This window comes from Maribacter caenipelagi, from assembly GCF_004364175.1.
Lineage (GTDB): Bacteria > Bacteroidota > Bacteroidia > Flavobacteriales > Flavobacteriaceae > Maribacter > Maribacter caenipelagi.
This window is the reverse complement of the sequence record NZ_SNZW01000015.1, coordinates 365,010-476,687: the sequence shown is the minus strand read 5'-3', so window position 1 is coordinate 476,687 and position 111,678 is coordinate 365,010. Positions and strand designations below refer to the sequence as shown.

The following is a 111,678-nucleotide window of genomic DNA, read 5'->3' as shown; positions in this document are numbered from 1 at the left end:
ACTATTACAGGATTGGCTTTTGATGGAGCTGTATTGACTATATCGGAAGGTGGAAATACGGACCAGACGATTAATATAAGTTCATTGGATACCGATACGCAGTATACCGCTGGTACAGGATTGAACCTTGTAGGTACGGAGTTCAGTGCCGATCCAAGTTTGGCGACCGACACGGAGTTGTCGGATGCTATCACGGCAAGCGAGGCATTGGATCTTGATAAGGTTATCGGTAACGAATCGGTGACTGGATTGACTTTCGATGGCGGAACTTCTATATTAACGCTTACACAAGATGGCGCTGCAAACGAAACGGTGAATTTAGGGGCGTTGGATACCGATACGCAGTATACCGCTGGTACAGGATTGAACCTTGTAGGTACGGAGTTCAGTGCCGATCCAAGTTTGGCGACCGACACGGAGTTGTCGGATGCTATCACGGCAAGCGAGGCATTGGATCTAGATAAGGTTATCGGTAACGAAACTATTACAGGATTGGCTTTTGATGGAGCTGTATTGACTATATCGGAAGGTGGAAATACGGACCAGACGATTAATATAAGTTCATTGGATACCGACGACCAAACATTAAGTCTTTCAGGAAATCAATTGAGTATATCGGAAGGAAATAGTGTAACTATTCCTAGTGCAAACGGTGCTGAAACTATTTTAGAAGCTGCGCCAGACACAGATATTAGTGTAAGTGGTACAGGTACATCAGCTGATCCATATTTAATTGCCAATACAAGACCTGATATTTTCTATCCGCCTTCTATAGAAGTTGATGTGGCAACAACAGGTACAGGTAGAACAATTGATTTACATGCAGAGTATCTAGCTCAATATGGTACACCAGCCGTAGTAAGCGCAGGAGCACCTGCTGCTATACCAACATATGCAAATACTGAATTGTATTATTATGTCACGTATTTTGATCCTGCGGTTTTTGCTAATGTAAGTGTTGATGCTGTTGGTGTTATGACGTATGATGTAATAGCGACACCAACAGACTATAATACATTGATAAATGTTGTTTTTGTAGCTCAATAAAAAGCTAATTGAAGAATAGATCCCAAATCGATTTGAAAAAAACTCATATATACAAAACCATATTTCTCAGTATCGTTACCACGATACTGGGCGTATTGGTATCCAATGCCCAGTTCTTACTACAGGCACCTACGGATAGTGATCAAAATAACTTTCGTTGGTATGAAGCTTCAGACACGGCAACCGTACTCGGTACCGATTCTTTTTATGAAGTAACCCAACCAGGTATTTACTTTGCAACCTACGATGGTACCTTATGTGGTTCTAATGCAACAGGTTATTTTATTGTAACAGATTGTAATAATCCAGATAATGAAGTAACTATGGATATTACTTCTAATGTACCAAGTACAGCATCGGTAAGTTGGAGTCCGCCATTAACAGGGGATCAATTAAGTCCCATGGTAATTGCTACCGATGCTGTCGTAAGATATACCGCCCTGGTGAACAAAGCGGGTAACACGTTTAGTCTGCCAAATTTCACGGTGGTGTGTTTGCCTGAAGCTGCAGATTTAGAAGATGATCTGGTAACAACAGACGAAGAAGTACCGGTAATTATAGACATTTATGGAAATGATGCCGATTTACCAGATGTCGGAGCCTTAACAACAACTGACCCGGCAAATGGCTCGGTAACAATTGATGATGGTGGTACACCAAACAATCCGATGGATGATATCGTAACCTATACTCCAGATGTAGATTTTAACGGTACAGATACTTTCGATTATACGATTTGTAATGCCTACGGAGATTGTAGTACGGCAAACGTAACTATAGAAGTATTACCAATTTTAGATACTAATGATGATTCTATTGCACTAGATATCAATGCAATCACAGCAATAGATACATGGCAATTAAATGATAACGATTTACCTACAGATGGTACGTTTAGCGTAACGCAACCAACCAATGGCTCGGTTACTGTTGATGATAATGGTACACCAAATGATCCATCCGATGATATTCCAACATACTTCCCGAATAATAATTATTTAGGAACAGATACTTTTGATTATACGGTGTGTGATACAGTAGGTAATTGTAGCACATCGACCATAACAATTCTTATTAATCCGTTAGGTGTTGATATGGATAGTGATGATGATGGCATCGTTGATAGTTTTGAAGATTTGAACTTAGATGGCGATAATGACCCGTCTACCGACCCAACAGATTCTGATGGTGACGGCTTCCCAGATTATTTGGATATCGATGCTGACGGCGATGGTATACCAGATAATGTTGAAGCTCAGGCTACGGCAGATTACATTCCGCCTTCAGGGATCGACGCAAATACCAACGGGTTAGATGATGCGTATGAAGCTAATGGTTTAACTGGATTGTTCCCTGTTGATACTGACGGAGATAACCTGCCTGATTATTTAGATGAGGATAGTGATAACGACAATGTACTAGATGCTATTGAAGCTCATGACTTTGATCATGATGGTATTGCAGATGTTGTTATGATCGGTTCTGATAAAGATAATGACGGATTGGATGATGGCTATGAAGGTGCAATATCAGTTGATATTGACGTCAATGATGAAATTGATGATCCTTACGCTCAACTTCCAAACACCGATAGTGATGAGGAATCTGATTACAGGGATACCGATGATGACGATGATGGTATAGAAACTCGTGATGAAGACGTCAACCTTAATGGAGATTACGTTGATGATGATTCTGACGACGATGGTATACCAAACTATTTAGATTCAGATTTAGGTCAGCTAGAAGAAGAAATAGAAGTTTTCAACGTTATTACACCTAACGGCGATGGCATTCATGATGTTCTAAGAATAGACGGCTTACAGAATTACCCTAACAATACAATGAAAATCTATAACAGATGGGGTGTAGCGGTGTATATGACAAAAGCATATGATACCGAAGGCAATGTCTTTGATGGAACATCTGAAGGTAGGGTAACCGTTGACATGGACAGTAAATTACCAGTAGGTACATATTTCTATATTCTAGATTATGAATTACCGAACGGAGAAACAGAAACCCTGTCTGGTTACATATATATAAATAGATAATAAGAATGTTGAAAACATATATAACCATACTTAAAAAGAATTTTCTAAAACGAGCTGTCGCAGTAGTGGTAGTTTGTTTTGGAGTATTTTCTTATGGGCAGCAAGATGCCCAGTATACGCAGTACATGTATAACACCATAAGTGTAAACCCTGCATACGCGGGTTCTAGAGGGCATATTAGCATAGGTGCTTTGCATCGTTCTCAATGGGTAGGTTTAGATGGTGCGCCAACTACGCAAACTATTAATGTGCATTCACCTATTGGATATAGAGGTGTAGGCTTAGGCTTGTCGATAGTTAATGATGAGATAGGACCAACTTCAGAAACTAATTTCGATATTGATTTTTCTTATACTGTTTATACTTCAACTGAAGGTAGGTTAAGTTTTGGATTAAAAGCAAGTGCTAACTTATTGGATGTTAGGTTCTCAGAATTAAACCAGTATACAACTGATCCAACCTTACAACAAGATATCGATAATAGACTTTCTCCTAATATTGGGGCTGGAGTATATTATCATACCCAAAGATTCTATGCGGGTTTGTCTGTACCTCGTTTTTTAGAAACATCGCATTTTCAAGAAACCAACCTTTCTACGGCTAAAGAACAAATGAACCTTTATTTGATAACTGGTTATGTTTGGGATCTGAATGAGTCTGTAAAATTTAAACCGGCATTACTGACTAAGGTGGTGCAAGGGGCACCGTTACAAGTAGATTTATCGGCAAATTTTATGTTAAACGAAAAGTTTATTTTAGGAGCAGCCTACAGATGGGATGCTGCATTTAGTGGTATGGCAGGTTTCAATGTGTCTAATAAATTTTTGATTGGTTTAGCGTATGATAAGGAAACTACAGACCTTGGCAATACAGCTTTCAATGATGGATCATTCGAAATAATATTCAGATACGATTTCATTATGACCAAGAACAACCTAAAATCCCCTCGTTTCTTCTAGATTTTTCTTTTTATATATTCATCATTACGTATAATACCTAAAACGCCTTATTTTTACGTAATGAAGGAAGAACAGGTAATTCTCGTAAACGAAAATAACGAGCAAATAGGCACTATGGCCAAAATGGAAGCCCATGAAAAGGCAGTTTTACATAGAGCATTTTCAGTATTTATTACAAATGACAACGGTGAGATTATGCTGCAACAACGAGCGGCATCTAAATATCATTCTCCGTTATTATGGACGAATACATGTTGTAGTCATCAACGTGTAGGTGAGACTAATACTGAGGCTGGTAAACGTAGACTTCAAGAAGAAATGGGGTTTCAGGCAGAATTAAAAGAATTATTTTCCTTCATTTATAAAGCTCCTTTCGATAATGGTTTAACCGAACATGAACTAGATCATGTAATGATAGGTAGTTTTAATGCAGAACCAAACATAAATCTAGATGAAGTAGAGGCGTGGAAATGGATGTCTCCTGAAGCTATAAAAGAAGATATTTCTAATAATCCGAAGGAATACACGGCTTGGTTTAAGATTATCTTTGATAAGTTTTACGAACATCTATTTAAAATGCCAGCGAAATAATGAAAGTAAAAGTAAGTAGAAAAGCACATTTTAATGCCGCTCACCGTTTATATAGAAAAGATTGGGACGACAGTAAAAACACCGAAATTTTCGGTAAGTGTAACAATCCAAATTTCCACGGACACAATTATGAGTTAGTTGTAAGTGTCACAGGAGAGATAGATGCTGAAACTGGTTTTGTTATGGATATGAAGGTTTTAAAAGATCTGATCAAAGTAGAGATTGAAGACTATTTAGACCATAAGAATTTAAATATTGAAGTAGCAGAGTTTAAAACTTTAAACCCAACAGCAGAAAATATTTCGGTAATCATTTGGCAAAAGTTGAGACCTCATATTCAAAAATCACACGATTTAGAAGTGGTGCTATATGAAACGCCAAGAAATTTTGTGACGTTCTCTGGATAATTCAAGCATTAAAATGTAAGAAAAATCCTTATTATACGTTATTAGTCTAATTTAATTGACCAACAAATAAGATATACAATGATCCATCCTCTGAAATTTAGACCAATTTTAAAAGAAAGACTTTGGGGCGGTACAAAGCTTAAAGAAGTTTTTGGCAAACCTATAGAAAGTGATATTACTGGCGAAAGTTGGGAGTTGTCTACGGTTAAAGGTGATATTTCTGTTGTTGCCAATGGTAGCTTAGAAGGTAAGTCACTTCAAGACCTTATAGACTCGAATGCAGAAGAGCTTTTGGGAAAAAGTGTTGTAGAGCGCTTCGGAAAAGAATTTCCTATCCTTATAAAGTTTATTGACGCTAAACAAGATTTGTCCATTCAATTGCACCCAAATGATGCCTTGGCGAAAGAGCGACATGATTCATTTGGTAAGACTGAGATGTGGTATATTATGGATGCAGATCCTAAAGCAGAATTAATTGTTGGCTTTAACAAAGATGTTACCAAAGAAGAATACGCTGAAAGTATTGATAATGATACCTTGCTTGATCTTCTTAATTATGAGCAAGTTAAAGAAGGAGATACTTTCTTCATTAATACAGGTAAAATACATGCAATTGGGGCAGGGGTAATGTTGGCAGAAATTCAGCAAACATCTGATGTAACGTATCGCGTTTTCGATTTCAATAGAAAAGACAAAGAAGGTAACCTTCGTGAATTACATACAGACCTAGCGCTTGATGCTGTAGATTATGAGAAGAAAGATGATTTCATAGTTTCTTATGATAAGGCTAAGAATGAAGTAAATACGATGGTAGATTGTCCGTATTTCAAAACCAACTTCATTGAGTTGACCGAAAATTTAGATTTGGACACTACACAAAGAGATTCTTTTACCATATTTATGTGTGTTGGTGGTGAGGCTAAGATCAGTACTGCTGTAGGCGAAGTTTCAATAAAAAGTGGAGAAACAGCGTTATTACCAGCTTCAACACAGAAGATTTCTTTACAATCTTCCGGTGCTAAACTATTAGAAGTTACTATTTAAGGTCTAATTAACTGTATGGCAGTTCAAAAATTGTATTTTTGCAAAAAAATAATTAGAGATGGCAAGTATTAAAAATTTAAAGAAAGATATTAATAATGTTCTTGGTGACATTATAGAAGGTGTTTATATAGTTGAGGCTACTAATGGTACTACGCATTCAAAAGAAGGTTCTGCAATTATAGATGAGGCAATTTCATCTTTTGATGAGTTGGTTGCTAAAATCAACCAAAATGATGTTGAGAACAAGAAAGCACATTTCAAAGAAGTAAGAAAAGATTTGGAAACTAAAGCAACTAAATTGGTCGATGACCTTAACAAGTTGGTATAGTTTACCTCTTCCTTAAAATAAAAAAGCATCCTAAATTATTAGGATGCTTTTTTATTTGTAATAAGTTGATTTGTTCTATTTAATTCTTTTTCAAAAGTTCAGCCAATTCTTTACCATATTTCGATTCAGCTACCTCTGGTGTTAGCACTTGGTAAATAGAATCTAAGTATTTGACATTGGCATCAGGTATTTCCTTTAATGCGATGTATGGCGCTATAAACGACGATTTGTTATTTAGCGCAAAGTTGATCGCGAACGCATAACCTCTTTGAGTATTTCTATTGCTGATATTCGCTAATGAATCTATACTAAGTTTGCTTAATTCGCCATTTGGTTGGGCGGCATTCATCATAATCTCAACATTTCTTTTGTTGATACCGCTCATGGTCTGCTTATATTCTTTAAGTTTTTCATTAGATTCAGAGCCTGTAATTTTTGCAGTAGTATCAAACGTATTCCAATCGCTATTGATAGTAATAGTCCCTGGTTCGGCAAAAAAAGTAATACGGTCATTAATATCGTTATTATCTTTTTTATCTAGGTATAGGTAAAAAATCTCTGGACTCATTAATTTTGTAGTAAAAGAGAAATTACCATCTCCGTTTATAGCAACCGAATCAACAGTAACAAGAACAGAATCAGGTACGTGTTGTAAATACAGCGTGCCTTTTTTAAGCCCTTTTATTTTACCGTTCACAATCATAGTTTCTTTTGGGTTGTCGCCACATGAACCTAATGCCAGTATTGCAACAATAACAAATAATATTTTCTTCATTCTTTTTATTTAGGGGGCAAATATCTATAAAATTTGATAATAAAGGACGCCAACTTTTATTTTGTTAGTAAATATGAATGTCTATAGGGTTGAGGCGACCTCCATCAAATAAGCACAAAGTAAGGCGCCACCGGTACCTACAACATAGCCTAAAACAGCTAATAGTACCCCGACAGATGTCAATGACGGGTGAAACTCTGCGGCAACCACAGGAGCGGAAGCGGCACCACCAACATTCGCCTGACTACCTACTGCTAAAAAGAAATAGGGAGCCTTAATGAGTTTTGCAACCAATATCATTAATCCGGCATGAATGGCAATCCAAATGAAGCCAACAGCAATCAATCCTGGGTTTTCAAGTACTTTATTTAAATCCATTTTCATACCAATAGTTGCTACTAAAATATAAATGAACATTCCGCCAATTTTACTGGCGCCTGCACCTTCGTAATTTTTTGCTTTAGTAAATGAAAGCGCTATTCCTAAGCCGGTGGCGATAACCACCATCCAAAAGAAAGCAGAGCCTAAGAACGAAAGAAAACTTTTTTGGTCATTTACTGAATCAAATGTAGTGGTAAGAAACGAACTGATATGATCTCCGAAAAAATGCGCTATACCAACTGCAGAAAAGGCTAACGATAGCGTGATCATATAATCATTTAAGGTAGGTACACGAGTGATTTTCTCGGTAAACTCCGTCACTTTTATTTTTAAAGTTTCAATAGCAGAAGTATCCGCCTTTAACCATTTATCAATCTGTTTGGTTTTACCAACACCTAAAAGAACAATTGCCATCCATACATTGGCAACAACGATATCGATCAATACCATTCCGCCATATTTTTCAGGATTGTATTGAAAAATTTCTAACATGGCAGCTTGGTTGGCACCGCCACCGATCCAACTACCTGCGATAGTAGATAACCCCCTCCAAATAGCATCAAAATCATTACCGCCAACAGTGTCGGGAGAAAATATAGAAACGATAAGAATAGCAATCGGTCCGCCAATAATAATACCGGCGCTACCGGTCAAAAACATAATAATTGCTTTAGACCCTAAATTGGAAATTGCCTTTATATCAATGCTTAACGTCATAAGAACAAGCGCTGCAGGTAGTAAATACCTACTTGCCATAAAATATAAATTTGAAATCTCATCAGAAACGATACCTGTACTGGTTAATATCGCTGGTAACAGATAACACATAAGCACTGCTGGTACGATGGAGTAGAATTTACTCCAAAAACCGGTTTTTAAACTTGATGTGTAAAAGATGAAACCTAAACAAAGAGCCAATAGCCCAAAGACTACGGTGTCATTTGTAATTAAAGGTTGTGCAAAAAGATATGGCATAAATAGTTTGGTACGTTGCTAGTTTCAAATATAGTTAATAAACCAAGTTATTGGCTATATAATGGGCTACACCGTCTGCTGTATTTTCTAATGTAATGAATTTTGAAATTGCTTTTACTTCGTCTCTTGCATTAGCAACGGCTACACCATAGCCAACATTTTCAAGCATTTCAATATCATTATAATTATCGCCAAAGGCAATGATATCTGCTAAAGAGTCATGTTCTGCCATTAGTAGTTTTATCGCCGAAAGTTTTGAAACCGATTTTGGGGCAATTTCGATAAGCGTATCATTAGAACGGTATAGATTAAGAGCTTCACCGAGTTTTTCTTGAAGAATTGGCATCAATGTATCGGCGCTGCTCTTGGTACACATCAGCATAATTTTGTGTGCGCCTACATTTCGTTGTTCCCAATCATCTAATGTGCTTTGGGTATCTTGGAAAGTAGGTATAGATTTCGTGTATTTAGTCTCTTTCTCTACACGTAAAGAGGTTTTTGGCGCATACCATTCATTATTATAATATAATCCTAAATCTACTTCTAGTTCAGCACACAACTCATAAATTGTTTTTAAAATAGTTGTTGGAATAAAAACCGAATTAAGTTCTTTGTTGCCTGATAAAACCAACGCCCCATTATAACAAATTATTGGCTGGTCTGTAATACCTAGGTCTTCTTGTATATACCGCATACCGCTGGGCATTCTTGCAGAGACAAGTATGATTCTGGTATCATTTTTTATTTTACGTATTTGCTCGATAGCATTTGTAGAAACATCACTTTTTGTAGAAAGTAAGGTGCCGTCTAAATCTGAACACAAAATTTTATACTTCATATTAGATATTTAACCAGTAGGTAAGTTTAAGATTGATGGATCGATATTTTGGTTCGAAAGAGTTGACAAAGTAATTATCGTTATAAACAATGAATAAATCAGACAAAGGAGCAAAACGCCATTGTAGTCTAGAATTGAAACCTAAATTGTCTCTTTGATTACTATACTGTACCAGCGTTGACCAAAAAATAGATTTACTAAAGGTAACATCTATTTTAGGACTAATAAGCCATATATCGGTGCTAGAGTAAGGTTCTGGTAGCGATATTTTATCATAGTTCATTGCTAGCGACAAAAATACCTTTGGCTGAAACCTTAAGAACAGCTCTGCCTCAAGTGAGAACCTGTCACCATTAAAAAAGCTTCCTATGGTAGGTTCTATAGAATAGGCAAACCTTTTTCTACTATCAGATTGATATTCTAAAGAAACAAAGTTATAATGATAGCCTACTTCATTGGGTAGGGGTATAGCATCATCTAAATTGGTTGGGTCAAACTCATCAAAAAGATAGGTGTAGGTATGCGTATACGACACATTAATTTCTGATTGATCGTTAAATTTCGACTCCCAAGAACCATTTAAATCATAATCTGTATGAAGAAAATCGTTTTCGGGACTCCACGTCATAATAGGAAAGAACTGAAAACTATGACTTTGTAAGGCGCTATCTTCTGGCCAGAAAACACGCTCTATCATCGTTGCCGATTTAAAAATATCTGTTCTACGAATAAAGCCAAGGTCAGACCTAAAATCTTCACCTATATAAACCATATCTTCAAAAAAGTTCCAGTTTCTTGAATTATACTGCATGAATGCACCCGATGAAAGATTTGCTTTTCCTGTATTATGGGCAAAAGATTTATGCAAATAGAATTTACCGTTCCAAACATTGTTATCAGAAATAAGGTTGTAGTCTATACCTGCGACCCTATTATAGCGGTCTTCGGGATCTTGAAATTCATAATCTTCAAAAGTTTGTCTATTAATAAAGAACATACCAATATTAGATCGCCCGAAAACATTTTGTTGCAAGGCTAACATGGTATTATTATTCGAGGCTATGTTTTCATCTAAATCTTCTGCCGTCTGTAAGTTTAGAAAGCCTAATCTAAGTCCCTTGGTAACTTTACCGCTTAAACGCACGCCGCCAATTATTTTATTTTCGATGGAATTGTCAGCAGTATCTTTGGCAATACCTATTCGTCTAGAGAAAAACGGATTAGCATCTCGACCACCACCAAAACTGCCGAATAAATCGCTATTATCAATAAAAAATTGTCTCTTTTCAGGTAGTGAAACTTCAAAACGTGTTAGGTTGGTTACCTGATTATCAACTTCAACTTGAGAGAAATCTGGGTTTACCGTAACATCTAAATTCATACTATTACCGATAGCTATTTTAGCATCGCCACCTACATTAACTTTGGTATTTGACTCATTCAGTTCAAAGTCTTCTTGAGAGCCCATATTTACATAAGGGATGATAGTTAGGGGAGTATTGTATTTACCGAGCGGTTTTTCAAAAATCATATCACCCATAAAGGTGAGTCCGTATATATTCTGATTTTGCGGAATATTCATCCAAGTACTATTCTCGTTAGATTGAGTATCGAATCTGTAACTGTTGAAACGCCATTTGGTTACCCCTTCCTTAAATTTGAACGCGGTCAAGGGGATGACCATTTCTGCAGTGTAGTAGCCATCATAAATTTTAGAATCTCCACGCCACTTTACATCCCATGAAATGGTAAAACCGTTTAAATTAAGTCCGCCACCTGAAACCAGACCTTCACGACGAACACCATAAGGATTTATACCAAAAAGAAAGGCATTGTTACCGTCATTGAACGTATCGAAAAGTAGGGTTATATTATCGCTGTTACCAGCTCTAAAATCTCGTTTTAAAGATTGAATTGAATAGTCTTTACCAGCAGTATATACCGTAATACCCACATAAAGATTGTCGCTGTCATACATCATCTTTATATCGGTCTGTTTTTTTGACTGAACCGTATCTAAGGGGAAATATTGCCAAAACTCCTTTGCCTTGTCCGCAGTTTTCCAACTTAGCTCGTCTAAAATTCCATCAGGGGTTATTTTATCATTAGTTTCTTTTACTACAAATGATTTGTCTGAGATTTGCGCTTGTAAAGAATAGCAAAAAAGTATAAGTACGAGGGTACCTAAATATTTGGTCATTTTGGTCTTAGTTTGGTAGATGACCAAATTTAAGATTTTGTTTTGTTAAAAAAATGCCAAACTCATTTAGGTTTATTTGATTTGGGTTCTCTTTTTGCCTCTTTTAAGGCTTTCATCAAAATCCACTCTATTTGCCCATTGGTACTACGAAACTCATCTGCAGCCCATTTTTCAATAGCCTGTAGCATTTCTTCGTTGACACGTAGTGCAAAAGGTTTTTTCTTACTCATTTAATAACAAAAATATGAATTGTACCCCTAGTCTAATGATTTAAGGTGCCAGTATTTACAATAGGTGAAACATCTTTATCTGAACAAAGAACGACCATTAGGTTGCTGACCATGGCAGATTTTCTCTCATCGTCTAAAGCCACCAAGTTCTTTTTGCTCAACTCTTCTAAAGCCATTTCAACCATGCTTACGGCACCTTCGACTATTTTATGTCTTGCAGCGACAATGGCTGTCGCTTGTTGTCTTCGTAGCATGGCATTTGCTATTTCTTGTGCATATGCCAAATACCCAATTCGCGCTTCCAATACTTCTATACCTGCCATAGAAAGGCGCTCTTGCAGTTCTTTCTCAAGCGCTTCACTTACTTCATTGACACTGGATCTTAGTGTAATATCTTCGTCTAGCCCTTCATCTGCAAAATTATCATATGGGTACATGCTTGCTAGTTTACGAACGGCAGCATCGGTCTGTACACGAACAAAGTTTTGATAATCATCAACATCGAAAGCGGCTTTGTAGGTGTTTGTAACGCGCCAAACAAGTATGGTACTGATCATAACAGGGTTACCTAGCTTGTCGTTAACTTTTAATCGTTCGCTATCAAAATTACTAGCTCTTAATGAAATTCTCTTTTTGGTATATAAAGGATTCGCCCAAAACAAGCCATTCTCTTTAATTGTACCTACATACTTGCCAAATAGAAGTAAAACTCTTGAGCTATTCGGATTCACCAGTACAAAACCCGCACACATAAATAATGCGGTAAAAATCATAAAGGCACCAACATAGATTCTAAGAAGTGCAATACCCCCAACTAACAGTACTAAGGCAACAAAAAGCATTATATAACCATTCTGTGCTTTGTGAATTTTCTCTACTTTCATAATATATGATATTAAAATGATATCATAAATATATCAAAATAATTGATATAAATTATGATTTGCTCAAAAATTATTTAAAAAATCGATTATCCGTTAAACTTTTTGTTCTTCTTTTTATTCGGATTTTTAAAAAGACGTTTAAAGAATCCGTCACGTTTTACGGGGTCGCAATTCAATGCTTTTAGCACAGAAGCAGAAGGTTTTGGAAAATTAGTTTTGGTATGGGTATTAAAATCTTTGTCTTTGTTCAACTCTTGCATCCATAGTCCGAAAAGGGGTAGAGCGGCATTTGCACCTTGCCCAATACTTGTATTACTGAATCCGATTTCATGTTGGTCAAGTCCCACCCAAGTAATATGTACCAATTTCGGGGTCAGGGCTACAAACCAAGCATCCTTATTGTTTTGGGTAGTACCTGTTTTACCGGCAATGTCATTTTTTAGTCCGTAAGTATTTCGAAGTCTCGCAGCCGTTCCGGAATTGACCGTAGATTTCATCATTTCGATCATTATTTGACTGGTTTCTTTTGAAAAAGCGGCTTTTTCGTTTAGTTCGGACTTAAATTCAGTCAAAACGGAGTCTTTATGGTTAGCGATGCTTTTAATCAAATTCGGTTTAATATGCTTGCCATTATTTACATAACTGGTATATGCTTGAGCTAAATCGATAATTTTAATTTCACCCGTACCTAGAGCAATCGAAGCTTCATTGGGTAATTTATCTTCAATACCCATGCTTTTTGCCATAGTTAAAACATTGTCAATGCCGGCTTGCTCCAACACTTTTACAGCTATGGTATTAATAGAATTGCTCAGGCCTTCCTCCATAGAATAGTTGAGGTAAGCTTCATCTTTATTGCCGGAATTTGAGGGAGACCAGCCTTTTAGATTATCGTATTCAATTTCTTCGGCAGAGAAATAGGTGCATGGCGATACACCTTGTTCTACGGCAGTTGTGTAAACAATGGGTTTGAATGTAGAGCCTACTTGACGTTTACTTTGAGAGATATGGTCATACTTGTACTGCTCAAAATTAATGCCACCGATCCATACCAAAATATCTCCGTTAGTAGGGTCTACAGCCAGAGAACCGGTATTCAAGAATTTGGTGTAATGCTGAATACTATCCATAGTACTCGCAGTAGTTTCTTCATCTGCTTGCCACGATTTGAAAGTTCTTTTTTGTTTGTCTTTAGATAAGCTATCTATAATTTGCGCATGCGATAAGCCCGAATTCTGTAGTCTTTTATAGGTAGGTGTGCGCTTGGCTATTTTTTCTATCAACTTTTTGTCTGTTAACCACGGTGCATTCGATCCATAACTTTTTTCAAAACTATTTTGCAGTTTGGTCATGTGTACTACCATGGCTTCTTCAGCTAATTTTTGCATTTTATAGTTTAGGGTAGTGTAAATTTTTAATCCTGATGTATAGATGTTATAATCCGTATCATCATTTTGCTCGGCAATCCAACGTGTCATTTCTTTACGAACCTCTTCTCTGAAGTAGGGTGCTATTCCCGCATTGTAATCGAATTCTTTATAGTCTAGATTAAGACCTTCTTGAGAATACTGCGCCACCTGTTCTTCTGTTATAAAATCGTTATTATACATAGCACGAAGCACAAGATTACGTCTGCCCAAACTTTTGTCGGGAAATATTCTAGGGTTGTAGCCATAAGTAGCTTTTAGCATACCCACTAAAGTAGCGGCTTGGGTAGCAGTTATATCTTTAGTTCTGGAATTGAAAAATTTTAGCGCGGCACTTTCAATACCAAAAGTATTATCGCCAAAGGAAACCGTATTTAAATAGTTAGTTAGAATTTCATCTTTAGTAAAAATCTTTTCAAGCCTTTTGGCGATGATCATTTCTTTCACCTTATCTACTACTATATTGGTTTTGTTTCGCTCTTTTCTTGGATACAGGTTTTTAGCCAACTGTTGGGTAAGGGTACTGCCGCCACCAGAAGAATTATCGCCTAATAGTACGGTTTTAAAACCTACTCTAACCAAACTTCTGATGTCGACACCAGAGTGCTCATAAAAACGCTCATCTTCAATGGCAACTAATGCATGTATCAAATGTTCTGGAAAATCTTGAAAGGTAACAGGTTGTCTATCGTACAAATAATATTTACCAATCAATACACTATCTGCGGTAAAAACCTCAGATGCCATTTGATATTGAAAATTTGAAAGTTCTTTTTTAGAAGGAATTTTTCCCCACAAACCAATATTAACACTAACAATGAATAGAATGAACAGGGCAAAAAGACCCAGAATACCTAAGCCGATTATTTTGCGGATACTTAATTTTCGTTTAGATGATTTTCTCGTCTTCTTCTTCATACCTGCAAGTTCAGATATAAATTTAATCTTACCAAGTTTTAACAATGCCTTAAAATTTGATGTACTATTTTTGGGCAAAATTTTAGTGATGAAAAATTATATTATTTTACTTTTTTTGGTATCGAATTTCACTTTTGCAAATGATATGTATTGGTCAAAAACCGGACATAGGGTAGTTGGTGAAGTTGCGGAACAGCATTTAAGTAAAAAGGCAAAACGTGCTATTGAAGATATATTGGAGGGGGAGAGTTTGGCTGCCGTTGCCAATTTTGGAGATGAAATAAAATCTGATCGGGCTTACCGCAAATTCAGTGCTTGGCATTACGTGAATATTCCTTTTGGAAAAACCTACGCAGAAATAGAGAAGAATGAATATGGCGATTTGGTACAAGGGGTAAATACATGTTTAGAAATTATAAAAGACGAAAACAGCAGTAAAGAAGATAAAGCCTTCTATTTAAAGTTTTTGGTTCATTTAATTGGAGATTTGCACCAGCCTATGCATGTGGGCAGAGCAGAAGATAAAGGAGGTAATGATATACAATTACAATGGTTTGGTAACGGAACCAACTTACACAGGGTTTGGGATTCTAATATGATCAATGAAAACGGAATGAGTTTTACAGAACTAGCTACCGAATACCCTGAAATGTCTAAAGCGCAAATTAAATTTCTACAAAGCGGTAGTTTGCTTGACTGGGTAGAAGAATCTCATTTATTGGCAGAAAAAATTTATGCATCGGTAGAACCTGGCGAAAAACTAAGTTACCGATACAGTTATGACTGGTGGGATACTGCTGCCAATCAACTACAAAAAGGTGGAGTACGCCTTGCTGCAGTATTGAACGAGGCATTCAAATAATTATCGTTTAGATATTTTATTACCAGTAATATTTCGTTGTCTAGAACATCTAAATCGGTCCATTTCATCGGATCTCAATTTAGCATGTTTTGTGGCGCGACCTTGAACACGTTTACGCCACATTCTAAAACTACTTGGTTTCATTTCGCGACGCATGACTTCGATAGTCTCTTGTTCGCTAATACCAAATTGAAAAGTAATGGCTTCAAATGGCGTTCGGTCTTCCCATGCCATTTCAATAATACGGTCTAATTCTCTTTCTGTAAATTCTTTAATCATAGCGGTATAAAGATAATACATGATAATAAATAGTGAAGAACACGTATCCGTTTTTTTATAACTCAAAACAAATAGAGCGATAAAAGAAAGCTTCAAGAGGGTTAAAGAATAAACATCCGGAAGCTTTAAAATTTCGAAACTATATATAAGGTATACTGCTTACACCAAAATATTTTTTAATTCATTTCTATAATCAGATGGATTTTGACCGGTAAATGCTTTGAACGATTTATTGAAGTGAGAGAAGTTATTGAATCCGCATTCAAAGCAAACCTCTGTAATACTCATTGGTTTTTCTGCCAAAAGTTTAGAGGCATGAACTAAACGATATTCGTTAACGAACTGTATGTACGTTTTATTGGTAATCTTTTTAAAGTACCTACAGAAAGATGGTATGGTCATACTCACCATAGAAGATATCTCTTCTAGCGTCAGTTCTTCTCTAAAATTATTTTTAACATGATTGAATACAATATTAATACGGTCATTATCTTTCACATCGGTAGTAAAAGAAAAGCCTTCTGCATTCAATAATCGCATATCTTCTGAATTTCCTAATTCATTCAATATATTAAGAATGGAAAGTAGTCTTTGAAAATCGGTCTGATATTCTAAAACCTCCATTTTGTCTCCTATTTTTCTTTTGGTCTTACCAGAAAAGGCAATTCCGCCACTAGCGCTATTGAACAAGCTCGCTATTTTCTTCATTTCAGGAAGGTTAAAAAAATCTGGTCCCAAGAAATCTAACTTCATTTGAACAACCGTTTCGCTGGTATTACCGGTAAGGGCGTCGGTAAACCCGCAATGAGGTAGATTGCTACCTATTAATATAAGGTCACCGTTGGTGTAATATGATACATGGCTACCAATTTGTCTTTTACCAGATCCACCGTTTACATATACCAACTCAAGTTCTGGGTGGTAATGCCAAAGATTATTTTTATTCAGACGATGTTCATCAAACTTCTGATACGTAAAAGAATGACCGAAATCTGGCTTTATAGCTTCAAATGTAGGTTTTTGCTTTACCATGTTATTTTGGGTTTATACTATAAAATTAAACATCCTGTTTTGTATGTTCTTTGCAAAATTAACTAAAATATGTGGAATTTTAACCAAAGGGTAAGAATTGTTATGTGAAGTGGTTAAAATAGCACATAAATAGGGAAAATATGATGTAGTGAGCGCTTTATAACCGCTGTATGTTTGTAGTGTAAATTATCATTAACCCTTAAATAATTTATATTATGAAAAACCTAGTAAAATTCACAACAGTTGTTGCCTTTATGTTAGCTACAGTAGCAGGCATGGCAAGAGAGCCAAAATTAAACCTATTATCTGCAGGTAAAGCCAAGAGTGTGGTTTTAACTATGGATGCATCTATTAACGGTGTACAGGTTAAGTTAATGGATTCTGATTTAAATGTTATTTATTCAGAAAAAATGACCGAAGGTCAGTTTAGCAAGAAATTAAACCTTAAAGATTTGACGGATGGAGTTTACTTCTTATCTGCCGATGATAATATGACAGCATATTCATATACTATCGTTTTAGCTAACGATAATGTGAAAATCGTAGAATCTGATGAAGATATCAAGCCTTTCTTTAGAAAGGCCGATAATATGATCTACATGAACTATTTAAATTTAGATAAATCAGATTTATCTATCAAGATTTACGATACAGAAAGTAGAACAGTATTTACACAAGAAGTAGCAGATGAAATGATTGTTGAGAAAGCATTCAATTTCACAGATGCTTTCCCAGGTACTTACACGGTAACCGTGAAGTCTGCAGGTAAAACATATACTGAAGAGTTTGTTGTTAATTAAGTTGATTTAAGTTGATTTTAAGAAGGGGACGGGAGCGTCCCCTTTTTTATTTTCTATACTTTCAAGTACATAAAAGCCCAATACATCAAAGCAAATTGTATAGGTAATCTCAATAATAACAACCATTTCGGGAAACCTGCACTTGCTTTTTCGCTAGACAACATGTAAAAGTGTACCAATAAGAATACCGCGAGCATAGCAATAATACCATAAACGGCTATAGCTCTTGTGGGTTCAAAAAACAACCCGATACCCAACGCAATTTCTGCCAGTCCACTTAATAAAACTAGCGTTTTATGAAAAGGTAAATATCTTGGCATAATTCGTAAGTATACTTTAGGTTTGATAAAATGCATAATGCCTGCAAGTATGTAAATTGCACCCATTAGGTATAAATGCCAAGTATTTGTCATAGGTATTTTTTTATGTAGTTAAGCTTTTGTGTTCGTGTTGATCCAATTCATGATTTGTTCTTCAAGAAGCGCTAATGGCACACAACCAAGTTCAAGTACTTTTTCGTGAAAAACTTTAATATCAAAATCGTCACCTAGGTTCGCTTTAGCTTTAGCACGAAGTTCCATTATTTTTAACTGACCAATTTTGTATGATAATGCCTGACCTGGGTTTGCCATATATCTTTCAATTTCTGCAGTAATACTAGCTTCAGATTCTGCTTCATTGTCTAAAGAGTACTGAATAGCTTTCTCTCTAGACCATCCTTTTGAATGCAAACCAGTGTCTACGACCAAACGCACGGCACGATGCATTTCGGCACCCAACATACCAAAATACTGGTATGGATCTGTATATAGACCTAGTTCTTTACCTAGAGATTCGGTATATAATGCCCAACCCTCTCCATACGCACTGTACCATAACGATTTTCTGAATTCAGGTAACTTTTCATTTTCTTGGGTAAGTGAAATTTGAAAATGGTGACCAGGTATTGCCTCATGTAAAAATAAATCTTCATCAGAATATGTGTTGTATGAAGTTACATCTGGTATAGGAACATAAAAAATACCAGGTCTGGTACCGTCTAAAGAGCCAGGGTTATATTCTGCACTTGCAGATGCTTCTCTAAAAGCCTCTGTTCGTCTAACCTCGAAAGGAGTTTTTGGCTGTTTACTGAATAATGCATTTACCTTAGGCATCATTTTTTTATGAATGGCGTTAAAATTATCAACTACTTGCTGAGGTTCGGTAAATGGCATTAATTCTTTTTTATTGCGCACTTCGGTAAAGAACTCTTTTAAATTACCGTTAAAACCGACCTGTTTTTTTACAGCTTCCATTTCAGCACTAATTCTAGCCACTTCTTTTAATCCTATTTCGTGTATTTCTGCAGCTGTCATATTTGTTGTAGTATACAATTTGATTTGGTGGGCGTAGTAGGCATCACCATTTGGTATGCCTTGAATTCCGCTAGATGCTCTACCTGCATTTAAATATTCGGTAGCCATAAAATCATGTAGTTCTTTATATGCCGGAATTATTTTATAGTTGATGACATCTGTATAAACTTTGGTCAACCTTAATTTATCGGAGTCTGAAAAATTTGCAGGGAAGTTTTTAATAGGAGAATAGAACAGATTGTCTGCAAGTTCGGTATTAGCAACACTAGCCAATTGAGGTAATACTTTTTGGATAAGCGATTTAGGTAAAACATTTTTAGTCTTTATACCTGCTTGCATTTTAGATTTCGCAGAATGTAACCAAACTTCATAATCTTCTAAACGCTTACTCCAATTCATATAATCATCAGTAGTTTTAAAAGGTTGTGCACTTGTGCCGCCAGCTAATTGCCCCATCATTAAATTCATCGACCACATTTGATCTATTGGCGTATACTGTTCAAAAGCTAGTCCCTCTAAATTTACTTCACATTCCCATTTTAAAATAGCTTTAGACATGAGCTCACTTTCTGAAAGTTGTGCATTGTCAAATTTCTCTGCTTTTTCTAAATAGTTTTGGTAGTAGTTGACCACTTCTTTCTTGTAACTGTCAGAAAGAAAATTTGGTAAGGTGTCGTTATATTTAACGTTACCTTGAAAAGTAGCTGCTAACGGATTCAATTTTAATCCGTCATCATAATAATGCGCCAATAGGGTCATGAAACCAATATTGTGAATAGTTGGGTTCGTTGAAACTTCTGCATTCGTCGTTAGTTGAGCTTGAGTATCTAGCCCAGTAGTTAGGGCAAGTAGTATGATTAGTTTTTTCATTGAATTGAGTGTTATAATTATGATAGGTATTTCATGAATCTGTCCTTTTTGTATTGTGGTACAGCTTCGTTTGTCATGAACAGTTCAAGCAAATCTTTAGATTTTTCTTTTGCGAACATCAATTCATAAAATTGTTGAGAGGTAAATGTATTTTCAGATTGCTCGACTAGTAACATTTCATCACCGGCAGCTACAAGACCTTCTTCTAGTATTTTTACGTAGGTACCTGGGTGATTATGGGCAATAAATTCTTTAAGTATTTTTTGGGTTCCAAAACGGATGCCCAGTTTATAACAAGGTTCACGTGGTTGAGAGATTTGAACGAGCGCTTTACCCAGTTTATAAATATCGCCTACACGTATTTTAGACTCATCAAGACCTTCTACAGTTAGGTTTTCACCGAACATGCCCCAATCCCATTCTAAATTTGGGTAAAGATTCTTCCAGTGATCATAATAGTCAGCAGAGAAAAGATAGCATGCTTTGTTGGTGCCACCATGGTGAACACGGTCGATTACAGTATCATTTTTAACGTCATTTTTAGCCAGAAATAAACTTATAGAAGTAGGGTATTTGTAGATGCCGGTTTGCTCTGTGGCACCGTTCCATTCAAAAGTTACTGCGTCTCCTATGTTTGTTGAAATCACCTTCATGTGGTGAAGATAAAAAAAGCACTAGTATTTATAATAAAAGGTTTATCTAAAGTTGACCAAACTATTATTAAATTGGTTGAAAACAGCTTGTGTAAATGATTAACTATAGGTTTTTATACTTCATATTTGCTAATTTCTAAATATAGTAATTAGAGTATTTGTATTAATTGGTTGTCAAAGTGTCTTTTGATATGTTAATATTCTGTGCATTTGATGGTTCTCTGTTTTCTGGAAAGTACCAGAAGGGAATGGTTACTAAAATTTTCTCAATGGTTTTAGATTCCCGATCATATTCATCCTTTTTGCCAGGACCTTTTATGACTAACATATGTTTACCTTCATTCAAGTTTTTGATATTTAAGTAAGTTTCAAAACCCAGCCTTTCTTTGGCATTCGAGCTAATTATAAAATCACTTGGATATTTGTTAGAATCAATTTCGATAATATAAGTTGAATTAATTGTCTCGAGATAATCTTTTAGATTAATTGAATCTTTAATACTGTAAGAATTAATTTCTCCAGCATTAAAGTTAATTGTTATAGACGATTGAAACCCTCTTTTATCAATCTTGGGTTTAAGTGATTTGTTTTTATCGAATAAAAAGTCTTCTATATCTCTATTATATAAAAGAAAAAGCGGAAGATATTTGGTGTTAATTATTTTTGACGGGATTGATGCTATATCTATAAACATATCTTTTTCAGTTGAAAGATTATCATAGTGAGCTCTAAATATTTGAAATTCTGAAGAATCATTTTTTAAACTTAAATAATTGGAGCTTTTATACTCTATTGATGCAATAAAAACAATAAGAATATATATTGGTAATAGAATATAACTTATACGTTTTCCTAATTTATTATCTAAAAAATTATAAGTTAAAGGGCGGTATAGAAAAGATAGGGTCAGTTTACTGAATATCCAATAAATAGGAAAATAAATTTTTGAAGTCCATTTTTTCCTTTTTAAAAACCCCTGACTTAAAAAATCAATAAAAATAATTAATGCGGAGATTAGAAATATACATGTGAGTATTACCGCAATTATTTCCATGATTTCTTTTGGAATAAATGTTAATAATCGCAATGATTCGTCTAAAACAACTAACGAAAACATTACACCAAAAAAACCAATTACATAAAATATCATTAAAAATGATATTGCAAAAATGATACTACAATATGTTTCTAGATTAGCAATATATTGGTCAAATGAACCAACTTTTTTCTTTAAATAAGAACTGAATTTTTCGGAATAATTTAGATTTGAATAATCTATATCACCGGAAACATATCTAAGACCTATAGCTCCAATCCATAAACCTCTAAGTAAGACATGGAATAGTAGATTGAAAATAAATATTTGACAACAAATTAGGGCAATAGCCCAAAGCGCACCTAATTCTAGTATTCCTGTTACTGCACTTGTTGCACTTTTTAATTCTATGAACTCATAGGAGGCAAATAACGCATAAATAGCGAACCCCGAAATAATCAATTCTAACTGCCAACTTTCTTGTTGTAACTTATCTAACCATTTTTTAAACTTCGGCGAATCGTATTCCATCAATTATTTCTTTGTTTGAAAGATAACAACATTTAACAAAAAAGCCACTACAAAAAATGTAGTGGCTTTTTCAAAATTATAAGAAATGTAAATTACTTTACCATCGCGTAGCTACGTTTAATGAACTCGGTTAAAGCTTTACCTTTAAGTAAACCTTTAGATAACTTCGCCAAGTCAAGTGACTGATTGATCAATCGCTCTTTTTTCTTTGCTGTCTTTGTATTCAGAAACTCGCTAACCAATGGGTGATTTGTGTTTACAATCAAGTTGTACATGTCTGGCATAGAACCCATACCAAACATACCACCGCCACCGCCGGTCTGTTGCATTTCTTTCATACGACGCATAAACTCAGGCTCCGTGATTGTGAATGGAGAAGAATCGCTATCCATAGCTTCTAATTGAACTGTAAAGCTTTTATCAGTAATAGCTTCTTCCAATTCTTTCTTCAAGGTCTCTTTTTCTTCTTCAGATAATTTAGAGATTTGAGTTTCTTCTTTCTGAATCAATTTGTCAATATGATCGGCATCTACACGAGCAAAAGAAATATTCTCTTTAGAACTTTCTAGCTTTTGCATTAGGTGACCAATAATAGGTGAGTCTAATAACAGAACTTCATACCCTTTAGCCTTTGCAGTTTCAATATAACTGTGCTGTGCTTCTTTGTCAGATGCGTATAGAATTACTGTTTTACCATCTTTATCTGTCTGGGCACTTTTTATTTTCTCCTGTAATTCTTCGAAAGTAAAGTAAGAACCATCTACTGTTGGGTAAAGTGCAAACTTGTCTGCCTTATCAAAGAACTTATCTTCAGAAAGCATTCCGTATTCAATAACGATTTTAATATCGTTCCATTTAGCTTCAAACTCGGCACGATCATTTTTGAACAAGGAGTTCATTTTATCTGCAACCTTTCTAGTAATGTAAGATGATATTTTCTTTACGGCACCATCTGCTTGTAAATACGAACGAGAAACATTTAAAGGTATATCTGGAGAATCGATAACACCACGTAACATGGTCAAGAATTCTGGTACAATACCTTCAACGTTATCGGTTACGAATACCTGATTTTGGTATAGCTGAATTCTATCTTTCTGCTGATTTAAATCGTTAGACAGTTTTGGAAAATATAGAATACCGGTAAGGTTAAAAGGATAATCTACATTTAAATGAATATGGAATAAAGGCTCTTCAAACTGCATTGGGTAAAGCTCTCTGTAAAAACTTTTATAGTCTTCTGGCTTTAAATCTGCAGGTTGCTTTGTCCACGCCGGGTTAGGATTGTTAACGATATTGTCAACCTCTTTCGTCGGTGCAGGATCTTCTTCCTTTGCTCCTTCGGGTTTTGGTAAAGTTTCAGTCCTCATTCCGAATTTGATTGGAATGGGCATAAACTTGTTATACTTACTAAGTAAGCTATCTATTTTACCATCTTCTAAAAACTCGGTAGAATCATCTGCTATATGAAGAATAATTTCTGTACCACGCGTTTCTTTTTCAGCAGGTTCCATAATAAACTCTGGCGAACCGTCACAAGACCATTGTACGGCAGGTTCGTCTTTATAACTCTTAGTAATGATCTCTACTTTATGGGCAACCATAAAGGCAGAATAGAATCCAAGTCCGAAATGACCTATAATTCCTGAATCTTTTGCAGAGTCTTCATATTTGTTCAAGAACTCTTCAGCACCAGAGAATGCTACCTCATTAATATATTTCTTTACTTCTTCTTCTGTCATACCTAGACCTTGGTCAATGATATGCAGTTTTTTTCCTTCTTTATCAACTTTAACCTCAATAATTGGGTTACCATATTCAACTTTAGCCTCGCCAATTGTGGTCAAGTGCTTCATTTTTAAAGTTGCATCTGTTGCATTCGAAATCAACTCTCTTAGAAAAATTTCGTGATCACTGTATAAGAACTTCTTGATCAGTGGAAAAATGTTGTCTACGGACACATTAATTTTACCTGTTGCCATTTTTATATTTTTTATGCCACAGTTAGCGCGGCCATTGTTAATAATGATTGTTCGTTGCTATTGGTCAAAAAAAATACCACAATAGCTTATTGTGACAAACTGACAGTTTACTGCCTTTAAAAGTTTAACATATATTTTTGTTTATGAATTATTGTAAAAAGTTAAACATAATGTATATTTGTAATGTGATTATGAAAAAGTGCTATGAAAAAGAATTTTAAGCATAATCACATGTTGATTATTTATTGGTTAGGTTGTTTTGAAAACGTGCTATTTTTTAATAGCACGTTTTTGCTAAATAAAAGCTAATGTTTCTTCAAAACTTCTAACTATTAAATCTGCATCGTACCTTATATAAAAATAATTCGATATGCCTGCAAAAGCTAAAAAAGTAACAAAAGAGACGATTATAACAATGTTTATGGACTACGTTTTAGAAAACGAGAAGTTACCTAAAACAGTGTATAAGTTTTGTAAAGTAAATGCTATTGAAGAATCAGATTTTTATCTTCACTTTGGATCAATAGATGCCATCAAGAAAGGTATTTGGAACACATTTTACACAAACACAGTTAGTGTGATAGAGAAGAATAAAGAGTATCAAGATTTTACCAACAGAGAAAAGATGCTTACGTTTTTCTATACCTTCTTTGAAGTATTGACATTGAATAGAAGTTATATTCTATTTATAATGGATAGTGCTTCTGGTCCGTTTAAAAATATGGAGCAGTTAAAAGGGCTTAGAAAAAACATTAAAGATTTTTCTAAGGGCTTGATTGCAGATGGTAATGCAGGCAAGAACTTAAAAATCACAAAACATAATCCGCAATTGTTTTCAGAAGGGGCTTGGTTACAGACCATGTTTTTAATGAATTTTTGGAAATCGGATGATTCTGCCGCATTTGAGAAAACAGATGTTGCTATTGAAAAATCTGTAAACACCATTTTCGATGTGTTCGATAACACACCACTAGAGAATATTCTAGACTTCGGGAAATTTCTGTACAAAGAAACCTTTGCCTAATTTAACCCATACGATTTGAAAACACTTGATAAAATACCTACCGGAAAAATAGAGCGTGCAAGCAAGCTGGTGAAAACCGGAGCGAAGATTGGTGGTAATTATGCCAAGTATTTAGGCAAAAAAATCATAAATCCGGACACGACTAAAGACGAATTGAACAAAGATAATGCCGCAGATATATATGACGGACTAAAATCGTTGAAGGGTAGTGCGCTTAAGGTTGCACAGATGTTGAGCATGGAGAAAAATTTACTGCCTAATGCGTATGTTGAAAAGTTTTCTTTGTCACAATTTTCAGTTCCGCCGTTATCGGCTCCATTAGTTAGAAAAACATTTAAAACATATTTAGATAAATACCCAGAAGAGGTTTTTGATACATTCGATAAAGATTCTATAAATGCCGCTAGTATAGGGCAAGTACATAAAGCAACCAAGGACGGTAAAAATTTAGCTGTAAAAATTCAGTACCCAGGTGTAGCACAAAGTATAAGTAGCGATTTGGCAATTGTGAAGCCTATTGCTATACGTATGTTCAATCTTCAAGGGAAAGATTCAGATAAATATTTTAAGGAAGTTGAAAATAAGCTGGTCGAAGAGACTGATTATGTTTTAGAAGTAGCACAAAGTAACGAGATAACTGAAGCATGTTCGGTAATACCGAATATCAATTTTCCAAGGTACTATACTGAGCTATCAAGTTCGCGTATTATAACGATGGATTGGATGACCGGTAAACACTTGAGTGAATTTGCAAAAACTAATTTTTCTCAAGCTACTGGAAATAAATTGGGTCAGGCTTTATGGGATTTTTATATGTTTCAAATTCATTGCTTACGAAAAGTACACGCCGATCCACACCCAGGCAATTTCTTGGTTAATGATAGCGATGAGCTTATTGCCATTGATTTTGGTTGCATTAAAGCAGTGCCAGATTCTTTCTACGTACCGTATTTTGAATTGGCAAGACCAGAGGTGATTTCAAATGATGAGAAGTTTACCGAAAAGCTATACGAGCTTGAAATACTGATGCCAAACGATACACCAGAAGAACTATTATTTTTTAAATCGATATTTCATCAATTGTTAAGTTTATTCACATCACCCTTTCATAAAGATGATTTTGATTTTGGCGATGAGGTGTTCTGGGGTAAAATTGCAGCATTAGGAGAGCAATTTTCTTCTGATAAGCAAATAAGAAAAATGAACGGTAATAGAGGTTCAAAACACTTTTTGTATATGAATCGTACATTTTTTGGTCTTTACAATCTACTACATGATTTAAAGGCCAATATTAAGGTAAATGATTACAGAAAATATTTGAGCTAATAATTTTACACTCACTTTTAATTGTAGATGATTGTTATATTTTCAAATAAAATTCTTAATAGTTGTTTATATTGCAACACTAATTCTACCTGATCTTTATCAGGATTAAAATATTACTATGTATAATTCAAAAATAATTGGCTTAGGTCATTATGTACCTGAAAACGTAGTGACAAATGATGATTTGTCAAAGGTGATGGATACAAACGACGCTTGGATTCAAGAGCGTACAGGCATTAAAGAAAGAAGACATGTAGTTAAGGGTGATGGAGACACCACCACAACTATGGGTGTAAAAGCCGCAAAAATTGCAATTGAAAGAGCGGGTATCGATAAAGACGATATTGATTTTATCGTTTTTGCTACATTGAGTCCCGATTATTATTTCCCAGGTCCTGGTGTATTGGTTCAAAGAGATTTAGGTATTAAAACAGTTGGTGCGTTAGACGTACGTAATCAATGTTCTGGTTTTGTATATGCTATCTCAATAGCAGATCAATATATAAAAACAGGAATGTATAAAAATGTACTTGTTATAGGTTCAGAACTTCACTCTCATGGGTTAGATATGACTACAAGAGGAAGGGGAGTTTCTGTAATATTCGGTGATGGTGCCGGTGCGGCAGTATTAACTAGGGAAGAAGATACTACAAAAGGTATATTATCTACGCATTTACATTCAGAAGGTCAGCATGCAGAAGAACTTTCTTTAATTGCACCTGGTATGGGTAATAGATGGGTTACCGATATCATTGAAGATAACGATCCTAATGACGAATCTTACTATCCGCACATGAATGGTCAATTTGTATTTAAAAATGCAGTTGTTCGTTTCAGTGAGGTAATCGTAGAAGGTTTAGAGAAAAATAAATTAAATGCGACCGATATTGATTTATTGGTTCCGCATCAAGCCAACTTGAGAATATCTCAATTTATTCAAAAGAAATTCCAGTTAAGTGATGACCAGGTTTTCAATAACATTATGAAATATGGTAACACTACCGCTGCATCTATTCCTATCGCTCTTACAGAGGCATGGGAAGAAGGTAAGGTAAAAAGTGGAGACGTAGTAGTTTTAGCTGCATTTGGTAGTGGTTTTACCTGGGGCAGTGTCATTATAAGATGGTAAAAATAAAGCACCCATAGTTTTGGCTATGGGTGCTATATAGTTTTACTCAATAAGAAAAAACCAACCAATCTTCTTTATTAAATATCCCTATATAAAGTAATAGACGCAATTAAGGTGCGATTGTTACTTGTGATAGGTAATTATTTCATTTTCAATATGTTTTAAAGTAAATAGGTAGTTTAGAAAAGCTTTGAAAAGAAGAAACCCGAACATTCCAAATTGAATTGGAAGCCGGGCTTCATATGCTGATAGGCTATACTAAACACTAACCATTAACTATAAACATATAGCGTTACCAACAATATTTTTATACTCAAAGAGTATTTAACTTTACTAATAGACGAAATATTGCCCGATTAGTTACGGTTAATATAATTTTTAACATTATTTTATCATGAAAAAGACCCTAGTGTTCGGAGCCTCCTTAAAACCAAATCGATATAGCAATTTAGCGATACATAGACTGGTTGATTCGGGGGTAGAAACCTTAGCTTATGGATTAAGAGAAGGTGAGGTTTCTGGAGTCAATATCAGCAATAATTTAGACAAAATTAGTGATATTCATACAATTACCCTATATATAAATCCAAAAAGACAAGAAGAATATTACAATACCATAATTTCTTTAGCGCCAGAAAGAGTAATTTTTAATCCTGGCACAGAAAATTTGGAGTTCTATAAACTACTGAAAAATAGCGATATAGAGGTGGATATTGCATGTACCTTGGTGCTTTTGGGCACTGGTCAATATTAAGTAATATTGGTAAAGTTAGTGGTTATCTTTTTTTTGCGAATGAGCCATAATCCTACAAAGGTTAGCAGACCATTCAACGGTAAAAGTTCATAACCGAATACGTAACCACCGAAATAGTCACTTGGCAGCTTCGCTAAAAAGAGAATTATCGACACACAAATGAGGGCAACGATCCATACATATTTGTCTTTTACTTGATGTTTAGTGAAAATTCCAAAAGAGAATAATCCTAATAATGGACCGTAGGTATAAGAGGCTACGGTTAGTAAACCGTCAATTACATTTTTATCCAGTATATATTTAAAAGAGATAACCACGAGAATTAACAGAACGCTCATGCCTACATGGGTAATTCTACGTATTCTTTTTGCTACATTTTCCGATTTCTTCTCTGTATTAAGAAAATCGACGCAAAATGATGTTGTTAACGAGGTAAGTGCACTGTCTGCGCTACTGTAAGCTGCGGCAATTAAACCGAGCATAAATGTAACTGCGACCGTTATCCCCAACCCACTGTTGAGTGCAATTTCGGGGAATAATAGATCAGACTTCGGCGAGCCGTCCATAAGTGGTAATGTAATGTTATGCGCGTCTGCATAAATAAATAACAGAGCGCCAAGTAGCATAAAAACAAAAGTAACTGCGACCAGTACAATACTAAAACTGACCATATTCTTTTGGGCTTCACCCAAATTTCTACATGTTAGGTTTTTCTGCATCATATCTTGGTCTAGTCCGGTCATGCATATGGTAATAAACATTCCGCCTAAAAACGATTTTACCAAATGGTTTTTTGAAGAAAGGTCATCTGTAAAAAATGTTTTACTGTATTGTCCTAGTTCGGCTGAGTTCAAGAATTCAATGAATGTCCAGTCCATTTTATCCAATATAAAATAAATAGATAGTCCAACAGATACCAACATAAATAGCGTCTGCAAGGTATCGGTCCAAACAATAGTTTTTATTCCGCCTTTAAAAGTATAGATCCAAATAAGTAAGATGGATAGAATTACGGTAATTTCAAAAGGAACGTTCCAAGCATCAAAAACAAATTGTTGCAGAACAATAGCTACTAGAAATAAACGGAATGCAGCACCAAGAACTCTAGAGATGAAAAATGAAATAGCACCTACTTTATAACTTACAAAGCCAAATCGATCATCTAAATACTGATAAATAGAGGTAACATTTTGTTTGTAGTAAATAGGAAGTAGCACAAATGCCGTAACCATGTATCCTAAAAAGTACCCAAAAACAACTTGCATATAGCTGAACTGAGAAGCATCTACCCAACCTGGTACAGAAATGAAGGTTACTCCAGATAAAGAGGCACCTACCATACCAAATGCAACCAAATACCATGGCGACTGTTTACCTGCCTTAAAAAAATCTTCGTTAGAGTCGTTTTTGCCGGTGAAATATGAAATAATCAATAGCAAAACAAAGTAGCCAGAAATTAAAAGTAAAATATGGGAGGCGTTCATGGTTTAAAATTTGCGGCAAAGTACAAAAAAACTTAAATGCCGTTTGGCAAATAGATGAGATACCTAGGTTTGAAAAATCTGCACAAGGGTCTTATTCGCTGAAATAAAATTTAATTCAATTCGTCTGCTCTAATTATGTTTTGTTAAATTTTATGAAAACTATACGATTGGCATTTCAAGTTTAATCGTAAATTTATACCCATATTAGCCTATGGATTTTTCTTCGAAATTATTAGAAAACGCAGTGTATGAAGTTTCGCAATTACCAGGTATAGGTAAGCGAACTGCATTACGTTTGGTATTGCATTTATTAAAGCAACCAGAACAACGTACAGAAAATCTTTCTACGTCTTTGGTAGATTTAAGAGGTAAAATACAGTTTTGTGAAAATTGCCATAATATTTCAGATACTACAAAGTGCGAAATATGTGCCAACCCTAAAAGAGATAGTTCATTAGTTTGTGTTGTTGAAGATATTAGAGATGTCATGGCAATTGAGAATACAGGTCAATTTAGGGGAAAGTATCATGTGCTTGGCGGTAAAATATCACCTATGGAAGGTATTGGTCCTCAGAATTTGAAAATAGGAACCTTGGTAGATAAAGTGAGAAAAGGCGTAATAAAGGAGTTGATTTTTGCGTTGAGTTCTACCATGGAAGGTGATACTACCAATTTTTATATCTTCAGACAGATAGAAGGGTTGGATATTAAAACCTCTACAATAGCAAGAGGAATTGCCGTTGGTGATGAATTGGAATATGCAGATGAGGTCACTTTAGGAAGAAGTATTTTGAATAGAGTACCGTTTGAAGGCTCTTTGAGGCAAGATTAGTTCTTGAATTTCATGTAAATGTCAATAAAAAGGTATTTATTTTATTATTTTTGCAAAAAATATAAACAAAACAAGCTTTAAATTATCGATATGTCAAAATTTGAATTGAAACTACCACGTATGGGAGAGAGTGTTGCAGAAGCAACATTAACGTCATGGCTAAAAGAGGTAGGTGATACGATTGAAATGGACGAAGCCATTTTTGAAATTGCTACAGATAAGGTTGATAGTGAAGTACCAAGTGAGGTCGATGGTGTTTTAATTGAAAAATGCTTTGAGGTAGATGATATTGTCAAAGTAGGGCAAACAGTCGCAATTATTCAAGTTGGTGGTGATGCAGATGTGAGTGATGTTACGAACACGGTTAGTGAATTAGAAGAACCAGAACCGGTTCTAGAAGAAATGGTTGCTGCGGCAGAATCAGCTGTGGTTCATGCTAGAGCAGAAATTTCCACGGCTCAGTTAAATGGAGATTCTGATCGATTCTATTCACCATTGGTTAAAAACATAGCAAAAGAAGAAGGTATTTCTTTTGATGTGCTTGAAACGATATCAGGTACCGGAAAAGATGGTAGGGTTACTAAAGATGATATTTTAAGCTACGTTAAAAATGGAGGTAGTAAGTCTGCTCAGCAAGTTGCTGCCTCAGATAGAGTTGCAGTTCAAGATAAGGTAGAAGCACCACAACCAGTTGCGGCTCCAGTAAAAGTATCTGCGCCAGAACCTACGGTAGCTGTTAATTCGGCACCGCCAGTTTCAAAAGCAAATACACCAGCACCTGAAAAACCTAAAATGCAGGTTTCTCGTGGTGATGAGGTGATACCAATGACGAGAATGGGCAAGCTTATTGCAAAGCACATGAACGATAGTATTTCGACATCTGCACATGTTCAAAGTTTTATAGAAGTTGATGTAACCAATATTGTTACTTGGCGTAATAAGATAAAAGATGCATTCTTTAAAAGTGAAGGTGAGAAATTTACGTTCACACCAATTTTTATGGAGGCAGTTGCCAAGGCGTTGAAGAAATATCCGATGATGAATATTTCTGTAGATGGCGATACCGTTATTAAAAAGAAAAATATCAATATAGGTATGGCTGCTGCATTACCAGACGGTAATCTAATAGTTCCTGTTATAAAGAATGCAGATCAGTTGAACCTTACAGGTATTGCTAAGGTTGTAAATGACTTGGCAAATCGTTCTAGAAACAATGCTTTAAAACCAGATGAGGTACAAGGTGGTACATATACGGTAACGAATGTCGGTACTTTCGGTAGTGTATTTGGAACCCCAATAATCAATCAGCCACAAGTAGGTATTTTAGCCCTTGGTGCAATTAGAAAGATTCCTTCGGTAATAGAAACACCAGAAGGTGATGTGATCGCTATTCGTAGTAAAATGTACTTATCGCATAGTTATGACCATAGGGTTGTAAATGGTGCTTTAGGTAGTATGTTCGCTAAAGCTGTTGCAGACTATCTAGAAGGTTGGGATGTTAACAGAGAAGTGTAGATATTAAAAAATAGAAATAAAAACACCCCTTTATATAATTTGTATAAAGGGGTGTTTTTTTTGAAATGATAATTTAAATTGAAATTCTTAGGTCCATTTGTAATGGTAGTTGTTTGATTTTATTAAGATTTCTACCTTGTAATAAAATTAATCGCGAGTAACTTTATGTGTCTTATAAACGAAAGGGTATCTTTGTTAAAACTAGAACACGTATGGAATTAAAGCTTACCAGACCTATTTGCTTCTTTGATTTAGAGACAACTGGGATCAATGTAGCAAAAGATCGTATTGTAGAAATAGCGATATTAAAAGTTTACCCTAACGGTAATAAAGAGAGTAAAACATGGTTGGTTAATCCTGAAATGATAATACCTGAAGAGGTAATTGCCGTTCATGGTATTACTAATGAGAAGGTTGCCAACGAACCAACTTTTAAAGAACTTTCAAAAGAAATTTATAAGATTATAAAGGATAGCGATTTAGGCGGATTCAATTCTGATCGCTTCGACATTCCCTTATTGGCAGAAGAACTATTGCGTGCAGGTATTGATTTTGATATGAAAAATACGGTATCTGTAGATGTGCAGACTATTTTTCACAAGATGGAAAAAAGAACTCTAGAAGCAGCTTATAAATTCTATTGCGATAAAGATCTTTTAGACGCACATAGTGCGGCGGCAGATACCAATGCAACCTACGAAGTGTTGCTTTCTCAATTAGATAGGTACCCTGATCTTGAAAATAATATTAAAAAACTTTCTGAATTTTCAAGAAGAAAGCAATCGGTAGATTTTGCGGGCTTTATAGCTATGGATGAGGAAGGAGAAGAAGTTTTCTCTTTTGGTAAGCATAAAGGTAAAAAAGTACATGCTGTTTTAGAAAATGAACCTGGGTATTTCGGATGGATGCTAAATGCCGATTTTCCGCTGTACACAAAAAAGATTCTTACTCAAATTAAACTGAGCAAACTCAATAATAAATTAAGTTAAAAATGCGTGTTTGTTTAGTAGTATTTCTTTCGCTAGTGGGTGTAGGTCATGCTCAAGAAGTTCTGGTCGAAGGTCATGTGTATGATGAAAAAACAAAAAGAGCTGTGCCATATGCCAACATTAGTTTTCTAAAAACCCTTAAAGGAACATCAAGTGATGAAGAAGGGTATTTTTATATAGATGTACCTGAATCTTATTTAGAACGCGACGTGCATATTTCGGCATTAGGCTTTAAAGACACTATAATGTCTGCCAGGGTTATTTCTGAAAAGAAGAAAATATATATGAAAGAAGAAACCTTTGAGCTTGAAGAAGTGGTGGTTTCTCAAAGTTTGGGAGATTCTCAGGTATTGAACCCTGTTAGTTCGTATAGTATTAAAAGCGGATTCTCCTCAGCGGAAACCCCTTGGGTATTGGCATTGTATTTTCCTAATATAGGAGCAGCTAAAAAATATATAGAAAAAATAACCATTCATGTACAACAGAATAGCAAGTTTAAAAGAGCTTCGTCAAAATTTAGACTTCGGTTATATGATGTGGATTATAAAACTAAAAAACCGAACCATGATTTAATGCGTAAGAGCATTGTTTTGGAGAGTTCTAAGAACGAAGATTATGTATCTATAGATCTTTCAAGTATGGGCATTAGAATGCCTGACGAAGGTGTGTATATTGGGTTAGAGTGGATATTTTTACCTTATAATTGGTATACGAATACCTTCAGGCATGCTATTACAAATAAGAAAGTGGTAGAAGATCGTTTTGCACCCACTTTTGCCGCCGTATATCAAAAGAATCAAAATTTTAAAACCATGGTTTATGGTATGGGCGAGTGGAATGATTTTGCAATAAAAGCACCAGGTAACAATGAAAACTTAATACCTGCCATCAGTTTAAAATTATCTAAGAAAAAATAAGTCCGGATGAAAATTATATGCATAGGTAGAAATTATACAGCACATATTGATGAACTGAAGAATGAGAGACCGGAAGAACCGGTGGTTTTTATAAAACCAGATTCATCTGTTTTGCCTAAACAGCAAGATTTTTATATTCCAGAATTTACGGATAATGTGCATTATGAGGTTGAGGTCTTGGTGAAAATTAAAAAAGTAGGTAAGCATATAGCTAAGGAATTTGCACCTACTTACTATGATGAAATAGGATTGGGTATAGATTTTACTGCAAGAGATTTGCAATCTAAATTAAAAGATAAGGGGTTGCCATGGGAAAAATCTAAAGGTTTTGATGGTGCTGCTGTGATAGGGGAATGGCTTCCTAAAACTGATTTTGAGGATATTAACAACCTAAATTTTAAGTTGTTAAAGAATGGCGAAGTCGTTCAAGATGGCAATACCAGTTTAATGCTTTGGAAGATAGATGAAATAATTGCTTATGTTTCAACGTTCTTTATGTTAAAAAAAGGAGATATTATTTTTACTGGAACACCTGCTGGTGTTGGGAAAATAAGTCCAAATGACTATCTTACGGGTAGTTTGGAAGACAAAGAGCTTTTTACCTTAAAAATTAAGTAATGATTTATAACCTGGATAAGATTAACGAGATGGCAGAGGGAGATCAGGATTTTATAAATTCTGTTATATCTGTTTTTTTGGAAGAAGTGCCCGAAGATTTAGAAGCTTTAGAAAAAGCCCTTCAAGAAAAAGACCATGATCAAGTATATAAACTTGCGCATAAAATAAAGCCAAACGTAGATTTGCTCGGAATGGAGCAAACACGTGCCATTGCTTTAGAGTTAGAAACTTTGGGTAAGCAAGAAGCAAATATGGCAGAAATAGAAAAGAGGTTTCCGATGCTAAGAACCGATATAAAACAGGTTGTAGCAGAATTAAAAAATGATTTCCATTTATAATGCTTGCTGAAATTATTACCATTGGCGATGAAATCCTCATCGGTCAAATCATTGACACCAACTCTGCATTTATTGGTAAGGAACTGAATAAAATAGGTATTTCAGTTTATCAAATTACCTCTATTCAAGATGAACGTACACATTTGCTGAAAGCTTTTAAAGATGCTTCAGAACGAGTAGATGTAGTAATAATTACTGGCGGTCTAGGTCCTACAAAAGATGATATTACGAAACATACCTTATGTGAGTTCTTCAATGATGAACTTGTAGAGAATGCAGAGGTTTTAGCGCATGTAGAAGAATTATTTGCGAAATACATTAGCAATACTCCTATATCGGATATAAATAGAATGCAAGCTTTGGTGCCGAGTAGGGCAGAAGTATTGCATAATGCGAATGGTACCGCCCCTGGTATGTTAATTCGGGAAAATGAAGTAACATTCATCTCAATGCCTGGTGTGCCTTTTGAAATGAAGTATCTAATGATGGAATCTGTAATCCCAAAATTGGCTTCATATTACAAACGACCTCATATAATCCATAGAACAATAATAACCTATGGTTTGGGAGAAAGTGCAATTGCAAAGCGTATTGAGGAATGGGAAGATAATTTGCCTTCTAACATTAAATTGGCCTATTTGCCTAACTTGGGTAAGGTGAGGTTGCGATTGTCTGGTAAAGGTCCTGATTATGATGAATTGGCAGCTGCAATTGATGTGGAATGTGATAAATTGTATCCTCTAATCAATGATATTATTTTCGGTCTTGAAGATGACGAAAGCTTAGAAGAGATTGTAGCTAAATTATTGACCAGTAAAAAGTTAACTTTGTCTACGGCAGAGAGTTTTACAGGAGGTAAAATTGCAGAGAAAATCACTTCAATTCCTGGAGCGTCTAATTATTTTAAAGGTTCTGTGGTCAGTTATGCTACAGAGGCTAAAATTAATATACTAAAAGTGCCTAAAGAATTAGTTGACAAACATTCTGTGGTTAGTGCTGAAGTTGCAAGTGCAATGGCAAAAGGAGCAAAAGAATTAATGAAAACCGATTTTGCAATAGCCACTACAGGTAATGCAGGACCTACAAAAGGAGATTCCAATGCTGGGGTAGGAACGGTATTTATCGCAATCGATGGACCGAAGTCCAAATTGGTACAAGAATTTCAAATGGGGAGTACACGCGAGCGTGTTGTGGAAAAGTCTGTAAATAAGGCTTTTGAGCTTCTTCAAAAAGAAATTTTAAAAATGTGATCTTTATTGTTGTTGGAACGATAAAAAAGATATAAATTTGCACCCTGTTTAAAAGAAAAAGTCAGCACGATGTCAAAAGTATGTGAAATTACGGGGAAGAAGGCGATGTTTGGAAACAATGTTTCGTTTTCAATTAATAAAACGAGAAGAAGATTTGATGTAAATCTATCTAAAAAGCGTTTCTACATTCCTGAAGAAGACCGTTGGATTACTATTAAAGTTTCTACAAGAGCTTTAAAGAGTATCAATAAGAAAGGAATATCTGCTGTTTTGAAAGAAGCAAAAGCAAAAGGATTCGTTATTAAGTAATCTGGAAAATAGAGCATTAAGATGGCAAAGAAAGGTAATAGAATACAAGTTATATTAGAATGCACAGAGCATAAAGAATCTGGTCAACCAGGTACTTCAAGATATATCACAACAAAAAATAAGAAGAACACTCCTGAGAGATTGGAAATTAAAAAATTCAATCCTATTCTTAAGAGAATGACCCTTCATAAAGAAATTAAATAGATTCTTTCTTTAAGAGAATCACTAAAAACATAAGACATGGCTAAGAAGACCGTAGCAAGTTTACAGACAAGTTCTAAAAGATTGACAAAAGCTATAAAAATGGTTAAGTCACCAAAATCAGGTGCTTACGTTTTTGTAGAACAAGTTATGCCACCAGAATTGGTAGATGCTTGGATTGCCAAGAAATAAGAAATATAACTTTTAGTAGTTATTGAGCCCCTTTCATACGAAAGGGGCTTTTTAATTTTTTATATTTGACTAACCATACAATCAAAAATGAGCTTATTTAAAAAAATATTTTCTTCTCAGAAAAAAGAAACCTTAGATAAAGGTTTGGAAAAAACTAAAACCACTTTCTTTTCGAAGTTGGGTAAAGCGGTTGCTGGTAAGTCTAAGGTAGACGATGATGTTCTAGATAATCTTGAAGAAGTATTGGTTTCTTCTGATGTTGGCGTTGATACAACCTTAAAAATTATACAAAGAATAGAAGCAAGGGTTGCTCGCGATAAGTATGTAGGTACCGATGAGCTTAATACGATTTTAAGAGCTGAAATTGCTGGTCTTCTTTCTGAAACTAACGACGGCGATACTGGCGATATTCAAATACCAAAAGATAAAAAGCCATATGTGATCATGGTAGTTGGTGTAAATGGTGTTGGTAAGACTACAACTATTGGTAAGTTGGCATATAGATTTAAAAATCAAGGTTTAAAAGTAGTTCTTGGTGCCGCAGATACATTTAGGGCAGCTGCAATTGATCAGTTACAAGTATGGGCCGATCGTGTAGATGTGCCTATAGTAAAACAACAAATGGGTAGTGATCCTGCTTCGGTTGCTTTCGATACTTTGAGTTCTGCCGTTACCCAAGATGCCGATGTGGTAATTATAGACACAGCAGGTAGATTGCATAATAAGGTGAACTTAATGAATGAGTTGACCAAGGTAAAACGCGTTATGCAAAAAGTAGTTGCCGATACCCCGCATGAAGTATTGCTGGTTCTAGATGGTTCTACAGGGCAAAATGCATTTGAACAAGCAAAACAATTTACGAAAGCTACAGAAGTTACGGCTTTGGCGATTACCAAATTAGATGGTACTGCAAAAGGCGGTGTGGTTATAGGTATATCTGATCAATTTAAAATACCGGTAAAGTATATCGGTGTAGGTGAGGGTATTGAAGATTTACAGGCATTTAATAAGCATGAGTTCGTAGATTCATTCTTTAAAATTTGAAATTGAGATACATCTGGTTCATACTTCCTCTTTTATTATCTAATCTGAGTTGGGGGCAAATGAACCACCCCAAAGCTAGTCCGTTTGCCAAGATTGAACAAGAAGTCGGACTCTCAAAAATTACCGTCGAATATTCCAGACCATCTGCCAAGGGTCGCACTTTATTTGGCAATCAACCTAACGGTCAGCCTGGTTTAGTTCCTTATGGACGTATTTGGAGGGTAGGTGCCAATGAATCTACCAAAATTACTTTCAGTTCAGATGTTTTTATTGAAGGTCAAAAGCTCGTTAAGGGTACTTATGCCTTGTATGCTTTTCCTGAAGAAAAGGAGTGGCAAATAGTATTTCATAAGAATACAGCGCATTGGGGAGATGGCAGAACAAACTATAATGCCAAAGAAGATGCATTACGAGTAATAGTTGTACCAATCCATAAACATGATTTTCAAGAGACTTTTCTGATTTCGTTTGATGTTATTAATCACAACGGAGCTTTAATGAATTGGAATTGGGGAAATACAGAAGTTTCAATCCCCATTCAATTTGATACGGAATCTATTTTTCAAGAGCAGATTAATGATGAGTTATTAAGAAGTCCTACAGCACAAACCTATTACGAAATTGCACGGTATTATCAAGAGCAGGGTTTAAATTTTACAGAAGCCCTCGATTATGTCGATGATGCAATTGATATGGGTGGAGATACCTATTACTTTCATAGAGTGCGTTCTTTGATTTTGGCAGATTTAAAGAAATATGAAGCAGCAATAAAAGCATCCAACATTTCTATTGTATTAGCTGAAAAGGAAGGTAAGGATGAATTTGTTCGCTTGAACCAAAATGATATCCTGAAATGGAAAACTATTCAAAAAAATAAATAACAGTATGAAAAAACTTGTATTATTATTAATCATTATTGTTATAAGTGCATGTAAGAACAAGCAAGAAACGGAAAAAGAGGAAGTAGTTCTTTGGACGCCCTATAATGATTCTACTGAAGTTGCCGACAATGCTGATCACGGGAATGGACGTATGCAGTACAAGCTGATTCAATCTAAGGTATTGGATAAGAATGAGGTTTTTATGCCTTTGTATGAAGAGGTTTCTAAGTTTACAGAGGCTCAATATAAAGAGGTGCTTCCCATGATTTTGGAGCAAGATATTTTTGTGATTCGAAATCATATCAAAGAAGGTAGGCTGACTTATGAAAATCTGGTATTGTTTTATTTATATCGCATTTATAAGTATGAGTTGAACAATGAGACAACTTTAAATACTGTAATAGCCCTTAATAATGACGTAGTAGCCCAAGCGCGAGAATTAGATAGGCAAAATGAAAAGGGTATAGCGGCTCAAATGCAACATCCAATTTATGGTATGCCTATTTTATTAAAAGACAACATTAATACCTTAGGCATGAAAACCACTGCAGGTTCAATTGCGCTGATGGATAATGAAGTTGATGATTCATTTATCGTTCAGCAATTAAAAAAGAACGGAGCCTTAGTTTTAGGTAAGGTCAATTTAAGTGAATGGGCATATTTTTTATGTTCTGGTTGCCCTGTAGGGTATAGTGCTTACGGTGGTCAAACCCTTAATCCTTATGGGCGAAGAATATTTGAAACAGGCGGGTCAAGTTCTGGTAGCGGTACCGCAGTTGCGGCTAATTATGCAGTTGCCGCAGTAGGTACAGAAACCTCGGGTTCTATTTTATCGCCCAGTAGCCAGAATTCCGTAGTTGGCTTAAAACCTACCATAGGTTTATTGAGTAGGTCGGGTATTGTGCCCATTTCAAGCACATTAGATACACCTGGTCCGATGACAAAGAATGTAAAGGACAATGCTATTTTGTTATCTGCTATGTTGGGTTTTGATGAGTCAGATCCTGCATCTATAGAAGATAGTTTTCCGGGAATTTTATCTGCAGGTTTACATCCAGAACCTTTTTCTGAAATGAGATTAGGTGCTATTAAAAGGTTGATGGAAACTGATAGTATTTACAAGCAAACCATTCAGGGTCTGAAAGAAGCAGGAGCAACAATTATACTGTTTACACCACCAGAAGTTTCTATGGATGGCTTTTTAAGTATTTTAAATATTGATATGAGAAATGATTTGAAGTCATATTTAAAAGAGGAAACCAACTCTGAGTTAGTGAAAATAACTTCAATTGCAGATGCGGTGACATTCAATAATGCAGATTCGTTAGTTAGAATTCCCTACGGACAAGCATTGTTTGAGGGTATATTATCAGATACTACCACAACTACCGAATTAGAAGAAATAAAATCTAATCTTGAAAAGAATGGTAGAACCTTCTTCGATACAGCGATGGATAAGTACAAATTAGATGCTGTGCTCTCTATTAACAATTACCACGCTGGTTATGCGGCTGTTGCCAAATATCCGGCTCTCACAATACCTATGGGTTATAAAATTTCTGGTGAACCGATAAGCCTAACCTTTATTGGAAAGCCATATTCTGAAGCTAACCTATTACGAATTGGAAAGTCTTATGAAGATAATTTTCCAAATAGGGTAGTACCGACAGACTATCAAAACTAAATTTGATTACTTGAAATGAAAAGACGAAGCTTTGTCAAAAAGACTTTTCAGTGGTTAGCTGGGTTAGGTTTGTTGACTGGATTATATAGTTGGCAGATAGAACCATTTTGGATGCAGTTTGTCTATATAAAAATGCCTCTAAAAAACTTACCAGATGATCTTATCGGTAAAACAGTAATGCAAATAAGTGATGTACATATTGGTAATTCTTTTGATTATCAATACATCATAGATTCATTTAAAGAAGCCCAAGAATTAAATCCTGATTTTGTCGTGTATACCGGCGACTATGTAACCTATGAAGACGATGAGCAAATAAGCCAGTTGCAAGAGGTGTTAAAATTTGTGGTTAAAGGCGCTTTGGGTACAATTGGTATACTAGGAAATCACGATTACGGAATTGATTTTGTAGAAGATGATGTAGCACGAAATATTACGAAGAGTTTAGAAGATGTAGGGGTAACCATGTTACGAAATGATGCTGTGGAAATCAACGGACTTAATTTTTTGGGGATGGATGATTTTTGGGGAAGTAATTTTTATCCTAAAAAAGCTACTGCAAAATATAATCCTGAGAAAGCTAATATTGCCCTATGTCACAATCCGGATGTATGCGATTTACCTGTCTGGAATAATTTTAAAGGTTGGATACTTTCTGGTCATACCCATGGCGGACAAGTAAAACCACCTTTTCTTCCTGCACTGATCTTACCAGTTAAAAATAAAAATTATGATGCCGGTATAAAAGATTTAAAAGACGGAAGAACCCTATATATTAATAGTGCCTTGGGTTGTTTGCGTCAAGTACGTTTTAATGTAAGACCAGAAATCACGGTATTTTTACTGGCAAAAGAGGTTTAAAATCGATTATTTAGTCAATTGATTGAATCACAGTATCATCGGCCAATCTAGATTTACCTATTAAATTCGGTTGTGTAATATCATTATCATCACGGTAGCCTATTGCCACTGAAAATAAAACCTTGTGATCTTTGATGTTAAGTATGTTTTGATATTTTCCAACGTCTATACCTTCCATAGGGGTAGAGTCTATTTCCATAGACGCACATGCGGCTAAAAAGAATCCTAGCGTAATATAAACTTGATGAGATAACCAGTTAACCGTTTTCTCTTTTGATTGCGTTTTTATGTATTGCTTGTAAAATTTAATAGAGTTTTCAAGTAAATTTTCTTCAACACGTTTTTCAAACTCTTCAAGATTATCCATTACACTGAAAACGACCAAATGGCTGGCATTTTTTATTTTAGGAGCATTAGAATAAGATGCGTTTGCTAATTCATTTTTTATCTGTTCATTAGAAACGAATGTGAATAACCAAGGTTGGCTATTAATAGAAGACGGACTAAGTTTTAAAATATGCTTTAAATCTTCAATGTCTGAATTTGAGATTTTTCTAGAAACATTATATTTCTGGGTAGTGTATCTTTTCTCTGCAATGCTTCTAAAATCCATCTTACAATTTTATACAAAAGTAAGAATACTTATTTGCTAAGTGTGAACTAGATACAGAAGATGTGATTAATTATCCTGAAAAAATCTATTCGATAATAGCATTGATTAATTCCCATATTTCATTGTCGAAATTAGAAGGACCCAGAAGTTCATCGTTACTAGCACCGCCCATACGTACAACCACTAAATCTAAGCTAGGTACCATATATAGTTTTTGGTCGTTTAATCCAAGTCCGGCATACATGTCATCAGGTGCATTTGGTATTAAGCTACCTGCAAATTCATCTACAGAACTAGGTAATCTAAAACTACTCTTGCCATTTAACCAATAAAGATATCCGTAAGAAAGATTTAAGTCTTGCGAAGTGTTGGTCATAGCATTAAAGTAACTTTGATCAGAAAGAATTGAAGTTCCGTTCCAATCACCTTGGTTCAAGTTTAAAATTCCAAAACGCGCCATACTTCGCGCAGAACTAAAGAATACGTTATTGTAGCCTACTTTTATAAATAAACCTTGCATACCAATAGGTTCTTTGATTTTCTCGGAAAAATAAGCATTAAAATCAGTACCTGTAGCATTGGCTATCACATCATCTAACAAGGTGTAAGGTGCATTATGATAGTACCAGAAGGTATTAGGTTCATTTAAATATGACAGACACTCTGGATCGGTACAGAAAATATCATCGACCATATAATCAAGACCCGTTGTCATGGTCAATTGATTTTTAATGGTGATGTTCAATTCTTGTTCTAGCGGTATGTTGGACCAACCTTCACCTAAATAATTAGAGGTTGCATCTGTAATATTAAGATATTCTTCTTCTTGGGCAATACCTGTAAGCATTGCTGTTAAATTTTTTCCGGCAGAGTTCCATGCATGATTGTCATCAGACTTAAAATCGCCAAAGTATTTTTCGATTACTATTCGACCATCTTTTAGGATAATAAAAGCATCGGTGTTATTGTTTTCTAGGAAGAAAAATAGATTACTTACTTCATCTTCGTTCCATCCTAAGGATTCCATAGATGTGGTTTCCCATTCGTTAGTTCTAGAAATTGGTGGAAAATAAGTTTCGGTCGGTATAGGTGTTACAGCAGGTGGAGTGCCACTTTTGTCAGTTTCTGAAGAGGGTTCAGAATCACTTGAGCATGACGCTACAATTAATGATAGGGCAAGTAGCCTGAAATATTGGGAGAATTTCATGGTTAATTTAAGATTTGGGTATTGATAAACTGTAATCAAATAAAGATTACAAGTAAATTTGTCCATATCTAACGTTTTTAAATACCCAAATCGTATTTTTGCACCCCAATTTAAATTATGAGGACAAAAACTCTTAAAAAGAACAAAATCAACGTAGTAACACTAGGTTGTTCAAAGAATGTTTATGATTCTGAAGTACTCATGGGCCAGTTAAAGGCAAATGACAAAGAAGTTGTACATGAGGAAGAAGGAAACATAGTTGTAATTAACACCTGTGGCTTTATTGCCAATGCTAAAGAAGAAAGTGTTAATACCATTTTAGAATATGTTCAAAAGAAAGAAGATGGTGCGGTAGATAAAGTTTTTGTTACCGGTTGCTTAAGTGAACGTTATAAGCCAGATCTACAAAAAGAAATTCCGAATGTAGATGAGTATTTTGGTACCAGTGAGTTGCCAGGTTTGTTGAAAGCATTAGGAGCAGATTATAAGCATGAGCTAATAGGCGAGCGTTTAACAACAACACCTAAAAACTATGCGTATTTAAAAATTGCAGAAGGTTGTGATCGGCCTTGTTCTTTCTGTGCAATTCCTTTAATGAGAGGTAAGCACAAGAGTACTCCGATTGAAGAATTGGTAACCGAAGCAGAAAAGCTTGCGGCAAAAGGGGTAAAAGAATTAATCTTAATTGCACAAGATCTTACTTATTATGGTTTAGATCTTTATAAGAAAAGAAATCTTGCCGAGCTTTTGGAGGCTTTGGTAAAGGTAGAAGGCATTGAGTGGATACGTCTACATTATGCATTTCCTGCTGGTTTTCCGATGGATGTGCTAGATGTTATGAATAGAGAACCAAAGGTTTGTAACTATTTGGATATTCCGTTACAGCATATATCTGACAGAATTCTTAAAAGTATGCGTCGTGGTACTACAGAAGCTAAAACGACGAAATTACTTAAAGAATTTAGAGCTGCTGTACCAGAAATGACAATTAGAACTACTTTAATAGTGGGTTATCCTGGTGAAACAGAAGAAGATTTCGAGATTCTCAAAAACTGGGTAATTGCCATGCGTTTTGAGCGTTTAGGTTGCTTTACGTACAGTCATGAAGAAAATACTCATGCCTATACTTTGGTAGACGATGTCCCAGAAGAAGTAAAACAAGAACGTGCCAATATTATCATGGAAATTCAATCTCAAATTTCTTGGGAATTGAACCAGAAGAAAGTTGGGGAGACGTTTCGTTGCATTATAGATCGCAAAGAAGGTAACTATTTTGTGGGAAGAACAGAATTCGATTCTCCAGATGTTGATAACGAGGTATTAATAGATGCAGCAAAGCATTATGTGAAGCAAGGTGAGTTTGTAAATATTAAGATTAGAGAAGCAGCTGACTTTGACCTTTATGGTGAACCTGCTGTGTAATTAATCAAACAATAAACCTGCTTTAAAACCGCCCCAATTGGCAGAATTACCAGAGGTAAATTCTTTGGTAATCGTTGTTCGGGTATATTCTAAATACAGTTTTCTGTATTTGAGTATGAGTCCGTAGTCGATTTGTGCGGTTAACCGTTCTATATTTTTTGAAGAAATGGTATAAGGATTATCATTGGTAAAAATGCCACCTTGCAAAGTAGCATCATAACCGACGACATGAACTGCTGGTTGTACATAAGCATAAAATTTAAATTTTGAAGATATATTGTTTCTAGAGAACGGATGATGTAATAGTCCGATAGTAGAATTAAATCCCACCGATGCATTTGTAAATAAAGTTCCTAGTTGTAGCGAAGTTATTGCTTGTGTATTTATTATGTTTTTATAATTGAATATTTGTTTCTCGTAGCCAATTTTATAGTTCAACACTAAATCGTTCTGAATTTGATTGTCCCAACCACCGGGAGTTTTGTTTTCAATAAGTTTATGAATTGCTGTTTGCATTTCTCTACCAAATGCCCCTGGACCAATAAGTCCTAAACTTAATGATTGAGATAATCTTAATTTTTTAATGGTATCTGTTGCAACAGCAAAACTCTTAAGGTATATAGCAGCAGCAAAGGGTCTATCATCAATTTGTATATCTGGACTAACAAAATCACTAGGTGTGTAACCGATATGTTCTAATGCTAATCCATAAGTGAAGTGATTACCTTTAGGCTTGATGAAAATATGGTTTACCGGATTTTTCTTTAAGCTTGGATTTGCATACTCAAAACTATAGCCTTGCGTGTAATTTTTATCTGATGCAGCGAAGAAATCATTGTCATAATTAAATCGGAAATAGCTTTCACTACCCATATCTCTGAAAGAGGCAAGATGGTCTATTTTTTGACTTAAAATAACCGTTGGAAGTAGAAGCGGTAATAATATGTAATATTTCATCACACTACTTACGATGAAATTTTGTGAAGGTTTTGCCTATTTATGAGTTAAATTAGATAAACCACCTTTCCATCATATTATTATTTATGTAGCAATGGTTTAGTTGTTGATTTCCAGATCAGAGAAATGTGATTAAAACATAGGTCAAGCAATTTATAAGTAAATGTTTGCAAACTTTGGTTTAGTGTACTTTCCCAATGATTTTTTGATAAAAACAACTAAAGCTCCTTCTTCATCATACCAATAGTGAAATAACCTAAAAGGGCTATTACAACACCAATTATAACCCACAACCACCATTTGTTTTCGAAAAGAGGATTTGTTGTTTCAATTTCTGGTTTAGGTATTTCTACCACGCTACCAAAATCTAATTTTGTAATATTATCTGGTAAAGAAACCGTGGTTTTTGATATATCGTAATTTGGAAAATTATCATACGGCTTGCCGTAAACTAAAAAATAGTTAGCTGGTTCTGTAAAACGGGCGGTCAACGTATGCAGGTATCCTTTAAGTTTTACATCAGAAATTTTTAAAGGTTGATTATCATTGTTTAAGATAATAACGCGTAGTTTTTGTGCTAACGTACCCGGTAATTGAAAGCTGTTATCTTCCATTGAAGAAAGAGTCTTCGTAGCTAAAGGTCTGTAATTGTGGTAATATCCTTTTTCGGTCTTTACGCTATCAACCAGATACTGAATAGAAATTGATCGGTAATAATCGATTTTATCATCGACTGTAAACTCTAGTAAGTTGAGGGGTACACGGTTTTTTAAATCAATGTCTATAATCGTTTTTTTGTCTTCTTTAGAAATTTGGAAATCACTAACCTCATAATCGCGATAAGTGGCAGCCTTTTTAGCCTTTTTAGTAATATGTACAGATGTTAGATTTGGCTTTGCTTTACTCTTTATTAATACTCTGTAATATCTAAAGCTAGCATCTGGAAACTTTAATGTAGTAAACGAATAATTTGTCTGGTCATTATTAATAGATAAAATACGATAGTCTTCTAAAATAGTAAACCATTGTTTCTGATGTTGACTACCTTCAAGTGTAATTTCCCAATTAAAATTAGGGTCTTCTAGGTTTAGTAGCATCTCATTAATAGTTTCCTTTTGAGGTAGCTCATAAGTATAAAAGTAACCTTTAGAATTATTTACGCTATTTATTAGATTGAAAGAAAGCTCTGAATTGGAAATTTCAGCATTAGAAACTTTATGCAGGTATGGTGCTTCGATAGTATCGGTAGCGGTAACCCCATAAATGCGAATATCGCTCATGTTGGTATTTACATCTTCAAATACTTGGTTAGGTACTTCAATAGTATGCCATTGGTTTTCGATATCTTTTAACGCTATCTTTTTAGAATAGGAATCCATCTGTCCGAAACAAACTGAAATCGATAAAAAGGCAAGAATTGTTAAAAAGCTATTGTTCAGTCTCATCTGAAATAATGTATTTGTATTTGTTGTAAAGAAATGAAATAATCAATAATAAGACACCCAATGATACAAATACGATTGTCTTAGAAATAGTATTCAAAGATGAAATATCATAGAAGAACAACTTAATTAACGTAATTGAAAATAGTGTAATAGCTCCAATTCGCAGGTATTTTTTCTTTTTCCAAATACCTAATGCGATTAGAAGTAGCGCATATATGCCCCAAAGAATACTAAGACCTAGTTTATAAGATTGTTCAGATCCTGATAGATCCATCCAATTTAATAATTCGCTACTTGCTACCCATATAATTGCGGTATGCATTAGAATTTCATACGGAATTTTATAATTAAATTTTAAATACTCTTGCTGTGCTAATTTATAAATGGCGAATAAAAGAAATGCAAGAAATGCAAATGAAATATAGCGCATGTAAATATTATATGCTCCTACATTGTAAAATTCTGTTAGTTGCTGGGTAAGGTAATTTTCACGCAGCTCGCTTAAGGTGTAAAGTCCGTTGGTAAGGAATATTAAAGTTATTAAAAGCGCGGAGCCTAAGGCTACAATTCCTAATATCTTGTTTTTAATTTTAATAATATTTACGAAACTTAAAACACTAATAAAAAACATGGTATATAGAATTAACCAAATAGCTTCAAAATCTTTGAGATTGTAGTTATATTCTGGGTATTCACCAGAGGTACTTGATATCTCTATTTTAGATAACTGAAAGGCATTGTTCCAATACTGTTCAATTTCTAGATAGAAGGCAAAGTAGAGGGTTCCTATAAACATAGCAGGAATACCAAATGTCATTATCTGTTGAACTATTGAAGGTTTTTCAGTGCTGAATTTTGTTTGAATCCAATTCATGAATCCGAAGACAGCAACGCAAAGTATCGAAGTCAAAAACGTAGTGTTTAATATAAGGCTCCATTCGTCTGTGGTATTCATATACGAGTAACTTGCTGTCCAGTCCATTGTTAAGCTTAAGAATGCTAGAGCAACCAAAATATAGGAAAGGTATTCATAGAATTTAACTTTTTTGGTGCGCCCAATCCAAAATAATAGTGCGGCTTCAAAAGCCCAAAATAATGTTACCCAATTGCCATCTAATTGAACAGGTACCGCTATGGTAATAAACGTAAGTACAAATCCAGAGGTTAAGAAGAATAGCTTTCGATCGGCTAATTTTCTTTTGAAGATAATTACCGTTATCACAAAATGAATAAGTGCATTCAATAGGGTGAATAAACCTAAATAAAATTCTCCACCTTCATAATCATAGAGCCAGGCAATACCAAAGCCGTAAAATATGAACGAATTTAGCATGATCAGAATAATATCTGCAACTTGGAATTTTTCGGATTTTATCAGTTTAAACGCTAAAAATGTAGCGTAGAACAATGTGAAGAATAGCGCTAAAAAGCCAAAGCCAATAGAGAAATCTACATCATTGCTTGAGAAGGCATACCAGGACCCATAAATAAGCCAGGTGAATGCAAAGGCTACGTAATAAAGTGCTTTCCAATATTTTTTAAACGAAATAACTAAGAGACCGATATTAATTAAGGCGATATAACTAAATAGTGCAGTAACATTGCCAGAATCATTACTTAAAAGAAAAGGTACCGCGTATGCCCCTACTAAACCTATGTGAGCTATAATTTGCTTATTGTAACTCAGTGCAGCTATAACTCCGAAAACAGTAAATAATAGCATAATACCAAAGGCTACTATTTGCGGAAACAACCCATAAAGATCATAAGCGATAAATGTCAAGAAATACAGAATCGCTAAAGCGCCACTAACCAGAACAGCACTATAGCTTTCGTATCTGGCTTTCAATTTAATTCCGAATCCTAATAAGCCTATACCAACTAAATAACCAAGTATAATTCTGGTTAGCGGACTAATTAAATTGTTTTCAATAGAATATTTTGCGCCAATACCAACACCAATTACGGTAATAAGTATCCCAATTTTATTGATAAGGTTTTCACCAATAAATTTCTCAAGATTAGATTTACCTTTTGGTTTAATAATTTTCTTTTCAGAACTGATATTTTGTTCATCTTGAATATGGGTGATAGCGGTTTGAGCTGAAATAGGTGTTTCTGTAATTGCAGCTTCAGCAGTAACAGTATGTTCTTTTTCGGAAGTTATTTCTTGAGGTTCAATACTTTGTTTACTAGTTGATTCATTGAATTTTAACGCCTGAGTATTTCTAAGTATTTGAATATCTCTACGAATTTCATTTACCTCAATATTAAAGTCTTGCTGCTTTTTTAAAAGCAGTTCTAACTTATTCATTAATGCATTTATTTGGTCTTGATTGTTTGGCATAGGTGTTGGTTTGTACCCTAATATATTAGGAACTTCTAATTTAAACGCAAAAGATGCGAATATGTTGGGAAGAGTGCCATGTAGCCATAAAATAAAATATCCCTGAAACGATTTTAGCTGTTTCAGGGATATCTAAACTAGACGTTTATTTGTATTCTTTTACTTTTCAAAATACAGATAAATATACATAGCCATGCCGAATTCGATAGTATCTGTAGATACTAAACGCCAGCCATTTTTAGCATATTCGTTTAGTTTATCTTGAATTGCTTTATTTGATGACTTCGCTAAATGGTTTCTGTCAAAAGTAAATTTCGAGTAGAAAATGAGTGTTTCAACTTTATATTCTTTCATACTTTTTTTTATTTAACCATAAATAGAGCATTGGCGAAAAATAGTTTTCCATTTTCCCAAAAACCTCTAAATAAAGGGTTGTCTACCATGTATATTACTTGTCCGCGACCCATATCTTCTGTCCCGAAAATCAAGGTTTCGGCAATCTTTTTCTTTGCTTCACTACCAGCGAATCCTGATACAGGTTCATTGGCACCTTCACTTAAATAAACAGCACTTCCATTTTCTAAGTAATTATAAGCGCGAGCTCCTAGTTTAAGGGTGAAATATGTGTCATCATACCCATAAGCTAATGGGTTTGTATTATCAACAGTTGCTTTGAAAATAGCACCGGTAATAGCAGATTTTATTTGTTCTCTTTCAGAAATTTCAAAAGATTCAATGGTATTTGAAGAGTCTTTTTTAATTTCTTTTTCAGATAGTTCAAATTCTTTATCTGAGGCTGTAATACCGTCAATGGCTCCACCCATGGCAATTAATTTACCGCCACGTTTTACCCAGTCCTTAATTTTCTCTTTGTTGTATGTGGTTAAAAAGCTATTGTAACCACTACCATCAGGTAAAATTAAAACATCATATTTGGTAAGATCAACGCGTTCAAAATAATCTTCATCCAATACAGAAATAGGGTAGTTTAATTGTTGTTCGAAAAAGTTCCATATTTCTCCGAAACGAAGGGTAGAGGTAGGTTCTCCAGAAAGAACTGCAATATTTAAATCTTGAATAACATCAACATAGCCAGAACCGAAATCTTTGCCACTCTTTACAAATCCGGTATTGGTAGCAATTACATTTTTAGAATTATTAATTGATGCGGTTCTAAGAATACCGTTAAAATCTTTTAGGTGCTTATTATCACTTTTAGTGATAATTAATGTACCACGTTCGTGAGAAATACCGTCTAAGGTAAAAGGCTTATGAGCGTATCGTACACGGACTTTATTTCTTAAAAGTTCTGCCAAGAATCTAGCATCTTTCATACTGTTCCAGTCTGCTAAATAAGCATAGCTATTCTCCTTCAAAACTCCGTATTCAGTTCCGTTGTGAGGTGGATAGGTTTTGCTGACAGTACTTTCAGAAGCAACAGCATCCAATCCGTATGCGTAAGGTAGCGACCATGCAGTAATATCATAAGTAACGGAGTCGCTTAATTTAGCCATAGGTTCAAATAATACTTTTACCAATGTACTCTTTGGTTGATTAGAAGAAATCACCAAACTTTGGTCGGTACTTTTTATTGATCCAGTTTTGCCTGTTGTATAATTATACCCTTTAATAGTTGTGTTTGTACCCGATTGATATTCAATTTCATGCTTAGCTAATAAATCTGCCAGAGCTTCAATTTTATCTGGGTTACCGTTCAACACATAACTTTTGTATTTGAAATTTTTATTTAAGTAGAATTTCTTGAATTCATCATTCAATTTAGATACATTATTTGATGCTACTTCTACTGTAGATAGACCGGTAGTATGGTGATGTGCAATTCTATCTTTTAGGGTAAGTGTATCTCCTATACTAGTAATAATACCTAAACCAGCACGACCGCTACCGCCTTGCTCATAAGTCATACCAATACCTCCGTTGTAGGTAGGATAAGTGTCACCATAACTAGGGTACAATAGGTCGAAAACCTCTTTAGTGAAATAAAACCAGCCATTTTCATCAAAGTACTTCGCATGATTTTTACCAATAGTTTCTTGAAACTCTCTTTGAAAATCTGTGATTACTTCATGAAAAGGCTCTGCGGCAGGCGCAAAATAATACGGATTGTCAACACCTTGCTCATGAAAATCTACGTGTACATGAGGCAACCATTTATTAAACTGCTTTAAACGCTGCTGACTTTCCACTTGTGTTAACCAAGCCCAATCTCTATTAAGATCGAACATATAGTGGTTGCTACGACCACTCCACCAATTTTCATGATGCTCCTTACTATTAGGATCTGCCTGGTTGGGTGAATTTTTAAATTGGTTATACCAGTTTACATAACGATCTCTACCATCTGGATTAATACATGGATCAATCAATACTACTATATTGTCAAGGTAACTGCTTTTAGTAGTGAAAAGGTCATATATAGTTTGCATTGACGCTTCGGTACTAACACTTTCATTACCGTGAACATTGTAGCTGAGCCAAACAATAGCTTTATTCGGTGCGCCTTCGCCGTTTATACCTTTCATGTGCTCTTCCCTTATTTTATCGAGATTTTGCATATTTTCTTTGGTAGATATGGTTGCCAATAATAACGGTCTGCGTTCATTGGTTTTACCGTATTCCATAAGATTCATGCGTTGAGGTTCTGCCTCTGCCAAATATTGGTAGTAATCAACTACTTCATGATGTCTTGTAAATTGTGTTCCTAGTTCATAACCTAAAAATTCTGATGGAGATTTTAATTGGGATAAACCTATAAAGGGAATTAAAAATAATGCGTAGCGTAGAATTAGTTTCATAGTGTGTGGTTTGTATTCTGAGTCAGCCAAATCTATTAAAATAATTACAAAATGTCCCTGAATTGCGATGTATTTCACCGAGGAATTTAGTATTTAATACTAGTTGTAATTAACTTATATTTAGGAAATGTAAAACGAAAGGGTTTTATATTTACAAAGTATTTACTTCTTATATGGATATTGATTGTTTGCCCCTAGAGAAAACGGGTTATTTTTCGAAATTGATTTGCGATTACACAATAGCAGATACTAAGCTTAGACCATTATATAATCGGTTTCCCGATATAGAAGGCTTCAAAGGTCAATTGGAAGAAAAAGGAAAGCATTTTACTCAAGCTCAAAGAGATATATTACATGCTTCTATGTTAAATCAGTATAAGAATACTGATACTTCTAAGGGAACAATTGCTAATATTCAGCTGTTAAAAGAAAAAAATACCTTCACAATAGTTACAGGTCACCAGTTAAACTTATTTACCGGACCGTTATATTTTCTATACAAGATTATATCTACGATTAATTTGACCAGGCAGTTAAAAAAGGAATTTCCAGACAACAATTTTGTACCTGTTTACTGGATGGCTACGGAAGATCATGATTTTGACGAAATCAATTATTTTAATTTTAAGGGATTGAAATTTCAGTGGAATATAGAGGCGTTTGGTGCTGTTGGTCACTTATCTACGGAAGGGTTAGAGGAAGTTTTTGCACTGTATTCAAAAACCATTGGCGATAGTAAGAATGCCAAGGTATTAAAGGAGCTTTTTGAAAATGCGTATTTAAAGCATAATAACCTAACGGATGCAACCCGATTTTTAGCAAATGAAATTTTTAAGGATTACGGGCTAGTCATTGTTGATGGTGATCATATAGATTTGAAAAAGACACTAGTGCCTTACATAAAGAGAGATATTTTTGAACAAACGGCGTTCAAGAAAGTATCTGAAAGTATAACCAAAATTGAAAATATTTCATCAGATTATCCTGTACAGGTAAATCCGCGTGAAATCAATTATTTTTATTTAAAAGACGGTATCCGCGAAAGAATTATTGAAAGTAAGGGTAATTACCTAGTTAATGAAACCAACATTTCGTTTACAAAAGATGAGTTGATAGATGAGATGAATGCTCACCCAGAGCGTTTTTCACCCAACGTAATAGCTAGACCTTTATATCAAGAAGTAATTTTGCCGAATCTATGTTATATAGGTGGTGGCGGAGAGATTGCATATTGGTTAGAATTAAAAGCTGCTTTTGAAGCTATGAATGTGCCTTTTCCAATCTTGTTGGTTAGAAATTCGGCGCTGATCATTACGGAGAAGCAAGCCGAAAAGTTAGAGAAAATGAATATCTCCAAATCAGATATCTTTTTAAAGCAAAACAGACTTATCAATAAAAAGATTAGAGAAATCTCAAATATCGATATCGACTTTTCACCGCAGAAAAAATTGCTGGAAGAGCAGTTTAAGGATATGTACGTGCTTGCCGAAAAGACCGACAAATCTTTTCTAGGAGCTGTAAAAGCACAAGAAGTAAAGCAGAAAAAAGGATTGGAAGCCTTGGAGAAAAGATTGCTACAGGCACAAAAAAGAAAGCTGAAGGATCATGTGGTTCGTATGACCGAACTGCAGAATGAAATGTTTCCTAATCAATCGCTTCAAGAGCGACAATCTAATTTTTCTGAGTTTTATTTAGCATATGGAGAAGATTTGATTCCCATGCTTTTTGAGGCTTTACAACCTTTAGATTTGAACTTTACTGTCATCACCCAAAAATAAATGATGGGCAAGAACGCATCTCTAAATAAGATAGCGGTACTTACCATTTTATCTTTTCTAGCCATTACGTTAATTACTTTTTTTAAAAGTGCATTAGAGCTTGAAGACGCAGAACAAGCGTATTATTCGCAGTGGTTGCGTTGGGGTTATGATGATCAACCTCCACTTTATACATGGTTGCAATTTGGTTTCAATTCCATATTTGGTGTGGGTAAATTACCATTCTCTATGCTTAGAGGGGTGTTGTTTGCAAGTACATTACTGTTGTTATATCGTTTTTCTGGACTACGCATTAAAGATGCTGATAGGTCTAAATTGGCTGTTTTAGCACTAGTTTTAATACCTGTGTATATTGACTTTACTTTTAGGAGGCTTTCACATACAAGTTTGCTGTGTTTAAGTGTTGTTGCGTCTTACTATTGTATACAATTATTAGTGCAGCGTAAATCGATTTCAAATTATCTTGCACTTGGTTTGATTATAGGTGTGGGTATGATGTCTAAATACAATTATGGCTTTTTTCTGGTAACCTTCATTTTGGTTTCTTTTTGGGATAGGGAATTAAGAGCTATTGTTTTTAACCTGAAAATACTGATTCCAGTTTTTATTTCTGTTTTATTGGTGGCACCTCATGCATACTGGCTATTAGGTCCTGACGGATTTCAATCTTTTTTAGCATCTAGTGTAGAAGAAAAAATTGGAATAGAAGAAGTGGAATCAGGTTTTTCATTAATGCCAATTTTAATTTATTTGAAAGGATTGTTTGCCTTATCATTTCCTGTTGTAGCACTTGTGGTAATTGGTTATTACTCAAAATTTATCAATTTCAACAAGCAAAAACTTCATTGGTTTTCGAAAATGTTCTTGGCGCAATTGATGGTATTGGGTTTATTCTTCCTCATTTTTCAAAGTCAGAAAGTAGAGACGAGGTGGTTATTGCCACTTTTTATTCCTTTTGTTGTTCTGTTAATAGAAACTATAAATCTTAAAAATAATCAGAAATTAGTTTCTATAGGGTACTGGGTTTTTTTTGCGGCAATAGGAATTCAAACTTTAAGAACACCAGTTGAGAAAATATTGAACATACCTTCATCTGTGCATTTTGGTTTTGAGCCGGTTGTCAATAAATTGAAAGAAAATTATGATGATTTTGAATGGGTGCTTCCTAATGTTACCTATGCCGGTAATGTACGTTTATTGTATCCGAAGAGAATACTGTTTTCTGCAGATGATTATTCGTTAAAAAATTCAAGTTCAAATTATATAAAAGTAATTGAGGTTTCTATTAATCGATCCGAAGAGCAAAATAAGATAGCTGTCGATAGTATTATAGGGTTCGGAAAAGAAAAAGAAAATTTGTATTTCTATCTGCATTAAGGAACCAGAAACTCTCCGTTCCAACTTTTATCCATTTTTATAAATAGTGCTCTAATATGATTGGGGCGTTTCAGTTTTAAATATTCAATTTTTGACGGAGTTATATCAATTATTGTAAAGTAGTTTTTGTCTTTAACATATTCTACATGATCCGGGTTTTTAATAGAATTACCTGGGCTGGTTTGGGTAATGTAATCTTTTCTGCTATTTGGTTGAATGTTTTGCCATGTAGTTTGCAGTCTATCCGTATTTGTTGCTATTTCGGCAGTTCCTTCCACTTTAAGTTGTAACATTTTTTCAGGATGATACAGTAGAAAGCTAACTTGATTATTATCTGCAATATGTTTCATCTTTTCAGTGCGGCTATCTGTATAAATAGTCAAACGTAAATCATCGCTAACCTCACGAAGCACCACGGTACGTAAGCGGGCGGTAGTTTCGTTACCTACTGTTGCCATAGTAATGAACCTGAACGGATGACCTCTTTCGTTTATTCCGTTATGTATTTCAGTACTTAATTCTTCAAAAAATGAATTGATCATGCTGGTGATTTATTTAAAGGTAAAAATAATACGATTTATAGGTAGGGTAAATTATAAGTTGGTTGTTATATAAGTAATAGCTGTGAAAAAGAATTGATTAGGTTCGATTTTTAAGCTTTTGGTTTAAATTTGGTTTTTGATTTATTTAAAAGCTCAGGGTGGTTCCTGAGCTTTCTTTTTTAAGAATGTAAGGTGAGTAGAAAATTTACGACATATAGGTTGAATACAGATTGTTATGAAAAAGATTTTTTAATGTATTCGATTTGATAATTGGTTGATTTAAAAGCCCGGGTGATTACCGGGCTTTTATATTTAATATCTTCTTTACCAGATCGGTAAATATTATTGATCAAAGTAGTACTATTACTTTACTTTATATTCTAAACGCATGGTAATAGATGCGGTTTTATTTTTAGATGAAGTATTGTAAGCTCCGCCCCAACTATAATCTTCACCAGAATTTTGACCGGTAATCTGAAAAACACCCATGTTGGCAGAAACTAAATCCCCCAAATTACTACCCGCATTTTCAGCTATTTTCTCGGCACGTATTCTAGCATCTTCGGTAGCTTTTGAAATCATTTCAATTTTAAGGTCGGCTAGTTTTGTGTAATAATATCTTGGTGGCGATGAGTTGAATTGCACACCTTTATTCAAGAGTTCTGTTATTTCTCTAGAAACACCTTCTATTAATGCAACATCTTCAGATTCTATTTTTAAAGTTTGAATTAATTGATAACCCCTAAAAATATTGCCAACGTAATTGCCATTTTCATATTGGTTATCTCGCAATTCGGTAGTTTGCACACTGTTGAATATTATGCTGTTTGCATCAATGCCTTTAGAGGTCAAATATTGGCGAACAATCTCCTTATCTAGGTTTAATTGATCAAAAGCAGTCTTTAATATGGTGCTATTGGTAGAAAATTGACCTTCCCAAACAATGAGATCAGAGGTGAAATTTTCGTTGCCCAAACCAGTAACCGATATCATTTGAGGTGGGTTCGCCCTTTGTATATATGCGTTGCCTAAAAAATAAGCCGCTATGATAATTGCTGCTCCAAAAATAAATGCACTAATGTGTTTCATGAAAAAATATTTAAATCGAGTCTAAATATATTAAAAGATACTTTTCAAGAACTGTCAATTTGCTATTTTTGCCCATGCAAAATAAAGTCCTGATACTAGATTTTGGTTCACAATACACCCAATTAATTGGAAGACGCGTACGTGAGCTGAATATTTTCTCTGAAATTAAACCTTATAATAAACTACCAAAAGACCTTTCTGAGTATAAAGCGGTGATTCTTTCTGGATCTCCTTTATCGGTTAGGGGAGAAGATGCCGTTCACCCGGACCTGTCTGAAATACGTGGTAAAAAACCATTATTGGGCGTTTGTTATGGCGCACAGTATTTAGCGCATTTTCACGGTGGTAGTGTAGAAAAATCCAATACAAGAGAATATGGTCGTGCCAACCTTAGCTTTATAAAGGAAAACGAACCATTTTTTGATAAAGTAGGTGCTGGTAGTCAGGTGTGGATGAGCCATGCAGATACTATTAAACATCTTCCTGAGAATACAACATTATTGGCAAGTACCCATGATGTAGAAAATGCAGCCTTTAAATTTGAAGGGGAAGAAACGTATGCTATTCAGTTTCATCCAGAAGTGTATCATTCTAAGGATGGAAAGCAAGTGTTGGAAAACTTTTTGGTGAATATTGCCGAAATGGAACAAACCTGGACTCCAGATGCCTTTGTTGATAAAACGGTAGCAGAGCTAAAAGAGAAGATTGGCGATGAAAAAGTGATCTTAGGTTTATCGGGCGGTGTAGATTCTTCTGTTGCTGCCGTTTTGTTGCATAAAGCTATCGGTAAAAACCTGCACTGTATATTCGTAAACAACGGACTTTTGAGAAAGAACGAGTTTACCGATGTATTACGGCAGTATGAGGGTATGGGGTTAAATGTAAAAGGAGTTGATGCTTCGGCACGCTTTTTGGATGATTTAGCCGGAGAGAGCGATCCAGAAACTAAAAGAAAAACTATAGGTAGAGTATTTATCGAAGTTTTTGATGATGAATCTCATTTGGTAGAAAATGCAAAATGGTTGGCACAGGGCACCATTTATCCCGATGTTATAGAATCAGTATCAGCAACCGGTGGCCCGTCGCAGACTATTAAGAGTCATCATAATGTTGGTGGTTTGCCAGATTTTATGAAATTGAAAGTGGTTGAGCCTTTAAAAATGTTATTTAAAGATGAGGTAAGAAGAGTTGGTGCTAGCTTGTGTATAGATAAGGCGTTATTGGGAAGACATCCTTTTCCAGGTCCTGGTTTGGCAATACGTATTCTAGGTGATATTACACCAGAAAAAGTGGCTATTTTGCAAGAAGTGGATGCCATTTTTATCGATGGATTAAAGAAATGGGGCTTATACGATAAAGTGTGGCAAGCAGGAGCCATGTTGTTGCCTGTTAATAGTGTAGGTGTAATGGGAGATGAACGTACCTACGAAAAATGTGTGGCACTTAGAGCAGTGGAAAGTACTGATGGTATGACTGCCGACTGGGTTAATTTACCATATGAGTTTTTACAAAAAACATCAAATGATATTATTAATAAAGTCCCTGGGGTCAATCGTGTCGTATATGATATAAGTTCAAAGCCGCCAGCAACAATAGAATGGGAATAGTATGAAATATATATTTAATCAAATTTACTTAATCGGGTCATTTTGTTTATTAGTGTCTTGCACGGCAATGGCGCAAAAATTCAATACCCATCAAGTAAAATCAGGAGAGACTTTAGAAAGCATTTCTAAAATGTACGGGGTTTCAACGTCAAGTATATTACAGTACAATAAGGAAATAAAGGAAGGTCAGAAACTAAGGTCGAATACGATATTGGTAGTTCCTGGTAAAAAGATTGTTGAGCAAACAAATACACCAATTTCTAATACTCCCACTTCAAGTACAGTAACAACTAGAACGAACACAACTGTTGTGCAAGATTCTGTAAAGGCAAGAGAGCCTATTGGTTATACAGAGCACCGTGTCAAGAAAAAGGAAACTATTTTTGGCATTACTCAAATGTATAACATTACAGAAGATGAGCTAAAAAAGTACAACCCTGTGTTATATGCTTCTCCATTACAAAAGAAGATGGATTTGCGAATTCCTAAGTACCGCGCTCCTAAAGTTGAAGAAGTAGTTGAAAATCAAGCAGATTTAGAAAAATACATTGTTGCCGCAAAAGAGACTTGGTGGAGTATTGCTCATAAATATGGTATTACCATAGAGAGAATGCTAGAGCTAAACCCAGGGCTGTCTGCCGCAAATAACTATTTGTCTGAAGGTTACGAGCTGTTAATGCCTAAAATTGCAGGTAGTACCGTTAAGAATCAGGTAACACAGCTGTATACTTCATATACGGTACCTGCTAAAATGAATTTCTATCGTTTAGAAAAGGAATTTGGAGTAAAGTCTGATGAGATAGTTCGCTTAAATCCTGAAATTACAGAACGCGGAGGATTAAAAGAAGGTATGGTAATTCGTATTCCAGAAAAGAAAGTAGAGACCGGAGAAATTAATACCGAGAACTACATTTTTTACGAGGTTAAACCAAAGCAAAATGAGTTTCGATTAACTAGAAAATTCGGAATGACATGGGCAGAATTGGTAGCCTTGAATCCTGATTTAAAAGATGGTCTAAAGGCAGGTATGGTTTTAAAGCTGCCAAAAGATAAGGTCGGCGATTTTGAAGTTAGAAATGCACTGGTATTAGATAAGGTTAATTTGTTGGATAGTATTAATGTTGGGGTAAAACCAAAAGTATTGTTTTTGTTACCTTTTAGATTAGATAAACTTGATTTAAGTAATAAAGAAGCAACGGAAAAAATTATAGATAATAGAAATAGCTTGAAATATAGCTTAGGTCTATATTCTGGTGCATTGGTCGCTATTGATTCTATGAAGTCATTAGGGGTTTCTATAGATGTAAAAACTTTTGATAATCAATTAGATTTGGGTAAGACAAAGCAAATTTTACAAGGAGAGCAATTAGGTGGTTATAGCGCCGTTTTTGGTCCTTTAGATATGCCTTCTCTTAAAGAAACTGCTGTTCAGGCTTCAAGATTTAATGTTCCTGTAATAGCACCGGTACCTGCTAAAAGTGATTTAAGTTTAGATAATGTTTTCTTTTCTTATACTGATGAAGAGGTGTTGTGGAAACATATGTTAGACTATGTGGAAACCAACCATAAAGAGGAGACTCTTTTGGTAATAGCAGATGAGGATAATAAAAAGGAGAAAGATGCTATTCTTGAACGTTTTCCTACTGCTAAAGTAGTTGTAGTAAAAGAAGAAGAAAAAAATATTGGTATCAACAGAGATAAGTTGCAAACTCTTTTATCTGACCAAGTGCCTAATTGGGTATTTGTTGAATCTGATAATTATAAATTGATTGCCAGTGTTGTATCTATTTTGAATTCATTCAACAATACGGCGTTTGATCCTGTATTGGGTAAAGACAAGGTGAGTGTAAGAATGTTTACAACAGATATGAACTCCGCTTTTGAAAATGATGTAATTTCAAATACACATTTGTCCAATTTGAAGTTTACTTACCCATCAGTGAATCGTCAGGTAACCAATAATTCTTTCGTCGAACGCTACAGAAAACGTTTTGGTGATGATCCAGATAGATATGCGGTAAGAGGTTTTGATCTTACCTATGACCTTTTATTGAAGCTAGCTTATAATAATAGTCTAATTGATGTTTCAAGATTTATAGGTGAAACAGAATACAGTGGTAACAAATTCAATTACCAAAGAAAAGGTGTAGCTGGGTATTTTAATCAGTCGTCTTATATTATGATGATCGATGATTTAAGAATAAAAACAATAGAGTAGATGACATCAAAAGTTACATACAATGGAGGCTTAAGAACAGAATGCGTTCATTTGAAATCGAACGATTCTTTCGTAACAGATGCACCGGTAGATAACAATGGTTTAGGTCAGGCATTTTCGCCGACAGATACCGTTGCAACAGGTTTGGCAAGTTGTATGTTGACAATGATGGGTATTAAGGCAAACGGATTGGAAGTAGACTTAAAAGGTACTACAGCATCTGTTACCAAGCACATGGCTGCTTCCCCTAGAAGAATATCAAAAATAGAGGTAGAGGTTCATTTGCCAAAAAATATTTCAGATAAGAATAGAAAGATTTTAGAGCACACGGCAAATACTTGCCCTGTGCTCTATAGTTTACATCCAGATATTGAGAAAGTAATCACTTATAATTGGGACTTATAAAAAAGGCACATTTTATGTTATTTCTATTAGCACTGCTGACCATTTCAAATGTTCAGGGCCAAGAAGTAGTGTCTTGGGAGCCTGATTTTAGATTTGCTTGGAGTGATTTTCAAGGTACAGTGCCAGTATCTTCAGGTGCTGCGGCAACAACGGCAAGTGGTTTAACCTATCGCTTTTCCACTTTTTATGAAAATGACGAATTACACGTAGATTATAAGGTGTTCGCCTATTTTTATCCCACAAAATCATGGTACAAACCGGCACTCTGCAATGACATAACCTTACTACACGAACAATTACATTTTGATATTACCGAGCTCTATGCTCGCAAATTGCGAAAGAAACTGGCAGAGACTAAATTCACTGAGAATGTAAAAGAAGAGATTCGTAAAATCTACAAGGCTACCATTCGTCAACTGAACGATTTTCAAAATAAATACGATTCAGAAACCAACTATTCAAGAAATTTACCCCTTCAAGAACTGTGGGTTAAAGAAATTGAAAGTGCTTTAAAACAATAAATATTTAAATTTTTGAGTAATAAAAAAAGCACTTCGATAAGAAGTGCTTTTTGTTGATTTGAGTATTTAGATTTCGCTCAATATGACATTTGGTATTAAGAAAAGCTACTGTTGTCTATTACACATCACAAATAGTAACCCCTTGTTTTAGAGCAGAAATTTTATCATCCCAACTTGGTACGAATTCTTGCGCTACGTGACCTTTATAGCCAGTTTTTAAAATAGCTTTCATTACTGCAGGGTAGAATATTTCTTGGGTTTCATCAATTTCATGTCTACCAGGGTTTCCGCCAGTATGGTAGTGTCCGTAATATTGGTGATAATCCTCAATGTTTCTAATGATATCACCTTCCATTATTTGCATGTGGTAAATATCATATAGCAGTTTAAAATGTTCAGAACCTATAGCTTCACAAAGCGATACACCCCATTCAGAGGTGTCGCACATATAATCTTTATGGTCGACCTTGCTATTCAAAAGTTCCATTTGTAAAACCACACCGTGCTTTTCTGCTAGAGGCATTAGTTTTTTAAGACCTAAGGCGCAATTTCGTAATCCCACCAAATCGTTCATTCCATTTCTATTTCCGCTAAAACAGATTAAGTTGGTATAGCCTGCTTCCGCTACTAATGGTATTACGCGTTCATAATCGGCAATTAGATCGTCATGTAAAGAAAGGTCGTTAAAACCTTTTTCAATGCCCATACCGGCACCCCAGCACATTGACGCGTGAATGTTGTATTTCTTTAAAAGCGGAAATTCATCTGGTCCGACCAAATCTATTGAACGAATATCAAGTTCCACTAAATTTTTAAGAAAATCTTCAAAAGGGATGCTTCCATAGCACCAATAACAAACACTATGGTTAATATTGTACTTTAATTTAGCGGTAGTTTCAGTATTTTTATTGTTTGCTACTGCTGCTGAGGTAGTTAAGAATCCGACAGAGGCAGCCGCTGAGGTTCCAATAAAATTTCTTCGTTTCATGTTGTTTAAGTTGTTGAATTCTTAAAGATAATTTTTTTAGATTAAAAAATGGAAATTAATCCAGATAAGAGGAAGTTAATAGAATTGGCACATTACCGTATGCCATTTGGTAAGTATAAGGGTAAGTATTTGATTGATTTGCCCGAGCCATATTTGGTATGGTTTAATCAAAAAGGATTTCCTGATGGTAAATTGGGAGAATTATTGCGATCTATGTTAGAAATCAAAACAAACGGCTTAGAATCGTTAATTCGAAAAATACAAAAACATTTTCCTAAGGAAACCCGTTAAGTTCTCACCTCAATTTGTAACTTTGTGTCCCGTAACATAGAATTCGATACATGGCACAAACCAAATACATCTTCGTTACGGGAGGCGTTACTTCATCCTTAGGAAAAGGCATCATTGCTGCATCTTTGGCTAAATTACTGCAATCTCGCGGCTACAAAACTACCATTCAAAAACTAGATCCTTACATTAATGTAGATCCAGGAACCTTAAACCCTTATGAACATGGCGAATGTTATGTAACTGATGACGGTGCAGAAACAGATCTAGATTTAGGTCACTATGAGCGTTTTTTAAATGTTCGTACTTCTCAAGCGAATAACGTTACTACGGGTAGAATTTACCAAAGTGTTATTGAAAAAGAACGTAGAGGAGAATTTTTAGGTAAAACGGTACAAGTTGTTCCTCATATTACAAACGAAATAAAAGAACGTGTTCAATTGCTTGGTAATAGTGGTGAGTACGATATTATTATCACTGAAATAGGTGGTACGGTAGGGGATATTGAGTCGCTACCTTATATAGAAGCGGTACGTCAACTACTTTGGGAGTTGGGTGATAACAATGCTATTGTTATTCATTTAACCTTGGTGCCTTATTTATCTGCTGCAGGTGAGTTGAAAACAAAACCTACGCAACACTCGGTAAAAACATTAATGGAAAGCGGTATAAAAGCCGATATTCTTGTGTGTAGAACAGAGCATGAGATTTCTAACGAGATAAAAGACAAACTGGCGCTTTTCTGTAACGTAAAGCGTGAAGCGGTTATACAAAGTATTGATGCATCTACTATATACGATGTGCCATTATTGATGCAAGAGGAAGGTTTAGACACCGTAACCTTGCAGAAATTAGCACTGCCAAATAATGTTGCCCCAGACTTAGGTCGTTGGAACGAGTTTTTGGCAAGACATAAGAATCCGAAAGATGAAGTTACTATTGGTCTAGTAGGTAAATATGTTGAATTGCAAGATTCCTATAAATCTATTTTGGAGTCATTTATACACGCCGGAGCTGCAAACGAGGTAAAAGTAAATGTAAAATCTGTTCATTCAGAATATATTACAGCTGCCAACTACGAAAACAAATTAAAAGGATTGGATGCTATTTTGGTAGCACCTGGTTTTGGTGAGCGTGGTATTGAAGGTAAAGTCAAAGCTGTTGAATATGCCCGTGTAAATAAAATTCCGTTTTTGGGCATCTGTCTAGGTATGCAAATGGCGGTAATTGAATATTCACGTGATGTATTAGGACTTGAAAATGCAAATTCTACAGAGATGGATGAAAACACTCTTGATCCTGTAATTAGCATAATGGAAGAGCAAAAGACCATAACCGATAAAGGTGGTACAATGCGTTTAGGTGCCTGGGACTGTGAATTGAAAGATGGTAGTCTGGTTAAAGAAATGTACAACGGAGCTTCTCAAATATCTGAACGTCATCGTCATAGATATGAATTTAATAATGCCTATTTAGAGCAATTAGAGAATGCAGGTCTTATGGCTACTGGTTTTAATAAAGAGACGAATTTGGTTGAAATTGTAGAGGCAAAAGATCATCCTTGGTTTATTGGCGTGCAGTATCACCCAGAGTATAAGAGTACTGTGGCTAATCCGCATCCTTTATTTGTTGGCTTTGTAAAGGCTGCTTTAGAGCATAAAAAGGCACAAAGTAATGCCACATTGGCATAAACATCATATTTGGACATATATTTGCTTTCTTAAAAATTCAAAATATTCCCAATTAATTAGAAATACCACATGGAAGAAAAGAAATTTGATGTACAATCCATAATTGGCTTCGTGCTTATTTTTGGAATACTCATCTTCATGTTTTACCAAAATCAACCAACTCCAGAAGAGTTAGAGGCAGAAAAGGCAAAGCAAGAACAAGTAGAGGCTGCAAAGGCATCAGAAAATTCAGAAACAGCAACTGTTATTAATGATGTACCACAGTTAGATTTACAAGATTCAACTGCTGTAGCCAATTATCAAGGTAAACTTGGTGCTTTTGGTTTTACAAAACCTTCTAATGATATTACTACGTTAGAGAACGATGTGCTTTTATTGAAAATCAGTAATAAAGGTGGGCAGATAGTAGAAGCGAAAATGAAACAGTTCGTTACCTACGATTCTATACCAGTATATTTAATAAAGGATGGTAATGCTTCTTTCGGATTGGATTTTGCCACTTCTGATAATAGAACGTTGAATACTCAAGATCTATATTTTGAGCCAACAATGACCAATGATAATGGCAACCAAGTATTGTCATTAAAAGCGAAAACTTCGAGCAATCAATATCTAGAATATAGATATGAAATGAAGCCAGATGACTATTTGGTAGACTTCACAATCAAGTCAAAAGGCTTGGATAATATTATTAGTTCTAGCAAACCAGTTCAATTAGATTGGAAACAGAAAGGTATTCGCCACTCTAAAAGTATTAAGTACGAAAACAGATACACCCGTTTAACCTATAATCATGAAGATGGTAAAATAAGCAAGCTTTCTGAAGGTAGCGATGATGACGAGACTGAAGAAGATGTAAAGTGGATTTCTTACAGACAACACTTTTTTAGCAGTATTCTAGCAGCTGATGAGCCTTTTAAAAGTGGAGATTTAACTTCTGTTAATTTAGTAGAAGAGGAAAGTAAAACTTTCGGCTTTACAAAAGAATATGCATCTGCTTTACCTGTGGAATTGGAAGGCGGAGAAATATCTAAAGATTTACATTGGTATTTCGGTCCTACAGATGTTGATACTTTATCTAAGTATGAAGATTTAGGTTTGGTAGATTCTATTCCTTTTGGTTGGGGTATTTTCGGGTGGATCAACCGTTATGTGTTTACACCTTTTTACGGGTTAATCAGCACATATTTCCCTTACGGTATTGCTATTGTTATTATGACCATTCTAGTTCGTTTGGCAATGTCTCCTGTAACATACAAGTCGTATTTATCACAAGCTAAGATGAAGGTGTTGAAACCTGAAATTACCGAGCTTGGTGAAAAGTATAAGGACAATGCAATGAAAAAGCAGCAAGAAACCATGAAGTTATATGGCAAGGCTGGTGTCAGTCCCATGAGTGGTTGTATACCTGCGGTTATACAAATGCCAATATTCTATGCGCTTTTTATGTTTTTTCCAACATCATTTGCATTAAGACAAAAACCATTTTTGTGGGCAGATGATTTATCTTCATACGATACTATTTTTGAATGGACTACTAATATTCCTATCATTAGCACATTTTATGGAAATCATGTAAGCTTGTTTCCGATTTTAGCTTCCATTGCTATTTTCTTTTATATGATGATGACAACGGGGCAGAACATGCCAACACAACCAGGTATGCCAAATATGAAATTTATCATGTACTTAATGCCGTTTATGATGTTGATATTCTTTAATAATTATGCGAGTGGTTTAAGTTTATATTATTTTGTTTCTAATACCATTACGATAGGTATTATGTTGGTCATTAAGAACGTTATCATAGATAATGATAAGATACATGCCCAAATACAAGAGAATAAGAAGAAACCGAAGAAGGAAAACAAGTTCCAAAAGAAAATGCGTGAAATGATGGAGCAAGCAGAAGCGCAGAAAAAAAATTAAAAATCTCAGTGTTATAAAATAAAAAGCCCTTTCATTTATGAAAGGGCTTTTGCCATTGGTTAAGGCTTGGTTTGGTAAGATTTGGGATGTCAAAGATGTAATTTATTTAAGGTTCTATAAAAAGTTAGTTGTAAAGGGTGCGTTATTGTATGCTAAAGTTGGGTATGCTGTTGTTTAAGTTTTTTGAAATAGAATACTTTCTTTGCACTGCAGCTTGTGTAGCAAAAGTGTTTAGAATGTTTAAAGATGTCAAATCAAAAAATTAAATAGTGCCAAATATTAGTTACAGCTTTGATAACATGGCAAGAGGTTATATTGCTATCTTCTTTTACTATTAAGAATATTGAGTAGTATAGGCTTAACGTATTCTACAGATTTTAGTTAAAAAGGTGGTGGAAATCAGCTAAATAATCTTCAATTTTAAATAAAAAAAAGAGCCGCGAAAGCGGCTCTTTTAAGTATTTTTTGATAAACGAATTAGTTTGTTGTATCAGGTATCATTACAGTATCTATGGCATGTATAACACCATTGTTAGCTTGAACATCAACGGCAATAATGCCGATTCCTGAATTACCAGAACCATCAGTAATTGTTACATTACTATCACTATCGATAACGAAAGTTAAGGTGTCTCCTTCTAAAGTCCCAGGAGATACCAATCCGTCACTTAAGTCGGCAGAAACAATATTTGCCCCAGCAATAACATGGTGATTTAAAACAGCAGTTAATACATCTCCACTAGGTATTGCTGCTAAGTTTGCAAATGCTTCGTTAGTAGGAGCGAATACAGTAAAAGGTGCTGGATCTGTACCGGTAGTTGTACTTAAAACGCTTACAAAGTCTGGCTGACCTTCAGCGGTTAACGCGCCTACAAGTGAACTGAAATTAGGGTCGGCTGTTGCGAACGTTACCACACTTGGTAAATCAATAACAGTATCTACAGCATGTATAATTCCGTTAGTGGCAACGATATCAGCTGCAGCAACTGTACTTGTTCCATTTAATATTACGCCATCATCAACATTCACATAAATACTTAAATTATCACCATCTACATTAGTCGCGGCAGTGTTAAAATATGTATTAGAAAGACTTGCTGCATTAGCAGCTGCGCCAGAAATTACGTGGTTTGCCAAAATACTATTGATGTCATTATCTGAAGGATTTGTAAAACTGTCAAAAGCAGAATTTAATGGAGCAAATACTGTAAAATCAGTTTCTGAATCAGAAAGTAACGTTGTAAAAGTTGTATTGCCGTCTGCCGTAAGTGCACCTACCAAAGATGTTAAATTAGGATTTGCTACTGCATGATCAACAATGTTAGGTAAGCCTATTACTGCATCAACGATATGTACCACGCCGTTTGTAGCTTTGTTATCAGCTGCGGTAACTGTAGAACCACCATTAATAACAACACCATTCTCTATATTTATAAACATACTAAGATTTGCATCGTTCGGACCCGCAGTTGAAAGTGTTGAAACATATCCATTTGAAAGATCAGTTGATAAATTAGTTCCTGCTACAACATGGTTTAATAAAACTTGTGTTAGTATCTCTGTTGGAATATCATCTAGACCGCCAAAATTATTCTCCATCAAGAAGTCTGCGAAAGCATCATTGGTTGGGGCAAAAACGGTAAAAGAACCTTCACCTGCTAATACGGTAGGTAAATCTCCATCAGCAGCAATTAAAGCATCGACCAAAATACTCAAACTTGGTACCGAAATAGCTAAATCGGTAATTGACGTCAATAAAACACCGTTTAAAGCATCTAAAGCTTCTTGAGGAATCAAAACTTTATCTATTAAATGCACTATACCGTTTTCTGTTTCAACATCAGCTGCAGTCACAGTAGCCATTTCGCCTGCGGCATCTGTAAAAGTAACTCCGCTACCTATGTTAACAGTTAATGTTTCACCTTGTAATGTAGTAATGATCTGTCCTTCTGTTAAGTCACCAGAACCTACTGCAGCACCAGATACTACATGATATGTTAATATTGTGGCCAATAAATCTTGTAATTGCTCATCGTTGAAATCGTCTAAAGAGTCGAATCCGTCTAAACGAGCTAACAAATTTGTAAAAGCATCATTGGTTGGGGCTAAAACTGTGAATGGTCCTTCGCTACTTAAAGCGGTAATTAAATCATTGTTAGAACTTTCGTCAGCTTTTGCTAATGCAGAAACTAAAGAGCTTAATGAACTCGTGTTTTGTGCAGTCTCAACTATATTATCGTCTTCAACGATAATTACGGGGTCGTCATTGTCATCATCGCTACAAGAAGTAGCAAAAACTAGTAGCATAACTATTGCTGTCGATTTTAAGAGTTTACCTAAATTTTTCATATTATATTCTTTTTGTTGAACTATTATAAAACAAAGCTAAACAAAATTTTAATTTATAAAAAATGAGAATATGGCAGATATTAGACTTTTAAATTAAATTTTCTTTCAAATTATAGCTTATAATTATAGATAATGAAAGGGTTTATCTTAAATTTTGACAATTTTTTGTTTAACATAAATTTGTAAAAGTTTAACATTTTATTTATGATAAACGATTCACTTTTAACTTTTTGGATGGTTTTAGAGAATGAATTTGATATTTTTTAATGAAACATGTGAGTTGCAAAAAAAAGTATTTCCGAAATGAAATTTTGTAATTTTGTTGCGACCAAGTAGAAGAGATGAAAAAAGTAGTAATAGGACTTTCTGGTGGAGTAGATTCGAGTGTAGCGGCATACATGCTAAAAGAACAAGGTTATGATGTTATTGGCTTGTTTATGAAAAATTGGCACGACGATTCGGTAACGATATCAGAAGAATGTCCATGGTTAGAAGATAGCAACGATGCATTGATAGTAGCTGAGAAATTGGGTATTCCGTTTCAAACAGTAGATTTGAGTGCAGAGTATAAAGAACGTATAGTAGATTATATGTTTAAGGAATATGAAATGGGGCGCACCCCGAATCCTGATGTTTTATGTAATAGGGAAATCAAGTTTGATGTCTTTATGAAGATAGCGTTACAGCTGGGTGCTGACTATGTTGCGACGGGTCATTATTGTAGAAAAGGAACACTCCATAATTCTGATGGTTCTGAGACTTATCAATTATTGGCAGGAAAAGATGGTAATAAAGATCAGTCTTATTTTTTATGTCAGCTATCACAAGAGCAATTGTCAAAGACACTATTTCCAATAGGGGAGTTGACCAAGCCGCAGGTAAGAGAAATTGCTGCAAAAATGAATTTGATAACTGCGGATAAAAAAGATTCGCAGGGCTTATGTTTTATAGGTAAGGTGAGATTGCCAGAATTTTTACAACAACAGTTAAAACCTAAAACGGGTAAAATTGTTGAGGTTCCTGCATCTTTTGATAGTTACGAAAGAAGTATTCCTTTATTTTCAGATAAAAACGCTGAGTTAGAATTTTATGCAGAGAAACCAGTCTATCATTTAACCGATGGTAAAATAGTTGGTGAACACCAAGGTGCGCATTATTTTACTAAAGGTCAACGTAAAGGATTACATGTTGGTGGTACTAAAGAACCGCTTTTTGTAATAGATACCGATGTAAACGAGAATATTATTTATACAGGTCAAGGTAAAGCGCACCCTGGGTTGTATAGAAGAACCTTGTTCGTGAAAGATGAAGAAATACACTGGGTACGTACGGATCTAGCTTTAAATATTGATGAGAAATTAGAAGTCAAGGCACGAATAAGATATCGTCAAGAATTACAAGAGGCTACAATATATAGGGTGGAAGGTGGTATGTATGTAGACTTTAAAGAAATGCAATCTGCAATCACCGAAGGTCAATTTGTAGCATGGTATTTAGAAGATGACCTTATTGGATCAGGTGTAATTTCTTAAATAAAGGGTTACATTTTAAAGGGCTTAATGGTATCTTTAAAATGTAACTTTTACTTGATAATCGAGTAAAAAGGTTTTGATGTTTGGGGTCTTATTCTGAATTTCAATACAAAACCTTGACTTATAATCCCAAGTTGACACTTCACATATGCAAAATAGAATTACCGAACTTTTTAAGATAGAATTTCCCATAATTCAAGGCGGAATGATTTGGACCAGTGGATGGCGACTGGCCAGTGCAGTGTCTAATAGTGGTGGTTTGGGTGTTATAGGTGCCGGTAGTATGTATCCTGATGTTTTACGTGAGCATATTCAAAAATGCAAGAAAGCAACTTCAAAACCTTTTGCAGTCAATATACCTATGTTGTATCCGGACATTGATAAATTGATGGATATTATTATTGAGGAGGATGTAAAGATTGTGTTTACATCAGCAGGAAATCCTAAAGCTTGGACATCCTTTTTAAAAGAAAAAGGAATTACGGTTGTACATGTAGTAAGTAGCTTAAAATTTGCATTGAAAGCACAGGAAGCCGGAGTAGATGCTATTGTTGCGGAAGGGTTTGAAGCTGGTGGACATAATGGTCGTGATGAAACAACGACTTTAGTATTGATACCATCAGTTAAGGAAAAAATTACTATTCCATTAATTGCGGCTGGGGGTATTGCAACAGGCAAAGCAATGTTGGCTGCTATGGTTTTAGGTGCTGACGGAGTACAAGTAGGTAGTCGATTTGTAGCCAGTGAAGAAGCATCGAATCACATCAATTTTAAAGAGGTAGTGGTGAATGCTAATGAAGGGGATACTCATTTGACATTAAAAGAATTGGCTCCAGTTCGGTTGGTAAAAAACAAGTTTTATAACGAGGTACAAAAAGCGTACGCTGAAGGAGCAAATACAGATGAGTTGAAAACCCTTTTAGGTAGAGGTCGTGCCAAAAAAGGCATGTTCTTAGGTGATTTAGAAGATGGCGAGCTAGAAATAGGTCAAGTATCAGCATTGATACACGATATAAAGCCAGCTGCCCAAATTGTTGAAGAAATGATGAGTGAGTTTAATAAGAGGAAAGCAGAACTTTCCTCTTTATAGGTTATACTTCTTTATCTTCCCCTTCAATAATTCGCACTTTATTTTTCAATGAGCCAAGGTATTCTATAAGGTCTCGAAGTTCTCTTCTTGAAATCATGCGGCCCATGGCAGGCATTGCCGACATAGAGTTTTCTCTTCTAGCTATTCTCATTAGAGGTATTTTTAAAGGTTCGGCTTCAGAAGTTCTTAGTAATATTTCGTTGTCATTTTCCTCAATAAGCACACCTTGTACTTTTTGTCCGTCTTTGAGCGTGATGGTAACGGTGCCATAACCAGGTGCCAATCGTATACTAGGCTCAATAAGGGCTTCTAGTAATTGTTGCCTGTTTAAGACATTACCAATATTATCTAATTTTGGACCAACCTCTCCACCAGAACCATTTACGGAGTGGCAGCGTACGCATTGTGCCGTAGGGTTGTTATTAAATACAGACCTACCTGCCCACCAATTACCTCCATAAAGTGTTTCTTGAAAAGAATCAGCGGAATAACCAGCTTTTTTAAGCTTATCTAGCCGTGCTATTAATTTTGAGTTTTCGGTTGCTTTTACAGATTCCATTAAATCCAATATAATACCTTGTTTAAGCTGATCATTACTGGCTTTGTCAATTAAATTGGTCAGTAAGGCATTACTATGTTCATCAGGTAAATCACCTAATACATCTAACATTCGTTGTTGTTCAGATATAGAACCTCGTTTAAAAATAGGCTCTACAATGCTAGGTAGTTTCTCTTTGGCAATGTTTAGTTGTGCCAACAGTCCAACAGCGGCCGTTCTCACTTCTGAGTTATTATCTTTCATGCCCATAGACATTGCCGCTTCCATTTTATCGAATTTCAATTGACCTAAAGTGGTTAGTACAGCAGATCTTACTTCAGGAGACTTGTTAGATTTAAATATATAAAACAGGTCATCATTATAAGAGTTAATACCGATAGCACTCAATGTTTTTGAAATACCTATTAAAATTTCTGGCTGACGTTCTTTTAGAAACGACGGAATATCATTTTTAATTTTTTCCTCTAACCGACTGTTTTCTCTCACGATTTCACCTCTGTATCTGCCATCAACACGATCTAGAAGAGAAGGATTGTTCCATGTACCTAAAGCTGCAAGAGCTTCGCCACGTAAATCACTAGACACATTTCTACGTTTAGCAAAGTTAATAAGCATATCTAATTGTTCATCGCCACCAACACGTAATGCGGCATTAATTGCTCTACGCAACAAGGGTTCAGATTTAAATTTCTCGTTAGTAAGCATTGACGCTAATGCAGGTAAGGCCGCTTCAATAGAAAGGTCATCATTTATTGCACGGGCAGTTTCCGTTACAATATATTCATCTTTATCAGATAGAAATATAGAAATATTAGGGTCTTGTAGTTTTCTTAAAACCATAACGGCGGCAATACGTAAACTTCTATTTTCACTATTTGCAAGTGCTAAAAGTGGTTCGGCGTTACCAATTCTAGCTAAAGCTAAAACAGCAGCATGTCTTATATAAAGGTCTTGGTCGCTATTAGCTTCGATCATTGTCAAAAGTGTAGGTATTGCAGCTTCGTATTTTAATCTACCTAAAGCTTGTGCGGCAAAGAATTTAACTCGGTCATTTTCATGAGTAGTTAATGATACAAGACTGTCGGCAGCTTTTTCATATCTTAAGTCACCTAAAACTTTTACACTTTGAGCTATAATTTCTGGATCACTATCACTTAACAAATTAAGTAATGGCTTAGCATCATCTGTATCATTTGCAGCTATTTGTCCAATACCCCAAATGGCATGTATACGCGCAAATTGGTTTTCTTCTTCTGTGATAGCTTTTTCTAAAGCTCTATAGCCCCAAAATGTTCTTTTAGCAAGTTCAAATTGCGCTTTTTGGCGAATTCTCATATCACCGTATGATAATAATCTTACCAAACTATCAGTCTTTGCATCCTCATAATTATGGGTCATTAGTTGTTGAGTTATTAAACGTTCTTGTGCAAGATCATTGCTTTCTTCGGTTACGTCTAATTTCCATACTCTACCATAATTTTTACTTCCCCAACCATTTACCCAATCGGCGAGATATAGTGCTCCGTCAGGTCCGAATTCTATTCCTGTTGGTAATACGCCCGATAAAATAGATTCATCTGAGTTCAGTTCAAAAGAAGCACCTTTTGGTTTTAAATCGAACGACCAAATATGTGATCTACTAGGGTCGCCTACGAATTCAACCAAAAAGAATTTATCCATCCATTTTTTGCCTAGCGCGGTACCTGGGTTATATTGCATTCCAGTTGGTCCGTTATGAAAATTTTGGATTGGAGGCATAATGTATGCCGCCTGACCTTCCCAACGGGGAGTGAACAATTTTTCATCCATCCATACATTATATCCATTGTTTTTAGGGTCGGTATATTTTCCATATTGCCAATTAGCTCTCCATCCTGAATCTGAACCTTCTACTATATGAACCAAACGCTCACTTTCACCTTTATGGTCACCATCATTATCTGAAGTAATTATATTTCCGTAGGCATCGAAAACAAATTCGTGGGTATTACGGAGTCCGTGCGCAAAAACTTCAAAATCAGAACCATCAGGATTACTTCTAACAATAATACCTTCATTTGGATATTTATGGTTTTCACCATCTACAGTGGTTATATTAGCTCCTATATCTCCAATACCCCAGTATATTTTACCATCAGGACCTTCAATAGCGCCAGACATGCCGTGACCGCTAAAACCAATATGAACGGCAAAACCATCGGCGATGCTCGTTTTCTCATCCAAAATTTTGTCTCCGTTAGTATCTGTCAAGCGATACATACCGGGACCAATACCAACAAAAACATCTTCGTCGCGGACTAAAAGAGCACCCGCTTGATCGTTAATTTCATCATTAAAATCATTCATGATTTGTGTTGAAATATCGGCGATGCCATCGTTATCTGTATCCTGTAACATCCAAATTTCATCTTTTTCTACGGCAAGATCACGCCAATCATGAATGCTATCGTTGTTTAGATCAGGAAACCACTCATTTTCCTTACTAAGTTCAGGAGCAAAAGTTTTGTGTAGAAAAGCTCTTCTATCTTCAACAGACTCTAAGGCAATTGATGCTGTCATCCAATCTCTATGACCACGAATATCAAATTCAGAGTTTTTATTTCTGTTAGATCGCGTTATGTATACATTGCCATCATCATCAATATCCATCGCAATCGGGTCTGGAGCTAAAGAATCAGATGCCCATAAACTTAATACTAGTCCGTCGGCTACTTCGGCGGTAATGGTTTCTCTAGCTAACTTCGCCATTTCAATAAGTTCAGTACTATCTTGTTGTATAGTTAATGGGATTTCAACAGGTTTTTTATTTACACAGGAAGCACAGAAAAATAATAGGGAAGCTATCCCAAAAATGAATTTTTTAAAGAATGTCATTGTTGTTTGATTGAATTGAAACTTAAATGTAGCGAATAATGTAGATAATTGATAAAAAATATGAATTCTTGCTAAACTATTAACCATATATGGTATAGTTTTATCAATTTGCAATTGAATATCTTTTAATTCAATGTTAAGAAAGTGTATTTAAAAGTTCCATTATATTTGATCACTTATTAAACTTATAATTATATGAATACTATTAAAACAACATTAGTTTTTCTTTTTCTTATAGCTTTTGGCTCAAATATGGTTCAAGCGCAAGAAGGACATCCTTTAGAAGGTAAATGGAATTTGACAATTGATCAAGAAGGAGAAAAATTACCTTCTTGGTTAGAAATTCGCCACTCGGGTACCAATACCTTAATAGGTAGATTTACGTATGCATTCGGTAGTGCAAGACCAGTTGCCGAAATTGAAAAGCATGGTGAATTATTTTCATTTTCAATACCGCCACAATGGGAGCCAGGTGCTTCTAATATGGAGTTTGAAGGAAAAATTGTAGGTGACGGATTAGAGGGCACAATGATCTATGTAGATGGGAAAATCTATAATTGGACAGCGACCAAATCGCCTAAGCTTCCGTATTATGACAATGCAAAAGAAGGCAAGACAGTGAAGTTATTTAATGGAAAGAACTTAAATGGATGGGTGATGAAGCCTGGTAATCAATGGGCAGTGTTGGATGGTATTCTAACTAGTGCCAAACCTGGGGTGAATTTAATATCTGAAGTAAAATTTAAGGATTTTAAATTACATGCCGAATTTAGATACCCGGAAGGTAGTAACAGTGGTATATATTTAAGAGGGCGATACGAAGTACAGATTGCTGATAATATTGGATTAGAACCTTCATCTATTTATTTTGGCGGAATCTATGGGTTACTTACACCAAACGAAAACGTTGCTATGAAAGCAGGGGAGTGGCAAACGTACGATATTACGTTAATTGGTAGAAGGGTTACTATTGTAGCTAATGGAAAGACCATAATCTCTAATCAGAATATTGAAGCGATGACAGGTGGTGCTTTAGATAACAATGAGGCAGAAGCAGGACCAATAATGATACAAGGTGACCATGGACCAGTAGAATTTAGAAAGTTAGAAATTACACCATTGAGTAAAGGATAGTATTAGAAGGTGTTTTAAAAAAGCCTCCAATTCTGGAGGCTTTTTTTTATTCATTTCTGTTAATTTCAGTAATTATAGCCAAGGCTCTAACTTCTTCATCTTTATTAACAAAGATTTCTACCAATTCAGGTAAAGGAGTGCCAAAACCTGCTAGGCGAGCAGATTCGGTTTCGTCTTTAAGAATAGGTTCAATATTACTTTCTTTTAAAGCCAGTTCTATGCGTTTCGCTTCGATGCTATTTCCTCCGAAAACTTTTATATAGTTTGAGTTCATTTTTTTAAGTTAAATTAATAGTAGTTCAAAATAACTATTTCTTAAAAATAGTAAGAACCAGTTAAAGGTAAATTTTATAAGCTTATTTTAATTAAGACTAATTGGATGTTCTTTTAATTTGTTCTGTTCTAGTGATTGAGTATTAATGGTAAAATAGAACGTACTGCCTTTATTTTCTTCCGAGTCTACCGATATTCTACCTAAGTGATGGTCTACAATTTTTTTACTGCCATAAAGTCCAATACCAGAACCTTCGAATTTAGATTGGTTATGTAATTTATGAAAGGCTTTAAATATATTTTCTTGATGTTCTTTTGCTATTCCGATACCATTATCTGAAACAATAAAAAGGTATTCATTTTCCTTTTTTTCCGAGGTGATATTTATAACTGGCTGCCCTTCATTAGTTTTAAATTTTAGTGCATTATGAACTAAATTTTGAAAAAGCATTCTAATATCGCTGGGTCTGGCGATTAATGTAGGCATCTCGCCAATGTTCAATGTTGCTTTAGTTTCTTTGATACTTTCTGATAAATCATCCATAACCAATTGTATAACTTCTGCGATATTTACAGACTCCATTCCGCTAGAATTTCCGATTTCAGCATATTTTAATAAACCTTCTACCAAATTTGTAAGCCTGGTAGAGCTGCTTTGTAAATGTTTTAAATAGTTGCTGAAATCAGCATAGTTAGCTGCTGAATGTTGTTTTTCTAATTCTTTAGCAATGACCTTTATGTTGTTTAGTGGACCTCTTAAATCATGGGTTACAATAAAGGTGAATTCTTCAATCTGCGTATTTTTTAATTTAAGTTCATTGTTTAAAACGGCTAATTTATTGTTTTGATTTCTTAGGTCGCTTTGGGCTTTTTTAAGATTTAGCTCACTTTCTTTTAAAGCGGAAATGTGATTCTCTAAATCGGAAGTATAGGTTCTTGTTTTATTTTCGTCATACATGCTAAATGTCAGTGAAAGCCAGCCTAAGCAAGCTAAAAATGCAAAAATTTCATCGAACGGAACATCTATGATACCCAATATGGGTTCATAAAAAGAAATGTATATAGTAGGTATTACAAATGCTAGTATATCAAAACCGATAATTAGATTTCTTAACTTAGGGTTTCTACGATAACCTATATACGCCAAGAAGCCCATTGTAGCAAAGGCGACTGCTTGACCAAAAAAACCTCCAATTAAGAATATGAGTGACATAAACATTACCGGGGGGAACAAGGTCATATATATTCTTGTGGCTTTATGAAGTTTTAACCGATTTAATATAAAACCAATGCCGAAACCTAAAGCAACAATAAATGCGAGTAACTGTTCAGTATAAGAATGAAATAATAAGGTATATATATAAACTGCAAATGTAAAAATGGAAGAGACAATCGTTATTAAACCAAATTCATCTAAAAATTTGATTTTTTTTGTGCTTATAGTAGAAGTGTTTTGTTTTGACAAATTATAAAATTTAAAGTACTTTATTTCTCTAGGATCAAATAGACGTGTCTATTTAGATTAATACTCGCCTTAAAAAGTATGAAGAATCGGGGAATTGTTAATATTCATATTTAAACTAAATATAAGAAAGAGAAGTTTATAAAATTAGAAAAGACACCTTTTATTGGTGCCTTTTTATACTAAAATTGTTTTAACGATAGTATTGGTTAAATACTCATAGGAATTTCCATAACGAGAATTTTTGAATCTTTATTAATTTTGAAATCAAAAGTGTCGGTGTCCCAAATACCGAATCCGTCGCGTTTATTTAATTTCTGGTTTGCAATTTCAACTTTTCCTTCTAAAACAAATACATAAACTCCGTTTTCTTCTTGTTTTAAGGTGTATGAATCTGTTGTTTCAGTATCGTAATCACCAATATGAAACCAAGCATTTTGGTGAATCCATACTCCGGTATCATCGGCATTAGGTGAGAGTACTTGATATAAACTGTTTTTCGTCGCAATATCTTTAAGCGAGATTTGATCATAACGTGGAGTAACATTTTGCTCATTCGGAATAATCCAAATCTGTAAGAACTTAACCTCTGCTTCTTTATTTTTGTTGTGCTCGCTATGTGAAACACCTGTGCCTGCACTCATAACTTGAACATCGCCAGCTTTAATAATTGTTGAGTTTCCCATATCGTCCATATGCTGAAGATCACCTTCTAACGGAATAGATATGATTTCCATATTTCTATGAGGATGCGTTCCAAATCCGCGACCACCTGCAACGGTATCGTCATTTAGTACCCTTAATACTCCGAAATTCATTCGCTCGGCATTATGATAGTTTGCAAAACTAAAGCTGTGGTAAGAATTTAGCCAACCATGGTCAACATGACCTCTGGTAGCGGATTTATGTAAAATAGTTTTCATTTTATTATTTTTTTTGATGTAGTTTTAGTCGGGATCTAAAGCTGAACTTTACACTTGAGTACATTGTAAATATCAGTGATAACAGCATAAATCTATGATTTAATTTTCTAGTGCAGTTCTTTAACTCAATAAATTATTAGTATAATTTTACTTGCTAAAGTGCGTTATGGAAATGAAAGTTCCCTATTCCCTAAAAATGAGATTCTTTATTCTATTTTTAATATTTATTATAAGTACTAATTTAAGTGCTCAGGATCCAGGTGATGCGGCCAAGCATATTGGTTCTGGTGTGGTAATTGGTGTTGCCGGTGGCTACGCTGCACATAAAATATCTAATGGTCAACGAGGATGGAAATGGGCTGGTGCTATTGGGAGTGCATTTGCAGCAGGATTAGCTAAAGAAGCAATTTATGATTCTTCTAGAGGAGCTGACTGGGAAACCAGAGATGTAGTGTTTACGACTTTGGGAGGTGTAATATCTGCTTTAGCTTTAGAAGTATTTGTTGGTAATGGTGGCAATGGTCGTGGAGGAAATAGAAGAGGAAAAAGTTGTGGTTGTTTGGTTGCTCAATTAGATAACCAATATGAAGTTCAATTGCCCTTGTTCGTAGAAAATGGCACGGGCGATATAACCTCAGAACTACAGGCAGCTTATCTTCTTCGATAGATTACAGAAGTCCCTTCGCTTTAATTTCTAAGTATTTATTAATGGTATTGATAGTCAAATCTTCAGGTTTGGTTAAAATAGTTTGTATACCGTACTTTCTCAATTCGTTTACCACTAATTGTTTCTCGTAGATAAATTTTTCTGCAATAGCCTGTCCGTAAATCTCAAGAGTATTGTTGGGTTTTTCTTTAGCGTATGCAACAAGTTCTGTATTCTCAAAGAAAATAACTACCAATAAATGTTGTTTTGCAATCGCCTGCAAATAGGGTAATTGGCGATGTAGTGCGTCTAAGGTTTCAAAATTGGTATATAGAAGTAATAGACTTCGTTGTGGTAAATTTCTTTTTGTGTCAATGTATAATCTACTAAAATCACTCTCAACAAAATTAGTATTTAGGTTATAAAGCGTTTCAAGAATAAGATTCATTTGAGAACTTCTACGTTCTGCAACAACTCTGTTCTCTATTTTATTACTAAAAGCGAACATACCCGCTTTATCATTTTTTTTAAGTGCAATATTACTTATGACCAAAGTGGCGTTGATAGCGTAATCGAGTAAGCTAAGCGAATTAAAAGGCATTTTCATTACCCTACCTTTGTCAATAATAGAATAAATAGGTTGCGATTTTTCATCTTGAAATTGGTTGACCATCAACTGACCTTTTTTTGCAGTTGCCTTCCAATTTATATTACGAATATCATCACCCTGTATGTAATCTTTAATCTGTTCAAACTCCATCGTATGGCCAATACGGCGAATTTTTTTAATTCCAAATTCAAGAAGTCGATTGCTAAAAGCTAAAAGGTCATATTTACGAAGTTGTAAAAATGAAGGGTATACAGGTACCTCTTTATCTTGGTTAAATGTATATTTCTTAGTCAAAAAACCTATGGGCGATGTAGCGAATACATTTAAATTTCCAAAACTATAAACTCCACGTTCTACAGGTCTTACAATATAATTATAAAATTTTTGTTCTCCAGTTTTTAATACGCTGTGAAAATTAAAATCGCGCTTTTGAAATTGAAAAGGAAGCTCATCTATAATGTTTACTTGGCTTGAAAATAGGTATTGGTTAGTGACCTTGATTTTGATGTTGTTTTCATCGCCATTAGAAAGTTTGTCAGGTACAATTCTATCGGCAATTATGGTTCCTTTAGATAAAAATAAAAGGATAATATCTACTATTGTAAGGGCTAAAAATAGATAAAAGAGAAGTTTAGCTACAAAAGATAAATTTTCAAAAATATAGGATATTAAAAAGCACAAGATGATTCCTGTTAAAGCCAGAAAGAATCTTTTTTGAAGAAATATATTTTTGAAAACCTTTTTCACGATAATTATCTTGGAATTTCTATGGTTTGAATAAGGTCGCTGATCATCTTCTCAGCAGTATAGCCTTCCATTTCCCTTTCAGGGGTTAAGATAATTCTATGACCTAAAATAGGACCAACAACCTTCTTGATATCATCAGGAGTGATGAAATCTCTACCATTAATGGCTGCAACAGCTTTAGAGGCATCTAAAATGGCAATAGACGCTCTTGGTGAAGCTCCTAAGTATAAATTGGCATTAGTTCTAGTATTATTCACAATAGCGGCTATGTACTTCAGTAAATTGTCTTCGACAATGATATCTTTTATCACCAATTGATAAGCTGCAATTTGTTCTGCAGAAAGGACAGAATCTATTAGTGCTTCAACGTTCGTATTTTTCTGTTGATGCTTGTTTTCTAGTATCTGTATTTCTTCTTCTAAAGTAGGGTATTGAACATTTATTTTAAAAAGAAAACGGTCTAATTGAGCTTCTGGCAGTCTATATGTACCTTCTTGTTCAACAGGATTTTGAGTGGCAAAAACCAAAAATGGAGGTTGCATTTCAAATTCATTTCCGTCAATTGTTATTTGTCGTTCAGCCATGGCTTCAAAAAGGGCAGCTTGGGTTTTGGCAGGTGCACGGTTTATCTCATCGATTAGAATAATATTTGAGAATATAGGTCCTTTTTTAAATTCGAATTCAGATGTCTTCACATTGAATATAGAAGTACCCAGAATATCACTTGGCATTAAATCTGGAGTAAACTGAATTCTACTAAAATTTACATTCATGGTTTTTGCCAAAAGTTTTGCCGTCACAGTTTTGGCTACACCCGGTACACCTTCAATAAGTGAATGTCCGTTTGCTAAAATAGAAACAATCAATAACTCGATCATTTCTTGCTGACCAATAATAACTTTTCCTAATTCAGCTTTTACATTGGCTACAGACTCCTGTAGTTTAGTAAGATCTATACGCGAATTAAATTCTACGTTGTTTTCATCTTGTGTATTATCTTCCATAAGATTGTTTAAATGTGTTGATTTTCTGAACCAAGGCTAAAGAGTCTTGTTCAGTATGTATAGGTTTATTTTTTAGGCTGAGTATGAGGTCTATTAAAGATTTTGTTTCTTCTCTAGATTTTCCCGCTTTAGCACTTAATTGTGTAATTAAGTTTTCATCTAAAACAGTGGTGTTTACAAAGTATCTATTTCTAACATAGGTTAAAAAATAGATAATTTTTTTATTGTTCAAATTAGTGTAATCTCTATGTTGATAATATAGTGATCCTACAGTTTTTGCAAACTCTACAGAAGAATTTTCCAAAGGTTTTATGATTGGAATTATTCGCTGTTCTCTTTTTGCTTTGAAGATGACAAAAAGTAGAAGCCCGATCACCAGTAAATAATAGCTCCATTTTAATGCGGGTTGATTTAAAATGAATCGCATTGGTGAGGTTATGACCTTTCTGCCAGATTTTTTATAGTTGTCCCAATATACAAGATGGTCGTTTAAATACGAAAAGCTTTGTGTACTGTAGTCGCTATTATCACCTAATACGTAATAGTTGGTAAATGCGACGGGCAAGGTATTGATTATGAAACTTCCTTCACCAAAAGACGTCTTTATAAAATTAGGTCTCAATTTAATATCATTCCTATTATCCTCTAAAAAAGTAGAAGATTTAAACTGTATGTGTCCTAATATTTCTGTGTTTGCTGTATCAACACTAACAAAAAATGAAGGGTCGACTCCTCTTTCAAAATAGAAATGTTCTCGTTTGAAATTTTTGTTGGAGAAAGAAGCTCTGACCGAGTCTTCCTGCATATCATACTGTTGTGTAATTTCAATATTTAAAGTATCTGCTAATTGCCCTGTAAGATTACTTGTAGCTATAAAAACATGATTACCATTTTCCACATATTTTAAAACCTGATTTGTCTCTTGTTCATCTAAATAAATATAATCGTTAATGATTAAATAATTAGAAGGTATGGTGCTATCACGTTGTATTAGAGCATCATACATGCTACTTTCAACGGACTCAATTTCGCTCTTGGAAAAAATATTGGGTAGTTCATTAAAAAGCACAAAACAACCAAAAGGAATTTTAGATACAGATGTATATGAAGGTCTCCAGTTTATGGGTCTAGGGCGTACTATTTCGGTTACGATGATACCAATTAGCACCGCAATCAAAAGCCCAAGTATTATTTTAGAACGTTTACCCAAATTATGATTGAATTTGTTTGTTGATCGATTCGAAATCTAAAACCGATTTCGTGTATTTTATGTCATCTATAGTCTGTTCGCCATACCAGATATAATCGTACAGATAGGCTACTTTTTTGAATCCTTTTTTTATGGCTGGTTGCTCTATTTCAGTAAAATAGTCTGAATTTGTTTTATCGAAATGCCATTCTATAATATCACTTTTAGACAGCTTTTGCAAAGTGAGTAAGAACTGGTAGCGTATGGCAAGTCGGTAGTCTTTTTGTTCGATGGCCGTGGTAAGTAATTTACTAATGTCAATACCTTCTATATGTTCTTCTGTTAAGTTGATATCGTTTATTGTTTTCGCTTTTTTCTGAAAAAGTGAATTAAAATTTTCGTTGATCAGTACTTTTACAATAAGGTAGATAACTAGAATTACCAGTAAAAAGTAGATGAGATATTCAATAATTTCTAATACTTGTGGCGATATATTGATACCAAAAATATTGCTCAATCCTTGTCCGACCCAATTGATAAATCGTGTTAACAGGTTTTGAGATTCACCTGTTTTAAAGGTTTAGTTAAACTCGTCGCCCGTATACTTTTTAGAAATATCTTCTTCAAAAGTTCTTAAAGTCAATACAGACGAAGAATCAATTTTTATAATACTATCGTTCGTGCCCTGAGCAAATGTGCATAGCGTTAATAAATGAAATAAAGTGAGAAGAAAAGTATGCTTCAAATTAATTGTTTTGACCTATTTGTTCAATTGTAGCTCTAGTGTTTTCATTGTAAGTTTTTTCATGTAAGGCATAATATAATATACCATTAACGAATTGACTAAGACATTGACCGTACACTGCAATAATTAAAACTATGCAAGTACCTAAGGTATACATGATAGTAGAAACTATAGAGTGCGAGTAGTCAACATTATTTTCAACAACATGAAAGGTATAGACTCCTATAATAATACCAGGTACTATTAAGGCCATTACCAATAGAATACCTAATAAAAGACCTAAGATGAAATTAACACCTACAGATTTCCAAAAGTTAGCGGTTACTAATTTCCAGCCTTCGCCTAATGCTTCTGTCACTCCTTTTTTCTTTTGAAGCATATCAAAAAATGAAACACCTACCCATGCGGTTAAAAAGAATTGTACAATGTATTGCCCAATAAAGCCTATTAAAGGTATAATTGCCAAAATGACGGCTACAATAAGAAATACAAAGTAAATAGGTATCAATAGTAATACAAATAGAAAGATATTTCCGAATTGGCTTTTAGCTAGCTCCCAAACTTCTTTTTTATCTACGTTTTTATCTCTAGTCTCTACATATTTAATCATATAGCTGGTAGAAAGCGAATAATTTAAGAAAGCAACACCTAAGAAGATGATAACGAATAAAAATCCACCTATACCTAAATAAATATAGTAGTCTTGTTCAAATTCAATACCACTTCCATTAAAATCATTGCTAGATTCTTGCGCAATCATTCCCAAAAAACCAGATACTAGTAAATAACTTGTAATTAATAGACCTATTAAAAAAACACCATTGTAACTGATAAAAACATTGGTAAAGTTTTTAATATTCTGTTTGAAAAAGTCGAAATAAGCGGATACGATTCCGCCAAAATCACGGTTTACCTGTAATGGTATGTAATTGTCTTTCATGTTGGTTATTAAGTATGATCGGGTATGCTATGTAATAAAATATAATTAAGAATAAAGAAGCTCCAATTATTAGAAATGCCAGCCAATTGGGCATACCTGTGTATCTGGTAATAAAACCTTCGATAAAGCCGGCAATGATAAAAAATGGAATGGTACTGACCACAACTTTTAGTCCGTCTTTGGCACCTTTCATAAAGGAAGCGCGTCTCGAGTACGTTTTGGGAAAAAGAATGCTATTGCCCATTATTAAGCCAGCGCACCCCGCAATGATAATAACTGAAATTTCTATGGTACCATGTAACCATATTTGCTTATTTGCTTCGAAGAAAACCCCTTTCGTATAGAAGAAAGTGATGAATGCACCTAGCATAACGCCATTACTAAAAAGAATATAACCAGTGCCAATACTAGTAATTACCCCAAATGCAAAGGCAAGAAATGCAACTCTTATGTTATTAATGGTAATGCCTAAAAATGAACCTATTTCACTACCACCTTTGTAAATAGCGGCAGGATCACCATTAGCAATATTATTAAGGGTTTCGTTTACATATGCATCACCTAAAATTAAACGAACAAAGGTTGCATCGTTTAAAGCAGAAAAAGAACCAATCGCAGATGCGATAAAAAATATTAAAAAAGCAATGCCAAGTGTAGTGTGATATTGTTTAAAAAATAGTGGAAATTCAGTTACCCAAAAGCTAAGAATTCGGTTTTTACTTTCTTTTTTATTCTTGTAGATTTTTTGGTGTGCTTGAGAAGCTAATCCGTTTAAATACAATAAAGTCTTACTTTCTGCGTAATACGTTTGCGCGTAGGCTAAATCATTGGTAAGTTGAATGTATCCATTGGCAAGTTGATCTGGGTTTGAGGTAGCACCAAGGTTTATGGCATTTATGAATGCAATCCATTTTTCCTTATTTTGCTTCACAAAAGCAGCTTCGCGCATAAACTATTTTTACCTTGTTAAATTTAAGACTTAATGAATAACCTTCAAATCAATACAACGCAAAATGTCAATCTTAATTATACTATTGTTGGTATTGGTGAAAGAATTGTGGCATTTTTTATAGATGCTTTTATATTATATCTCTATTACTTTTTGGTAAATTTAATTGGCGATGCAGTCGGTTATATTTATAATGATGGTTGGACACAGAGAGGCATAGTTGGTTTAATCTCTTTACCTGCAATGTTTTATAGTTTGTTAATTCATATAATTTTTAATGGTAGAACTGTAGGTAAAATGATTATGAAGATGAGAGTGGTATCGGTTGATGGCTCACCGGTTCATTGGAGTAATTATTTAATTCGGTGGATGCTTCGTTTGGTCGATATTTGGATTTTTTTGGGGTCTATAGGTATTCTTACCATATTGTTTTCTGAAAAAAAACAGCGTTTAGGTGATGCTGCCGCAGGTACAGTTGTAATTAGTACTAAAAATAAGACTAAAGTTTCTCATACTATTCTAGAAGAAGTAGAAGATGCATATGTGCCTAAATTTGTAAATGTTACGATGTTGACAGATAAGGATGTGAGACTGATCAAAGAAACCTTCGGTATAGCTAAAAAAAGCAATGATTTTAAAACACTAAAAGCACTTAGAGATAAAGTAGATAGTATATTGCAGACCAATTCGGAGTTGTATGATATACAGTATTTAGATACCGTTTTAAAAGATTATAATTATTTTACTCAAAAGCTATAACCAATGTTTTATTTCATCATTGATATTTTAGGAACCATTGCATTTGCAATCTCTGGCGTTTTGGTTGCGATGGATAAAAGACTAGATGCTTTTGGTGTATTTATCATAGCCTTTGTAACAGCAGTTGGTGGTGGTACTTTGCGTGATCTTTTAATTGGTATTAAACCTGTAGGGTGGTTAAATGCACCAATGCATCTGCTCATAATTGTAATTACCGTGTTGTTGGCAATCATCTTTGTCAAGCAGTTGAAATATGTTAGAAAATCACTATTTCTTTTTGATACTATTGGTATAGGGCTGTACACTATGGTTGGTGTTGAAAAAGGATTGGCAGCAGATCTACCACCTGTAATGTGTATCGCTTTAGGTACGATTACTGCTTGTTTTGGCGGAGTAATTAGAGATATATTATGTAATGAAATACCTGTAATATTCAGAAAGGAAATTTATGCAACTGTATGTATTTTGGGTGGATTGGTATATTTTCTTTTAATTCAATTTCCAATACAAAATACCATAGCTTATTCCATGGCAATTGTAACCATTATAATCATGCGAATTCTAGCAGTGCGTTTTAAAATATCATTGCCAAATATCTATCGTGAAAAAACATGATTTCTTTGGGAGTATTAAGCTTAGTTAAATAGTTATAATCAAGCCAACGGCCAACAACTATTATTTTAGCACTTCAGCTTTTTCAATGTAGATATTTTGTAATGGCCAATCTCCTTTTTCAACGGGTACATTATTAATTTTATCAACTACATCCATACCTTCTATTACCTTTCCAAATGGAGTGTATTCATCATCTAAATGATATGAGCCAGGATCGGTAACAACGATAAAAAATTCGAAAGGAGATGCTAGCATATGAGGGTTGTCCATTTCACTACTAGGCATAGAAACCGTACCTCTATGGTGCTTATGACCTTTTCGAGTGTCTGGTGGTAATAAGTATCTGCCAATATCATTTCTTTTCTTTCCGGTTTTCTCGTCATCAGAATTACCGCCTTGAATAATGAAATTTTTCACGACTCTATGAAACTGCGTGTAATCAAAGTAACCCTTTTCAGTAAGGTAAATAAAATTCGCTCGGTGATAAGGTACATTCTCAAATAGCGCTATGGTAAAACTACCAAGATTGGTGGTAATTTTTACTTTGTTAGATTTTAAGGTTTTTTCGTAGTTGAAAAAGAAATCTATGGCATTGTCTTCGGTAAGTTCAAAAGCTTCATCTTGCTCATCCTTTATAATTTCTTTTTCTGTAATTTTAGAAGAGTCAATCTTTGTCTGTTGTTTGGAAGTTGCAGTATCAACTTTCTTAGAAGTATCTTTACAGCTAGCTAATGCTGCAATTGCAATAGAAAGAAATATATAGAATTTAAGTAAACGCATGGATTTTAATTTTTTTGAACAACAAATATCAAAAATAAAGGATCTACCGCTACCGGGAGAAGCTTCGCAACATAAAATGGCTCCAGAAGTTCGTATAGAAGAATTACAGCGAATTAATCTATCGAAGAAGAGTCCGAGGAAAGCAGCGGTTATGGCATTGTTTTATCCAACGGTAAATCAAAATACCAATCTGTTGTTGATACTGAGAAAAACATACAAAGGTGTGCATTCGAACCAAGTAGGTTTTCCGGGTGGTAAAGCAGAAAAGTCAGATGACGGATTGCTGACCACTGCATTGCGTGAAACATATGAAGAAGTTGGGGTAGATCCCAAAGACGTTACTTTGGTAAAAGAAATTTCCGAAATTTTTATTCCTCCAAGTAATTTTATAGTACAGCCATTTATTGGTTTGTATAAAGAACCGAAACCTTTTGTAATACAAGAATCAGAAGTAGAATTGCTTCTAGAAGTTCCAATACTGGATTTTTTAGATGAAACAAAAATAGTTTCTAAAAAATTAACAACCTCTTATGCCGTAGATATTGAAGTACCTGCCTTTAAATTAAACGGTTATATTGTTTGGGGTGCGACGGCAATGATGTTGAATGAGATTAAAGAGTTATTAAAGCAGGTGTTGTAAGGCATATTTATTTATTTTAGCATTCTATGGGATTATTTGATAAAAACCCTTTCGGGCATAATTTATATATTAAGAAATGGCTAATTCGAATTTTGGCCCTGCTTTCGCATCAGCGTTATAAGGGATTTAATACCCTAGAAATCGAAGGTTCTGATATTATTAGAAACCTGCCAGATAGAAATGTGCTATTTGTTAGTAATCATCAAACTTACTTTGCCGATGTTGTGGCAATGTTTCATGTCTTCAATGCAAGCTTAAGTGGGCGAGAAGATTCCATAAAAAACCTAGGTTATATATGGCAGCCTAAACTGAATATGTATTATGTAGCGGCTGCAGAAACCATGAGAAAAAGCCTGTTGACCAAAATTATGGCCTATGCAGGTTCTGTAAGTGTAGAGAGAACGTGGCGTTCTGAGGGTAAAGATGTAAAGCGTCAAGTTAAAATGAGCGATATTTCAAGCATTGGTAAAGCTTTAAATGATGGTTGGGTAATTACTTTTCCTCAAGGGACTACAACACCATGGAAACCTTTAAGAAAAGGTACTGCACATATCATTAAAAAATACAAACCAGTTGTTGTGCCAGTAGTAATTGACGGCTTTAGACGTTCTTTTGATAAGAAAGGACTTCGTGTAAAGAAAAAGGGAATTCTTCAGTCTATGGTCATTAAAGAGCCTTTACAAATAGATTATGATAATGAATCTTCTGAATCTATTATTGAAAAGTTAGAATACGCCATAGAGCAACACCCTTCATTTTTAAAAGTAATCTCTAAAAAAGATTTACTGGCATTTGAAGAAGAGAACAAGCAGCGAAAGTGGAAACAGTCTTAAACCGCTAAATGTTTTAATTCACTGTAGTTGTTCTTCAGTTTTCTAAGTAACAATCCATAGAGTAGAAAATAGATTCCACCAACAGCAAGCGTTAAGATGACACCAAAAATACCTATAGAAAGCATAACGGTGATCTTTAGTTTCTCTGCGGAAATGTTTTCTAGACTATCTTTTAGTTCAGGGAAAGCTGAGATGATATTATCGTTCAGGTAAACACCAATAATCATTACTATTATTGTTACCATAATCATAGATAAAGAAAAGATAACATAGTGTTTAACGGTTTTTCTGGTCTTTATTATTTTCTTCATCAGGTTTTTAGAATTATCTAAAACTGAGATTTCCTTAAATCTTTTATAGAATTGGAAGATGAAGTAAAATGCCACCAAATAGGTTAAACCAGATAATACTTTTAAATATTTGGCAATACCTATATTTTCATAAATTTCCATTCCATCTCTAAATGAAGGTACAAAGTATAAAAGTTGAGGTACGGTAAACTCTAATATACTTATAATAAGTATCCATTTAACGATAGAGGAAGATTTCTTCCAGATCATTTTATGTATTTCTTCATAACTCAGCTTCGGAATATCAAATTCCTTCTTCTGCCAGTCTTTCTTTAATAATTCCAGTTCATCCGTCATATGCTTATGGATTCAAAATGGTTCTTAATTTTGTTTTGATACGGTTCATCTTCACACGTGCATTTACTTCGGTAATACCCAATGTTTCTGATATTTCTGCATAATTTTTATCCTCCAGATATAAAAAAACCAATGCTTTGTCAACATCATTTAATTGCTTCACGGCTTTATACATCAGCTTCAATTGCAATTCTTCGGTCTCATCATATTCATCTGCCTTAATCTTAAAAATTATAGACTCATAATCAGCGGTATCAATTCTTCTTTTATTTTTTCGGTATAAGGTAATGGCAGTATTCAATGCCACACGATACATCCATGTACTAAACTTTGCTTCGCCCCTAAATTTTGGGTAAGCCTTCCATAATTGAATAGTTATTTCCTGAAACAGATCATTGTGAGAGTCGCGGTCATTTGTATACAGGGTACACACTTTATGGACAATATTTTGATTGTCCTGTAGCTCGGTCACAAATTTGTGTTCAAGTTCTTTATTCACTGTTGGTTGGCTGTTCTTAGAATGTTAGTCTTACAAAGGTTTCATTTGTTACAATAAATCTGAAAATACATAAAAAAAAGTGCCAAAGTATTCTTTGGCACTTTTTAATCTACTAGTAATCTATCACTATTTTCTGTAGTCTAAAGCAGGAGCTCTATCACCTAAAAGAGGAATGTATTTAAAATCGGCACCTCTTTTTTCAATGAATTCTTTCTTTGCGGATTCGATCAACTTTTTATCTTTAAATAAATCTATGGCAGTCATTGTTAATGTCTTTGCAGCGATCATCATTCCCTTATTACCAATAGAAGTACCACCTGCAGCAACTGCTTGCCAGCTATGAGCCGGTGTGCCAGGTACCCAAGTAGCAGCGCTAAAACCAACTGTTGGTACGGTAAAACTAACATCGCCAACATCGGTAGAGCCAAATGCTTTAGCTTCGGTTTTATACGGTTGTACATTTTTCGCAGTAGCAAGATCTGCTTTTTCTTGACCTAATGATTTTGCTATTTTATCGGCAAACGCCTTTTCTTCGGCCGTATATTCCATACCCCCAACCTCAGTTAGGTTGTCATGCATCACTTTCTGTAAAGTAAGATTTGGAAGCAACTCATGCGTACCACCGATCATTTCATAGTCCATCGTTGTGCCTGTACCTAAAGCAGCTCCTTCCGCAGCTTTTACCATACGGTCAAAAATTTCGATAACGACGTCACGTCTATTATGGCGAGCATAGTAATATACTTCGGCAAAATCAGGAATAACGTTAGGTGCTTTTCCCCCATCTGTAATTACATAATGAATTCTTGCCTCTTGTGGTATATGTTCACGCATCATATTGATCATCATATCCATAGCTTCAACCCCATCTAAGGCAGAGCGACCTTTATCTGGCGAAGCTGCAGCGTGAGCAGAAATACCATGAAATCTAAATTTAGCCGATTTGTTTGCTAAAGCTGCACCAGCACTCGCTGCATTTTGAGCTCCTGGGTGCCAATGTAAAGCGATATCTACGTCATTAAAAAGTCCTTCACGAACCATATAAACTTTACCAGAACCACCTTCTTCTGCAGGTGTACCGTAAAAACGAATAGTACCTTTAGATTTGTTCGCTTCCAACCACTCTTTTGTTGAAATGGCAGCAGCTGTAGAAGCTGTGCCGAACAAATGGTGACCGCATGCGTGACCGGCAGCTGCACCTGCTGATTCTTTTTCTGAAACTGCTTTTTGAGAAAGACCTGGTAAGGCATCAAATTCACCCATAATAGCAATTATGGGGCTACCACTTCCGTATTCTGCTATGAATGCGGTCGGGATACCTGCAACACCTTTTTTAATGGTAAAACCAGCGTCTTGCAGTGTTTGTTGTAGAAGACCAGAGCTTTGCTCTTCTTGATATCCCATTTCTGCGAATCCCCAGATATTTTGAGCTATAATTCCGTAATCGGTACTTTTACTCTCTAAATTTTTAATAATGTCTTTTTCGCTCTTTTGAGCGTTCATCGAAAAATAGGAAGTACTTAGTACTGCCAATAAAATAAGGGTTTTACGCATTTTGGTGATTGTTTGAGTTAGACCTTAAAGATACTAAAAACACATTATTATTTTAAAGTAGAAATCCATTTGTTTAATTTCGCATTTAAGTATTCATACTATGAACATACCTCTTTCGAGCTATCCTAGAATTGTAATAATAGGTGGTGGTTTTGGCGGAGTCTCTCTGGCGAAAAAATTAAGTAAACAAGAAGTACAGGTCGTTCTTATCGATAAGAACAATTATCATACTTTTCAACCATTATTGTATCAAGTATCTACAGGAGGTCTTGAGCCAGATTCTATAGCGTACCCGCTTCGTAAAGTTTTAATAGGGTATGATAATTTTTATTTCCGTTTGGCCGAAGTAGAACATATAAATACTGCTGGTAAAAAGTTGAATACAAATATTGGTGATATAGGTTATGACTATTTAGTAGTCGCAACTGGTTCTGAAACTAATTTCTTTGGTAACGAGGAGATAGAAAAGAATGCGATGTCTATGAAGTCGATTCCGCAATCATTGAATCTTCGTAGTTTAATTTTAGAGAACTTCGAACAGGCGCTTCTTACAGACGATTATCATGAAAGAGATGCTTTAATGAATTTCGTGATTGTAGGTGGAGGACCAACGGGAGTAGAGCTGTCTGGTGCTTTGGCGGAGATTAAAAAAGGAATTTTACCAAAAGATTACCCAGATTTAGATACTAGAAGAGCACAGATAAATATTGTACAAGGTGGCGATTGCTTGTTACCAGGTTTTAGCGCACAAGCTTCTAAAAAAGCAGAAGATTTTTTAGAAAAGTTAGGAGTCCAGGTTTGGAAAGGTGTTCGTGTTACTGGTTATAATGGTAAGACGGTTACCACTAAAACAGACTTGAAATTCGATGCCGCTACCGTAGTTTGGGCAGCAGGGGTAAAAGGTGCCGGTATTAAAGGTTTAGATGGTGAAGGTGTAATTGCAGGAGGCAATAGACTAAATGTCAACGAGTTCAATCAAGTAGTAGGTTACCCTAATATATTTGCCATTGGTGATATTGCCTGTATGGCAACAGAAGATAATCCTCGTGGGCACCCAATGGTGGCACAACCTGCAATACAACAAGGAAAACTACTAGGTGAAAACTTGGTAAATTTATTGGAGAACAAACCTATGAAACCCTTTGTCTATTTTGATAAAGGTAGCATGGCAACGATTGGTCGTAATAAGGCAGTTTGCGATATTAAGAAGTTCAGATTTCAAGGAGTTTTCGCTTGGTTCGTTTGGATGTTCGTACACTTATTTTTCTTAATCGGATTTAGAAATAGAATGGTAGTATTTATCAATTGGGTTTATAACTACATTCGATTTGATCGTGAAGCACGTTTAATCATCCGTCCGTTTAAAAGAGATTACAGTCAGTTTAAAGATTAGGGATGCTTTATTTCTATATATAAACTGGAGGCTTATAAACACTTGGCAGTTAAAGTTTTGCCAAGTATTTCGTTAGGTCTAATTTTAAAAATATCTTTTGTAGGAAATTATCTATATAACGTTAAGATAACCAACCTATGAAAGTTCTCGTGCGAAGTTTTCTGTTCATGTTTGTAATTATAGCTAAGGGTCAAACAATAGAAGAACCACCAGTATCAAACCTACCTTCTTCACTAACCGGATTATCAGTTACGGGGCATGCGTACCCTGCTTCTGCAATAGGTGATGTGCATAAATCTTTTATGGTGCAATATGGGGTTTCAAAATCTATGCAATTAGAACTTCAAGGCTTTTATGATAGATATATTTTGAGTGAAAGGTTCAGATCTAGCTTATTGGCTAAAGTGTATTTGAATGAGCGATTATATTTACTTGGTGGGGTTGAAGCAGAAATAGCTACAGAAAATACAGAAGTTGGACAATCACCATACCGTATTGGCTTTGTGACCGGATTAGGGTATGATGTCGATCCTAATTTAATTATCGAGTTGAAGGCTAATATTCAACTAAATAACCCGAGCATGGGTGCATTTGGCGAGAAACATGTAGTAATGCCGGCAGCATTGACCTTAGGTAGCAAATGGAAATTTTAATGGCTTTTTCGAGGGTGATACGTATTCATAACCTCTGCTAAGTGCGATCGGTCTACATGCATATAAATTTCTGTCGTAGTAATACTTTCGTGACCTAGCATTTGTTGTATAGATCGTAAATCTGCGCCATTTTCAAGTAAATGAGTAGCAAAAGAATGTCTAAAGGTGTGCGGACTTATACTTTTCTGCAAGCCGATAGTGACAGCTAAGTTTTTTACTATAGTAAATATCATGGCTCGGGTAAGTTGCTTTCCACGTCGGTTAAGAAATAGAATATCTTGAAAACCTTCCTGTATTTTTAAGTGAACTCTAATTTCGTTTCTATAGATATTAATATATTTTTTGTTTACAGAACTTATGGGTACAAATCGTTGTTTGTCTCCTTTACCGGTAACTTTAATAAAATCTTCCTCAAAAAACAGATCAGATATTTTTAAGCCAATAAGTTCAGAAACTCGTAGTCCGCAACCATATAAAGTTTCTAGCATAGCTCTGTTGCGTTCTCCTTCAGCGGAACTTAAATCTATAGCGCCGATTAATTGGTCTATTTCATTTTCTGAAAGTGTATCTGGTAATTTGCGTCCAATTTTTGGAGACTCTATTAAATCTAACGGATTGTCTTTTCTGTAATCTTCAAAAATCAAATAGTTGAAAAAACTTTTGAGTCCCGATATAATTCGTGCTTGGGATCTAGGGTTTACAACTTTAGCAATTTCATATATAAATTGCTGAACCGTGTTTTTGTCAATAAGTATTGGGGTGGTAATTATGGCATGTGCATCAAGAAAAGACATTAATTTCTCGATATCCATAGTATAGCTCTGTATAGAGTTTTTTGATAAGCCTCGTTCAAGCTTAAGAAATACTGTGTAATCTTTTAAAGCATGTTTCCAATTCATGGTTTAAAGATAAAGAATACATTAATTGTGAATATGATTATGTAATAATATGGAGTGTATTTAGATGCTATAAGTTGATATGACCTATCTAAAACTAAGCTGTACCACTACTTTCACGGTGTTCACAACAAAGATGCCTGTAAGCTTAGTCTTACCTTTATTTTTGGAGAAAATAAATAGACCAAACCATGAATAAGTATTTTGTTTTATTATTAGCCTTATGTTTTTCAACTGGAATTTTTGCTCAAGAAGGCTTCAAATTCGGTATACAAGGGGGTATTCCACTAGATGATTATAATGAAGCTGTAAGTATTGTGCTTGGGGCGGATTTTTCATACATGTATCCGCTAGGTGAAGTAGTAGATGTAGGACCCGCAGTAGGTTATATACATGGTTTTGCAGAAACCTTTCAAACCACAATTATTAGAGAAGAGCAAGAAGCTGTTCAGTTTTTACCATTATCTGCAGGCGTTCGTTTTTGGACATCAAATTATTTCTCATTTGGTGGGAATATAGGGTATGCAATGGGTATAAATGATGGTAATGAGGGTGGTTTATATTACAGACCTACAATTGCCTATTTAATGAGTTCAAGTGTTGAAGTTAATTTTTCTTATACAGGTATTGATATTGAAGAAACTACATGGTCTACAGTTACCTTGGGTATAGTTTACAATTTTGAGCCTAAATATAGAACTCGTCGTTAGGGAAAGACAACTATCAAGTTTAATTTACTTCTAACATTTCTAATTCATTGTTAGGCAACATTCATTATTTTTGATGTATGAAGATTATCATAATAAATGGTCCCAACTTAAATTTATTAGGAAAAAGGGAGCCAGAAGTATACGGTGCTGAAACTTTTGAAGATTACTTTTCAAAATTACAATTCAAGTTTAAAGACATTGAATTAGAATATTTTCAATCGAATATAGAAGGGGAGTTGATTTCTAAAATTCAGGAAACCGGTTTTAGTTATGATGGTATAGTTTTAAATGCAGCGGCCTACACTCATACTTCTGTGGGTATTGGCGATGCAGTTAAAGCGATTGAAACTCCCGTAATAGAAGTTCACATTTCTAATACACACCAGCGCGAAGAGTTTAGGCATGTATCTTATATATCACCTGCAGCAAGTGGTGTAATTCTTGGTTTTGGTTTAAAAAGCTATGATCTTGCTGTCGAGAGCTTTTTATTTTAACCCTAAAAATCTTTTAACATCTAGAGTAGTGCTCTAATTCGTAAGTAATAGCAAAATACGTTGTTATGAAAAGAATTGGATTAATGTTACTGAGTTTTTATACTTTATTTTATACGTCTTGTAGTGATGCAGATGAATTGGCATTAACTCCAAATCCTGATGTGCAAATCGATTCTTTGACAGTATTTGCTGTTAACAATGCATTTCCTGGTCTTACTTTTTCTAAACCTTTAGATTTACAATCTGCAGGTGTTGATGACAATAGAATTTTTGTGGCAGAAAAAGACGGGATTATTAAAGTTTTCAATAATGATGCTAGGACTGAAGATATAAGTACTTTTTTAGATATTACAGAAAAAACAGCTACAGCAAGTGAATTGGGACTTCTAGGCTTTGCTTTTCACCCAGAATATACCACTAACGGATTTTTATATATAACATATACGCCAAGTGAAGAACTTGCTGTGGTATCTCGTTTTAAGGTTTCTGAAACCGATGCAAATATGGTAGATGAATCTAGTGAAACTATTTTATTGGAAATTCCGCAACCGGCAACCAATCATAATGGAGGGCAGCTAGCTTTTGGACCTGACGGATATTTATATATCTCATCTGGTGATGGCGGTGGTTCTGGTGATCCAGTTGGTAATGCCCAGAATCTAAGTAATCTACTTGGTAAAATTTTGCGTATTGATGTGGATGCAACGGACGAAGGATTGAGCTATTCGATCCCTACCGATAATCCCTTCGTTGACGAAGAGAATGCAAGAGGTGAAATTTATGCATACGGATTAAGAAATCCGTGGAGATTTAGTTTTGATAATCAAACAAATACCATTTGGGCAGGTGATGTTGGTCAAGATGAGAAGGAAGAAATCGATTTAATTGTAAAAGGTGGTAACTACGGATGGAATATTCTTGAAGGTACTTCTTGTTTTCTCGAAGATGATTGTGATGATACAGATTTAATTGCTCCCCTTTACGAATACGGACGTACAGAAAATGACAAATCCGTTACTGGTGGCTATGTGTATAGGGGAGATGCTTTACCAGAGCTACAAGGTTTGTATATCTATGGTGATTTTGTTTCAGGTAGAATTTGGGCTTTAAATCAATCAGGAAATAATACCTTGATACTTGAAAGCGGATTAGCTATTTCATCATTTGGTATAGATGCAAATAACGAATTGTATATATGTGCTTTTGATGGAAAAATATATGAACTCACAACAGAAATTGAAGTTAGGCCTTAGGCGTTGTCTTCAGATCTTAAATATTTCTCTTCTACATAGAAAGTAGCAAAGGGTAGAAGTGATGCTATACCGAAAATAAATACTTTTTTAAAGCTCCATTTGTGTGTAAAGCCTACTATTAGTGTAAGAGCAATAAAGGCGATGAATAAGAAACCATGTGCGTAGCCTACCCATTTATTTGGTTCTGGTATTTCTGCCCAATATTTTAATGGCATGGTTACCCCGAACAACGCCAAATAAGAGATTCCTTCTAAAATTGCCGTTGCTCGAAATAATTTTAACATGCTTTAATGTATTGGTACTGTATAATTAATTATAAGTGAATAACCTCGTCATAAGCTGCTGCTGTAGCTTCCATAACAGCTTCGCTCATAGTTGGGTGTGGGTGTATAGCTTTTAAAACTTCGTGCCCGGTAGTTTCTAGTTTACGACCAAGAACCGCTTCGGCAATCATATCTGTAACACCTGCACCGATCATATGGCAACCTAGCCATTCGCCGTATTTGGCATCATAAATAACTTTAACGAATCCTTCAGAAGCACCGGCAGCTTTAGCTTTGCCACTTGCAGAGAAAGGAAATTTACCAACCTTAATATCGATACCTTTTTCTCTAGCTTGTTTTTCGGTCAAACCAACAGAAGCAATTTCAGGAGAACAGTATGTACAACCTGGTATGTTGCCATAATCTAAAGGCTCAACATGCATTTCGGCTAATTTCTCAACACATAAAATTCCTTCTGCAGATGCAACGTGTGCAAGAGCCGGGCCTGGTGTTACATCACCAATTGCAAAGTACCCTGGTATGTTCGTTTGGTAATAATCGTTTACCAAAATCTTATCTCTGTCGGTAGCGATACCAACATCTTCTAATCCTATATTTTCGATATTAGTTTTAATACCCACCGCAGATAATACGATGTCGGCTTCTAAAACTTTTTCTCCTTTTGCTGTTTTTACGGTAGCTTTAACTCCGTCGCCAGAAGTGTCAACAGAAGTAACTTCTGCAGAGGTCATAATCTTAACACCCGCTTTTTTGAAACTTCTTTCTAATTGCTTAGAAACATCTTCGTCTTCAACTGGTACAATGTTCGGTAAATATTCAACCACTGTTACTTCAGTTCCCATAGAGTTGTAGAAGTAAGCGAATTCGATACCAATTGCACCACTACCAACGACAATCATTTTCTTAGGTTGTTTGTCTAAGGTCATTGCTTGTCTGTACCCAATAATTTTCTTGCCATCTTGAGGTAAGCTAGGTAGTTCGCGACTTCTCGCTCCTGTAGCGATGATAATATTGTTTGCGCTATATTCGGTAGTAGAACCGTCTTCGGCTTTAACTGAAACTTTCTTTCCTGCTTTCAAGGTACCGAAACCTTTAATAACTTCAATTTTGTTCTTCTTCATTAAGAATTGAACACCTTTGCTCATTCCTTCAGCAACGCCACGGCTTCTTTTTACTACAGCATCAAAATCTTTATCGGCACCTTTAATCTTTAAACCATAATCTTCTGCATGCTTCAAGTATTCAAATACTTGTGCAGATTTTAATAGGGCTTTAGTAGGTATACAACCCCAATTTAAGCAAACACCGCCTAAACTTTCTTTTTCAATAATGGCAGTCTTAAAGCCTAATTGTGCAGCCCTAATAGCGGTAACATATCCACCGGGACCACTACCTAAAACAATAATATCGAAAGTGCTCATATTTTGATTTTTTGTAGTTTTAATTGAGGTGCAAAAATACAAAACCTAATTGAGATTGATTGTAGGATTTTAAAATATGACCTTTAATATGAAATTGTGATATTTAGAAAATAATCTAGTTGGTTTAATATGAATGTTATAGAAATAAAAAAGGGGTCTAAAACAGACCTTTCGTAATTATAAATTTTAAACCAGAAGTTATTCTGCAGGTACAAAATTTAGGGCAACACCATTTATACAATGGCGCAAACCAGTTGGGTTTGGACCATCTTCAAAAACATGACCTAAATGACCGCCACATGTAGCACAGTGCTCTTCGGTTCTTTTATAACCAATTTTATAATCTACATCATAGGCAACATTACCTTCAATTTCTTCATAGAAACTAGGCCACCCGGTACCAGAATCAAATTTTGTACTACTTTTAAATAGGGGGGTGGAACATGCAGCACAAACGTAAGTTCCTTTTTCTTTGTTCTTTAAAAGCTGGCTTGTAAACGGGTTTTCAGTGGCAGCTTCACGAAGTACATAGTATTCGGCATCTGTCAACTCTTTTTTCCATTCGCTATTCGTCTTCTGTACGGCAAATTCCTTGTTATCATTAGTTTTTGTGCTGGTAGCCTTCTCTTTGTTTTGAGAATTTCCTTTACAGCTTACAAAAAGCACCAATAGTGCAATTACAATATTTATTTTCATTTGTCAAATTTTTTAATTCTGTCGGTAAAATTATATATTACTTTCAATGTATTGTATTTACGGAGGTTTTGCGTCTAGGTTTTATAAAAATATAAAAAAAGCCTTTGAATAATACTCAAAGGCTTTAGCTTAAATAGGTTAATTACCCAGAGATATTATTCTAATGTTACTTTCTGTATGCTTTCTTCTGTTACACCTAAATGTGCCATTACAGAATTGATGTTAGATGTGTCTAATTTACCTGTAGTAGATTCTGCTGGTAAAATCGCTATTCTAAAAACTTGATTGTCAGTATCACCTGCTTGTAAGGTAGACAAATCAAAATCTGACTCTAAGAAAATATTTACATCAAAAAAGGTATAATCAAAATTGTATTGAAGTAAGCCTTGGTCTAAAATTCTTGTTTGCGGCATCAATCTCCAAATATCAACAAGTTCACCATTACTGTCTTCTGTTACATCCCAAAGCATGTAAACAAGAACCACATCAGATTCAAAAACTTCTATAGACTGCGGAAATTCGTAAAAAATAGAATAGTCATTATCCAAGGTAAAAGTACCTTCAATATCTACTACTTGCCCTAAAATGTTGATCCCATCCGCACCATCTAAACCATCCACGCCATCGAATCCATCAAAACCAGGAGGTCCCTGAGGTCCTTCACATGATATAAAAAATACGGTTATAAGTGCTCCTAGAAATAAATTTAATTTTTTCATAATGTTGTAATTTTTGGTTTGAGTTTTTATTTAAAAGTGTTCTTTCAAAAAGCGTTCCATTTTTGGTACTTTGATATTTAAATCGGATATTAACTGCTATATTTTCAACAAAAAAGAATTGAAGTCGGTCGTCTTTAAAAGATGATTAGCTTTACAAAAATAAACACTCTATATGCCTAACGTACAAGTTCACTCACTTTTTACTGATTTTGACATTAATCTTTTTAAAGGAGGTAAGCATTATCGGCTGTATGAAAAATTAGGTTCGCATTTGGTTGAAGTAGATGGTATAGCAGGTACATACTTTGCTGTATGGGCTCCGTCTGCAAAATCTGTATCGGTTGTCGGTAATTTTAATTCGTGGAATGAAGAAGAACACCAATTAAATGTTCGATGGGATTCTAGTGGAATCTGGGAAGGTTTTATTCCTGCTATCGGTAAAGGTGAAGTTTATAAATATAAGATTCAGTCTAACAATAATGATATTTGGACAGAGAAAGCAGACCCTTTTGCTCGATACTGTGAGCACCCGCCAAATACAGCATCAATAATATGGACAGCCGAACACGACTGGCAAGATGATGCTTGGATGGGTTACCGAAAAGATAAAAATGGATTGGATAAACCTTATTCTGTTTATGAAGTGCATTTAGGTTCATGGAAGAAAAATGCTAAAAATAAGTTTTTGACTTACAAAGAGTTTGCGATAGATCTTGTAGACTATGTGAAAGAAATGGGGTACACCCATGTAGAGTTTATGCCGATAATGGAGTACCCTTATGATCCTTCTTGGGGGTATCAATTAACTGGTTATTTTGCGCCAACATCAAGATTTGGTTCTCCTGAAGAATTTAAGTTTTTAGTAGATGCTTTTCATCAAAACGATATAGGGGTAATTTTAGACTGGGTACCTTCTCATTTTCCAGAAGATGCACATGGCCTTGGTTTCTTTGATGGCTCCAATTTATATGAACATCCAGATAGAAGAAAAGGTTACCATACCGATTGGAAGAGTTTGATCTTTAATTATGGTAGAAATGAAGTTAGAGCATTTCTTATTAGTAATGCCATATTTTGGTTAGACCAATTTCATGTAGATGGTCTTCGAGTAGATGCTGTTGCATCGATGTTATACTTAGATTATTCTAGAGAAGATGGTGAATGGGAGCCAAATATATATGGTAATAATGAGAATTTAGAAGCCATATCTTTTATTCGTGAATTGAATGAAGCGGTATATTCTAGTTTCGACGGTGTACAAACTATTGCAGAGGAATCTACGGCGTTTTCAGGGGTTTCTAAACCGGTGGAACATGGTGGCTTAGGTTTCGGTATGAAATGGATGATGGGTTGGATGCACGATACCTTACAGTTTTTCCAAAAAGAACCGATATATAGAAAACATCACCAGAACGATTTAACCTTTAGTGCGACCTATGCTTTTACCGAACATTTTATGCTTCCTTTTTCGCATGATGAGGTAGTATATGGTAAGCAATCATTGGTGTACAGAATGCCAGGTGATGAATGGCAGCGATTTGCCAATCTTAGATTATTGTTCGGGTACATGTTTACCCACCCAGGTACCAAATTAATGTTTATGGGCGGCGAATTTGGGCAAACGGCAGAGTGGAATTTTGAGCAAAGTTTAGACTGGCATTTATTGCAGTATGGTGGTCATAAAGGCATTCAAGATTTTGTAAAAGATTTAAATCATCTTTACAAAAGCGCGCCGGCGTTATATGAAAAACAATTTAGTCCAGAAGGTTTTCAATGGATAGATTATGGTGATCACGAAAATTCTGTGTTGACCTATGTACGTAAAGGTCATGATGAAAAAAACGATTTAATTATAGCGTGTAATTTTACGCCTATACCAAGAGAAAATTATAGAATCGGTAATCCTAAAAAAGGAAAATTAACAGAGGTTTTAAACAGTGATGATGCCAAATATGGTGGTGGCGGAAATTTAAATACGAAAATAAAATCGTCTACCAAACCGGCACATGGGTATAAAAAGTCCATTGAAATTACTATTCCTCCATTAGGTATAGTAATATTGAAATAATTTGAAGTAGTTTTTATTTTAGTCTATTTTAAAGAATTTCTTTGATAGTAATAATTGATATTTTTTAATTTATAAGTTCATGATCACAAATACAGAGCTTGAGTATAAAGGTAATTTATACCCAAACCATATCGTTGAATTTTCACAAGACTCAGATAAATTATACTTTACTACAGACAACGGTGTTGTTTTGCAAATAACAATATTAAGAGGTAGTATTATTCGTTTTAGATACGCTACCAACTACAATTTCCAGCCAGATTTCTCATATGCCATTGACCCAGATGCAACTATGGGTTATAGTAAACTAGAAGTTTTAGAAAACGATACAGAGTATATTATATCGACGGCAAGGCTAAGTATTTTAGTAGATAAAATGACCTTGAGAACCCAGATTTCAGATTTAGAGGGAAATATCATTAGTGAAGACGAATTAGGTTTTCATTGGGAAGAGAACTATGAATATGGTGGTAATACCGTAAAATTGAGTAAAATTACCCAATCGGGAGAGAGTTTTTACGGCATGGGCGATAAGGCCATGCATAGTAACCTAAAGGGTAAAAGAGTAGAAAATTGGGTAACCGATCAATTTGCCTTTGCTAAAGAACAAGATCCGCTTTACAAAGCTATACCATTTTACGTTGGTTTAAATAAAGGTAAGGCTTACGGTATTTATTTCGACAACAGTTTTAGAACAGGTTTCGATTTTTCACAAGAGCGAAGAAATATAACCAATTTTTGGGCAGATGGTGGCGAAATGAATTATTACTTCTTTTTCGGACCAGATATGTCAAAAGTAGTCAGCTCATATTCAAGTCTTACCGGTACACCAGAGTTACCTCCAATGTGGGCATTAGGCTTTCATCAATCTAAATGGAGTTATTACCCTGAAAGTAACGTAAAAGAAATTACTAGCGAATTTAGAAGATTACAAATACCTTGCGATGCAATCTATTTAGATATCGATTACATGGACGGGTTTCGATGTTTTACTTGGGACAAAGAGCACTTTCCTGATCCAAAGAGAATGATTTCGGAATTGGAAGAAGACGGCTTCAAAACTGTAGTAATGATCGATCCAGGTATAAAAGTGGATCGCGATTATTGGATTTATAATGAAGCCTTAGAAAATGATTATTTCTGTAAAAGGGGAGATGGGCCATTAATGCATGGTAAGGTATGGCCTGGGGAATGTAATTTTCCAGATTTTACGAATCCTGCTGTACGTGAATGGTGGGCAGAGTTGTATAAGGAATTTATGTCAGAACTGGGGGTTCATGCGGTTTGGAATGATATGAACGAACCAGCAGTAATGGAAGTACCCACAAAAACGGCACCTTTAGATACGCGTCATAATTACGACGGGCACCCATGTACACACCGAAAAGCACATAATGTTTTCGGTATGCAAATGGTAAGGGCAACTTATGAAGGTGTTAAGAAGTATGTATATCCAAAAAGGCCTTTTGTAATAACAAGAGCCGCATTTGCAGGTACACAACGATATTCTTCTACTTGGACAGGAGATAATGTTGCCACATGGGAGCATTTATGGATAGCCAATGTACAAGTGCAGCGCATGTGTTTAAGCGGCTATTCTTTTGTAGGCTCTGATATCGGTGGATTTGCTGAACAACCAGATGGCGAGTTATTTGCCAGATGGGTACAATTAGGAATTTTTCACCCGTTTTGTAGAGTACACTCAAGTGGAGATCATGGTGATCAAGAACCATGGTCATTTGGTTCAGAGATAACAGATATCGTTAGAAAATTTATAAATCTACGCTATCAACTGTTACCGTATTTATACACAATGTTCTATAAATACACGAAAGAAAACATACCTATGGTTCAGTCTTTAGTGTTCTATGACCAAGAAGATAATCAGACACATTTTAGAACCGATGAGTTTATATTTGGAGAAAAAATATTAGTTTGCCCAATACAAGAGCCTAATGCTCAAGGGCGTAGAATGTATATACCGCGTGGATATTGGTATGATTTTTGGACAGACGAACATGTTGAAGGTGGTAAAGAGAAATGGGTAGCGGCAGAAATAGATATGCTTCCGATTTTTGTTAAAGCTGGAGCTATAATTCCTAAATACCCTATTCAACAATACGTAGGAGAAAAGAAAATAGAAGAACTAGTATTAGAAGTATATTATAAAGAAGGTACAGAAACATCTGAGGTATATGAAGATTCAGATGATGGCTATGATTATAAGAAAGGTAGATATTCGTTGAGTAATTACAAATTAACAGGCAAAGAGAATTCTTTGACCATTCAATTATTTAAAGATGGTACTTTTGATACGGAGTATGAGAAAGTAAAACTTAATTTTCATGGTCTTCCATTTGAAATTGAAAAGGTAATGATAGATAATGAAGAGGTATTATTGCGTAACATTTCAACGAATGATAACAACGATTTGTTAATAGACAAAAATTTTACGCTATTGCATTTATCAGGAAAACTATAACTTTGTAGCTTATTACCATTAACTAAAATTAATAATATGAGAAAATTAGTATTAATAGTATTCGTCTTTATTGGCGTATCTGCTTGTAAGGTAAACCCCTTTACAGGTCAAAAAACATTGAATTTTTACCCTAATAGTCAGGTATTTCCATCAGCATTTGCACAATACGACACTTTTTTAACTGAGAATAATGTTGTTACGGGTACAACAGATGCTCAAATGATTACTAGAGTGGGACAACGTATTTCTTCTGCTGCAGAACGTTGGTTAACTGCAAACGGTTACCCTGGTTATTTAAAAGATTATGCTTGGGAATATAACTTGGTAAAAGATGAAACCGTAAACGCTTGGTGCATGCCAGGAGGTAAGATTGTTTTTTATACAGGTATTTTACCGATTACTCAAACAGAAACTGGTGTAGCTGTAGTAATGGGTCACGAGGTAGCACATGCGCTTGCTGATCACGGTGCACAGCGTATGAGTGCAGGTACATTACAACAAGTAGGTGCTGTTGCAGGTAATGTGGCCATAAAAAATCAACAAACATTGGGCTTGTTCAATCAGGCTTATGGTGTAGGTACACAGTATTTAGGGATGTTGCCATTTAGTAGAGGTCACGAGACTGAAGCAGATAGAATCGGGTTGCAGATAATGGCCATTGCAGGTTATGACCCTTATGAAGCTGCAGAATTATGGAAGCGTATGAAAGCAAACAGTGGAGGTCAGGCACCGCCAGAATTCATGAGTACTCACCCTTCTAATGATACAAGAATAAATAATCTAACAGCTTGGGCACCAGATGCCGCGGCAGAAGCAGCTAAATTTGGAGTAACAAAATTTAACTAAAACCTTTAGGATTATTGTATATTGAAGCCGTTCAGAAATGAACGGCTTTTTATTTTTATATATGGCAAAGACACTGGTTTTAAAAGGAAGTAAAAAATTATTGAACGCATGGGCCTTTTACGACTGGGCAAATTCTGTATATAGTTTAGTAATTTCCTCGGCAGTTTTTCCTATATTTTATGGTGCACTATTTAGAGTTGCCGGCATTGAAAAAGTAACCGTTTTTGGTGGTGATATCGCCCGTGCTCCTTTAATAAGTTATACTACTTCTTTGGCATTTGTTTTTATAGCATTCGTTACCCCCTTAGTGTCTGGTATTGCAGATTATCTCGGTAATAAAAAAATGTTCATGAAGTTTTTTTGCTACTTAGGTGGACTCTCATGCATTGGCTTATACTGGTTTTCTTTAGAAAATATATACATAGGCTTAGCATGCTATTTCTTCGGATTAGTGGGATTTTGGGTCAGTTTTGCTATCAATAATTCATATTTACCCGATGTAGCTTTTCCAAGACAACAAGATGCGATTAGTGCTAAAGGCTTTACTTTAGGATATGTTGGTAGCGTAATTTTGCTCATTTTTAACTTGGCAATGGTCATGAAACCGGAATTCTTTGGTATCACTACAGATGAAGCTGGTGCTGCAGAAATAAAGGCAATGAAATATTCCTTTGTAACTGTAGGTATCTGGTGGATACTTTTTGCACAATACAGTTTTTACTATCTGCCAAAAGGGTATAAGAAAGAGGGAAAAAGAACCAATATTGTTTTAAATGGATTCAAAGAGCTAAAGTTAGTATGGCATCAACTTGGTGAGCAGGTAAAACTTAAAAGATATCTAGCTGCTTTTTTTGTGTATAGTATGGCCGTGCAGACGGTAATGCTCATCGCTACATACTTTGGAGAAGAAGAAATAGCATGGGGAACAGATTCTGAACGTACAACAGGTTTGATAGTAAGTATATTGGTCATACAAATCGTCGCAATACTAGGTGCAACGGTAACTGCACGAGCATCGGAAAAATATGGAAACATTAAAACATTAATAGTTGTCAATGCCCTTTGGGTAGGCATTTGTATATATGCCTATTTTGTTATTACACCGACAGATTTCTATATTGCCGCCGGTTGCGTAGGTTTGGTTATGGGAGGTATACAGGCACTGTCAAGATCTACGTATTCAAAATTTTTACCGGAGACTACAGACACCACTTCATTCTTCAGCTTTTATGATGTAGCTGAAAAAATAGGGATAATCATTGGTACTTTTCTTTATGGAATAATAGCGCAAAGAACAGGCAGCATGAGAAGTTCAATTATATTCTTAGGTATATTCTTCTTAATTGGAATGTTCTTGCTTACCAGGGTTAAAGAATCAAAAAAGCCCCTTTAAAAGAGGCTGTGTTGAATTGATTGTTCGCTATTTTGATCTTATGCTTTTACCCTTTGGAAATATCTCCAGAACCAGAGGTTTTGGTATTTACTTTTTCAGGATTACCTCTATAAGAAATATCACCGGAACCAGAAACCCTCGCTTTTAAAGATTTGTTTGCGGTAACCTGTATATCTGCAGAGCCAGATACCGTAGCGTCTACATTGTCAGCTTCAAGGTCGTATGCCTCAATATCTCCACTACCAGAAATAGTAGCTTCAAAGTCTGTGGTTTTACCACTTAAAGAAATATCTCCAGATCCAGACATTGAGGCTGAAATTGAGTTCGTGTCAATATCTAATGTAATATCACCTGAGCCTGACATGGCCGTACGGAATTTATCTGATTTAATTTTTGTTTTGCCTACGATATCTCCTGAGCCGGACATTGCAACAGAACTAATAGATTCGACAGGTATTGTGATATGAATTCCAGATTTCCAATTGCTAGATTTTAGGTTAACTCCTTTTTCGGTTTTAATGACCAACTTGCCATCTTTAACTTCGGTGATAATATATTCTAAAAGGTTTTCTTCCCCTTCTAAAATAATTTCACCTTCACTTCCTGCAACTAAATCAACATCGAACCAGCCAGAAACTGCTACTCCATCATAATCTCTTGTATTTCTTTCAATAGTTACATTGTTGCCGTTGCCTTTAATAGTCTTTCCCCATTGCGCTGAACAGGATAGGGAGATTAACCCTGTGAATAATAATACGCTTAATTTTTTCATGATTTTCATTTTTAATTGATTGATAATTATTTTTTGGTAAAACTTATTCCTCCATAATCACTTGAAAGTGTCATTTTGTTTCCACTTCCTTTAGAACCATAAAATCCTTCATAGTGCTTGTCAGAAGATTTTTCTGTACTAATATTAATGGTGAAGTCGTCTTTACCGCTTACACCGGCATAACTTGTTGAAATATCAAAATCAAAATGATATTCGCTGTTGTACCCAATTTTAATTCCGGTATAATCTGTTCTTATTTCTACATTACCGGCATCTGAAGCTAGTTCGTTGATACGAATAGACCCGTAGTCTGCACCGATGGAAACATCACCGTGTACGACACCTAGTTTTACCGTTATATAGTCACCGTTTCCATCTATATTTTTTAATTCAGAAACATCCATATTTCCATAATCACTGGTGTATTCTAAATTATCCATGGTGCCGATACTGGCATTTGTATAGTCGGCATTTATGGCAAGGTTTCCAGCTTTTTCTATGTTGAAACCTGAGTAGTCAGCTCTTATTTCTCCACTATTAATATAGCCGATCGTAGATTTTGAGGTGTAATCGAAATTTAATTTATTATTTCGTCCTCTAAGTTCTCCTAATTCTAATCTTCCATAATCACAGTTAATTCTGGCATGCCCATCAATTCTATCAAGGTTAATATTACCATAATCGTTACTTAGGTCAACATTGTTTTTAACAGGAACCTTTATAGTATAATTGATTTGCATATGAACATTGTTGTTATTTCCCCAGCTCCAGCCCCAGCCGTTACTACTTTTATTGAAAATAGTTTCTGCAGATACACGTTCGCTGCTAGCTTCGAAATCAACAGAAATCTCATCTAGTTTTTTTTGAACTTTGTCTTCGTTGTTACCATTGGTCTTAATGTGTACTTCAATGACAACCCTATTCTCGTTCCAAGAAGTAATATTTAGATTGCCGTAAGAGTTGTCTATTTTAAGCAATGCGTTGGCATTCACATTAAATTCTTTTTTAATGGTCTTTTCTCTGGTATGCTTACCGTAAAAAGAAATTTCGTTGGCAGTAACAACAGTTGTGAATGCTAGCATTAATAGCCAGGTGTATTTATATAGTAAAGTTTTCATCATTTGATTTTTTTATTGATTTAATATTCTCAATTTGTATCATTACTTCGTTAAGAAGGTCTATTCTAGTTTGAAAATTTGTGATCATAGCACTTAATATTAATTTGCTATTACCACCATTTAATAGGTCTTGTTCCATTTTGGTATAGTTTAATTGAAGCTTTTTCAATTGCGCCATGGTATCATTGATAATTTTTTCTGTTTCCGGTGATTTTTCAGAATTCAGTTCGTTGATCTGCTCTTCGATTAGATTGGCAAAATAGAATTGGGTCTTAGATGCTTCGGGTGAAATTTCGGCAACCTGATCTTCAATACTACTAGCTGTGTTAAATTGAAAAATACCTACCGTTAGTAAAATAGCAATCGATGCAGCGACAGATAAAAAGAGCATCCAATTATTATTTTTCTTAGTTGCCAACGTTGTTCCTCCTTTAGATTTATTTAGTTTTTCTAAAAAACGTTGTTGGTGCCCACTGGTGGGTTCCGCATAATCCATTTTATCCTGTAGCTCAATAAAAAGCTCGTCAATAGTATCTTTCTTCATTAGACTGCGAGTATTAATTTTTTTCTAAGACTTTCTTTAGCTCTTGAAACAGTAGTTCTGCAATTGGCATAACTAATGTTCATGATTTCGCAAATTTCATCATAATCAAACCCTTCAATTAGATGTAAGGTCAAAGAAATTCTGTAATTGTCTTTTAAATCTTTCATGGTTTCCATCACTTTTTGAGCCTTTAGTTCTGTAAACACATGGTCAGATGCAATTCCGTCATTATCTTCGACCTTGTACAATACTTCATCTAAAGCAACTTCATTCTTTTTTTGTTGCTTTCTATATTGATGTATGCTGTTGTTGATAACAATGCGTTTCAACCAGGATCCAAAAGTTACTTCCCCTTTAAAAGTATGCAGTTTCGTAAATGCGCTTAAAAACGATTCTTGCATAATGTCTTCTGCTTGGGCAGCGTCTTTTACGATTCTGAGTGCAGTATTGAACATGGCCTTGTAATACCTATTGTACACTTCTAGCTGTGCACTTTGTTTACCGGCTAAGCACAATTGCACTAGCTCATCAATATGTTCCTTTTGTTGGCTCAAAAAGTGATTGGTTTATTGAAAGATGATTCAATTTACGGTTTGTTACAGTTTGTTAGAATTATTATTAAAAATTCTTTCTTTTTATAAAGTCTAATTTTTAAAATGAAATAATTCAGTTGGCATAAGAATTGAAATACCTATATGCAAATGATGGTGTAAAAGGCTGTATTCGCCTAGTTTTCATTGCTATTACAGCATTTATGTATAATTTATAAAAATAAATTTCTGTTCATTTAATGACAGAATGACCGATATATGAGTATGGAAGATTCTAAATTTTCAAATTTTGACAATATGTCTTTACAAGGAATAGATCAAGATTCTGAGCTTATACCACTATTGACTCCAGAAGATGAGGAGCAAATGAATGGTGAAACTCTGCCAGAAACCTTACCTATTTTACCTTTAAGGAATACAGTGCTTTTTCCTGGTGTAGTAATTCCTATTACTGCAGGCAGAGATAAAAGTATACAATTGATAAAAGATGCCAATAATGGCTCTAAGGTCATTGGCGTAGTTTCACAGAAAGATGAGGAAACCGAAAACCCAGATGTGCAGGATATTAACACATTGGGGACGGTTGCCAAAATACTGCGAGTGCTTCAAATGCCCGATGGTAATACAACGGTAATTATACAGGGTAAAAAGCGTTTTGAGATTGCAGAAGTTTTGACCAAAAAGCCATATTTAACAGCTACAGTTAGAGAGACCGAAGAGATACGACCAGAGAAGAACGATAAAGAATTCTTGGCGATTATTGAGTCTATTAAAGAATTGGCTTTAAAAATTATCAGAGACAATCCGAACATTCCAAGTGAAGCTTCTTTTGCTATTAAGAACATTCAAAGTAATTCATTCTTAATAAACTTTGTATCCTCTAATCTGAATTTAGATGTAAAGGCGAAGCAAGATTTATTAGAGATAGGTAGCTTGCAAGATAGAGCATTGGCAACATTGAAGTATATGAATGTTGAAATGCAAAA

Annotated in this window: 106 protein-coding genes (1 of these 106 cut by a window edge); 56 read left to right on the top strand and 50 right to left on the bottom strand. The window is 35.0% G+C overall.

Annotation, left to right across the window (positions count from 1 at the left end):
* From DFQ03_RS18840 to DFQ03_RS12560, 7 genes are all read left to right on the top strand, one after another.
* A partial coding sequence (locus DFQ03_RS18840) for a hypothetical protein (protein ID WP_166637470.1) occupies positions 1 to 1,047 on the top strand: 1,047 nt, incomplete at its 5' end.
* A gap of 32 nt (positions 1,048 to 1,079) precedes the next feature.
* Positions 1,080 to 3,101, top strand: coding sequence for a T9SS type B sorting domain-containing protein (locus DFQ03_RS12585; RefSeq protein ID WP_394346269.1), 2,022 nt, complete (start codon positions 1,080 to 1,082; stop codon positions 3,099 to 3,101).
* Positions 3,102 to 3,106: 5 nt separating this feature from the next.
* Complete coding sequence (locus tag DFQ03_RS12580) at positions 3,107 to 4,060, top strand: PorP/SprF family type IX secretion system membrane protein (protein ID WP_133673522.1); 954 nt, start codon at positions 3,107 to 3,109, stop codon at positions 4,058 to 4,060.
* Between the two features lie 60 nt (positions 4,061 to 4,120).
* A complete protein-coding gene (gene idi / locus DFQ03_RS12575; RefSeq protein WP_133673521.1) occupies positions 4,121 to 4,651 on the top strand; it encodes an isopentenyl-diphosphate Delta-isomerase in 531 nt (176 codons plus the stop codon).
* Entirely contained in the window at positions 4,651 to 5,058 is a 408-nt protein-coding gene (locus DFQ03_RS12570) for a 6-pyruvoyl trahydropterin synthase family protein (protein ID WP_133673520.1), read from the top strand. The genes idi and DFQ03_RS12570 overlap by 1 nt, the downstream gene beginning before the upstream one ends.
* An 81-nt stretch (positions 5,059 to 5,139) precedes the next feature.
* Positions 5,140 to 6,102, top strand: a complete 963-nt coding sequence (locus tag DFQ03_RS12565; RefSeq protein ID WP_133673540.1) for a type I phosphomannose isomerase catalytic subunit — start codon at positions 5,140 to 5,142, stop codon at positions 6,100 to 6,102.
* Between the two features lie 58 nt (positions 6,103 to 6,160).
* Positions 6,161 to 6,430: a hypothetical protein gene (locus DFQ03_RS12560; RefSeq protein WP_133673519.1), complete on the top strand. Its 270-nt coding sequence runs from the start codon at positions 6,161 to 6,163 to the stop codon at positions 6,428 to 6,430.
* Positions 6,431 to 6,509: 79 nt separating this feature from the next.
* On the opposite strand, the gene DFQ03_RS12555 is transcribed toward DFQ03_RS12560, so the two are convergent.
* From DFQ03_RS12555 to DFQ03_RS12525, 7 genes are all read right to left on the bottom strand, one after another.
* A complete protein-coding gene (locus DFQ03_RS12555; RefSeq protein WP_133673518.1) occupies positions 6,510 to 7,205 on the bottom strand; it encodes a DUF4369 domain-containing protein in 696 nt (231 codons plus the stop codon).
* Positions 7,206 to 7,286: 81 nt separating this feature from the next.
* A complete protein-coding gene (locus tag DFQ03_RS12550) occupies positions 7,287 to 8,561 on the bottom strand; it encodes a DUF819 family protein (protein WP_133673517.1) in 1,275 nt (424 codons plus the stop codon).
* A gap of 34 nt (positions 8,562 to 8,595) precedes the next feature.
* Positions 8,596 to 9,399: a Cof-type HAD-IIB family hydrolase gene (locus DFQ03_RS12545; RefSeq protein ID WP_133673516.1), complete on the bottom strand. Its 804-nt coding sequence runs from the start codon at positions 9,397 to 9,399 to the stop codon at positions 8,596 to 8,598.
* A 1-nt stretch (position 9,400) separates the two neighbouring features.
* On the bottom strand, positions 9,401 to 11,599 hold the full coding sequence (locus DFQ03_RS12540; protein WP_133673515.1) for a DUF5916 domain-containing protein: 2,199 nt from the start codon (positions 11,597 to 11,599) through the stop codon (positions 9,401 to 9,403).
* Between the two features lie 62 nt (positions 11,600 to 11,661).
* Positions 11,662 to 11,829: an Arc family DNA-binding protein gene (locus tag DFQ03_RS12535; RefSeq protein WP_073245861.1), complete on the bottom strand. Its 168-nt coding sequence runs from the start codon at positions 11,827 to 11,829 to the stop codon at positions 11,662 to 11,664.
* Between the two features lie 32 nt (positions 11,830 to 11,861).
* Entirely contained in the window at positions 11,862 to 12,713 is an 852-nt protein-coding gene (locus DFQ03_RS12530; protein ID WP_133673514.1) for an SPFH domain-containing protein, read from the bottom strand.
* Between the two features lie 86 nt (positions 12,714 to 12,799).
* The gene (locus tag DFQ03_RS12525) at positions 12,800 to 15,058 is read right to left on the bottom strand and encodes a transglycosylase domain-containing protein (protein WP_133673513.1); all 2,259 of its coding nucleotides are present in this window, start codon (positions 15,056 to 15,058) and stop codon (positions 12,800 to 12,802) included.
* An 88-nt stretch (positions 15,059 to 15,146) separates the two neighbouring features.
* On the opposite strand from DFQ03_RS12525, the gene DFQ03_RS12520 reads away from it, so the two are divergent.
* A complete protein-coding gene (locus DFQ03_RS12520) occupies positions 15,147 to 15,920 on the top strand; it encodes a S1/P1 nuclease (RefSeq protein WP_133673512.1) in 774 nt (257 codons plus the stop codon).
* Here DFQ03_RS12520 and DFQ03_RS12515 read toward each other — a convergent pair whose 3' ends face one another.
* Positions 15,921 to 16,199 carry a TIGR03643 family protein gene (locus DFQ03_RS12515; protein WP_133673511.1) on the bottom strand — a complete coding sequence of 93 codons (279 nt, stop codon included), beginning with the start codon at positions 16,197 to 16,199 and terminating at the stop codon, positions 15,921 to 15,923.
* Between the two features lie 159 nt (positions 16,200 to 16,358).
* A complete protein-coding gene (locus tag DFQ03_RS12510) occupies positions 16,359 to 17,231 on the bottom strand; it encodes an AraC family transcriptional regulator (RefSeq protein WP_133673510.1) in 873 nt (290 codons plus the stop codon).
* 215 nt (positions 17,232 to 17,446) lie between these two features.
* On the opposite strand from DFQ03_RS12510, the gene DFQ03_RS12505 reads away from it, so the two are divergent.
* Positions 17,447 to 18,031, top strand: coding sequence for a hypothetical protein (locus DFQ03_RS12505; RefSeq protein ID WP_133673509.1), 585 nt, complete (start codon positions 17,447 to 17,449; stop codon positions 18,029 to 18,031).
* 53 nt (positions 18,032 to 18,084) lie between these two features.
* Here the strand turns inward: DFQ03_RS12505 and DFQ03_RS12500 are convergent, their stop codons facing one another.
* From DFQ03_RS12500 to htpG, 5 genes are all read right to left on the bottom strand, one after another.
* Complete coding sequence (locus tag DFQ03_RS12500) at positions 18,085 to 18,444, bottom strand: DoxX family protein (protein ID WP_133673508.1); 360 nt, start codon at positions 18,442 to 18,444, stop codon at positions 18,085 to 18,087.
* Between the two features lie 18 nt (positions 18,445 to 18,462).
* Complete coding sequence (locus tag DFQ03_RS12495; RefSeq protein ID WP_133673507.1) at positions 18,463 to 20,256, bottom strand: DUF885 domain-containing protein; 1,794 nt, start codon at positions 20,254 to 20,256, stop codon at positions 18,463 to 18,465.
* A 17-nt stretch (positions 20,257 to 20,273) separates the two neighbouring features.
* On the bottom strand, positions 20,274 to 20,909 hold the full coding sequence (locus DFQ03_RS12490; protein ID WP_133673506.1) for an MOSC domain-containing protein: 636 nt from the start codon (positions 20,907 to 20,909) through the stop codon (positions 20,274 to 20,276).
* A gap of 163 nt (positions 20,910 to 21,072) precedes the next feature.
* Positions 21,073 to 22,476: a hypothetical protein gene (locus DFQ03_RS12485; protein ID WP_133673505.1), complete on the bottom strand. Its 1,404-nt coding sequence runs from the start codon at positions 22,474 to 22,476 to the stop codon at positions 21,073 to 21,075.
* A 92-nt stretch (positions 22,477 to 22,568) separates the two neighbouring features.
* Complete coding sequence (gene htpG / locus DFQ03_RS12480) at positions 22,569 to 24,458, bottom strand: molecular chaperone HtpG (protein ID WP_133673504.1); 1,890 nt, start codon at positions 24,456 to 24,458, stop codon at positions 22,569 to 22,571.
* 370 nt (positions 24,459 to 24,828) lie between these two features.
* Between htpG and DFQ03_RS12475 the strand changes: the two genes are divergently transcribed.
* The 4 genes from DFQ03_RS12475 to DFQ03_RS12460 all read left to right on the top strand — a co-directional run bounded on the left by DFQ03_RS12475 (position 24,829) and on the right by DFQ03_RS12460 (position 28,691).
* Complete coding sequence (locus tag DFQ03_RS12475) at positions 24,829 to 25,482, top strand: TetR family transcriptional regulator C-terminal domain-containing protein (protein ID WP_133673503.1); 654 nt, start codon at positions 24,829 to 24,831, stop codon at positions 25,480 to 25,482.
* A 15-nt stretch (positions 25,483 to 25,497) separates the two neighbouring features.
* Complete coding sequence (locus DFQ03_RS12470) at positions 25,498 to 26,808, top strand: ABC1 kinase family protein (protein WP_133673502.1); 1,311 nt, start codon at positions 25,498 to 25,500, stop codon at positions 26,806 to 26,808.
* A 118-nt stretch (positions 26,809 to 26,926) separates the two neighbouring features.
* The gene (locus tag DFQ03_RS12465; protein ID WP_133673501.1) at positions 26,927 to 27,937 is read left to right on the top strand and encodes a 3-oxoacyl-ACP synthase III family protein; all 1,011 of its coding nucleotides are present in this window, start codon (positions 26,927 to 26,929) and stop codon (positions 27,935 to 27,937) included.
* Positions 27,938 to 28,331: 394 nt separating this feature from the next.
* Positions 28,332 to 28,691: a CoA-binding protein gene (locus DFQ03_RS12460; RefSeq protein ID WP_133673500.1), complete on the top strand. Its 360-nt coding sequence runs from the start codon at positions 28,332 to 28,334 to the stop codon at positions 28,689 to 28,691.
* On the opposite strand, the gene DFQ03_RS12455 is transcribed toward DFQ03_RS12460, so the two are convergent.
* Positions 28,688 to 30,175, bottom strand: a complete 1,488-nt coding sequence (locus tag DFQ03_RS12455; protein ID WP_133673499.1) for a sodium:solute symporter — start codon at positions 30,173 to 30,175, stop codon at positions 28,688 to 28,690. The two genes, DFQ03_RS12460 and DFQ03_RS12455, sit on opposite strands and share 4 nt — an antisense overlap.
* 211 nt (positions 30,176 to 30,386) lie before the next feature.
* Between DFQ03_RS12455 and recR the strand changes: the two genes are divergently transcribed.
* The 14 genes from recR (at position 30,387) to DFQ03_RS12385 (ending at position 41,806) form a co-directional block, all read left to right on the top strand.
* Complete coding sequence (gene recR, locus DFQ03_RS12450; RefSeq protein WP_133673498.1) at positions 30,387 to 31,007, top strand: recombination mediator RecR; 621 nt, start codon at positions 30,387 to 30,389, stop codon at positions 31,005 to 31,007.
* A 90-nt stretch (positions 31,008 to 31,097) separates the two neighbouring features.
* Positions 31,098 to 32,522, top strand: a complete 1,425-nt coding sequence (locus tag DFQ03_RS12445) for a dihydrolipoamide acetyltransferase family protein (protein WP_133673497.1) — start codon at positions 31,098 to 31,100, stop codon at positions 32,520 to 32,522.
* 212 nt (positions 32,523 to 32,734) lie between these two features.
* Entirely contained in the window at positions 32,735 to 33,511 is a 777-nt protein-coding gene (locus DFQ03_RS12440) for a 3'-5' exonuclease (RefSeq protein WP_133673496.1), read from the top strand.
* 2 nt (positions 33,512 to 33,513) lie between these two features.
* The gene (locus DFQ03_RS12435; RefSeq protein WP_133673495.1) at positions 33,514 to 34,428 is read left to right on the top strand and encodes a carboxypeptidase-like regulatory domain-containing protein; all 915 of its coding nucleotides are present in this window, start codon (positions 33,514 to 33,516) and stop codon (positions 34,426 to 34,428) included.
* Positions 34,429 to 34,434: 6 nt separating this feature from the next.
* Positions 34,435 to 35,046, top strand: a complete 612-nt coding sequence (locus DFQ03_RS12430) for a fumarylacetoacetate hydrolase family protein (protein ID WP_133673494.1) — start codon at positions 34,435 to 34,437, stop codon at positions 35,044 to 35,046.
* Entirely contained in the window at positions 35,046 to 35,384 is a 339-nt protein-coding gene (locus tag DFQ03_RS12425) for an Hpt domain-containing protein (protein ID WP_133673493.1), read from the top strand. The genes DFQ03_RS12430 and DFQ03_RS12425 overlap by 1 nt, the downstream gene beginning before the upstream one ends.
* Positions 35,384 to 36,634, top strand: coding sequence for a competence/damage-inducible protein A (locus DFQ03_RS12420; protein WP_133673492.1), 1,251 nt, complete (start codon positions 35,384 to 35,386; stop codon positions 36,632 to 36,634). Before DFQ03_RS12425 ends, DFQ03_RS12420 begins: the two co-directional genes overlap by 1 nt.
* Before the next feature lie 69 nt (positions 36,635 to 36,703).
* On the top strand, positions 36,704 to 36,943 hold the full coding sequence (gene rpmB, locus DFQ03_RS12415; protein WP_027067806.1) for a 50S ribosomal protein L28: 240 nt from the start codon (positions 36,704 to 36,706) through the stop codon (positions 36,941 to 36,943).
* Between the two features lie 21 nt (positions 36,944 to 36,964).
* Positions 36,965 to 37,147, top strand: a complete 183-nt coding sequence (gene rpmG / locus DFQ03_RS12410; protein ID WP_027067805.1) for a 50S ribosomal protein L33 — start codon at positions 36,965 to 36,967, stop codon at positions 37,145 to 37,147.
* Between the two features lie 36 nt (positions 37,148 to 37,183).
* Positions 37,184 to 37,336, top strand: a complete 153-nt coding sequence (locus DFQ03_RS12405) for a DUF4295 domain-containing protein (protein WP_071340023.1) — start codon at positions 37,184 to 37,186, stop codon at positions 37,334 to 37,336.
* A gap of 87 nt (positions 37,337 to 37,423) precedes the next feature.
* Positions 37,424 to 38,380, top strand: coding sequence for a signal recognition particle-docking protein FtsY (gene ftsY, locus DFQ03_RS12400; RefSeq protein WP_133673491.1), 957 nt, complete (start codon positions 37,424 to 37,426; stop codon positions 38,378 to 38,380).
* Between the two features lie 59 nt (positions 38,381 to 38,439).
* The gene (locus DFQ03_RS12395; protein ID WP_133673490.1) at positions 38,440 to 39,261 is read left to right on the top strand and encodes a DUF2911 domain-containing protein; all 822 of its coding nucleotides are present in this window, start codon (positions 38,440 to 38,442) and stop codon (positions 39,259 to 39,261) included.
* A gap of 4 nt (positions 39,262 to 39,265) precedes the next feature.
* On the top strand, positions 39,266 to 40,945 hold the full coding sequence (locus tag DFQ03_RS12390; RefSeq protein ID WP_133673489.1) for an amidase family protein: 1,680 nt from the start codon (positions 39,266 to 39,268) through the stop codon (positions 40,943 to 40,945).
* Between the two features lie 15 nt (positions 40,946 to 40,960).
* Positions 40,961 to 41,806, top strand: coding sequence for a metallophosphoesterase (locus DFQ03_RS12385; RefSeq protein ID WP_133673488.1), 846 nt, complete (start codon positions 40,961 to 40,963; stop codon positions 41,804 to 41,806).
* Between the two features lie 10 nt (positions 41,807 to 41,816).
* Here the strand turns inward: DFQ03_RS12385 and DFQ03_RS12380 are convergent, their stop codons facing one another.
* Both DFQ03_RS12380 and DFQ03_RS12375 read right to left on the bottom strand, forming a co-directional pair.
* The gene (locus tag DFQ03_RS12380; RefSeq protein WP_133673487.1) at positions 41,817 to 42,419 is read right to left on the bottom strand and encodes a nitroreductase family protein; all 603 of its coding nucleotides are present in this window, start codon (positions 42,417 to 42,419) and stop codon (positions 41,817 to 41,819) included.
* An 85-nt stretch (positions 42,420 to 42,504) separates the two neighbouring features.
* Entirely contained in the window at positions 42,505 to 43,692 is a 1,188-nt protein-coding gene (locus tag DFQ03_RS12375; protein ID WP_243834491.1) for a serine hydrolase domain-containing protein, read from the bottom strand.
* 51 nt (positions 43,693 to 43,743) lie between these two features.
* Between DFQ03_RS12375 and rimO the strand changes: the two genes are divergently transcribed.
* Entirely contained in the window at positions 43,744 to 45,048 is a 1,305-nt protein-coding gene (gene rimO, locus DFQ03_RS12370) for a 30S ribosomal protein S12 methylthiotransferase RimO (RefSeq protein WP_133673486.1), read from the top strand.
* Here the strand turns inward: rimO and DFQ03_RS12365 are convergent, their stop codons facing one another.
* The 5 genes from DFQ03_RS12365 to DFQ03_RS12345 all read right to left on the bottom strand — a co-directional run bounded on the left by DFQ03_RS12365 (position 45,049) and on the right by DFQ03_RS12345 (position 52,613).
* Positions 45,049 to 46,005: a lipid A deacylase LpxR family protein gene (locus DFQ03_RS12365; protein ID WP_133673485.1), complete on the bottom strand. Its 957-nt coding sequence runs from the start codon at positions 46,003 to 46,005 to the stop codon at positions 45,049 to 45,051.
* Positions 46,006 to 46,223: 218 nt separating this feature from the next.
* Complete coding sequence (locus tag DFQ03_RS12360) at positions 46,224 to 47,450, bottom strand: DUF3999 family protein (RefSeq protein WP_133673484.1); 1,227 nt, start codon at positions 47,448 to 47,450, stop codon at positions 46,224 to 46,226.
* The gene (locus DFQ03_RS12355) at positions 47,434 to 49,797 is read right to left on the bottom strand and encodes a DUF2339 domain-containing protein (RefSeq protein ID WP_133673483.1); all 2,364 of its coding nucleotides are present in this window, start codon (positions 49,795 to 49,797) and stop codon (positions 47,434 to 47,436) included. The genes DFQ03_RS12360 and DFQ03_RS12355 overlap by 17 nt, the downstream gene beginning before the upstream one ends.
* Before the next feature lie 159 nt (positions 49,798 to 49,956).
* On the bottom strand, positions 49,957 to 50,151 hold the full coding sequence (locus DFQ03_RS12350; RefSeq protein ID WP_133673482.1) for a DUF4177 domain-containing protein: 195 nt from the start codon (positions 50,149 to 50,151) through the stop codon (positions 49,957 to 49,959).
* Between the two features lie 8 nt (positions 50,152 to 50,159).
* Positions 50,160 to 52,613, bottom strand: coding sequence for a M14 family metallopeptidase (locus DFQ03_RS12345; RefSeq protein ID WP_133673481.1), 2,454 nt, complete (start codon positions 52,611 to 52,613; stop codon positions 50,160 to 50,162).
* Between the two features lie 173 nt (positions 52,614 to 52,786).
* Between DFQ03_RS12345 and bshC the strand changes: the two genes are divergently transcribed.
* Together bshC and DFQ03_RS12335 are read left to right on the top strand one after the other, a co-directional pair.
* Positions 52,787 to 54,391 carry a bacillithiol biosynthesis cysteine-adding enzyme BshC gene (gene bshC, locus DFQ03_RS12340; protein ID WP_133673480.1) on the top strand — a complete coding sequence of 535 codons (1,605 nt, stop codon included), beginning with the start codon at positions 52,787 to 52,789 and terminating at the stop codon, positions 54,389 to 54,391.
* A 3-nt stretch (positions 54,392 to 54,394) separates the two neighbouring features.
* Complete coding sequence (locus DFQ03_RS12335) at positions 54,395 to 55,768, top strand: ArnT family glycosyltransferase (protein WP_166637469.1); 1,374 nt, start codon at positions 54,395 to 54,397, stop codon at positions 55,766 to 55,768.
* Here DFQ03_RS12335 and DFQ03_RS12330 read toward each other — a convergent pair.
* Both DFQ03_RS12330 and DFQ03_RS12325 read right to left on the bottom strand, forming a co-directional pair.
* Positions 55,765 to 56,310, bottom strand: coding sequence for a pyridoxamine 5'-phosphate oxidase family protein (locus DFQ03_RS12330; RefSeq protein ID WP_133673478.1), 546 nt, complete (start codon positions 56,308 to 56,310; stop codon positions 55,765 to 55,767). The genes DFQ03_RS12335 and DFQ03_RS12330 overlap by 4 nt on opposite strands.
* 363 nt (positions 56,311 to 56,673) lie before the next feature.
* A complete protein-coding gene (locus tag DFQ03_RS12325) occupies positions 56,674 to 57,399 on the bottom strand; it encodes an SIMPL domain-containing protein (RefSeq protein WP_133673477.1) in 726 nt (241 codons plus the stop codon).
* Between the two features lie 74 nt (positions 57,400 to 57,473).
* Between DFQ03_RS12325 and guaA the strand changes: the two genes are divergently transcribed.
* Genes guaA through DFQ03_RS12305 form a run of 4 tightly spaced genes read left to right on the top strand, consistent with a single transcriptional unit; the run spans position 57,474 to position 62,150 of the window.
* The gene (gene guaA / locus DFQ03_RS12320; protein WP_133673476.1) at positions 57,474 to 59,006 is read left to right on the top strand and encodes a glutamine-hydrolyzing GMP synthase; all 1,533 of its coding nucleotides are present in this window, start codon (positions 57,474 to 57,476) and stop codon (positions 59,004 to 59,006) included.
* A 1-nt stretch (position 59,007) separates the two neighbouring features.
* Positions 59,008 to 61,224: a LysM peptidoglycan-binding domain-containing protein gene (locus tag DFQ03_RS12315; protein ID WP_133673475.1), complete on the top strand. Its 2,217-nt coding sequence runs from the start codon at positions 59,008 to 59,010 to the stop codon at positions 61,222 to 61,224.
* Complete coding sequence (locus DFQ03_RS12310; RefSeq protein WP_133673474.1) at positions 61,225 to 61,629, top strand: OsmC family protein; 405 nt, start codon at positions 61,225 to 61,227, stop codon at positions 61,627 to 61,629.
* A 14-nt stretch (positions 61,630 to 61,643) separates the two neighbouring features.
* Complete coding sequence (locus DFQ03_RS12305; RefSeq protein WP_133673473.1) at positions 61,644 to 62,150, top strand: DUF922 domain-containing protein; 507 nt, start codon at positions 61,644 to 61,646, stop codon at positions 62,148 to 62,150.
* Positions 62,151 to 62,268: 118 nt separating this feature from the next.
* On the opposite strand, the gene DFQ03_RS12300 is transcribed toward DFQ03_RS12305, so the two are convergent.
* On the bottom strand, positions 62,269 to 63,138 hold the full coding sequence (locus DFQ03_RS12300; RefSeq protein WP_133673472.1) for a hydroxypyruvate isomerase family protein: 870 nt from the start codon (positions 63,136 to 63,138) through the stop codon (positions 62,269 to 62,271).
* A 48-nt stretch (positions 63,139 to 63,186) separates the two neighbouring features.
* On the opposite strand from DFQ03_RS12300, the gene DFQ03_RS12295 reads away from it, so the two are divergent.
* The 4 genes from DFQ03_RS12295 to DFQ03_RS18835 all read left to right on the top strand — a co-directional run bounded on the left by DFQ03_RS12295 (position 63,187) and on the right by DFQ03_RS18835 (position 67,224).
* Entirely contained in the window at positions 63,187 to 63,429 is a 243-nt protein-coding gene (locus tag DFQ03_RS12295; RefSeq protein WP_208295920.1) for a DUF3820 family protein, read from the top strand.
* A 50-nt stretch (positions 63,430 to 63,479) separates the two neighbouring features.
* Positions 63,480 to 65,117: a CTP synthase gene (locus DFQ03_RS12290; protein WP_133673471.1), complete on the top strand. Its 1,638-nt coding sequence runs from the start codon at positions 63,480 to 63,482 to the stop codon at positions 65,115 to 65,117.
* 69 nt (positions 65,118 to 65,186) lie between these two features.
* Positions 65,187 to 67,046, top strand: a complete 1,860-nt coding sequence (yidC, locus tag DFQ03_RS12285; protein ID WP_133673470.1) for a membrane protein insertase YidC — start codon at positions 65,187 to 65,189, stop codon at positions 67,044 to 67,046.
* A gap of 37 nt (positions 67,047 to 67,083) precedes the next feature.
* A complete protein-coding gene (locus DFQ03_RS18835; RefSeq protein ID WP_166637468.1) occupies positions 67,084 to 67,224 on the top strand; it encodes a hypothetical protein in 141 nt (46 codons plus the stop codon).
* Positions 67,225 to 67,523: 299 nt separating this feature from the next.
* On the opposite strand, the gene DFQ03_RS12280 is transcribed toward DFQ03_RS18835, so the two are convergent.
* Positions 67,524 to 69,395, bottom strand: a complete 1,872-nt coding sequence (locus DFQ03_RS12280; protein WP_133673469.1) for a fasciclin domain-containing protein — start codon at positions 69,393 to 69,395, stop codon at positions 67,524 to 67,526.
* 341 nt (positions 69,396 to 69,736) lie between these two features.
* Between DFQ03_RS12280 and mnmA the strand changes: the two genes are divergently transcribed.
* Together mnmA and DFQ03_RS12270 are read left to right on the top strand one after the other, a co-directional pair.
* A complete protein-coding gene (gene mnmA, locus DFQ03_RS12275) occupies positions 69,737 to 70,927 on the top strand; it encodes a tRNA 2-thiouridine(34) synthase MnmA (RefSeq protein WP_133673468.1) in 1,191 nt (396 codons plus the stop codon).
* A 148-nt stretch (positions 70,928 to 71,075) separates the two neighbouring features.
* Complete coding sequence (locus DFQ03_RS12270) at positions 71,076 to 72,017, top strand: NAD(P)H-dependent flavin oxidoreductase (protein ID WP_133673467.1); 942 nt, start codon at positions 71,076 to 71,078, stop codon at positions 72,015 to 72,017.
* A 1-nt stretch (position 72,018) separates the two neighbouring features.
* Here the strand turns inward: DFQ03_RS12270 and DFQ03_RS12265 are convergent, their stop codons facing one another.
* A complete protein-coding gene (locus DFQ03_RS12265; RefSeq protein WP_243834490.1) occupies positions 72,019 to 75,537 on the bottom strand; it encodes a HEAT repeat domain-containing protein in 3,519 nt (1,172 codons plus the stop codon).
* A 108-nt stretch (positions 75,538 to 75,645) separates the two neighbouring features.
* Here DFQ03_RS12265 and DFQ03_RS12260 point away from each other — a divergent pair, with 108 nt between their 5' ends.
* Positions 75,646 to 76,584, top strand: a complete 939-nt coding sequence (locus DFQ03_RS12260) for a 3-keto-disaccharide hydrolase (protein ID WP_133673466.1) — start codon at positions 75,646 to 75,648, stop codon at positions 76,582 to 76,584.
* Positions 76,585 to 76,630: 46 nt separating this feature from the next.
* Here DFQ03_RS12260 and DFQ03_RS12255 read toward each other — a convergent pair whose 3' ends face one another.
* The 3 genes from DFQ03_RS12255 to DFQ03_RS12245 form a co-directional block, all read right to left on the bottom strand.
* Complete coding sequence (locus tag DFQ03_RS12255; protein ID WP_133673465.1) at positions 76,631 to 76,858, bottom strand: putative signal transducing protein; 228 nt, start codon at positions 76,856 to 76,858, stop codon at positions 76,631 to 76,633.
* Between the two features lie 87 nt (positions 76,859 to 76,945).
* Entirely contained in the window at positions 76,946 to 78,322 is a 1,377-nt protein-coding gene (locus DFQ03_RS12250) for a sensor histidine kinase (protein ID WP_133673464.1), read from the bottom strand.
* A gap of 206 nt (positions 78,323 to 78,528) precedes the next feature.
* Positions 78,529 to 79,242 (bottom strand): pirin family protein, encoded by a 714-nt coding sequence (locus DFQ03_RS12245; protein ID WP_133673463.1) that lies wholly within the window; start codon positions 79,240 to 79,242, stop codon positions 78,529 to 78,531.
* A gap of 196 nt (positions 79,243 to 79,438) precedes the next feature.
* Here DFQ03_RS12245 and DFQ03_RS12240 point away from each other — a divergent pair, with 196 nt between their 5' ends.
* Complete coding sequence (locus tag DFQ03_RS12240) at positions 79,439 to 79,909, top strand: hypothetical protein (RefSeq protein WP_133673462.1); 471 nt, start codon at positions 79,439 to 79,441, stop codon at positions 79,907 to 79,909.
* Between the two features lies 1 nt (position 79,910).
* Here the strand turns inward: DFQ03_RS12240 and DFQ03_RS12235 are convergent, their stop codons facing one another.
* From DFQ03_RS12235 to DFQ03_RS12210, 7 genes are all read right to left on the bottom strand, one after another.
* Entirely contained in the window at positions 79,911 to 81,245 is a 1,335-nt protein-coding gene (locus DFQ03_RS12235) for a DUF58 domain-containing protein (protein ID WP_133673461.1), read from the bottom strand.
* 5 nt (positions 81,246 to 81,250) lie between these two features.
* The gene (locus tag DFQ03_RS12230; RefSeq protein WP_133673460.1) at positions 81,251 to 82,249 is read right to left on the bottom strand and encodes an AAA family ATPase; all 999 of its coding nucleotides are present in this window, start codon (positions 82,247 to 82,249) and stop codon (positions 81,251 to 81,253) included.
* Positions 82,239 to 83,417: a DUF4350 domain-containing protein gene (locus DFQ03_RS12225; RefSeq protein ID WP_317128177.1), complete on the bottom strand. Its 1,179-nt coding sequence runs from the start codon at positions 83,415 to 83,417 to the stop codon at positions 82,239 to 82,241. The genes DFQ03_RS12230 and DFQ03_RS12225 overlap by 11 nt, the downstream gene beginning before the upstream one ends.
* Before the next feature lie 43 nt (positions 83,418 to 83,460).
* Positions 83,461 to 83,955 carry a hypothetical protein gene (locus DFQ03_RS12220; RefSeq protein ID WP_133673458.1) on the bottom strand — a complete coding sequence of 165 codons (495 nt, stop codon included), beginning with the start codon at positions 83,953 to 83,955 and terminating at the stop codon, positions 83,461 to 83,463.
* A gap of 63 nt (positions 83,956 to 84,018) precedes the next feature.
* Positions 84,019 to 84,183: a hypothetical protein gene (locus DFQ03_RS18830; protein ID WP_166637466.1), complete on the bottom strand. Its 165-nt coding sequence runs from the start codon at positions 84,181 to 84,183 to the stop codon at positions 84,019 to 84,021.
* Position 84,184: 1 nt separating this feature from the next.
* Entirely contained in the window at positions 84,185 to 85,123 is a 939-nt protein-coding gene (locus tag DFQ03_RS12215; protein ID WP_133673457.1) for a hypothetical protein, read from the bottom strand.
* Positions 85,086 to 86,072, bottom strand: a complete 987-nt coding sequence (locus tag DFQ03_RS12210; RefSeq protein WP_133673456.1) for a stage II sporulation protein M — start codon at positions 86,070 to 86,072, stop codon at positions 85,086 to 85,088. Before DFQ03_RS12210 ends, DFQ03_RS12215 begins: the two co-directional genes overlap by 38 nt.
* A gap of 33 nt (positions 86,073 to 86,105) precedes the next feature.
* Between DFQ03_RS12210 and DFQ03_RS12205 the strand changes: the two genes are divergently transcribed.
* Both DFQ03_RS12205 and DFQ03_RS12200 read left to right on the top strand, forming a co-directional pair.
* Positions 86,106 to 86,831, top strand: a complete 726-nt coding sequence (locus DFQ03_RS12205; protein ID WP_133673455.1) for an RDD family protein — start codon at positions 86,106 to 86,108, stop codon at positions 86,829 to 86,831.
* 3 nt (positions 86,832 to 86,834) lie between these two features.
* Complete coding sequence (locus DFQ03_RS12200; RefSeq protein WP_133673454.1) at positions 86,835 to 87,446, top strand: trimeric intracellular cation channel family protein; 612 nt, start codon at positions 86,835 to 86,837, stop codon at positions 87,444 to 87,446.
* 60 nt (positions 87,447 to 87,506) lie between these two features.
* On the opposite strand, the gene DFQ03_RS12195 is transcribed toward DFQ03_RS12200, so the two are convergent.
* Positions 87,507 to 88,226 carry a peptidylprolyl isomerase gene (locus DFQ03_RS12195; RefSeq protein WP_133673453.1) on the bottom strand — a complete coding sequence of 240 codons (720 nt, stop codon included), beginning with the start codon at positions 88,224 to 88,226 and terminating at the stop codon, positions 87,507 to 87,509.
* On the opposite strand from DFQ03_RS12195, the gene DFQ03_RS12190 reads away from it, so the two are divergent.
* Complete coding sequence (locus DFQ03_RS12190) at positions 88,225 to 88,866, top strand: NUDIX hydrolase (protein WP_133673452.1); 642 nt, start codon at positions 88,225 to 88,227, stop codon at positions 88,864 to 88,866. The genes DFQ03_RS12195 and DFQ03_RS12190 overlap by 2 nt on opposite strands.
* Before the next feature lie 26 nt (positions 88,867 to 88,892).
* Entirely contained in the window at positions 88,893 to 89,699 is an 807-nt protein-coding gene (locus DFQ03_RS12185; protein ID WP_133673451.1) for a lysophospholipid acyltransferase family protein, read from the top strand.
* Here the strand turns inward: DFQ03_RS12185 and DFQ03_RS12180 are convergent.
* The 3 genes from DFQ03_RS12180 to DFQ03_RS12170 all read right to left on the bottom strand — a co-directional run bounded on the left by DFQ03_RS12180 (position 89,696) and on the right by DFQ03_RS12170 (position 92,399).
* Complete coding sequence (locus DFQ03_RS12180; RefSeq protein ID WP_133673450.1) at positions 89,696 to 90,346, bottom strand: hypothetical protein; 651 nt, start codon at positions 90,344 to 90,346, stop codon at positions 89,696 to 89,698. The two genes, DFQ03_RS12185 and DFQ03_RS12180, sit on opposite strands and share 4 nt — an antisense overlap.
* A 4-nt stretch (positions 90,347 to 90,350) precedes the next feature.
* Positions 90,351 to 90,845: an RNA polymerase sigma factor gene (locus DFQ03_RS12175; RefSeq protein ID WP_133673449.1), complete on the bottom strand. Its 495-nt coding sequence runs from the start codon at positions 90,843 to 90,845 to the stop codon at positions 90,351 to 90,353.
* A gap of 126 nt (positions 90,846 to 90,971) precedes the next feature.
* A complete protein-coding gene (locus DFQ03_RS12170; RefSeq protein ID WP_133673448.1) occupies positions 90,972 to 92,399 on the bottom strand; it encodes an amidohydrolase in 1,428 nt (475 codons plus the stop codon).
* 100 nt (positions 92,400 to 92,499) lie between these two features.
* Here DFQ03_RS12170 and DFQ03_RS12165 point away from each other — a divergent pair, with 100 nt between their 5' ends.
* Both DFQ03_RS12165 and DFQ03_RS12160 read left to right on the top strand, forming a co-directional pair.
* Positions 92,500 to 93,792: an NAD(P)/FAD-dependent oxidoreductase gene (locus DFQ03_RS12165; protein ID WP_133673447.1), complete on the top strand. Its 1,293-nt coding sequence runs from the start codon at positions 92,500 to 92,502 to the stop codon at positions 93,790 to 93,792.
* Between the two features lie 167 nt (positions 93,793 to 93,959).
* A complete protein-coding gene (locus DFQ03_RS12160; protein ID WP_133673446.1) occupies positions 93,960 to 94,445 on the top strand; it encodes a hypothetical protein in 486 nt (161 codons plus the stop codon).
* On the opposite strand, the gene xerD is transcribed toward DFQ03_RS12160, so the two are convergent.
* On the bottom strand, positions 94,442 to 95,344 hold the full coding sequence (gene xerD, locus DFQ03_RS12155; RefSeq protein ID WP_133673445.1) for a site-specific tyrosine recombinase XerD: 903 nt from the start codon (positions 95,342 to 95,344) through the stop codon (positions 94,442 to 94,444). The two genes, DFQ03_RS12160 and xerD, sit on opposite strands and share 4 nt — an antisense overlap.
* 188 nt (positions 95,345 to 95,532) lie before the next feature.
* Here xerD and DFQ03_RS12150 point away from each other — a divergent pair, with 188 nt between their 5' ends.
* The 3 genes from DFQ03_RS12150 to DFQ03_RS12140 all read left to right on the top strand — a co-directional run bounded on the left by DFQ03_RS12150 (position 95,533) and on the right by DFQ03_RS12140 (position 97,798).
* Positions 95,533 to 96,051, top strand: a complete 519-nt coding sequence (locus DFQ03_RS12150; protein WP_133673444.1) for an outer membrane beta-barrel protein — start codon at positions 95,533 to 95,535, stop codon at positions 96,049 to 96,051.
* Between the two features lie 77 nt (positions 96,052 to 96,128).
* The gene (gene aroQ, locus DFQ03_RS12145; protein ID WP_133673443.1) at positions 96,129 to 96,545 is read left to right on the top strand and encodes a type II 3-dehydroquinate dehydratase; all 417 of its coding nucleotides are present in this window, start codon (positions 96,129 to 96,131) and stop codon (positions 96,543 to 96,545) included.
* A 65-nt stretch (positions 96,546 to 96,610) separates the two neighbouring features.
* On the top strand, positions 96,611 to 97,798 hold the full coding sequence (locus DFQ03_RS12140; RefSeq protein ID WP_133673442.1) for a PQQ-dependent sugar dehydrogenase: 1,188 nt from the start codon (positions 96,611 to 96,613) through the stop codon (positions 97,796 to 97,798).
* Here the strand turns inward: DFQ03_RS12140 and DFQ03_RS12135 are convergent.
* The 4 genes from DFQ03_RS12135 to DFQ03_RS12120 all read right to left on the bottom strand — a co-directional run bounded on the left by DFQ03_RS12135 (position 97,795) and on the right by DFQ03_RS12120 (position 100,918).
* Positions 97,795 to 98,082 carry a DUF3817 domain-containing protein gene (locus DFQ03_RS12135; RefSeq protein ID WP_133673441.1) on the bottom strand — a complete coding sequence of 96 codons (288 nt, stop codon included), beginning with the start codon at positions 98,080 to 98,082 and terminating at the stop codon, positions 97,795 to 97,797. The genes DFQ03_RS12140 and DFQ03_RS12135 overlap by 4 nt on opposite strands.
* A 29-nt stretch (positions 98,083 to 98,111) precedes the next feature.
* Complete coding sequence (gene lpdA / locus DFQ03_RS12130) at positions 98,112 to 99,503, bottom strand: dihydrolipoyl dehydrogenase (RefSeq protein WP_133673440.1); 1,392 nt, start codon at positions 99,501 to 99,503, stop codon at positions 98,112 to 98,114.
* 198 nt (positions 99,504 to 99,701) lie between these two features.
* The gene (msrB, locus tag DFQ03_RS12125; protein ID WP_133673439.1) at positions 99,702 to 100,199 is read right to left on the bottom strand and encodes a peptide-methionine (R)-S-oxide reductase MsrB; all 498 of its coding nucleotides are present in this window, start codon (positions 100,197 to 100,199) and stop codon (positions 99,702 to 99,704) included.
* A 155-nt stretch (positions 100,200 to 100,354) separates the two neighbouring features.
* Complete coding sequence (locus DFQ03_RS12120) at positions 100,355 to 100,918, bottom strand: collagen-like triple helix repeat-containing protein (RefSeq protein WP_133673438.1); 564 nt, start codon at positions 100,916 to 100,918, stop codon at positions 100,355 to 100,357.
* A 172-nt stretch (positions 100,919 to 101,090) separates the two neighbouring features.
* Here DFQ03_RS12120 and glgB point away from each other — a divergent pair, with 172 nt between their 5' ends.
* The 4 genes from glgB to DFQ03_RS12100 all read left to right on the top strand — a co-directional run bounded on the left by glgB (position 101,091) and on the right by DFQ03_RS12100 (position 107,707).
* Positions 101,091 to 102,986 (top strand): 1,4-alpha-glucan branching protein GlgB, encoded by a 1,896-nt coding sequence (gene glgB, locus DFQ03_RS12115; RefSeq protein ID WP_133673437.1) that lies wholly within the window; start codon positions 101,091 to 101,093, stop codon positions 102,984 to 102,986.
* Between the two features lie 79 nt (positions 102,987 to 103,065).
* On the top strand, positions 103,066 to 105,468 hold the full coding sequence (locus DFQ03_RS12110) for a glycoside hydrolase family 31 protein (protein WP_133673436.1): 2,403 nt from the start codon (positions 103,066 to 103,068) through the stop codon (positions 105,466 to 105,468).
* A gap of 36 nt (positions 105,469 to 105,504) precedes the next feature.
* Entirely contained in the window at positions 105,505 to 106,314 is an 810-nt protein-coding gene (locus tag DFQ03_RS12105; protein ID WP_133673435.1) for a M48 family metallopeptidase, read from the top strand.
* A gap of 61 nt (positions 106,315 to 106,375) precedes the next feature.
* Positions 106,376 to 107,707 (top strand): MFS transporter, encoded by a 1,332-nt coding sequence (locus DFQ03_RS12100; RefSeq protein ID WP_133673434.1) that lies wholly within the window; start codon positions 106,376 to 106,378, stop codon positions 107,705 to 107,707.
* 46 nt (positions 107,708 to 107,753) lie between these two features.
* Here the strand turns inward: DFQ03_RS12100 and DFQ03_RS12095 are convergent, their stop codons facing one another.
* Genes DFQ03_RS12095 through DFQ03_RS12080 form a run of 4 tightly spaced genes read right to left on the bottom strand, consistent with a single transcriptional unit; the run spans position 107,754 to position 110,695 of the window.
* Positions 107,754 to 108,479, bottom strand: a complete 726-nt coding sequence (locus tag DFQ03_RS12095; protein ID WP_133673433.1) for a head GIN domain-containing protein — start codon at positions 108,477 to 108,479, stop codon at positions 107,754 to 107,756.
* A 26-nt stretch (positions 108,480 to 108,505) separates the two neighbouring features.
* On the bottom strand, positions 108,506 to 109,597 hold the full coding sequence (locus DFQ03_RS12090) for a DUF4097 family beta strand repeat-containing protein (RefSeq protein WP_133673432.1): 1,092 nt from the start codon (positions 109,595 to 109,597) through the stop codon (positions 108,506 to 108,508).
* Positions 109,578 to 110,141 (bottom strand): hypothetical protein, encoded by a 564-nt coding sequence (locus tag DFQ03_RS12085; RefSeq protein WP_133673431.1) that lies wholly within the window; start codon positions 110,139 to 110,141, stop codon positions 109,578 to 109,580. The genes DFQ03_RS12090 and DFQ03_RS12085 overlap by 20 nt, the downstream gene beginning before the upstream one ends.
* Positions 110,141 to 110,695: an RNA polymerase sigma factor gene (locus tag DFQ03_RS12080; RefSeq protein WP_133673430.1), complete on the bottom strand. Its 555-nt coding sequence runs from the start codon at positions 110,693 to 110,695 to the stop codon at positions 110,141 to 110,143. The genes DFQ03_RS12085 and DFQ03_RS12080 overlap by 1 nt, the downstream gene beginning before the upstream one ends.
* 261 nt (positions 110,696 to 110,956) lie before the next feature.
* Here DFQ03_RS12080 and lon point away from each other — a divergent pair, with 261 nt between their 5' ends.
* A protein-coding gene (gene lon, locus DFQ03_RS12075; RefSeq protein WP_133673536.1) for an endopeptidase La crosses the window boundary here: on the top strand, positions 110,957 to 111,678 show its beginning. The gene runs 1,729 nt beyond the window's last position; 722 of the gene's 2,451 nt are visible here — the first part of the coding sequence; its start codon is at positions 110,957 to 110,959; the stop codon falls past the right edge of the window.

Excerpts from the sequence above, each read along its gene's own strand:
- DFQ03_RS12280 (WP_133673469.1), bottom strand. The coding sequence starts at position 69,395 with ATGAAAAATTTAGGTAAACTCTTAAAATCGACAGCAATAGTTATGCTA.
- DFQ03_RS12085 (WP_133673431.1), bottom strand. The coding sequence starts at position 110,141 with ATGAAGAAAGATACTATTGACGAGCTTTTTATTGAGCTACAGGATAAA.
- DFQ03_RS12310 (WP_133673474.1), top strand. The coding sequence starts at position 61,225 with ATGACATCAAAAGTTACATACAATGGAGGCTTAAGAACAGAATGCGTT.
- lpdA (WP_133673440.1), bottom strand. The coding sequence starts at position 99,503 with ATGAGCACTTTCGATATTATTGTTTTAGGTAGTGGTCCCGGTGGATAT.
- aroQ (WP_133673443.1), top strand. The coding sequence starts at position 96,129 with ATGAAGATTATCATAATAAATGGTCCCAACTTAAATTTATTAGGAAAA.
- DFQ03_RS12390 (WP_133673489.1), top strand. The coding sequence starts at position 39,266 with ATGAAAAAACTTGTATTATTATTAATCATTATTGTTATAAGTGCATGT.
- DFQ03_RS12490 (WP_133673506.1), bottom strand. The coding sequence starts at position 20,909 with ATGAAGGTGATTTCAACAAACATAGGAGACGCAGTAACTTTTGAATGG.
- xerD (WP_133673445.1), bottom strand. The coding sequence starts at position 95,344 with ATGAATTGGAAACATGCTTTAAAAGATTACACAGTATTTCTTAAGCTT.
- msrB (WP_133673439.1), bottom strand. The coding sequence starts at position 100,199 with ATGAAAATAAATATTGTAATTGCACTATTGGTGCTTTTTGTAAGCTGT.
- DFQ03_RS12090 (WP_133673432.1), bottom strand. The coding sequence starts at position 109,597 with ATGAAAACTTTACTATATAAATACACCTGGCTATTAATGCTAGCATTC.
- DFQ03_RS12555 (WP_133673518.1), bottom strand. The coding sequence starts at position 7,205 with ATGAAGAAAATATTATTTGTTATTGTTGCAATACTGGCATTAGGTTCA.
- DFQ03_RS12195 (WP_133673453.1), bottom strand. The coding sequence starts at position 88,226 with ATGCGTTTACTTAAATTCTATATATTTCTTTCTATTGCAATTGCAGCA.
- DFQ03_RS12190 (WP_133673452.1), top strand. The coding sequence starts at position 88,225 with ATGGATTTTAATTTTTTTGAACAACAAATATCAAAAATAAAGGATCTA.
- rpmB (WP_027067806.1), top strand. The coding sequence starts at position 36,704 with ATGTCAAAAGTATGTGAAATTACGGGGAAGAAGGCGATGTTTGGAAAC.
- DFQ03_RS12500 (WP_133673508.1), bottom strand. The coding sequence starts at position 18,444 with ATGACAAATACTTGGCATTTATACCTAATGGGTGCAATTTACATACTT.
- DFQ03_RS12525 (WP_133673513.1), bottom strand. The coding sequence starts at position 15,058 with ATGAAGAAGAAGACGAGAAAATCATCTAAACGAAAATTAAGTATCCGC.
- DFQ03_RS18835 (WP_166637468.1), top strand. The coding sequence starts at position 67,084 with ATGAAAGGGCTTTTGCCATTGGTTAAGGCTTGGTTTGGTAAGATTTGG.
- DFQ03_RS12095 (WP_133673433.1), bottom strand. The coding sequence starts at position 108,479 with ATGAAAAAATTAAGCGTATTATTATTCACAGGGTTAATCTCCCTATCC.
- DFQ03_RS12465 (WP_133673501.1), top strand. The coding sequence starts at position 26,927 with ATGTATAATTCAAAAATAATTGGCTTAGGTCATTATGTACCTGAAAAC.
- DFQ03_RS12395 (WP_133673490.1), top strand. The coding sequence starts at position 38,440 with ATGAACCACCCCAAAGCTAGTCCGTTTGCCAAGATTGAACAAGAAGTC.
- rimO (WP_133673486.1), top strand. The coding sequence starts at position 43,744 with ATGAGGACAAAAACTCTTAAAAAGAACAAAATCAACGTAGTAACACTA.
- DFQ03_RS12405 (WP_071340023.1), top strand. The coding sequence starts at position 37,184 with ATGGCTAAGAAGACCGTAGCAAGTTTACAGACAAGTTCTAAAAGATTG.
- glgB (WP_133673437.1), top strand. The coding sequence starts at position 101,091 with ATGCCTAACGTACAAGTTCACTCACTTTTTACTGATTTTGACATTAAT.
- idi (WP_133673521.1), top strand. The coding sequence starts at position 4,121 with ATGAAGGAAGAACAGGTAATTCTCGTAAACGAAAATAACGAGCAAATA.
- DFQ03_RS12205 (WP_133673455.1), top strand. The coding sequence starts at position 86,106 with ATGAATAACCTTCAAATCAATACAACGCAAAATGTCAATCTTAATTAT.
- DFQ03_RS12230 (WP_133673460.1), bottom strand. The coding sequence starts at position 82,249 with ATGGAAGATAATACACAAGATGAAAACAACGTAGAATTTAATTCGCGT.
- DFQ03_RS12385 (WP_133673488.1), top strand. The coding sequence starts at position 40,961 with ATGAAAAGACGAAGCTTTGTCAAAAAGACTTTTCAGTGGTTAGCTGGG.
- DFQ03_RS12435 (WP_133673495.1), top strand. The coding sequence starts at position 33,514 with ATGCGTGTTTGTTTAGTAGTATTTCTTTCGCTAGTGGGTGTAGGTCAT.
- DFQ03_RS12570 (WP_133673520.1), top strand. The coding sequence starts at position 4,651 with ATGAAAGTAAAAGTAAGTAGAAAAGCACATTTTAATGCCGCTCACCGT.
- DFQ03_RS12540 (WP_133673515.1), bottom strand. The coding sequence starts at position 11,599 with ATGACCAAATATTTAGGTACCCTCGTACTTATACTTTTTTGCTATTCT.
- rpmG (WP_027067805.1), top strand. The coding sequence starts at position 36,965 with ATGGCAAAGAAAGGTAATAGAATACAAGTTATATTAGAATGCACAGAG.
- DFQ03_RS12305 (WP_133673473.1), top strand. The coding sequence starts at position 61,644 with ATGTTATTTCTATTAGCACTGCTGACCATTTCAAATGTTCAGGGCCAA.
- ftsY (WP_133673491.1), top strand. The coding sequence starts at position 37,424 with ATGAGCTTATTTAAAAAAATATTTTCTTCTCAGAAAAAAGAAACCTTA.
- DFQ03_RS12560 (WP_133673519.1), top strand. The coding sequence starts at position 6,161 with ATGGCAAGTATTAAAAATTTAAAGAAAGATATTAATAATGTTCTTGGT.
- DFQ03_RS12140 (WP_133673442.1), top strand. The coding sequence starts at position 96,611 with ATGAAAAGAATTGGATTAATGTTACTGAGTTTTTATACTTTATTTTAT.
- DFQ03_RS12150 (WP_133673444.1), top strand. The coding sequence starts at position 95,533 with ATGAATAAGTATTTTGTTTTATTATTAGCCTTATGTTTTTCAACTGGA.
- DFQ03_RS12460 (WP_133673500.1), top strand. The coding sequence starts at position 28,332 with ATGAAAAAGACCCTAGTGTTCGGAGCCTCCTTAAAACCAAATCGATAT.
- DFQ03_RS12535 (WP_073245861.1), bottom strand. The coding sequence starts at position 11,829 with ATGAGTAAGAAAAAACCTTTTGCACTACGTGTCAACGAAGAAATGCTA.
- DFQ03_RS12430 (WP_133673494.1), top strand. The coding sequence starts at position 34,435 with ATGAAAATTATATGCATAGGTAGAAATTATACAGCACATATTGATGAA.
- DFQ03_RS12485 (WP_133673505.1), bottom strand. The coding sequence starts at position 22,476 with ATGGAATACGATTCGCCGAAGTTTAAAAAATGGTTAGATAAGTTACAA.
- DFQ03_RS12505 (WP_133673509.1), top strand. The coding sequence starts at position 17,447 with ATGAAAAACCTAGTAAAATTCACAACAGTTGTTGCCTTTATGTTAGCT.
- DFQ03_RS12360 (WP_133673484.1), bottom strand. The coding sequence starts at position 47,450 with ATGAGACTGAACAATAGCTTTTTAACAATTCTTGCCTTTTTATCGATT.
- DFQ03_RS12510 (WP_133673510.1), bottom strand. The coding sequence starts at position 17,231 with ATGGTAAAGCAAAAACCTACATTTGAAGCTATAAAGCCAGATTTCGGT.
- DFQ03_RS12445 (WP_133673497.1), top strand. The coding sequence starts at position 31,098 with ATGTCAAAATTTGAATTGAAACTACCACGTATGGGAGAGAGTGTTGCA.
- DFQ03_RS12420 (WP_133673492.1), top strand. The coding sequence starts at position 35,384 with ATGCTTGCTGAAATTATTACCATTGGCGATGAAATCCTCATCGGTCAA.
- DFQ03_RS12330 (WP_133673478.1), bottom strand. The coding sequence starts at position 56,310 with ATGATCAATTCATTTTTTGAAGAATTAAGTACTGAAATACATAACGGA.
- yidC (WP_133673470.1), top strand. The coding sequence starts at position 65,187 with ATGGAAGAAAAGAAATTTGATGTACAATCCATAATTGGCTTCGTGCTT.
- DFQ03_RS12170 (WP_133673448.1), bottom strand. The coding sequence starts at position 92,399 with ATGCGTAAAACCCTTATTTTATTGGCAGTACTAAGTACTTCCTATTTT.
- DFQ03_RS12345 (WP_133673481.1), bottom strand. The coding sequence starts at position 52,613 with ATGAAACTAATTCTACGCTACGCATTATTTTTAATTCCCTTTATAGGT.
- DFQ03_RS12255 (WP_133673465.1), bottom strand. The coding sequence starts at position 76,858 with ATGAACTCAAACTATATAAAAGTTTTCGGAGGAAATAGCATCGAAGCG.
- DFQ03_RS12475 (WP_133673503.1), top strand. The coding sequence starts at position 24,829 with ATGCCTGCAAAAGCTAAAAAAGTAACAAAAGAGACGATTATAACAATG.
- DFQ03_RS12200 (WP_133673454.1), top strand. The coding sequence starts at position 86,835 with ATGTTTTATTTCATCATTGATATTTTAGGAACCATTGCATTTGCAATC.
- DFQ03_RS12355 (WP_133673483.1), bottom strand. The coding sequence starts at position 49,797 with ATGCCAAACAATCAAGACCAAATAAATGCATTAATGAATAAGTTAGAA.
- DFQ03_RS12545 (WP_133673516.1), bottom strand. The coding sequence starts at position 9,399 with ATGAAGTATAAAATTTTGTGTTCAGATTTAGACGGCACCTTACTTTCT.
- DFQ03_RS12240 (WP_133673462.1), top strand. The coding sequence starts at position 79,439 with ATGAGATTCTTTATTCTATTTTTAATATTTATTATAAGTACTAATTTA.
- DFQ03_RS12265 (WP_243834490.1), bottom strand. The coding sequence starts at position 75,537 with ATGGTTAATAGTTTAGCAAGAATTCATATTTTTTATCAATTATCTACA.
- htpG (WP_133673504.1), bottom strand. The coding sequence starts at position 24,458 with ATGGCAACAGGTAAAATTAATGTGTCCGTAGACAACATTTTTCCACTG.
- DFQ03_RS12270 (WP_133673467.1), top strand. The coding sequence starts at position 71,076 with ATGCAAAATAGAATTACCGAACTTTTTAAGATAGAATTTCCCATAATT.
- DFQ03_RS12105 (WP_133673435.1), top strand. The coding sequence starts at position 105,505 with ATGAGAAAATTAGTATTAATAGTATTCGTCTTTATTGGCGTATCTGCT.
- DFQ03_RS12290 (WP_133673471.1), top strand. The coding sequence starts at position 63,480 with ATGGCACAAACCAAATACATCTTCGTTACGGGAGGCGTTACTTCATCC.
- DFQ03_RS12455 (WP_133673499.1), bottom strand. The coding sequence starts at position 30,175 with ATGAACGCCTCCCATATTTTACTTTTAATTTCTGGCTACTTTGTTTTG.
- recR (WP_133673498.1), top strand. The coding sequence starts at position 30,387 with ATGGATTTTTCTTCGAAATTATTAGAAAACGCAGTGTATGAAGTTTCG.
- DFQ03_RS12180 (WP_133673450.1), bottom strand. The coding sequence starts at position 90,346 with ATGACGGATGAACTGGAATTATTAAAGAAAGACTGGCAGAAGAAGGAA.
- DFQ03_RS12210 (WP_133673456.1), bottom strand. The coding sequence starts at position 86,072 with ATGCGCGAAGCTGCTTTTGTGAAGCAAAATAAGGAAAAATGGATTGCA.
- DFQ03_RS12380 (WP_133673487.1), bottom strand. The coding sequence starts at position 42,419 with ATGGATTTTAGAAGCATTGCAGAGAAAAGATACACTACCCAGAAATAT.
- DFQ03_RS12160 (WP_133673446.1), top strand. The coding sequence starts at position 93,960 with ATGTTTGTAATTATAGCTAAGGGTCAAACAATAGAAGAACCACCAGTA.
- DFQ03_RS12520 (WP_133673512.1), top strand. The coding sequence starts at position 15,147 with ATGAAAAATTATATTATTTTACTTTTTTTGGTATCGAATTTCACTTTT.
- DFQ03_RS12335 (WP_166637469.1), top strand. The coding sequence starts at position 54,395 with ATGGGCAAGAACGCATCTCTAAATAAGATAGCGGTACTTACCATTTTA.
- DFQ03_RS12495 (WP_133673507.1), bottom strand. The coding sequence starts at position 20,256 with ATGAAAAAACTAATCATACTACTTGCCCTAACTACTGGGCTAGATACT.
- DFQ03_RS12110 (WP_133673436.1), top strand. The coding sequence starts at position 103,066 with ATGATCACAAATACAGAGCTTGAGTATAAAGGTAATTTATACCCAAAC.
- mnmA (WP_133673468.1), top strand. The coding sequence starts at position 69,737 with ATGAAAAAAGTAGTAATAGGACTTTCTGGTGGAGTAGATTCGAGTGTA.
- DFQ03_RS12300 (WP_133673472.1), bottom strand. The coding sequence starts at position 63,138 with ATGAAACGAAGAAATTTTATTGGAACCTCAGCGGCTGCCTCTGTCGGA.
- DFQ03_RS12350 (WP_133673482.1), bottom strand. The coding sequence starts at position 50,151 with ATGAAAGAATATAAAGTTGAAACACTCATTTTCTACTCGAAATTTACT.
- DFQ03_RS12550 (WP_133673517.1), bottom strand. The coding sequence starts at position 8,561 with ATGCCATATCTTTTTGCACAACCTTTAATTACAAATGACACCGTAGTC.
- DFQ03_RS12375 (WP_243834491.1), bottom strand. The coding sequence starts at position 43,692 with ATGGACAAATTTACTTGTAATCTTTATTTGATTACAGTTTATCAATAC.
- bshC (WP_133673480.1), top strand. The coding sequence starts at position 52,787 with ATGGATATTGATTGTTTGCCCCTAGAGAAAACGGGTTATTTTTCGAAA.
- DFQ03_RS12530 (WP_133673514.1), bottom strand. The coding sequence starts at position 12,713 with ATGAAAGTAGAGAAAATTCACAAAGCACAGAATGGTTATATAATGCTT.
- DFQ03_RS12185 (WP_133673451.1), top strand. The coding sequence starts at position 88,893 with ATGGGATTATTTGATAAAAACCCTTTCGGGCATAATTTATATATTAAG.
- DFQ03_RS12365 (WP_133673485.1), bottom strand. The coding sequence starts at position 46,005 with ATGAAATATTACATATTATTACCGCTTCTACTTCCAACGGTTATTTTA.
- DFQ03_RS12325 (WP_133673477.1), bottom strand. The coding sequence starts at position 57,399 with ATGAAACACATTAGTGCATTTATTTTTGGAGCAGCAATTATCATAGCG.
- DFQ03_RS12260 (WP_133673466.1), top strand. The coding sequence starts at position 75,646 with ATGAATACTATTAAAACAACATTAGTTTTTCTTTTTCTTATAGCTTTT.
- DFQ03_RS12120 (WP_133673438.1), bottom strand. The coding sequence starts at position 100,918 with ATGAAAAAATTAAATTTATTTCTAGGAGCACTTATAACCGTATTTTTT.
- DFQ03_RS12580 (WP_133673522.1), top strand. The coding sequence starts at position 3,107 with ATGTTGAAAACATATATAACCATACTTAAAAAGAATTTTCTAAAACGA.
- DFQ03_RS12215 (WP_133673457.1), bottom strand. The coding sequence starts at position 85,123 with ATGAAAGACAATTACATACCATTACAGGTAAACCGTGATTTTGGCGGA.
- DFQ03_RS12295 (WP_208295920.1), top strand. The coding sequence starts at position 63,187 with ATGGAAATTAATCCAGATAAGAGGAAGTTAATAGAATTGGCACATTAC.
- DFQ03_RS12165 (WP_133673447.1), top strand. The coding sequence starts at position 92,500 with ATGAACATACCTCTTTCGAGCTATCCTAGAATTGTAATAATAGGTGGT.
- DFQ03_RS12440 (WP_133673496.1), top strand. The coding sequence starts at position 32,735 with ATGGAATTAAAGCTTACCAGACCTATTTGCTTCTTTGATTTAGAGACA.
- guaA (WP_133673476.1), top strand. The coding sequence starts at position 57,474 with ATGCAAAATAAAGTCCTGATACTAGATTTTGGTTCACAATACACCCAA.
- DFQ03_RS12135 (WP_133673441.1), bottom strand. The coding sequence starts at position 98,082 with ATGTTAAAATTATTTCGAGCAACGGCAATTTTAGAAGGAATCTCTTAT.
- DFQ03_RS12245 (WP_133673463.1), bottom strand. The coding sequence starts at position 79,242 with ATGAAAACTATTTTACATAAATCCGCTACCAGAGGTCATGTTGACCAT.
- DFQ03_RS12315 (WP_133673475.1), top strand. The coding sequence starts at position 59,008 with ATGAAATATATATTTAATCAAATTTACTTAATCGGGTCATTTTGTTTA.
- DFQ03_RS12425 (WP_133673493.1), top strand. The coding sequence starts at position 35,046 with ATGATTTATAACCTGGATAAGATTAACGAGATGGCAGAGGGAGATCAG.
- DFQ03_RS12515 (WP_133673511.1), bottom strand. The coding sequence starts at position 16,199 with ATGATTAAAGAATTTACAGAAAGAGAATTAGACCGTATTATTGAAATG.
- DFQ03_RS12100 (WP_133673434.1), top strand. The coding sequence starts at position 106,376 with ATGGCAAAGACACTGGTTTTAAAAGGAAGTAAAAAATTATTGAACGCA.